Below are 115343 nucleotides of genomic sequence, written 5' to 3'. Positions count from 1 at the left end.
CCTTTTTGGAAAGAAAATACGAAAAACGCAATCAACATAGGAACTGCCGGTGGTTGGACGAAAGCTAGTACGGGCTATACTTTCAAAAATTCGGATAAAAAATCAACAGAATTGGTTGCCTTTCTACAAAGGGAAACCGACTTTACTAAGTTTCATAAAAGCACTAAATTCTGGTTTTACGATTTACTTCTGTTAGACATCTTAGACCGAAAAAATGAATTGGGTTCTTCTATCTTTTCTTCGATGTTCAAAAAAGGAAATCCAACTTTGATTTTTAAATTTCTGGATGAGGAAACTTCTTTTATTGAGGACATTACTGTTATCCTAAAATGCCCAAAAATGCTATTTATAAAAGCTATTTTTCATGTGGCTTCAAGAGCAATGAAATAGAAATCAAACTATAACAAAACTTTATAATTCAACTTCTATACTTGATTGTAAACTTTGTAACTTTGCAACTTGAAATTAGTATTTATTTAAAATAAAAAAGATATGTATCCAGAAGAAATGGTAAAACCAATGCAAGAGGAATTAACCGCTGCAGGTTTTCAAGATTTACATAGTGCAGAAGCAGTAGAGAACGCAATGAAATTAGAAGGAACAACACTTGTAGTTGTAAATTCGGTTTGTGGTTGTGCTGCCAGAAACGCACGTCCGGGAGCAAAAATGAGTTTGGATGGCGCTAAAAAACCAGACCATTTAATCACTGTTTTTGCAGGAGTTGACAAAGATGCAGTTGATGCTGCGAGACAACATATGTTCCCTTTTCCTCCATCATCGCCAAGTATGGCTTTGTTCAAAAACGGAGAATTAGTGCACATGCTAGAGCGTCACCACATTGAAGGTCGCCCGGCAGAACTAATTGCTGAAAACTTAAAAGATGCGTTCAACGAGTATTGCTAAAAGTTCTATTATACAATACATTAACCCTTTCAGAGTTCTAAACCCTGGGAGGGTTTTTTATTTATAAACAACGTAAACTTTGTATAATTTTTTTATTTGGAGCTTTTTCCAGCTATTAGTTACAATCTTTTTTTCCGCTAAAAAGCGGATAAAAAAGGATTTTTACTACTATCTGGGCTAGAAAAATTTAGGATAGAAAAAGAGGTGTATCTTTGATAAGATTAAATAGTTAGGCCAATGTTAATCAATAATATTAAAAAACGACAAAAAATAAATTATGAAATATTACAAACAGCTATTCTCAATTTTCACTATTCTCTTACTTTTGACAAATAATGCATTTTCTCAAAAAAGAAAAATAGTTAAAATTGACTCTCTAATGAAATGGTCAAACCAAATTGGAGTTTTTAATGGAAATGTACTTGTTTCAAAAAATAATAAAATATTATACAACGCTTCATTCGGATTTACTGATGCAACAAAAACCAATAAATTAACTACCAATTATAGATTCAATATTGGCTCTATCACAAAAGAATTTAGTGCAGTTGCTTTACTGCAGTTACAAGAACAAGGCAAATTAAAATTGACCGATAAGATTTCTAAATTCATTCCGGAATTACAAAAATGGGCAAATGAAGTTTCAATTATAGATTTATTGCAATATACAAGTGGGATACCTAATGTCAAATGGGCGGGGATTAAAAATGATAAAGATATTTTTGATGGTTTAAAATTAATCAACTCACTTGACTTTAAACCAAGAACAAATTACGATTATAACAACAATAATGTTTTTTTAAGACACTTTATTGTTGAACGATTAACTGGAATGTCTTATAAAACTTATGTAGAAAAATTCATCTTCAAACCTTGTAAAATGAATTTTTCTATTATGACACCTTTTGAAAATGTAGAAAACATAGCTAAAGGATTTAATAATAATTTAGTTTCGGACAAAACCGACTTACCAATAACCGGTGGTACTTACTTAACAACCTTTGATTTACTGAAATGGGCAAATTGTCTTCATTCAAAAAAAATAATCAATAAAAAATCACTTTACGAAATAGGTCAACAATTTGATTTGCAAGAAACTCAATCCGCTTTGGGAAAAGCAAAATTTAAAGGCGAAAATTTAATTGAGCATTTACATGATGGAAGATCCGGGAATTATGAAGCAATTTTAGTTTCGGATATTGATGAGAAATTTACAGTAATTCTATTAAACAACAACTTTAACGGAAAAGTTTTTGAAATATCAGATGCGATTATAGCAATACTGAAAGACCAAAAATATAGCCTTCCAAAAAATTAATTGAAAAATAATCGATTCCCCGCACCCGCACGAATCCTTTCGTTTGGCTCATAGCGATAATTACGATTTTGGAAAACTAAACATTCTATTTGTCACTAATGTCCTAGCCCAGATGGAAACGGCATCCTGTTGTGGCGGGGTTCGCCACAACAGATATAGTGAACAGCAGGAAGAGCTCCTAAAAAATTAAATAATCAAGACATTACCGTAAATTAAGTATGCCTTGTTATTGATTATGAACCTTAGTCCCTTCAAAACTTTGCCTCTCTTAACCTTTTTGTCTACTTTTGCAAAAAATATATTTCTCAACTTAAAACTGTTTATAGCATGCAACTGTATAACACATTAAGCGCAGAGGAAAGAGCCATCATGATTGATGATGCCGGAAAACAACGTCTTACTTTGTCTTTCTATGCTTATGCGCAAATCTCAAATCCAACACAATTTCGTAACGAATTATTTCTGGCGTGGAACCCACTTGAAGTTTTGGGTCGGATTTATGTAGCCAGTGAGGGAATCAACGCCCAATTATCATTGCCTGCCGATAATTTCTATGCATTCAAAGATTCCATCGAGGTCTACGATTTTATGAAAGGAATCCGATTAAATATTGCCGTAGAACAAGACGATCACTCGTTTTTGAAACTGACTGTAAAAGTGCGTGATAAGATTGTGGCTGATGGTTTGGTTGATGAAACTTTTGATGTAACGAATATTGGAATTCACCTAAAAGCCAAAGAATTCAATGAACTTCTAGAAGATCCAAACACGATTGTAGTCGATATGCGAAATCATTACGAAAGTGAAATTGGACATTTCACCAAAGCTATAAAACCAGATGTGGATACTTTTCGGGAATCATTACCCATTATCGAAGAGCAGCTTACGGAACACAAACAAGACAAAAAACTATTGATGTATTGCACCGGAGGAATTCGCTGCGAAAAAGCCAGTGCTTATTTCAAACATAAAGGTTTTGAAAACGTGTACCAACTGGAAGGCGGAATTATTGAATACACCCGCCAGGTAAAAGCCGAAGGTTTAGAAAGTAAATTCATTGGGAAAAACTTCGTATTTGATCATCGCTTGGGCGAAAGAATTACAGACGATATTGTTTCGCAATGCCATCAATGTGGCGCACCTTGTGACGTACATACCAATTGCGTGAACGAAGGTTGTCATTTACTTTTTATTCAATGTGACTCTTGCAAGGGAAAAATGGAAAACTGTTGTTCTGCTGAATGTGTAACTATAATTCATTTGCCGGAAGAAGAACAGAAAGCTATTAGACGAGGAATTAAAAACGGAAATAAGATCTTCAAAAAAGGGAAATCAGACGTTTTGACTTTCAAAAATAATCAAGATCCATTAGCAGGAGTTCCGAATCTTAGTGAATTGGCTGAGTCAAAAATTGCTCGCAGAGTAGCTACCGTTCTCAAAAAAGAAATAAAGATCAAAAAACAATACATTGGAAAAGGAACTCACTTTTATCCAAAACCAAGTATTGGTCAGTTTCTAATTGAAGAAAACGAAATCAAAATTGGTGATACGATTCTGATTAAAGGAGCTACAACCGGAGAACAAATAGTAATTATTGAAGAAATGCTGGTGAACGATTTAGCACAAGAAAAAGCAGTTTCTGGAGATACTTGTACTTTTAAATTGCCATTCCGGATTCGATTGTCAGATAAATTATATAAAGTTGTAGATTAGTGGAAATTTAAAACTAATTGTATGCCACATTCCTTTAATAAATTATGGATTCATGCTGTTTGGGCAACCAAAAACAGGGGTGAATTAATTGACTTTTCAATAGAGAAACAAGTATACGACTATATCAGACAAGAATTAATTGAATTGGGATGTCCCGTACGAATCATTAATGGAATGCCAGATCATATTCACGCCTTATTTTTATTAAATCCACAAAAATCAATTGCAGATGTAATAAAACAAATTAAAGGGAGCTCGTCACATTCTATAAATGGAGAAAATTTAATGATTGAAAAATTTGCTTGGCAAACAGGTTATGCCGCTTATTCCGTTAGTGAATCTCAATTAGAATCCGTTTATAATTACATAAAGAATCAAAAGCAACATCATTTAAAGAAAAATTCTCAAGATGAATTTGACGAATTTATAAAATTACATGGGTTAAGCCAAATTTGAAACCGTGGCTATCTTCAAAACACACACAACCATTAAACTATAGCCAACCGTTTCAACGGTTGGAGACATTCATGGAGCAATCTTTGAAAAATAATGTATTGTTCTTTACGTTGCCAACGGTTTCAACCGTGGGCTATGTTCTAAACACACAGCCATTAAACTACAACCAGCCGTTTCAACGGTTGGAAAATTCATGGGTCAATCTTTGAAAAACAATGTGTTGTTCTTTACGTTACCAACGGTTGAAACCGTGGGCTATATGCAAAACAAACACAACCATTAAACTACAACCAACCGTTTCAACGGTTGGAAAATTCATGGGTCAATCTTTGAAAAATAATGTATTGTTCTTCACGTTACAATCGGTTGAAACCGTGGGCTATGTTCAAAACACATACAACCATTAAACTATAGCCAAACGTTTCAACGGTTGGAGACATTCATGAGAAAACCTTTAAAAATAATGTATTGTTCTTTACTTTACGTTGCCAACGGTTGAAACCGTGGGCTATATGCAAAACAAACACAACCATTAAACTATAGCCAACCGTTTCAACGGTTGGAGACATTCATGAGAAAACCTTTGAAAAATAATGTATTATTCTTTACGTTGCTAACGGTTGAAACCGTGGGCTATGTTCTAAACACACACAACCATTAAACTATAGCCAACCGTTTCAACGGTTGGAGACATTCATGGGACAATCTTTGAAAAATAATGTATTGTTCTTTACGTTGCCAACGGTTGAAACCGTAGGCTATATTCTAAAAACACACAACCATTAAACTATAGCCAAACGTTTCAACGGTTGGAGATATTCATGAGACAATCTTTGAAAAACAATGTATTGTTCTTTACGTTACCAGCGGTTGAAACCGTGGGCGATGTTCAAAAAACACACAGCCATTAAACTATAGCCAACCGTTTAAACGGTTGGAGACATTCATGAGAAAACCTTTGAAAAATAATGTATTATTCTTTACGTTGCTAACGGTTGAAACCGTGGGCTATGTTCTAAACACACACAACCATTAAACTATAGCCAACCGTTTCAACGGTTGGAGACATTCATGGGACAATCTTTGAAAAACAATGTGTTATTCTTTACGTTGCCAACGGTTGAAACCGTGGGCTATCTTCAAAACACACACAGCCATTAAACTATAACCAACCGTTTCAACGGTTGGAGAAATTCATGGGACAATCTTTGAAAAAATAGATATAAAACACATCATATCTTTATAAGAAGGGATTCAAAACTAACCCATTACAAACTAATTTGTAATGGGTTTTTTTATTGAAAATTTATGAGGCATTCGTGCTTTTATGCGTTGTGACGTAAAATTAAAAAATACTATCTTTACACATTAAACGTTTTAAAAACATAAGTTGTGCTCGTCGCAACACTATATATAAAATTATGGCATGTACAAGTTGTTCAACTTCTGATGGTGGATCACCTAAAGGTTGTAAAAATAATGGGACTTGCGGCACCGACAGCTGCAATAAATTGACGGTTTTTGATTGGCTTTCTAATATGAGTCTGCCTAATGGTGACGCCCCTTTTGACTGTGTGGAAGTACGCTTCAAAAACGGCAGAAAAGAATTTTACCGCAATACAGAGAAATTAACGTTAAGCATGGGCGATATCGTGGCTACTGTTGCTTCTCCGGGACACGACATAGGAATTGTTACTTTGACAGGAGAATTAGTTAAAATTCAAATGAAGAAAAAAGGAGCCAATCACCTGGGCAACGAAATTCCGAAAATTTATAGAAAAGCATCCCAAAAAGATATTGATATTTGGTCTGCGGCACGGGAAAAAGAAGAGCCAATGAAGGTGCGCGCACGGGAACTGGCGATTGCTCAAAAACTGGAAATGAAGATTTCAGATATCGAATTTCAAGGGGACGGATCAAAAGCTACGTTTTATTACACGGCAAATGACCGAATTGATTTTCGAGCATTAATTAAAGATTTTGCTAAAGAATTCAGTACCCGAATAGAAATGAAACAAGTAGGTTTCCGTCAGGAAGCAGCTCGTTTAGGCGGAATAGGTTCTTGCGGAAGAGAATTGTGTTGTTCGACTTGGCTGACGGATTTTAGAAGTGTAAATACCTCAGCGGCACGGTACCAACAACTATCTTTGAATCCACAAAAACTAGCCGGACAATGCGGAAAATTGAAATGCTGTTTGAATTATGAACTGGATACGTACATGGATGCTTTGAAAGACTTCCCGGATTTTGAAACAAAATTGGTAACGGAAAAAGGAGATGCCATTTGCCAGAAACAAGATATTTTCAAAGGATTAATGTGGTTTGCCTACACCAATAATTTTGCAAATTGGCACGTATTGAAAATTGATCAAGTCCGAGAAATCATCGCTGAAAACAAACTGAAAAATAAAGTTTCTTCGCTAGAAGATTTTGCAATAGAAATCATTGCAGAACCAGAGAAAAACTTCAATAATGCAATGGGACAAGAAAGTTTAACTCGTTTTGATCAACCCAAAACGAAGAAAAAACCAAATAAAAAACGAAAACCGGGCGGTGAAAATGCAATTGTAGCAAACAGCAACAAACCTGCAAACAATACCCGTCAAACTCCAAATGACAAAAAGCCTGTGGAGCCAAGAAAACCTATAATTATTACTAAAAATGTGGATAAAAAATAGCGCTTTACTTCTTTTGGCAGTAATTCTATTCTGGTCGTGTGATAAAAAAAGGGTTTTTGATGACTATCAATCTGTGGGTAGTGCGTGGCATAAAGACAGCATTGTAACGTTCCATTTACCAGAACTAGATTCCACAAAACGCTATAATTTGTTTGTGAATTTGAGAGCGAATAATGCGTATCAATACAACAATTTGTTTTTAATTGTAGCTTTAGAACTACCTAATGGTTTTACAAAAGTAGACACGCTCGAATACCAAATGGCTGATCCGGAGGGATTACTATTAGGGAATGGATTTTCAGACATAAAAGAAAGCAAACTTTTTTATAAGGAAAATGTACGGTTTCGATCCAAATACACCGTTCATATTAAGCAAGCAGTCAGAGAAAACGGCAAAGTTCCCGGCGTGACGGCTTTAGACGGAGTTACAGATGTAGGTTTTAGAATAGAAAAAAAAGAATAAAATAGTATTATGGCTATCAAAAAAAACAACAGTCCCGCTAAAGATAATGACAAAGACATGGCTCATTACAAAAATATTTTTTGGAAAATATTCTTTGTAGGGTTAGGAAGTCTTGCTTTATTTTTCCTGTTTGCTTCCTGGGGAATCTTCGGTTCGATGCCCTCTTTTGAAGATTTAGAAAATCCCGATTCTAATTTAGCGACTGAGATCATATCCGCTGACGGAGTGGTTTTAGGGAAATATTTCGAAAAAAACAGATCTCAATTAAAGTATTCTGACTTGCCAAAAAATTTGGTTCAAGCACTAATCGCAACGGAAGATGCTCGTTTTTATGAGCATTCCGGCATTGACGGAAGAGGTACTTTGAGAGCCATCTCGAGCTTAGGAACCAGCGGAGGAGCCAGTACCTTGACGCAGCAATTAGCCAAACAATTATTTCACGGAGAAGGATCTAAATTCCTGCCTTTTAGAATTGTACAAAAAATAAAAGAATGGATTATTGCCATCCGATTAGAAAGACAATACACTAAAAATGAAATTATTGCCATGTATTGTAATGTATACGATTTTGGAAACAATTCTGTCGGAGTTAGTTCAGCCGCAAAAACGTATTTTTCTAAAGAACCAAAGGACTTAACCATCAGCGAGTCGGCAATATTAGTGGGAATGTTTAAAAATTCTGGTCTTTACAATCCTGTGAGAAATCCACAAGGAGTGATAAACCGAAGAAATGTAGTGCTTCTGCAATTAGAAAAAGGAAAAATAATTTCAAAAGAAGAAAAAGAAAGACTGCAAGCTTTACCAATCACATTAAAGTTCAAATTACAAACGCACAAAGACGGAACAGCAACCTATTTCAGAGAATATTTAAGAGACTACCTAAAAAAATGGGCGGAGGAAAATAAAAAACCGGATGGTTCAGATTATGACATCTACAAAGATGGCCTAAAAATCTATACTACCATTGATTCCAGAATGCAACTGCACGCTGAAAAAGCAGTAACGGAGCACATGGCCAATCTTCAAGAAGAATTTTTCGAGCAATCCAAAACAAATAAAAATGCGCCATTTGTCAACATCTCTTCTGTAGAAACACAACGCATTTTAAGCCAAGCCATGAAATCCTCGAACAGATGGGCGGTATTAAAATCACTGGAAAAAACGGACGAAGAAATTATAGCATCCTTTAGCATAAAAACTAAAATGAGAGTCTTCTCTTGGAAGGGAGAAAAAGACACTATTATGACGCCATTGGATTCCATTCGGTATTACAAACATTTTTTACAATCCGGACTCATGGCGATGGAACCTCAAACGGGAAATATAAAAGCGTGGGTTGGGGGTATCGATTATAAATATTTTCAATACGATCACGTAGGGCAAGGTGCCAGACAAGTTGGTTCCACTTTCAAGCCTTTTGTTTATGCTACAGCCATAGAGCAATTGAATATGTCACCTTGTGATTCCATTATTGATTCCCCTTTTATGATTAGAAAAGGACGTCATAATGTTACCGAAGATTGGGAACCAAAAAACTCCAACAACAGATACAGCGGAATGGTAACCCTAAAACGAGGATTGGCAAATTCCATCAATATTATATCCGCAAAATTAATAGACCGAGTAGGTCCGGCAGCTGTAGTCGATTTAGCCCATAAATTAGGCATCAAATCAGAGATTCCACTTCAGCCTTCCATTGCTTTGGGAGCCGTTGAAATAACCGTCGAAGATATGGTTGCTGCTTACAGCACCTTTGCTAATCAAGGCGTGTATATGAAACCCCAATTTATATCTCGAATCGAAGATAAAGGTGGCGTAATTATTTACGAACCCATCCCTGAATCACATGATGTTTTAAACAAAGACATCGCGTATGCCGTGATCAAATTATTAGAAGGCGTTACGGAAGGCGGGTCCGGAGATCGTTTGCGCACCACCGGCGGCGGAAACGGAGACAAACGCTGGACAGGATATCCCTATCAATTTAAAAATCCTATTGCAGGTAAAACAGGAACTACACAAAACCAATCTGACGGATGGTTTATGGGAATGGTTCCTAATCTTGTAACTGGAGTCTGGGTGGGTTGCGAGGACCGTTCTGCCCGTTTCAAAAGCATAACTTACGGACAAGGTGCCACAGCAGCACTGCCGGTTTGGGGTTATTTTATGAAACTTTGTTACGAAGATCCCGCTCTAAAAGTATCCAAAGCATCCTTTGAAAGACCCGCAAATCTATCCATAAAAGTAGACTGCTACACCGCTCCAAAAGTAATAGACACCACTAATATTGAACAAAATACCGATGAATTTGAATTGTAAAATTTTCATCTGGAGCTAATCCAGCCATCCGCTATATCTTTTAGTCTCCTTAAAGAAGGAGACTAAAAGGATGTCGCTTCTATCTGGGCTAGGCAATTCGTTCTTAAAATTAAATCTTGTTGTTATTAATACTACAAACAGATTGGGTTCTTCTTTAAATTAAAATTCGTCAACTAGCATTCAATTTTATGATTAACAAAAAAGTAAATAACGTTCATGAAGCCCTTCAAGGAATTGAAAACGGGATGACCATCATGCTGGGCGGTTTCGGATTATGCGGTATTCCAGAAAATTCCATCGCCGAATTAGTAAAAAAAGAAACTACGGATTTAACCTGTATCTCAAACAATGCAGGAGTAGATAATTTTGGCCTTGGATTGCTTTTGCAAAAACGCCAAATCAAAAAAATGATTTCTTCTTACGTAGGTGAAAATGCCGAATTTGAGAGTCAAATGCTATCTGGAGAACTCGATGTAGAATTAATCCCGCAAGGAACTCTTGCAGAACGATGTCGTTCGGCACAAGCAGGAATTCCAGCTTTTTTCACCCCTGCCGGTTATGGAACTGAAGTAGCCGAAGGGAAGGAAGCACGGGAATTCAATGGAAAAATGCATCTTATGGAATACGCTTTCAAAGCTGATTTTGCCATCGTAAAAGCATGGAAAGGTGATGAAGCCGGCAACCTAGTTTTCAAAGGAACAGCACGAAACTTTAATCCTTGTATGGCCGGAGCGGCAAAAATAACTATCGCCGAAGTAGAAGAATTATTGCCTGTAGGTAGTTTAGATCCAAACGAAATTCATATTCCAGGAATACTTGTAAATAGAATTTTTCAAGGTGTGAAATATGAAAAAAGAATTGAACAAAGAACCGTGAGAAAAATTTTCTGATTATGGCTTTAGATAAAAATCAAATTGCAAAACGCATTGCAAAAGAATTAAAACACAACTACTATGTGAATCTCGGAATCGGGATTCCAACATTAGTTGCTAATTATGTCCCAGAAGGAATTGACGTCGAATTTCAAAGTGAAAACGGAATTCTCGGTATGGGTCCATTCCCTTTAGAAGGCGATGAAGACGCTGATTTAATCAACGCCGGAAAACAAACCATAACTACTTTGCCTGGAGCAAGTTTCTTCGACTCGTCATTCAGTTTTGGAATGATTCGTGGACAACATGTTGACTTAACAATCCTTGGTGCAATGGAAGTTTCCGAAAATGGTGATATTGCCAACTGGAAAATTCCTGGTAAAATGGTCAAAGGAATGGGTGGCGCAATGGATTTAGTGGCTTCTGCCGAGAATATTATTGTAGCCATGATGCACGTTAACAAAGCTGGCGAATCTAAAATACTTAAAAAATGTACCTTGCCTTTAACAGGTGTTGGCTGTGTTAAAAAAGTCGTTACTGAACTAGCCGTTTTAGAAGTAACGCCGCAAGGTTTCAAATTATTGGAACGCGCACCGGGTGTAACCGTAGCGCATATCATCGCTTCTACGGAAGCTGATTTAATTATTGAAGGTGATATTCCGGAGATGGTTATTGAGTAGCCCGAGTCTTAAAAACACAAAAAAACCACAATTTAATGAAATTTAGGGCTTTTTGTATTTAGTGATTTAGGTTCTAAAAATTGTATTTCCCTCCAAGGTAAATACTCCTTCCGCTAGCATTAATTCCAGAGGCAAAAGTCCTGTATTGTATATCTAAAATATTTTCAATACCGGAATAAACAGTGAACTGTTCCGTTAAAGATAATGATCCTTTCAAATTATAGGTTTCCCAAGAAGGCATTCCATTTTTTGGAGCATATTGCAAATTATCTTCTCCACTAGGCGAGTAATTGCTCAACTCTTTTTTTCCATTATACAACATATATAAATCCAAATTTACTAGTTTACTTTCATATTTAAAACCTGTTTTTCCATAAAATGGAGCAACATGGTCTAAAGGAAAATTACCCCCCGCATTTTGGACTCTACCGTGAGTAAAATTGAAAACGCCATAAAACAAGAATGATTTTGTGATATAACTTCTTAAGGTAGAGGAAATTCCGCTAATATTTCCTTTTCCTTGATTTTGATTGGCAAGAATGAGACTGTTTTTTCCTTCATAAACAATCGAAGATTGTCCGTTTAACGTAAAAGAACCCGTTATTATTGCATCATACAGTCTTGTGTAATAAAAAATATTTTCAAACTGAAAACGCTTACCTTCCCAAAAAGTAATGCTCAAATCAGCCGTTACTGATTTTTCAGGCCTCAAATCTTTGTTTGGTACAATTAAAGTTCCTGTTGCCGATTCGAATATTTTTGCTAAATCATCAATGTTTGCAACTCGAAATGCAGAAGCTAAATTAAAACCTATTTTTGTGTTTTCGCTGGCATTATTTACAATTCCAACGGCACCGCTATAGGTAAAGTTTTTTTGTGATACGCTAGTATAAGGTAAATTCAGAAAATTGGTTAAAATTTCGCTATTCAAAGTCGTGTAACCAGCCCTAGCACTTACATTACACGAGGCTGTTTTGTTAATGTCATTGCTGTAGGATGCAAAACCTTCGGCTCTAAAAGTATTGTTTTTTCCATCTGGATAACGCGAATCAGTAATGCTTTCAGCATTAGTTAAAATATTTTTTTTATTTCCTAAAGAATTTAAATTATCATAATAAACATCGGCGCCATAAATAAAATCACCATTACCTATTTTTGTTTTAAAATCAGAATTGATGGCAAATATCGAAACTTTTTCAATCCTTGAACTTTGCGTTGGATTGCCGAAATTACGGGTAATTCTACTTTCTTCGATGTTTTGATAACTGGCAACCAAATTCATATCACTGTTTAAGAATACCTTCTTTTTGTCTAATTTATAAGAAGAAATTAACCTTTTTTGTGGACCATAATTCCAAACTGCAGATTTAAATTTTCCGTTTGAACTCAAATCAGTTAGCCTGTCATATCTGGGAATGTTTGATGTGGTAGAAAATTGTAAATTTATACTATGTCGTGTGCTGATATTCTGCTGAAAAATAATTTTTTGCATAAAATCATATTGTTTATATCCAGAAAATTTTTGCACATATTTATCATCATTAGTAACTTTAATGTCAATACCATCTTTGGTTACCACATAAAAAGGTCTTTCTCCAAAAAAATCATTGCTACCATTTTTATGTTTTCCCATTTTTAAATCCCCATAATCATTATAGGAGAATGAAGTTAAGTAACCCCATTTTTGACCCGCAAAGTTGAAATCTAAATGACCTGATTTTCCTTGGTTTGCAGAGTTATAATTTGTTAAAGCAGTTCCGCTAACCTTTTGGTTTTCCGTATCGGAAAGCAATTTTGCAATTTTAGTTTGTAAATAAATGGCTCCGCCAAGCGCATCACTTCCGTGAATAGTAGATGATGGTCCAAAAAGCACGTCTACATTTTCAAGCATATTTTTATCAACAGTAATTATGTTTTGCAAATGTCCAGCTCTGTAAATTAAGTTATTCATTCGGATTCCATCAACGAGTAATAAAATTCTACTGGATTCAAAACCCCTAATAACAGGGCTTCCGCCGCCCTGTTGCGATTTTTGAACTGCTAAAGTCCCCGAATTCCCTAACACATCGGCACTGGACTGGAAGTTATTAAACTCGATTTCTTTTTTAGAAATACTTTCAATTTGTTGCGTAATTTTTCTTTTTGGTTTTGCAAATCGTTGTGTACTTACAACTACTTCATCTAATCCTATTGAATTTATAATGTCTTTTTTAGTTTGGGAAAATCCCGACAAAGAGTAAATACAAACCATTACGATTATTATTATTTTCATGTTTGTGTAATTAATTTTGTTTAAAATAGATACTTCAAAAAAAAACATGGAGTATCTAATAGTGAATAGATAAAGGATCTAGTTTTTAAATTAAATTGAGTATTATGATTTTTAATTATATCAATTTTAAAATCAATTTTAAAACCAAAATTCACTTTGTTTTTTTGTAAGAGGTGATTAAAGAGAAAGATTCGTTTTTACTTACTTTTAAAATAGCATTTGTCGTAATTTCAATCTCAAAACAAAAATCTCAAATAATCAGTTGTTTTTGATTTTTACAGGGAAATTCAGCTTTTAATTCAGCTTTTAGAAAAACCAAGTCGCCACAAAAATAGCCGTAATCACACAAATCAAATCGACTATAAGCATCGTTCCTAATGCATAACGCGTATTTTTAATATTTACGGAACCAAAATAAACGGCTATCACATAGAAAGTACTTTCGGCACTACATTGAAAAATACTACTCAATCTTGCCGTTAAGGAATCAGCACCAAAAGTATTCATTGAGTCAATCAAAAATCCTCTTGATCCTGCAGAACTAAAGGGACGAAGCAACGCAACTGGTAAGGCATCCGTGATTTGCTTGCTAACACCCATATTTGAGAAAATAAAAGCGATCCAATTGCTAATAATTTCAAATAAACCACTGTTTCTAAATAAAGAAATGGCAACCAACATTCCCAATACATAAGGAAAAATAGTTACTCCAGTTTTCACACCATTGTTTGCTCCTACTACAAAAGAATCAAAAACTGTAGTACTTGCGACCGTAAACTTCTTCTCATTTATAAAGGAGAAAATCAGGGTAAAAGCAATAATTCCAATTAATATTAAAGCAGAAAGATTAGCCGTAAAATAGTTTTTCCCGATTAAATCTAAATGGTTCACATACATCAACAAACCAACAATTGCAGCTATTAAAACCATCAATACAATCACTAGAGAAGCACTTTTGAAATTGATTTTTTGCTTCACTCCAACAATTAGAAATGCTGCAATAGTTCCTATAAAAGAAGTGATAATACAAGGTAACATCACATCCGCCGGATTGCTGGCATTAGCCGCAGCACGATACCCTATAATAGAGGTTGCAATCAAAGTAAGACCTGAAGCATGCAAACACATGAACATAATTTGTGCATCACTAGCCTTATCTTTCTCAGGATTTATCTCTTGTAAACTCTCCATGGCTTTTAGACCAAAAGGAGTTGCAGCAGAATCTAATCCTAAGAAATTAGCAGCAAAATTTAAGGTCATATAGGAAATGGAAGGATGATTTTTAGGAATACTAGGAAACACTTTTACAAAAACTGGACTCAATGCTTTCGCTAACTTTCCAGAAGCTCCGGAGATGATTAAAAGCTCCATTAATCCACAGAAAAAGGCCAAGTAAGCCATCAACGGAAGGACTAAATCAAGCAAAGTACTTTTGCACGTTGGCAGTAAACCATCTGATTTTTGAACGCCACTGTATATTTTTACGGTTTTGTTTTTATAAACATAAGTCGTATCCGCATTTAGCGTATCACGATTAATTATCATGGTTTGTTCGGGTGCTTTTTTGATGCTGTCTTTAATAAAGGCAGGAAGTTCTTCGGGAAATTTCTCCGAAACCAGAATTGGATCATCTTTCTTTCCGTTCAAAACGTGGTCAATAGTATAACTGTCTCCCGAAAACAAACTAAACACTACAAATACAATTGCTGAAATAAAAATGACTAACCAAAATCTACTCAATACCATAATCTATAATTTTTGTAAATGTAAAAATTTAAAAAGTTTAACCGCAAATTCGCTAATAAAAATAAACCAGGAATAAACATTTCGATTCGCAAAATATCCAATTTGCGAATTGGCGGTAAATTATCACACATGAATTATTTCGTCCTCAATCAATAATTCTTCCCGTCTTAATCTCAAGAAAATCTGCGCCACGGCGATCGTGTCTTTCTCACAATAGGTTACAATACGATCAATATCTTTGTCTACATAAAATACATGTCCTACCTGGCTACCGTCGATATCGCCTTTTGGAGAAGGGATTCCAAGGACTTTACACATCAATTTCAAAGAAGTAAAATGCTTGTAATCGCCAAATTTCCACAATTCCAAGGTATCCAAATGGGGGATTTCCCATGGTTTTTTTCCAAATAAATTCAGTTTGTTTGGAATGGCGATTTGGTTGATAATCATGCGTCGGGCAAGGAACGGAATATCGAATTCCTTGGCATTGTGCCCACACAAAACATGTTGCGGCTGGTTGAAATGAGTATTCAGCAAAGTATTAAAATCTAACAATAGTTTCTTTTCTTCACCAAAAAAAGAAGTCACCCTAAAATTCCGAATATCGCCTTTGATAGTAAAATAACCCACGGAGATACAAACGATTTTCCCAAACTCGGCCCAAATTCCCGCACGATCGTAGAAATCCTCGGGAGTATATTCGTCTTTGCGCTGGTATTGGGTTTTATGTTCCCAAAGATCTTGCATTTCAGAATCTAATGCATTGAAATCTTCGGCTTCCGGAACGGTTTCGATGTCCAGAAACAGAATGTTATTGAGGTTTATTTTTTCTATCATTTGATGGCACGCAGCTTACGTGGATTTTTACAGATTTTCTTAAACGAATATACCAAATTTATTCATCAACAACTAAAACAAACTTTGTTGCGTCGTTGGATTCTCATGTTCCAATAACCATTTTTTTCGCCATAATCCGCCTGCATATCCTGTTAGTGAACCATCTGTTCCAATGACTCTGTGACAGGGCACGACAATCCAAAGTGGATTTTTCCCATTAGCAGATGCAACGGCTCTAATGGCTTTGACATCACCCAAAATTTTGGATTGTTCGAGATATGTTCTCGTTTTCCCATAAGGAATGTCCAATAAAGATTTCCAGACTTTTTGTTGGAATTCAGTCCCTTTTGGATTTAATTTAAAATCGAAATCGGTTCTCTTGCCTTCAAAATATTCGTTGAGTTGTACAACGGCTTGTTGTAAAACAGCCTGAATTGTATTTGAACACAACCCTTCTTCGGTGACTGAAATTCGTGATATTCCACTTTCATCGCCTATGATTTTGGCAATTCCCAATGGCGTTTTGATGTATGCGGTTTCCATATTTTAAAGATAAAAAAAATACCCACATTGTTCCTAAAGAAGTAATAAAGTTCAGAAATAAATGCACTTAAAGTGTTTTGAGCATAAAAAAACCATTCGCAGAGACGAATGGTTCTTGTATTTTAGCCCCGATAGCAGCGGCATCTCGCGATTTAGAAAAACAAGGCTTTTTATCCGTAGTTTTTATTTATCGGGAATACAGCGGATAGCGGGAGTAGCTCCTGAAAAACGCCAGGATTATTTCAAATTGGAATATACGTATGCTTCCAAGGCTTTCAATTCGTCATCAGACATGGCTTTGGTAACCACGAAGTTTGTTTTCATCACTTCATACTGGCTAGGATCAACAATAGGCTCGCCTTCGCCTTTCAAAAACGTTACGATACTTGCGTTTTTATCTTTATAAATCTTAGCAATATCCTGCAGGCTAGGCCCTATAACCTTTTTGTCAACCTGATGGCAGGCCACACAATTTCCTTTCCCTTTGAAAATTTCTTCTCCCAATTGCTCTGGTGTTTGAGCAATTTCTTCGGTAGTGGTTGGGTATAAAGGTTCTTTTTTGGCTTCTTCTTTTTTACAAGAAGTTAAGGCTAAAACGGCTAATAAAAATAATGTCTTTCTCATGTTAATTTCTTTAATTATAGGTGGCTCAGTGGCTAGAATTACCATCCAATATATTTGGGTGGCTGAATTTGATTCAGATTCAAATATACTAAAATTTGTGCTCTGTGATGGGTAACATGGTCTTGCATCAAATTAAGTATTTGCAATTTTGATTTTTGACCCGCAAAAAAAGTAACTTTTTGGGATAATTCAGCATCATTGGTTTTTTGGACAACTCTTTTTGCTGCATCAAAAGAGGTTTTTATCTCTTGGATTATTTGTGCTTTTGAAAGCCCTTTTACGGCTTCTTTTTTCACATATTTCTCTTCCGAAAAATAAGTTGTGCCCAACCAATTCATGTTATCTTGTATGTGAAATAATTGTTCTTTAAAGGACATTTCACGTTCAGCGGGTTTATAATCATATTTATCTTCCGGCATAGCTTCTGCAACGGCCACTAAATAATCTTTGGAATTATCCCATTTCTCTATGAAAGTAGAAACTACTTCCGCTTGTGCAAAAATGCTATTGGAAAGCAATAAAACCACTATTATTAAACATTTTTTCATTTCTATTTGTTAAGGAGTATTGCAGCCTCTTTCGCAAAATAGGTCGAAATCAAACTGGCTCCCGCTCGTTTGATACACATTAATTGCTCCATCATAATTTTATCGTGGTCTAACCAACCTCTTTCGGCAGCGGCTTTGATCATCGCGTATTCCCCTGAAACATGATAAACGGTTACCGGAACATTCACCGCATTTTTCACTTCTCGAACGATGTCTAAATAGGCAATCCCTGGTTTTACCATGACCATATCGGCACCTTCTTCTACATCCCACAAGGCTTCTTTGATGGCTTCAATGCGATTGGCATAATCCATTTGGTATGTTTTTTTATCTTTTGGAATTTCAGTGGCGTCAACAGGAGCGCTGTCTAACGCGTCACGGAACGGCCCGTAAAAAGCAGATGCGTATTTTGCCGAATAACTCATAATACCTACGTTATGAAAACCGGCAGTATCCAGACCCTCGCGCAAACGCAATACACGTCCGTCCATCATGTCCGATGGCGCTACAAAATCGGCTCCGGCCTGCGCATGAGAAACAGCCATTTTTACCAAAGCATCATTCGTCGAATCGTTTTCTATATCACCTTTTGCAATGATTCCGTCATGTCCATAAATAGAATAAGGATCCAAAGCCACATCAGGCATTACAATCATTTCCGGACAAGCAGCTTTGATGGCACGTATGGCATTTTGCATCAATCCGTTTGGATTCCACGCTTCCAGTCCCGTATTGTCTTTTAAATTTTCACTTACTTTTACATAAATATTTACTGCACGAATGCCCAATGCAAATATTTCTTTGACTTCTTCTACAGTTAAATCTATCGAACGACGGAATATACCCGGCATGGAAGAAATTTCTACTTGTACATTTTCGCCTTCAGCTATAAACATAGGAAACATAAAATCCGAGGGACTTAAACTCGTTTCACGAACTAAACTCCTTATGGATTCGTTTGTTCTTAATCTTCTGCCTCTGTGTAATGGGAACATATATTTTCGTTTAAAGTTTCAGGTTTAAAAGTTTAAAGTTAAACCCATTTAAAATTTAAAATTCAGAATTTAAAATAAATCTAAAGCCAATCTCTTGGGTTTTCTAATACGTGAACTAATTTCTCTTCTTCGCTTCCTGCTGCTGCATGATGGTCGTACACCCATTGTACATTTGGTGGCAAACTCATCAGGATACTTTCGATTCTTCCGTTGGTTTTTAGTCCAAATAAAGTGCCTTTGTCATGAACCAAATTAAATTCGACATAACGACCGCGGCGTATTTCTTGCCACGTTCTATTTTCTGGCGTATAGGGTAAATCTTTTCTTTTTTCTACAATTGGAACATACGCTTCAAGGAAACTATTGCCGACTTCCGAAACGTAATTGAACCAGTTCTCCATAGTCATGGTCTCCGTTTCTTTGCAATAATCGAAAAACAAGCCGCCTATTCCTCGTGCTTCATTGCGATGCGCGTTCCAAAAATAGGCATCACATTGTTTCTTGTATTTTGGATAAAACTCTGGATTGTGTTTGTCACAAGCGGTTTTACAGGTTTGATGAAAATGAATTGCATCTTCTTCAAACAGATAATACGGTGTTAAATCTTGTCCGCCACCAAACCATTGCTGAATCACGTTTCCGTTATCATCGTACATTTCGAAATAACGCCAATTGGCATGAACCGTAGGAACCATTGGATTTTTTGGGTGCAATACCAAACTTAGTCCACAGGCAAAAAAATCAGCTTCGCCCACATTGAACATTTTTTGCATGGCTTCTGGTAATTTCCCATGAACGGCTGAGATATTCACTCCGCCTTTTTCGAAAACTTTTCCATTTTCGATAACACGAGTTCTTCCTCCTCCGCCTTCCGGACGCTCCCAAAGATCTTCACGAAATTTGGCTTGGCCTTCAACTGCTTCCAATCCTTTACAGATTTGGTCTTGAAGGTTTTGTATGTAGGAGTAAAATTGTTGTTTCATCTTGTTAGTTCATATAATTCCATATCTAACGGGAGTCCATTTGTTGGAGTAAACTCATTCTTTAATGTTTCGCTCCATACAAATCCGCATTTTTGAGCTACTTTAACACTTCCAAGGTTCGTTTTATGAGAAATAATATGAAGAGTTTTTAACTCTAATTCATCAAAAGAATACTTTGAAATTCCTTTTACAGCAAATGACACCATGCCTCTTCCTTCATATTCTGAACCAATACAATATGCTAACTCTGCTATTCTTTTCTCCCAATCAATTTTTTTAATAATAATTAATCCTGCAATATTTTGAGAATCTTTCTCTCGAATTGCTAAAGTGAAATTTGATTTTTCCTGAATCTCCTTTTCCTTTATTGAAATATATTCTTTTGTCTTTTCAATACTTGAATTGCTTGAAAGTGTAAGTGGGAAAAATAGGAGTAATCTTTGATAATTGTCAATCATAAATTGATACAACTGATTTGCATCTGTTAGTTTTAATTTGTCTATGGTGAAGTTTTCTGTTATATGCATTCGTTTTATTTTTTCTTTCCTGAAAGGTTTTTTTAACCTTGTAGGTATTCTTTATTTTGTTATCTGACTTTATTATTTAATAGTTAAATCTTTCGCACTTCTTTTCAGCCTTCCCATTCCTGTTCGACTTAAGTTGCATTCTTTTCTTATTACTCTTAAATTAGCTTTATCTTTATGATAATTGATGAATTCAGTAGTTAAGTCTTGATTTTTAAATACAATAAAATTATTCTCTCCAAGTGTGTATTCAACTGTTTCTAGGTCGATATTTTTCACTTCTTTAAACCTATCAAGTATTACAGAGAAAGTATTCGGCTGTCTATGGTCAACCGCTAAATCTTCCCATTTTGACAATTCATTTGTTTCTTGACATTTTACATATCCTTTTACGGAATTGGCATTGAAAAAATCTTGTTTTACTAAAAGCATATCTTTTTGAATAGCATTTCTACAAGCTTTGTAAAACAAAGTTTCTGGATTATATTTTGTCTTGTTTAAAATCATTAAATATGAAATGTAATGGCTTGACAAATCATCATAAAATATTTCAAAACATTTTGTGCCATATTGAACTTGGCTAACTTTAATATCAGTTATTTCTATTTCCTTTTCAAAATACTCATCAAAACTTGCTCTTTCATCTAAAATTATATTTTCTCTAACTTCGTCAGAATCGACGTCCCTTAAATGATTTATAGTTTTAAACTTTTCTATTATTTCATCAAAGACAATTTTATTGAAATCAAATAATTCTTCATTTTCTTCTATAGAAAATTGTTCTATACAATTAGAACTATTCAAATTAGCAGAACCTTGAATAAGGTATTTTCTTCCTCCATTATCATCACTTTGAATTAATACTATCTTTGATTGATTATTGCAAACGGATAATTGAAACTTTTTTTCTACATCTAAAGTTTCATAAATATATTCTATGAGGTTATCTCTTTCATAAGTAAAAAAACGGTCGGATACAATTAAATTTAATTTTTCAATGAACCCCTCTTCCAATAAACTATAAAGGCTGTCAACATTATGTTGAGACATAGATGAAGTAGAAATAGTTAACTCTTTAGCTTTCATATTCCTACACACCAAAAAAGTTTCGATAAAGTCTCCAAAAATAAAGTCTCCATCGATAATACAAAAATACCTTTCATTTTTAAAAATCTGTATATCTCTACTTAATTGTTCAACATTTTCATAGTTAATGATTTTAGTTTTACTTGTCGGACACTTAATATATCTTTTATCTTCATTTTCTAAAACTGCTATTTGATAATTAGAAAAATGATTTTTATCAAAAGTAAAAGTTTCTTTTATATTAGTAGTTTCTGAATCTGTTTCTGAATTATTATCATCCTCCAATAAAAACAAATCAACTATATCGTTGAAATCCTCCTCATTCAAAGATTGTCCAAAGTCATAAGAATTTAAAATCGTTCGATAATGACTAATTGCATCTTTTTTGAATTGGTATGTTTTATCTCCAATAATTAAGGGCTTTCTCATCTTCCACGTTTTTTAAAATTTCATATAATTAAACACCCCTACAAGGTTAAAAAAACCTTGTAGTAAAGACTGCAAACTGAACACTAATTACTGTATACTATTTCCCGTACTCCTTCACCGCATCAATAAACGCTTTCGCATGATCCACAGGAATATTTGGTAAAATTCCGTGACCTAAATTCACGATGTATTTGTCTTTTCCGAATTCGTCAATCATTTCATGTACCATTTTCTTGATAACCGGAATTGGAGATAACAATCTGGAAGGATCAAAATTTCCTTGTAATGTGATGTTTCCGCCAGACAAGTATCTTGCATTTCTTGGAGAACACGTCCAATCTACACCAAGTGCCGAAGCCCTACTTTTTCCCATTTCATTCAATGCAAACCAACATCCTTTTCCGAAAACAATAACCGGTGCATCATCAGCCAAAGCTTCAATGATTTGATTGATATATTTCCAAGAGAATTCCTGATAATCAACTGGCGATAACATTCCGCCCCAAGAGTCAAAAATTTGAACAGCATCCACTCCTGATTTCACTTTTTCTTTCAAATATAAGATCGTGGTATCAGTGATTTTTTGCAATAAAACATGAGCAGCTTCTGGATGTTCGAAACAAAATCCTTTGGCCATATCAAAGCTTTTAGAACCTTTCCCTTCCACCGCGTAACACATAATTGTCCAAGGTGAACCTGCAAAACCAATTAATGGCACCTCATCATTCAACATTTCTTTGGTCAATTTAATAGCATCAAAAACGTACCCTAATGTTTCATGTACATCTGGAACAATTACTTTCTCCACATCTTGAATCGTACGAATTGGATTTGGTAAAAATGGACCGAAATTTTCTTTCATCAACACTTCAATTCCCATGGCTTGCGGAATTACCAAGATATCTGAAAACAAAATGGCAGCATCCGGAGCAATTCTGCGAATCGGCATCATCGTTATTTCGGCTGCTAATTCCGGAGTCTGACAACGGGTAAAAAAATCATATTTATCACGCAATGCGATAAATTCCGGCAAAAACCGTCCGGCTTGACGCATCATCCAAACTGGCGGACGTTGTACTGTTTCTCCTTTTAGTGCTCTTAAAAATAGGTCGTTTTTGATCATGTATTTAAATTTTAGCGGATTGCTAGATGCTTTCCGGTGTATAATATTCAATAACTTCCAAAATCACGGCTTCGATAGTTGGTGTTTCGGGAATTACTATGTTTTTAATTTTCTTTGTTTCTAATGCTGCTGCTGTAGTAGTGCCTACGCAAAAACAAACTTCATTCTTGATTTTATTATTTGTCAAATAACTTTCAACGGCAGATGGGCTAAAAAACAGAATTCCGTCAAAATTTTCTTGGTCTGATATTTTAAAAGGCGCTAGTGTTGTTTGATACACTTCGATTTCATTAAAAATTATTCCGGCACTTTTTAATGCTTCAGGCAACGTTTCTTTACGCAAATTTCCGCTCAAAAAAGTATAGCTTTCTTTATTGTAAATTAAAGTGATTATTTCAGCTAATTCAGAGGCATAATCTAAATAAACATCGACTGTAAAGCCATGCAATTCCAGTAATTCTTTGGTTTTAATACCTACACAAAAAACAGGTTTCGTCTTTAAAACTTCCCAACCGTTTTGTTCTATCAAACTTAAAACCGCATTTTGGCTGCTAAAAATTAAGTTGTTGTTGATGGTACTGAGTTCGAAAAGGTTGTTTTTTATTTCGATGAAATCTTGTTCCAAAAGATCAAAATTAGCATCAATAAATACTTGCCTTTGTTCTGCCGATAATGTTTTGGTGGATAAAATGCTTGTTTGGCTCATTATTTCTTCAAATTAATTTTAATTGCTGTCATCAATTCCGCTCCGCCATTTTCTAAAATTTCTTTGGCACAATAAAAGCCTAATTTCTTCCATTCCTGCATCGGAACGGTTTTTTCTATTTCGATTTTTTGTTTCCCATCAATTGAAAACAAAACGCCTTTGAATACTATTTCCTCATCTGTAAATACTGCCAAAGCGCCAATTGGTGCCGTACAACCGCCTTCGAGTGTTTTCAGAAACTGTCTTTCAATGTGTGTACATACCTCGGCATCAATATCATTTAACTCAGAAACGGCCTCTCTGCAAAATTCATCTTTTGCCATCGCAACAACCACCATTGCGCCTTGAGCTGGCGCCGGAATCATCCAATCCAAGTCGATATAATTAGAAGGTTTCAAGTTGATTCTTTCCAAACCTGCTGCCGCAAAAACGGCTCCGTTCCAATCGCTTTCCTGCAATTTCTGCATTCTCGTATTGACGTTTCCACGTAAATCAACTACTTTATGGTTGGGGTATTTATTGAGCCATTGTGCCTGACGACGCAAACTGCCTGTGGCAATTGTTCCTGCTCCATTACGAAAATCAAGGGTTCCTTTGTACACTAGGATATCTAACGTATTGGCTCTTTCCAAAACTGCCGCCTGTACAATTCCTATTGGCAAAGCCGTAGGAACATCTTTCATGGAATGCACTGCAATATCAACCTGACCGTTGATCATGGCAATATCAAGTGTTTTAGTAAAAATGCCTGTGATTCCTAATTCGTAAAGTGGTTTGTCAAGGATAATATCTCCTTGCGATTTTACCGCTATAATTTCGGTTTTATAGCCTAAATCATTTAGTTTTTTTTCGACGGTATGGGCTTGCCAGAGTGCGAGTTCACTGTCTCGGGTTCCTATGCGTATTGTTTTGTTTGCCATTTTTATTTTTTCAAACCAAGAGGAATTAAAGGTTTATTTTAATGAAATTTAATTCCTTAATGGTGTAAATTTTATTTTGTAGTCGCTCCTATTTTGAAAACTTTCTCAATCCAATCGATGCTTTCATCCACCATCGTATCATCATCTTTCAAATGGTTGGCAAAATGTGTAGTTATTTTTTGGATAATTCTGTTGCTGATAATCTCTGCTTGTTCTTCGTTGAAATTTGAAATTTTCTTGCTTTGAAAATCCAATTCGGATGTTTTTATCGCATTCAATTTTGCTTTCAAAGCATTGATAGTAGGGGCAAATTTTCTGCCTTTGGTCCACGTAGTAAATTCTTCTTTGATTTCTTCAATGATGGCTTCAGCAGCGGGAATGTGTTTTTTTCTATTTTCTAAAGTTTCATCTGTTAATTGTGACAAATAATCCATGTGAATCAGCGTAACACCTTCTAATTCCTCGACATTTTCATTTACATTTTTAGGAATTGATAGATCCAAAATCAATATTGGTTTTTTCAAATTCAGAATCGCTTTGTCAATAGTAGGATTCTGTGCGCCGGTAGCTACCACAACAACATCTGCTTTTTGTAGTTCCAAATGCAGTTCCGAATAATCTTTCACAATTAGATTCAGTTTTCCGGCTAGTTTCTCTGCTTTTTCTTTGGTTCTATTGATAAGTGTAATGTGTTCGTTTTTAGTATGTTTTACTAAATTTTCACACGTATTTCTACCAATTTTTCCAGTACCAAACAATAGAATATTTTTGTTCCCAATGTCTTGCACATTGTTAATAATATAACGAACCGCAGCAAAAGAAACCGAAGTAGCTCCAGAACTAATTTCGGTATCGGTTTTTATTTTTTTACTGGCTTGAATCACCGCATTCACCAATCGTTCCATAAAAGCATTGGCTAAGCCCAATGATTTTGATTGTGAAAATGAGTTTCTTATTTGGGCAATAATTTCAAAATCACCCAGAATCTGACTGTCTAAACCCGTTCCCACACGAAACATGTGGCTGACGGCTTCTTGATTTTTATAGACAAAACCCACTTTTTGAAAAGCTTCAACTGAGCCTTGACTGTTCTCGCAGATTAATTTGATCAATTGAAACGGATGTTCCGCATAACCGTAAATCTCTGTACGGTTGCAGGTAGAAGTAACTATTAAACTCTCTATTCCTTCATTCTTAGCTTGTTCCAAAACCCGCGTTTTTGCTGCGGCATCTAAACTAAACTTTCCTCTAATCTCAGCATCTGCTTTTTTATAGCTTAATCCTACGGAGTAAAAATAATGATGCTTTGATGTGTTATTGTTTTCCATATTTGCACTTTTCCTAAAAGTGAGGCAAAATTATCACTATAGTATTTATAAAAGTAACGCTAGAAGTTCTTTTTGTATCGCTCAGTGATTTTTTAATTCCAAATGGTCAGAATACTGCAAAAAAGGCTACTTTTGTAATGAATTCAAGTTGTTTGAATTGCTTTATTTAAAGTGGTTCTAAATAAAATAACTTGATGAATATCATTTTTACTTAAAAAAAATATCGCTATGGGTTCTCAGGAAATTATAAAAATTGAGGATGATTTCACACTCATTCGCTTTCAGAATGACAGCAACGATTCTTTTAATGCGCAACGGGAAGTGGGCAGCGGTTTGATTCAGTTTCATTTTGGAATCAAAGGAAAAGCGAAATTCATTTTCAACCAAGGCAATTATGCTTTGGAACTGAAAGAGGAAAAATCATTGTTGCTGTACAACCCACAAAAAGAACTGCCTTTAAATCTGGAGTTAGCACCTAATTCTTGGGTAATCTCTGTGATTATTTCTATCAAAAAATTCCATGCTTTATTTTCGACCGAAGCCGATTATATTACTTTTTTAAGCGCAGATAATAAGGACAAAAAATATTATAACGAAGGTAATATCAGTCCCTCGATGGCGATTGTTTTATCGCAATTATTTCATTATAACTTGCATCCCTCCATAAAAAACTTGTATTACAAAGGCAAAGGATACGAATTATTGAGTTTGTATTTCAATAGAACTGAAGATCCAAACGCAGAACAATGTCCGTTTCTAATTGATGAGGACAATGTCATGAAAATTAAAAAAGCCAAAGAAATCATCATAGCCAATATGGCTGAACCACCCGGATTACAGGAATTGGCGGATGAAATAGGGCTGAATCTAAAGAAACTAAAAATGGGTTTCAAACAAATTTATGGCGATACCGTTTATGGTTTTCTGTTTGACTACAAAATGGATTTTGCTCGAAAATTACTCGATAGCGGCTCCTATAATGTAAACGAAGTAGGATTGAAAATTGGCTACAGCACCGGAAGCCATTTCATAGCGGCATTTAAGAAAAAATTTGCCACTACGCCCAAAAAATACTTGATGTCGATCAATCCAAATATGTCCTAAACAATTGATTTCATATATTAAACAATAAATAAAAAATAGTTAATCGCAATTTATAAAAAAGTAAGTTTATTTACTTTTGTACCAACAAAAAAAGATAACATGAAAGGTGTATTATTAGTTAATTTAGGTTCTCCGGAAAGTCCAACTCCAAAGGATGTAAAATCGTATTTAGATGAATTTTTAATGGACAAATACGTAATTGACGTTCCGTTTTTGTTACGAGCATTATTAGTTCGTGGTATAATTTTGCAAACAAGACCTAAAAAATCTGCTGCCGCTTACGCAAAAATATGGTGGGACGAAGGGTCTCCTCTGGTGGTTATTTCCAAAAGAATGCACGAAAAAGTACAAAAATTAGTTGATGTACCCGTTTCCCTAGCAATGCGTTACGGAAACCCATCCTTATTGTCCGGCTTACAAGAGTTACATGATAAAGGCGTGACCGAGGTGTTGTTTTTTCCTTTGTACCCGCAACATGCAATGGCATCTACCACCACAATAATAGAACTGGCCGAAGAGTACCGTAAAAAGTATTTTCCGGGTATGAAATTCACGATAGTTCCTGCGTTTTACAACAAACCAGATTATCTCAAAAACTTGGCTGATTCCATTAAAGGTCATCTAGAAGGTTTTGACTATGATCATTTATTATTCTCCTACCATGGAATTCCGGAGCGTCATATTCGCAAAACGGATATCACAAAATCACATTGTAAAATTGACGGTTCATGCTGCAACACCCCGTCGCCGGCACATGAGTTTTGTTACCGCCATCAATGTTATGAAACGACCAAACAAGTTGTAAAATTGCTGGGAATTCCAGAAGGAAAATACAGCCAGACTTTTCAATCGCGCTTAGCCGGAGACAAATGGTTGACACCATATACAGACGTTGAAGTAAACAAAATGCCAGAGAAAGGAATCAAAAACCTGGCTGTTGTAACGCCTGCTTTTGTATCGGATTGCTTGGAAACTTTGGAAGAAATTGCCATGGAAGCCAATCATGAATTTAAGGCTCACGGAGGAGAAAATTTTAAAGCAATTCCTTGTTTAAATGATGGTGACGACTGGTGTAAAACCGTAAGTAATTGGATTTCAAGCTGGTCCAATGCTTCATCATCACTTAAACTTGACTCCGAAAAAATTAACGCTTAAATGACTGTTACCGCCGATGAACTAGGAACACAAGACATTAAAAAACTCTTGATAAAACAGGCAGTTCCGTCTTCTATTGGGATTTTATTCATGTCGGTTAATATCTTGATTGATACCATATTTGTTGGACAATGGATTGGTTCTTTGGCCATTGCTGCGGTAACCGTAGTTCTGCCCATCACCTTTTTGATTTCTTCTCTGGGAATGGCGATTGGTGTGGGCGGAGGATCTGTACTTTCCAGAGCATTGGGAGCCAGTCACAAGGAAAAAGCACTTCAAACATTTGGCAACCAAATCATGATGACTTTTTTATTGGCTTCTGTTTTTGTGGTATTTGGTCTTTTTTTTAGTGACGAAATGCTAATGCTTTTTGGCGCGAAAGGAGCCATAATGGAACCCGCAAAAGAATTTTTTATCCCCATAATTATAAGCGTTCCGTTTTTGGCACTTTGCATGATGGGAAACAACGTGATTCGCGCCGAAGGCAAGGCCAAGTTTGCGATGGTCTCCATGATTATTCCTGCATTTGTCAATATTGCATTGGATATTATTTTTATCAAATACTTAGATTTAGGTATGTTTGGCGCTGCTTTGGCTACTGCCATATCCTATTTTACCTGTTTCTTGTTTGTACTTTGGTTTTTTGTTTTCAAAAGTGAACTTCAACTGAAAATGAAGCATTTTAAATTTAAAATGCCCATTGTCAAAGAAATCGCTGAGTTGAGTTTTGTGACTTTTTCAAGACAAGGAGTTGTGAGCATTTTAGCCATCATCCTGAATCATACTTTATATACGTATGGCGGCGAACATTCTGTTGCTATTTATGGAATTATCAGTCGAATGCTGATGTTTTCCTTGTTTCCTATCCTGGGAATTACGCAAGGATTTCTGCCAATTGCCGGTTTTAATTACGGTGCCGGAAATTATGAAAGAGTCAAAGAAAGTGTGCTGCTTTCGATAAAATACGCCGCCTTTTTAGCCACCGTTATTTTTGTGGTTATTCTAATTTTTGCCAAACCTATCGTTGCTGTTTTTACTACAGATCCACTCGTGATTGATCAAACTCCGGAAGCGTTGCGTTGGGTTTTTGCGGCTTCGCCAATCATAGCCGTTCAGTTAATTGGCGCGGCTTATTTTCAAGCGGCGGGAAAGGCAAAAAAAGCATTGCTTTTGACCTTAAGCAAACAAGGATTTTTCCTGATTCCGTTAGTGCTAATTCTACCAAATTTTTTAGGTATTTTTGGAGTGTGGTTTGCATTCCCAATTGCAGATATCTTATCAACAATACTAACTGGCTATTTTCTAAAAAAAGAAATGAATACAAAACTGATTCAAACTAACGATGGAATACTATAATTACCTTAAATCTCTGCACCTCATCTTTGTAATTACATGGTTTGCAGGATTGTTTTATATTGTACGCTTATTCGTGTACCAAATTGAAGCGGCACAAAAACAATCGCCAGAGAAAGAAATTCTGCAAAAACAATACAAAATAATGACCTATCGCTTGTGGTATATTATCACTTGGCCTTCGGCTGTTTTAGCGAGTATATTTGCCTTTTCATTACTTTATCTGAATCCAAGTTTAATTCAGTTAGATTATATGCAAGTAAAATTTGGCTTTGTTTTTGCACTTTATTTATACCATGGAAAATGCCAACAAATTTACAATCATTTGCAAAATGATGAAATAAAATACAGTTCAAACTTTATGCGGTTGTGGAATGAAGGTGCGACCATAATTTTATTTGCAGTCGTTTTTTTAATCATTGTCAAAGATGCAGTGAACTGGATTTATGGTGTAATTGGAATCTTTTTGTTTTCCATTTTAATTATGTTGGGTTTTAAATTTTACAAACGGATTCGACAAAGAAATCAATCTTAATTATGTTCAAAAGCTTCAAAACAGCAATGCTCTCGTTACGAATCAGAATCTTCCTTTCGATGATTGTGTTGATATTAATAGCGTCTGTTTTATTAGCTTCTATATCCATCATTCAATTTAAAAACGAAGCCAAAGAGTACCACCAAGAACGCTTAGAACGCAATGAGAATTCTGTAAAAGAACACATCAATTATGTACTCTCTACCACTACATATCCTTTAAATTCTGCCAATTTAAGTTTGATTTTTAAAGATAAAATCCATGAATTAGCCCACATTCATAATGCGGAAATAAACATCTATGGTCTGGACGGAAAATTACTAAAGTCTTCTAAAGAGTCTTTTTCTGTGGATATAGTGGCGCCTCCTATTCCAAAATACATTTTAAAACTAGTTCGTTCTTCTATCGAAAAAAGATACGTTGATATTAAAACTATAGATGGCAAAAAGAACCGTTCCGCTTTCAGCCAAATCAAAGATCATAAATTCAAACCACTGGGGATATTGAACTTACCTTATGTAGAAGATGATGGATATTATGAAAACGAATTAAAAAGTTTCCTAATTCGTCTGGGACAGGTGTATGCTTTTATGCTTATTATTGCTTTTGCTGTCGCTTATTTCCTTTCCTCTTACATTACAAAATCATTAAAAACAATATCAGATAAGTTAAGTGGAACGAGTTTAAATCAAAAAAATGAAAAAATTGTTCTGGAAGCAAACAGTAAGGAAATCAACTTATTGATCAATGCCTACAACGGAATGGTGGACAAACTGGAGAAAAGCGCCATTAAACTGGCCCAAAGCGAACGAGAAGAAGCGTGGCGCGAAATGGCCAAACAGGTCGCCCATGAAATCAAAAATCCGCTTACGCCAATGCGATTAACGGTACAGAGTTTTCAACGAAAATTTGATCCAAACGATGCCAATGTAAAACAAAAAATGAACGATTACTCCGAAACTTTAATTCAACAAATTGACACCATGAGTGCCGTTGCCTCTGCGTTTTCAAATTTTGCATCAATGCCGGCACAGCAAAACGAAACCTTGAATGTTGTTGCCGTAGTAGAACTTGCGATGGACATTTTCAATGAAGACTACATTGAATTTCAAAGCGATTCTCCTGAAATTATTTCGAAAATTGACCGTACCCAACTGATCCGGATTATCACGAACCTGGCTAAAAATGCTATTCAGTCTATTCCGGAACAACAAGAAAAAAAATCAGTAGTTCTCCGTATCCATAAAGCAGCAAACAACGTATTAATTACTGTTACCGATAATGGAATTGGAATTCAACTCAAAGATATTGACCGTATATTCGAACCAAAATTTACCACTAAAAGCAGCGGAATGGGTCTTGGTCTTGGAATTATAAAAAACATTATCGAAAATTATAAAGGAACGATTACCTTTGAAACTGAATATGGAAAAGGAACTACTTTTACGGTTTCGCTTCCAATAATTAACACCTAAAAATACAATTATGAACTACGAAAATCTTTTAATTGCAACCGAAAATAACATTGCAACGATTACCATTAATCGTGCTACAAAACTAAATGCGTTGAATGTTGCCACGATTTCTGATTTGAATAAAGCTTTCAAAACATTAGGTAAAAATGATGAAATTCGTGTTATTATTTTAACGGGAAGCGGTGAAAAAGCTTTTGTGGCGGGAGCGGATATCTCTGAATTTGCTGCTTTTTCAGTTGAAGAAGGAACGCAATTGGCCGCTGAAGGACAAGAAAAATTATTTGATTTCATAGAAAATTTAAAAAAACCCGTAATCGCAGCCGTTAATGGTTTTGCATTGGGCGGCGGATTAGAATTAGCCATGGCGTGTCATTTCAGAGTAGCTTCAGAAAATGCAAAAATGGGATTACCTGAAGTTTCGCTGGGTGTAATTCCGGGTTACGGAGGAACGCAACGTTTGCCACAATTGATAGGAAAAGGACGCGCAATGGAAATGATTATGACCGCAGGAATGGTAACAGCGCAAGATGCTTACAGAACGGGACTGGTAAATCACGTAGTCCCTGAAGCTGAACTTTTAGATTACTGTGTGAGTGTAGCCCATAAAATAATCAAGAACTCTCCTTATGCTATCGGCAAAGCCATAAAAGCGGTCAATGCTAATTTTAAAGAAGGAAAAAATGGCTATGAAACCGAAATAAAAGCTTTTGGAAAATGTTTTGGAACCGAAGATTTTAAAGAAGGAACAGCTGCATTTTTAGAGAAAAGAAAAGCAGTGTTTACGGGGAAATAATAACAAAAGAGAACCACGTTGGTTCTCTTTTTAGTTTATAAATGATGTTCCTTTAAAATAATCTTTGCTCAAAAAACAGATTATCTGCTTGACAAGACTTAATTTTGCAATCCTCTTTCGGAATATAACCATCTAAAATTAAACCAATGTCCTTCCAACCTGTATTTGCACTTTTCTGGGAAAATGTAAAAGAAAGCATCCAAAATGGCACTTACGCCAAACTAACACTTGCCAAAACCATTGGTGACACCGAACTGAAAAACATCTACGTTCGTCCCGTTTTATCAGAAAGTAATGTATTCAGCCTTTCCGTTACGGCGCGTTATAAAACCGAAGAAATAGAAAGTTCCCATACGCTCGACGAAGCTTTTATGGTATTAGCGCCTTTTATGAACAACCCGTTCCTAACCGCTTTGCTGTTTACGACGGAGAATGACATCACTTTTAAACTCAATAAAAAAAGAGTGGGAAGCATTATGGAACAAGCTCCAACTTTTAAAAATGCTTCGGATGTGATCTTGGAAATGAAAGCAAAAGGGATTTCGATTTAAGATTTTTGATTAATCCCGATAACTATCGGGACTGATTTTTGATTTAAAAAACCAGTAATCCAAAAAATATCTGAAATTTAAAAATAGTGGTTAGGGACCAGAATTTAGTAATCAGTTCATGGCTTGGGTGTAAAGCAAGACTGAAATCGATCTTTTTTAATTAAAGTTGCAGTATTTGGACGTCAACAAACTGAATACTAAAAACTGAACACTGTTTACTTACTTCTCCCCTTCCCATTCCGCATAAAACTGCGCTAGAAATCCTTCCATATACTGGTGTCTTTCTTGTGCAATTTGTTTTCCCCCCTCGGTATTCATCTTATCTTTCAACAGCAATAATTTTTCGTAAAAATGATTGAGCGTTGGAGAATCGTTCTTCTTGTATTCTTCCTTGGTCATGTTGAAATTTGGAGCAATTTTAGGGTCGTAGATCGCTCTGTTTTTAAATCCGCCATAATTGAATGTTCTGGCAATTCCAATGGCGCCAATCGCATCTAATCGGTCCGCATCCTGAACCACATCTAATTCTATTGAGGAGAATTTCTTTTCGAAATTACCGCCTTTGTATGAGATGTTTTCAATGATCTTGACCACATGTATAATGGTATCTGCGTCAACATTTTCTGATTCTAAAAATGATCTCGCTAGTTTTGGCCCTACAGTTTCGTCACCGTCATGAAACTTACTATCGGCAATATCATGCAGCAAAGCACCCAATTGAACCACCGTGGGATCACAAGCTTCTTTTCTAGCAATCAAAACGGAATTTTTAAACACTCTTTCAATATGAAACCAATCGTGTCCGCCTTCGGCATTTTTTAGTTTTTCCTTTACAAAAAGAATCGTTTTTCGAATTAAATCTGCATTTATCATTCTTTATATACTTTTAAAAAAAAAGTTGAATTTCAAAGTTCTGTAACTTCAAAATTCAACTTTTTTATTCTTTATTTTTGCATTCAAAAAGCTATCGTACTAAAGCGGGTTCTACCCATTTGAAAATATGGGATTCTTTCGGAATGACCAATCGCTCAGAAATTCGTGCCATTCTTCCGGGTAATTTCATCAAATAATCCCGGGCTTTTTCTGCTTCGTCAGTTAAACCTGTAATTTTATCAATTTCCCATTTGTCAATTAATTTTTGCATAATGTCAACATAATCCGCTGCAGTGTACACCCCGATTCGTTGTGCCGAATCCGAAAACTGTTCGAAAGCAGTACTTATTTTTTCACCGGATTCTCTTAAGAAATGTGCTGGCATAACGATTTTTGCTTTCATCATATATTGAAACGCAAGCATCATTTCGCTAGGATCCACCTGAAAAATACGAGTTACAAACTCACTGTAAGCATGATGGTGGCGCATCTCATCACCCGCAATCATTTTGCACATTTTAGACAATTTGTTATCCCCATATTTCTTAGCCATTTGCGCTACTCGGTTATGGGAAACATAGGTTGCCAACTCTTGAAAACTAGTATAAACAAAGTTTTTATAAGGGTCTCTTCCGGTTCCTATGTCAAAACCATCGTTGATGAGGTGCTGGGTAGTCATTTCTACTTCACGCATATTCACGCGACCTGATAAATACAGATATTTGTTGAGCATGTCGCCATGACGATTTTCCTCTCCAGTCCATTGTCGGATCCATTTGGACCAACCGTTTCGCTCTACATTATCTATTCCGTCTACGTCCATTAACCAAGATTCGTAGGTCGGTAAGGCTTCTTCAGTAATCGTGTCACCTACTAAAGTTACCCAAAAATCATAGGGTAATTCTTTTGCAATTTCACGCAATTCTTTGACCTCATCAAAAAAAGTATCACTTTGAGAATTAGGCAAAAAATCCGTTGGTTGCCATATTTTTTCTACTGGTATCAGATACTGATCGACAAAGCTATCTACGTTTTTTTCCAAAAACTGCATTACTTCTAATCGAATGTTTTTTATTGACATTATATATAAATTAAATTTTTATTCCTTGAACAACTGCTTTTTCTGTTTTTTCGATCAAATCAGAAAAATTATAATCTTTAACCGCTAATGGCTTATGAACTACAAAGGTAAGGCGATTTCCTAAACCTAAAGGGAAAAATCCATATTTAACAATTATCCAAGAATTGTTTATGCTTATCGGAACTACATAAGCCGAAGGCGCGTATTTGCATAAAATTTTGAATCCGCTTTGCGCAAACTCCTTTGGCTTCCCAGTCTTGCTTCGTGTTCCTTCCGGAAAAATAACTGCGCAACGATTGTGTTTTTCAATATATTCAGACAAATTTTTGATCGCAGGAATGGCTTGCTTGGGATCTCTACGATCAATAAGAGCAGAACCGCCATGTCGTAAATTAAACGACACACTGGGAATCCCACTTCCCAATTCTTTTTTACTGACAAATTTACAATGAAATCGGCGAAAAAACCAAATCATAGCAATAATATCGTACATACTTTGATGATTGGACACGAAAATTAACGGAACATTTTTTGGGATGCTTTCCACATTTTCAAACCGGTACGATGTTCCTAACAGTCTTGTGCACAAAATCAGAAAAAAATTTAAATAATCGACACTTATTTTATGGGCTTGATACCCAAAAACGTGAAAGCAAACCCATTGAATTGGGTGAAAAATAACCAAGGTAAGACCAAAACATAAATAATAGATTACGGATATGGGATACGAAATTAGTTTTTCCATGCTTTAAAAATTTGCCGTAAAAGTAAGAAATATATTTTTAGCCCGATTTTAAATCCCAAACAATATAATGGACTCAACCTTTAATCGTAACTTTGCCAGTCAAAATCCATGTCCTTTTTTCTATTAAAATGAATTTTACTTACTCAAAAAACGAAAAACTAAAAAGCAAGACCACTATTGGATTATTGTTTACCGAAGGGAAATCAGTATCAAAATATCCGTTGCGATTGGTGTATAAAGCCAGCTCTTTTGGCGATCCCGAATCCCGAAACTTCGGGACGGGAGAAAAAATAAAAATGGGAGTTTCGGTTTCCAAAAAGAATTTCAAGAAAGCCGTAGACCGCAATTATTTCAAACGCGTCCTGCGCGAAACCTACCGGCTGAACAAACACCTTTTGATTGACCATCTGGACCAACCCTATTCCTTTATGTTTTTTTATCAAACTAAAGACAGATTGACGTACGCCGAAATTAATACCAAAACCATTCAATTGTTTGAGAAATTTGTTGCTCAAAACATTAAAAAACCAGTATCCGAAAGCGATTCTATTTCTGAAATATAAACAATTCACCTATCCCAATTAAACAAAATCACCTTTAGATTCAGTCCTGCATCATTATTTCGTGATTTATTGTTATTTTAGTGGTCTCAAATTTAGTTAATTAAACCTATGAGCTTCCTCAAAAAAAAATTCTTAATTCCCCTTGTCGCTTCGGTATTTCTGTTTATTGGAACCAGCTTCAAAGATGATTTTTTTGAAATCGCCAAGCAAATCGAGATATTCACGACCCTTTTCAAGGAATTAAACCGAAATTATGTCGATGAAACGAATCCTGGAGAATTAATGGACAAGGCCATCAAAGGAATGCTGGTTAATTTAGACCCATACACCGTATATTTCAACGAGCAGGATGTAGTGCGATTCAAGATAAACAACACTGGAGAATATACCGGAATAGGCGCTTTACTGACTCGAAAAGAAGATAAATTGATCGTTAAAGAGCCCTATAAAAATTTTCCCGCCGACAAAGCTGGCCTTAAAGCCGGTGACGAAATTATTCAAGTGGGAGATGTCCTTTTGTCTGATTTTAAAGACGAGGCCTCTCAGCTTTTCAAAGGTACCAAAAACACCAAAATAGACCTCAAATACATCCGACAAGGAAAAGTACAAAGTACCCAGATTATCCTGGACGAAGTCGAAATCAAATCGGTGCCCTTTTTTGCAAAAATAGACGACAAGACCGGCTATATCGTATTATCGCATTTTAATAAAAAAGCGTCCTTGGAAACCAAAGAAGCCTTAGAACAACTCAAAAAAGAAGGTGCCGAACGCATTATACTGGATGTCCGAGACAATCCGGGCGGACTCTTGAATGAAGCCGTGAATATTTGTAATTTATTTGTTCCAAAAAACGAAATTATTGTTACTACAAAATCAAAAATAGAGCAACACAACAGCACATATAAAACAACCAAAGACCCTGTAGATACTGACATTCCTTTGATAATACTTGTTAACGGTCACAGCGCTTCAGCATCCGAAATCGTGGCTGGCGCACTACAAGATTTAGATCGTGCTGTAGTGGTGGGTAGCCGCAGTTTTGGGAAAGGACTCGTGCAAAGACCGGTAGATTTAACGTATGGTACACAACTAAAAGTAACCATTTCCCGTTATTACACGCCATCCGGAAGATGCATTCAAGCTTTAGATTATTCACGAAAAAACAAAAACGGAATGGTTCTAAAAACAGAGGAGAAAAACTATAATGCCTTTAAAACCAGAAAAGGCAGAACCGTTTATGACGGTGGAGGAATTCAGCCGGATGTAGAACTGGAAGAAACTAAATTAAGTCCGATAGCAAATGCTTTGCTTCACAACGACGGGATTTTTAACTATGCCACGACGTATTATTATAAAAATCCAAATTTAGGAAATCGCATTCCTGTTATTTCTGATGTGGAGTATTTAGAGTTCAAACAGTTCCTAAAAACACAAAAATTCTCCTTTGACACGGAAACGGAATTGGCCTTGAAAAACACTTTGGCTATGGCCAAAAAAGAAAAACTAGAGGAATCTATTCTGGTAGAATATCAACAATTAAGTGTTGCGCTTCAAAAAAGCGAAAATGCCTTATTGGACAAAAACCAAAAAGAAATCAAAAACCTGATGGTCGATGAAATCATTAAACGCTATCAATATCAGGAAGGGCTGTATCAGTATTACATCAAAAATAATTCTGAAATCAAACGGGCCATTACTATTTTGAATTCCAATATGGAGTATCAGTCTATCTTAAAATGAAAAAATCGTTCTCCATAGTGCTATTACTTTTTTCGAGCTACGTATCAGCTCAGTGGCAACCTATAGAAACGGTTTATTTTGAATTTGACAAATTCACACTTTATAACGACCAAATACAAACGATAGTCGATTTTATAAAAAACACAGATACCTCAAAAGTAGAATCGATACAAATTTATGGGTATTGTGATGACCGGGGTGCTAACGATTATAATTATGAATTATCAAAAAACAGAGTAATTACGGTACAAAATATACTTATCCAAAATGGTTTCAGTAAAAACAAAATTGTCATTATTGAAGGCAAAGGCCGCGTGATTCTGAAAAAAGATATGATAGAAAACCTATCCGAAACCCGTTCTAAAAACAGGCGAGTCGACTTGTTTCTTGTCAAGAAAAACAGTTTTGGAAACGGCATTTACAATTCGTTTCAGAAGAAGCATAAAGTAGGCGACCGTATTTATCTGGAAAATATCCTTTTTCCACTTGGCAGCAGCACATTAACGGAGAAATCTAAGAAAGAATTAGACAAGATTGTGGTTCTTTTGCAGCAACAAAAAACGTTGGAATTCGAAATCAGAGGCCACGTTTGTTGCACGCCCAGTTATTACCTGGATGCCATAGATAAGGGAACCCGAGAACGCAAGCTTTCCTTGAACCGTGCAAAAAACGTCTATAAATACTTGATAAATAAAGGCGTAAACAGCCTTAGGATGCATTATATAGGAAACGGAAACAAATTTCCCTTAGGTCAAGGAGAAGCATTAGACCGCAGAGTTGAGTTTCTGATTCTAAAAATTTAGTTCCCCACTTTTCATCTCAATATGCGGAATATCGTCTTCGAGATACATTTCACTGGTTTGCACAAAACCATGACTCTCATAGAATTTCTTTAGGTACAATTGCGCTCCAATAGTGATGTGGCTTTCGCCAAAATGATGCGCTATTCCTGCAATAGATTCCCGCATTAAGTCATGACCCCATTTTCTGTCGCGGTAATTTGAATCAACTGTTACTCGGCCAATTGAGGCATTGTCAAAACTGATTCCTGGTTTGAAAAGTCTGGAATGCGCTACAATTTTACCTTCAAATTCCCCAATAAGATGCAGAGCTAGTTTGTCCTTTCCATCTAGATCGAGATATACACAGTTTTGCTCCACCACGAAAATCTCGCTTCTCAATCTCAGCAGATCGTATAACTCATCCACAGAAAGTTCCTTAAACGACTTTATACTCCATTTTAACATTTTATTTTTTTTAGTTTTTATTAGACTGCAAATAAAAGAAAATAAAACTATTTTTTCAAAACCTCAACTGATTTTATGATGGCTTCTAACTCATGCATTAAGTCTCTTTTTTCTTTGGAGGGCGCATAACAAAAGCCTTCCAAAACTAAAATCCTGTTGTGCTCTGTATCCAGAATAGCATAATTAATAAAAGGGCCTGACATAAAATCGTTTTTCAATTCCCAAGTTCCTTTTGTTTCATACGTTTCCTTTCCGTCCAGACTGATCTTAAAAAAATAAGGCGAATAGCTTTCTCCGGTAATCATTGCAGTATTATTCTCTTTTCCGCTGATGTAAAGATTGCCAATAGAATCCCTCATTTTAATAATATTCGTGATCAGATCTGTATCCTTTTTAGTGATGACATTTATAGGAACTTGATAAATCAACAAACTCGTGTTGCCGCTTATAATTTCATTTTTTAACCATATAAAAAGCGGTTTATGAAGGACGTATTGATATGAAGAAGGAATATTAATCGAAATTTGAAATTTATTCTTGATGATTTTTGGATTAAGAATAGACTGTTTTATAATGCGTTGGTTTTCGGAAATTTCAGTTTCCTTAATAATTTCAATTATTTTTGGCGAATTTTTCGCTATTATTTCTAGAATATCTACACTTGTTTTTCCGGAAATATGAAACACATTTTGGGGTGATGCGTATTGATTTTTTTTAATTTCAAATTTATTTTGCTCTTCTTTTTTGACTACGATAATCGTACGGCTGTCCGTCATAAATCCTTCTAAAATTTTAGTAGGATATTGATTTATCGTAAAAAGAGGTTCCTCCTCAGGCAATCCTATAACGGCGGAGGCAAATTTATTTCGAATGCTGTCGCCAATCTCACCATTCCACAACTGGTCGTCTATGATAACTGAAATAGTATTAATTTTTCCTGTTGTAGCACGCGGTTGGGGATCCCTTTTTTGGTTGCAAGAACCCAGCAAAATGGCAGTAAGAAGCAATAAAAGAAGGGCTTTATTCATTGTATTTCAATTATAAAATAAAACCCAAATTTAGATAAGATTATTCTATTATCCGTTAATTTTAAGTTTCATTCCTGGTTTGAGTACTTCCCCGCGAATACCGTTCCATTTTTTCAGGTCAGAAATGGTTACGCCTGGATATTTTTTTGATATACTATACAACGAATCCCCTTTTTTTACATAGTAATCAACGGTTTCTTTCTGGGATAATCCGGAACCATTTATTTTTTTATTAAAGTAACTTATCGTTGCTTTATTTGTATTTATTACAGGTTCCTCTTTGGCGACAATCAAAGAACTCCCTAAAATAATTGTCTGCCCGGAAATTTTATTCCATTGTTTCAGAGTAGACGGAGAGGTGCCAAATTTCTTAGCAATGCGCTCTAAATTATCTCCTTTTTGAACTATATAATACGCCTTGCTTTCAGTAGATGCTACAGCTGCGTTTGCCTCTAATGAGGCGGCAACTTGCTTCTCAGAAAGGGCTTGTATTGGATCTGAATTCTTTATTACTTCATTAGAAACAACCGCTTCGTTGCTACTAATTTTTAGGTTTTTACCATACGCGATAACATTGCTGCTTAGCGCATTCCATTGTCTTAAATCAGCAATGCTAACATTGTATTTACTGGCAATAGCTCCCAGATTATCTCCTTTTTTTACCTTGTAATACTGGGTTGTCTGGGATTGCGCTATTCTTTGATTGCCAGTATCTTCACGTTCTTTTTTGGGTGTTGTTTTTGTGGCAAAATAGGGCTTCTCTCGTTTGCTGGATTCGTATTCTGTATAGGCATAAATCGGACCTTCATTAGAGGCAAAAACAGCAATTTTTTCTTGTGGCAATCTCAAATAATGATTTTGATCATGATAAAAAGGAATTATATCAAGCTTGTAGGAGGGATTTAAAACCTGCAATTGAACTACTGGAACATCAAGTAAATCTGATATTTGCTTGAATGTAATTTGCTTCTTGATCAGGATAGTATCCGTAGTAAAATGCTTTATGGTAGCCCGCTGGGGCACGATTCCGTGTTCCTTATGGTATTCATAAAGATACATGGTTGCTAAGAAGGCAGGTACATATCCTTGGGTTTCTCTGGGAAGATTTTTCCTGATATTCCAATAATTTTGCTGACCACCGGAACGTCTGATAGCTTTGGAAACATTTCCCGGACCAGAGTTATAAGAGGCCAAAACCAAATCCCAATCTCCAAATATTTTGTACATATTGGTCATATATTGCGCTGCTGCCTCGGTAGCTTTTAAGGGATCGCTGCGTTCATCCACATACGAATCAATTTTCAACCCATATTGTTTTCCGGTTTGATACATAAATTGCCACAGTCCAGTTGCTCCCATTTTTGAAACTGCTTTTGGATTTAAAGCAGATTCCACAACGGCTAAATATTTTATCTCCAAGGGAATATTTTGTTTGGCCAAAGCCTCCTCAAACATGGGAAAATAATATTCCGAAGTGGCCATTAATCGTTCAAAAGATTTTTTTCGGTATTTTAAAAATGATTTAATAATGTTTTCCAGACCTTGATTGTACGCAATATTAAACGGCGATTTTGCATTCATTGCCGCCAATCTTTCTTTCAGCAGTGCTGTTGGTAACTCATAATCTACTTTTTCATCTATATTTATATTTTCGATGTCTTCTGTAAGATCATTATATAAATCTAAGTTGGTCATTTCATTCATCCATAAACTGTCTACACAAGATGCCAGATCATATTCAACAAAGGAATTCTTAATGGAATCTAAATAGGATAATTTTGCATCAATTTTTTCAAATGCTTTGTTTTCAGTTGCTTCCTGCGAAAATAAATGAATTGATAGCAACAGAAAAAACGATAATGTGGTATTTTTTATAGTCATATTTAAAAGATCAAAGACCTATAATCCAAATGATTAGAAGTCTTATTTTTACAAACTTAAGAGGTTAAAACTAAAATTTTCTTTAAATATTGTTAAAAATATAATTTTTCAATCCTTGGCACTGAATTTCTAATCGTTTGTGGGTAAAATTACTTTAAAGATCCAATTGTGAAACTTAAAAAAAACCTCAGCGATACATAAGGTATCGCTAAGGTTTTTATACATGTGATAAAACAGCTGTTTGATTTGAATGCTATTTAGATATCAAACGGCTTTTATTTTAATTTTACTGCATTTATTAGTCTAAAATAGCTGCAATTCCGGGTAACACTCTGCCTTCGAGCATTTCCAGCATTGCTCCTCCGCCTGTAGAAACATAACTCACTTTATCTTCCAGCCCAAATTGTTTTACAGCTGCCACTGAATCCCCTCCACCTACAAGAGAGAATGCTCCGTTTGCAGTAGATTCTGCAATAAAGTTGCCCAATGTAATTGTTCCGTTAGCAAAATTTTCCATTTCAAAAACACCCAATGGACCGTTCCAAAGAATCGTTTTAGAATCCATGATTACTTTTTTGAAGTTTTCCAATGATTTTGGTCCAGCATCCAATCCTTGCCACCCGTCAGGAATTGCTTTGACATCCACAATCTGGGTTTGAGCATCATTTGAAAAAGCATTTGCCGCTACAACATCAACCGGAATATGGATTTGAACTCCTTTTTCTTTGGCTAATCTCAAGATTTCCAAAGCCAATTCTTGTTTGTCATCTTCACAAATTGAATCTCCAATTTTACCGCCTAATGCTTTCACAAAAGTAAAAGTCATTCCGCCACCAATAATCATGTGGTCTACTTTATCCAGAATATTCTCGATTACGGTAATTTTAGAAGATACTTTTGATCCACCAAGGACTGCTGTTACTGGTTTTTCGCTGTTTTTTAAAACTTTGTTCAAGCTTTCTATTTCTTTGGCCAATAATAATCCAAAACATTTTTCGCTTGGAAAAAACTGCGCAATAATTGTAGTCGATGCGTGCGCTCTATGCGCTGTACCAAAAGCGTCGTTTACAAAAATATCACCAAGTGACGCCAGTTCTTTTGCAAAAGCAACATCACCCGCTTCTTCTTCGCTGTGAAAACGTAAATTTTCTAACAATAAAACTTCTCCAGCCTGCAATTTTTCAGCTGCAGCTTTCGCCTCTGAACCAATACAGTTTGAAGCGAACTGAACCGAAACTCCAAGAATTTCAGCAGTTGTTTTCAAAATGTGTTTCAAAGAGTATTTTTCTTCCACTCCTTTTGGCCGACCTAAATGCGACATCAAAATCACGCTTCCGCCTTGCGCAAGAATCGCGTCAATAGTAGGTTTTGCAGCTTCAATACGCGTGGCATCCGTTACATTGAACTTTTCGTCCAAAGGCACATTAAAATCAACCCGAATTATGGCTTTTTTATTTGCAAAATTGAAATCACTTATGGTTTTCATCAGTCTGTTTTTTAGTTTATTTTTTTTGAAAGAGTAACAAATATAGAACTTTTAAATTATTAATAAATTAGAGAAAATCATATAAAATCAATTTTTAGCAACGAAATCGATGTAAATTAATAAATAATGCTTTTATTTATCAATTTGTCTAGATATTATTTTAGATAAAGGCCTGTTAAATTTTAAAAATAAAACATAAATTGACACTTCTATAAACTAGCTTCTGCTGAAACTTTGCCTGCTAAAATTTTAGACTACACCATTTTCTGCTATCTTTGCTTCATGCAATTTTCAGAAATTTTAGGACAAGAACACATCAAAAGTCATTTGACAAAAAGTGCTGATTTGGGCAGAATTCCCCACGCACAACTGTTCGTAGGTCCGGAAGGCAGTGGCACTTTACCCATGGCGATTGCGTATGCACAATACATCATTTGCAGCAATCAAAACGGAGAGAATTCCGGTTCAAATGAAGCGTGCAACCTGAAATTTCAGAAAACTTCCCATCCTGATTTGCATTTTATTTACCCGACTGTCAGTACTGAAGAAGTAAAAACAAAACCCAAAAGCATTGATTTCATAACGGAATGGCGACAGTTTATAGAACAAAATCCGTACGGAAGTTTGTTTGATTGGTACCAAATGCTAGGTGTTAAAAACAAGCAAGGAGAAATTAGGGTCGATGATGCGCAGGAAATCTTGAAATCGCTGGCTTTAAAATCTTATGAAGGCGGATACAAAATAATGATTATTTGGATGGCTGATAAATTGAATATCGCTGCTTCTAATAAATTACTGAAATTATTGGAAGAACCTACAGACAGAACGGTTTTTATCCTGATTTCAGAAAATGAAGAAGATATTATTCAAACGATTCGTTCCCGTTGCCAAGTACTACATTTTAATGGTTTGAGTGAAACTGTCATTGCGGAGGCTTTGGTTTCAAAAGAAAATACGGATTCTAAAATAGCTTTAAAAATAGCGCATCAAGCACAAGGAAATTTCAATAAAGCATTGCAATTAATACAACCGGACAGCGAATCAGTTTTTTTTGAAAAATGGTTTGTCGATTGGGTTCGTGCGGCTTTTAGAGCAAAAGGAAACGCCGCTGCCATTCAGGATTTGATCCAGTGGAGCGAGCAAATTGCTGGTTTGGGAAGAGAAACCCAAAAAAAGTTTTTACATTTTTGTATTGATATGTTTCGTCAGGCCTTGTTGCTCAATTACCAAACGCCAAGTTTAGTCTACATGGAACCACAAGTGGAAAAATTCAAACTGGAGAATTTTGCACCTTTTGTAAATGGCAACAACATAAATGATATTTTTAAAGAACTTTCAGAGGCAATGTATCACATTGAACGCAACGGAAACGCTAAAATTATTTTAACCGATTTATCAATAAAACTTACTCGTTTAATTCACAAAAAATAAAAAAATGAACAATATTACTTCTATTTTAATTTTAATTTTCCTGGCCATCACTTTCCTACAGTCCGGATACGACAAATTGTTTTATTGGAAAGATAATGTCGAATGGTTAAAAGGTCATTTCGCTAAAACACCATTAAAAAACCATGTACCTTTAGCACTACTAAATATCTTGATTTTAGAATTAATTTCCGGTATTTTATGTGTGGTGGGTTGCATCGAATTATTCGTAAACAACGGAAGGATTTTTGGTTTTTACGGAGCCGTTTTCTCTTGTATCACGTTGTTGATGTTGCTTTTCGGACAGCGATTGGCCAAAGATTATGATGGAGCCAGAACGATTGTCATTTATTTTATCCCTGCAATATTGGCTGTTTATTGGTTAAACTAGACTTTACAACTTATTATTTTGAACAACTCCTTTTTAAATAAAAAAATGACACCAAAACACCCTTCAGAATCCCTGACGATATTAACTGATTTGGTTTTACCAAGCGAGACCAATCCTTTGAACAATCTTTTTGGTGGCGAATTATTAGCCCGTATGGATCGCGCAGCAAGTATAGCGGCACGCAGACATTCCCGAAGAATTGTAGTTACAGCATCCGTAAATCACGTTGCATTCAACAGAGCCATTCCGTTGGGAAGTGTCGTTACTGTTGAAGCTAAAGTTTCCAGAGCTTTCAAAAGTTCAATGGAAATATTCATTGACATTTGGGTTGAAGACAGAGAATCCGGTAATAAAACCAAAGCCAATGAAGCTATCTACACTTTTGTGGCAGTAGACGATACGGGAAGACCCGTTGAAGTACCCCAAATTGTTCCGGAAACCGAAATAGAAAAACAACGTTTTGAAGCTGCATTGCGACGCAAACAGTTAAGTTTAGTTTTAGCCGGAAAAATGAACCCCCATGATGCAACCGAATTAAAAGCGTTGTTCGTGTAAGAAGCAAAATACAACTGACTATTTTTAATTGATAAATAGATTTAAAATATTCTTGAAAGAGAAAATTTTAAATCAAAAAAGAAGTATTTTTACAAAACATATATTCAATATACAAATGAAATTATGGGATAAGTAATCATCCTGTCAGTTTCTTACCGTTATAAACCAATACAAATAGATGAAAGAAAAGGTAAAAGAGAAGATGAGTTCAGAGAAAGAATCTAAATTAAAAGCGCTACAACTTACGCTTGACAAATTAGACAAAACCTACGGAAAAGGGACAGTAATGAAAATGGGCGACAAAGCCATTGAAGAAGTAGAAACTATTTCTTCCGGGTCTTTAGGAATCGATTTGGCATTAGGAGTTGGAGGCTATCCAAGAGGTAGAATTATTGAAATATACGGTCCGGAATCTTCTGGAAAAACCACATTGACGCTTCATGCTATTGCTGAAGCTCAAAAAGCAGGTGGAATTGCAGCTTTTATTGATGCAGAACATGCTTTCGACAGAAACTATGCGGAGAAATTAGGCGTAGATATTGAAAACTTAATCATATCACAACCTGATAATGGAGAACAAGCGTTAGAAATTGCGGAGAACTTGATTCGTTCCGGAGCAATTGACATTGTTGTCATTGACTCGGTTGCAGCTTTGACTCCAAAAAGTGAAATTGAAGGCGAAATGGGAGATTCTAAAATGGGATTACACGCTCGTTTGATGTCTCAAGCATTGCGTAAATTAACGGGAACCATCAGTAAAACAAATTGTACAGTTTTCTTTATTAATCAATTAAGAGAGAAAATTGGTGTGATGTTTGGAAATCCAGAAACTACAACGGGAGGAAATGCATTGAAGTTTTATGCTTCGATTCGTTTGGATATTCGTCGTTCTACTCAAATTAAAGATGGAGATAACGTCCTTGGGAACAGAACCAAAGTAAAAGTGGTGAAAAACAAAGTCGCTCCGCCATTTAAAATCGCGGAATTTGACATCATGTATGGGGAAGGAATTTCAAAAACAGGAGAGATTCTTGATCTTGCTGTTGAGTTTGAAATCATCAAAAAAGCAGGATCTTGGTTCAGTTACGGTGAAACTAAATTAGGACAAGGTCGGGATGCTGTTAAGTCTTTGATTAAAGACAATCCGGAATTAGCGGATGAATTAGAAGAAAAGATTAAAGCCAGAATAAAAGAATTGGCAGAAGCATAAAAAGTAAAACCCGTCTCGTACCTAAAAAACGAGACGGATTTTTTTATTTTTACACGCAACCTTTTGTTGAAATTTTGATCTTTTGCAAAACAGCTTAGAATTCAATTAAGAAACTGAATTGTATAAATTTAAAAAATTAATAAATGAAAAAAATTGTGCTTTTTATTCTGTTCATTACAACCTTGACCGGATGTTCCATTGATAATGACAATCAAGATTCTTATAGCTTTGAAGTGCTGCCTATAGATAGCTATACATTACCCGAAAAATTCATATTGGGAAATACCTATGAGATAAAATTAAAATATACAAGACCAACCGAATGTCATTTATTTCAAGGGATTTATTATGACAAAAATTTGAATGTAAGAACCATAGGCATTCAAACGGCAGTGAATACTAGTCAAGTTTGTACGCAACAAATACCTTCACCATCAGAGGTTTCTTTTAATTTTTATGTAACCAATACCGGTTCTTATATTTTTAAATTTTATAAAGGAGAGAATGCTAATGGAGAAAATATCTTTGAAGAAGTAGAAGTTCCTGTCGTTATTAATTAATTCTTGAATAAAATTGTGCGGTTAGACCAATAAATTATTGACTGTAAAAAGCTATTAGGAGCTTACTTGATACATTCGAGTAGTTATCCGGATGCCGAAGAAAATTTACAGATTTGAAGCAAATCCATTTTAGCACTAATGTGAGTACCGGCTTTAAATACCGAATTGTAAAATCATTTCAGATTAATTTTGAACCTATGGTAAAGTATCAAATAAATACTTTTTCAAACAACTCTAGAGACTTTAAACCGCTATTTATTGAGTTGTATTCCGGGATCAGTTACAGTTTTTAAAATTTATTTAGAGTCGAAAGCAACTAATTGCTCGTAAATGATTTCGCGTACTTCTTCGCGAATTTGTTTCCTGTCTGCCCCTGTTTTTCCAAAAGTTTCCACATGAGAATGTATTTTTACCCGCATAAATCCTGGACTTCCTCCCCAAAAAGCATATGGAAATCTTTTTTTATTGTCTCCAAAAGTAATGGGAACAATGGGTATTTGATGCTCAATTGCCAATCGGAAAGCACCATCTTTGAAAGTGTCCAGCAAGACTGATTCATCACATGGAACGCCACCTTCTGGAAAAATACAGATACTCAGTCCTTGATTAATTCTTTTTTGAGCGCGATTAAAGACTTCCATTTTACTTTTTGAAGAATTTCTATCCACCAAAATACAGGTTCTTTTATAGAAAAAGCCAAACAACGGAATTTTTGAAAGTTCTTTTTTACCTACAAAAACAAACGGATTTCTTGTCAGGACAAGCATCAGCATAATATCAGCCATGGAGGTATGATTCGCAACAATCATGTAACTTTTTTGGTACTCCATTGCTTGTGTTCTATCTATTTTATAATGAAAACCCATGCCAAAAAGAATGAATTTTGCCCAAATACGAGCCATCTTAAAAAAATAAGGATACCCGTTTTCCGTCAAAATAGACAGCACCAGAAAAGGAAACATCACCAATATAGGAATGGTCATCAAAATATAAAACCATATACGCCATAGCGCCCAGAAAATAATTTTTAATGCTCTCATAAGTTCAAAAGTAAGAAATCAGATGTTATGATACTCAAAAAATATTCTTGCGTTTTTCAACATATAAGTATTATAAGTTCTAATTTACTGCTCAATTATAATATCTTCCTTTAACCATCAAGGTTTTATTGACTTAAATGTCTGATATGGTTAAAAGAAATTACTAACACGATTTAAAGTAACTTGATTTTTATAATTTGCAAATTTGCGGTAAAAAATAAAAAACTTTGCGAACTTTGCGGTAATAGTTAAAAATCATAATGGCAAAAATACTTACAGGCGTTCAAAGTACCGGAACTCCGCATTTAGGAAACTTACTTGGTGCAATCATTCCCGCAATAGCACTATCAAATAAACCGGAAAACGAATCGTTTCTTTTCATTGCTGATTTGCATTCAATCACGCAAATAAAAAACGGCGAAACTTTAAGAACAAATACTTACAGTACTGCTGCTGCTTGGCTTGCCTGTGGTTTGAATGTAGATAAAGTCGTTTTCTACAGACAATCAGATGTGCCGCAAACAGCCGAATTGTCATGGTATTTGAGTTGTTTTTTCCCTTTTCAACGCTTGACATTAGCGCATTCTTTCAAAGACAAAGCGGATAGACTGGAAGATGTCAATGCTGGTTTATTTTCGTATCCAATGCTGATGGCGGCAGATATTTTATTATATGACGCCGAGTTTGTACCCGTAGGAAAAGACCAATTGCAGCACGTTGAAATCACGCGTGATGTAGCGTCCCGTTTCAACCACCAAATGGGAGAGACTTTCGTACTTCCCGTAGCAAAAATTCAGGAAGACAGCATGCTGATTCCCGGAACTAACGGCGGAAAAATGAGTAAATCAGCTAATAATATTATCAATATATTCTTGGATGATAAGTCCTTACGCAAACAAGTTATGAGCATTGAAACCGACAGCACGCCGCTGGAAGATCCTAAAAATCCGGATACGTGCAATGCGTTTGCCATTTATAAATTATTGGCAAATCAACAACAAATAGCCACAATGACTGCCAATTACTTAAATGGAAATTACGGTTACGGTCACGCCAAACAAGCGTTGTTTGAGTTGATTGTAGAAACTTTCAAAACCGAAAGAGAAAAATACAAGTATTACATGAATAACCTTCCTGAAGTAGATGCTTTACTGAAAATTGGTGCTCAAAAAGCAGCTGTTGTTGCCAATGGAGTTTTGGCAAGAGTGAGAGAGAAATTAGGATTTGAGGTTTAAACAATCAATTTTTAAAACATATAAGTTTTTTTAAGTTTAATACTATTTTATTAAAGCTTTCATGACTTATATGTTAAAATCAAATCGCCTCAAACAATTTCCCCGGTAAAGGCCGTATCACGCCTTTCAATTCCATATTTAATAGCATTCCTGAGATTTTATAAATAGGAAAATCACAGCGCAAAGCAATAATATCCATTAGTTCTTTGCCTGTTTTAAGGAGGTAGTCGTATACTTTTTGTTCGTCTTCCTCTAAGCTTACAAACAATTGTTTTTGTATGGGTTTGGATTCCTTCTGAATGTCCCAATTCAAAATATAAACCAAATCAGCGGCACTAGTCAATACATTTGCTTTTTGAGTCTTTATGAGGTTGTTGCAGCCTTGGCTATACTTATCTGTAACACGACCCGGAACCGCAAAAACATCACGATTGTAATCATTCGCCATGTTTGCAGTGATTAACGATCCGCCTCTATCGGCAGATTCAATTACAATGGTCGCTTCAGACATTCCTGCAACGATCCTGTTTCTTCGCACGAAATTTTCTTTATCCGGATTGGAGGAACTCCAAAACTCAGTCATAAAACCACCGTTTTGCTCGACTTTAGCAACATATTTTTTATGGGTTTTCGGGTAAATTTGGTTTAAACCATGAGCAACAACACCAATGGTTTGTAGGTTATTTTCCATTGCCAATTGATGCGCCACAATATCGACACCGTAGGCAAAACCACTTACGATTATAGGATCGAGTGGAGCCAAATCTTCGATCAGTTTTCTACAAAATTCAGTACCGTACGAGGTAATTTGGCGCGTTCCTACAATGCTGATTATTCTTCTGTTTTTTAAATTGATATTTCCAGATGTGAATAATAAAAGTGGTCCGTCAATACAATGTTTCAACCGATCTGGATATTCTTCGTCCTGAAAATAAACCGCATTGATTTCATTTGCTTTTATAAACTCCAGTTCCTGAGTCGCTTTTTCGAAAACTGATTTATCTTTTAAATTTTTCAGCAAAACAGATCCTACTCCATCAATAGCAGCGAGTTGCGATGCTTTTGTATTAAAAACCGCTTCTGCTGTTCCAAAATGGGTAAGCAGTTTTTTGGCTATGATGTCGCCCACGCCCTCTATTCTTTGCAATGCCAATAAATAAAATAAATCCTGCTCTTTCATATGTAGATAATACTTGTTTTTTATTGGAATATGGAATACGCCAGTTTAAAAAAATCTTTATTTATGTTTGTATAACGATTAAACATGGCTATTTCATGCTAATTATTTGAGGGTGAAATGTATAAATTTTTTTGCGGATTGTTAATAAAAATTGTAAATAAAATTTTGATACCTGTTTTCGTTGTATAACTTTGTGAGTATGAAAATCGAACTATACATCGCGCAGCTTTTATACCGTTATCAATGTGTAACCGTTCCGGGTTTCGGAGCTTTTTTGACCGAAATTCAATCGGCTAAACGGAACGAAAGCACGAACTCGTTTTCTCCTCCCAAAAAAATGATCGCTTTCAATGCTAATTTGAAAAACAATGATGGTTTATTAGCCAATCATATCGCTTTAGCAGAGAAAACGTCTTATGAATACGCCGTTAGTGCCATTCAATATGAAGTTTTTACTTGGAAAAAAACATTAGAAGAAAACGAACTTTTTTCTATCAAAAATGTAGGTGATCTTCATTTGAACGCGGATAAAAATATAGTTTTCACTCCATACGACCAAACGAATTACTTAACCAGCTCTTTTGGGTTGGCTCCCTTTGTTTCACCACTTGTAAAAAGAGCAATCTTCGAAAAAGAAGTAGAAGCAATTGAAGAAAAAGCAACCATCACTATGGTTCCTGAAACCAGAACAGCGAATCCATATTTAAAATACGCCGCTATTTTTGTGTTAGGATTAGGACTTGCGGGAAGTGTTGGTTATCCAATGTATCAAAATCAAATTGCCTCAGAAACGATTCTTGTAGAAACTGCCGTTCAAAAACAAGTTCAAAATAAAATTCAGCAAGCCACATTCTTCATCGAAAGTCCGGTTCCTGCTGTTACACTATCCGTAAAATCGACTATCGAAGCAAAAATGCCGTATCACATTATGGCCGGAGTGTACAGGGAAGAAAAAAATGCGGATAAAACACTGCGGATTTTAAATCGCTTAGGATATGATGCCAAGCGAATCGCTCCTAACCGAAACGGTTATTTTCCGGTTTTGTATGGCAGTTACGCCACATTTGCTGAAGCAGAAAAAGCAAAAAAAGAAATCAATGAAAAGCACAATCCAGAAGCTTGGATATTAATTCAGTCACTATAAAACAAAAACCCTATTCGTACCGAATAGGGTTTTTTAGTTTTAATACTTTCTTATTATTTAATTCAAACTCGCTTTGTACATTCTCGCTTCTTCCCAAGAAAATTTATGACCGTATTTCTCCATCAACGCATTCAGTGATTCTTCTTTATATCCTGCAAAAGCAGCTGCTAAATCCTGCATTTTATCCTCCGATAAAACCTCTGAAATTGAAACTGCTTTGGTTTGTATCAGCTTTACAAAATGGGTGTAAATCGTTTGTTTGGTCAGCACTCTGATAGTTGCAATATCCGCAATTGATTTCTTTTCGACCCACAATTCATAGGTTTCCTGCACCGTTGTTTTTTTAGGTACCGTTATTTTTGCTTTTTTCGAAGTATAACGCTCTATGTCTTTATCATCGGCAATCAAGGTTATATTTAATTCCTTGAATTGATTTTGTATGGCTTCTGTCTTGCGGATGATGTAATTTTTTATTTCTGAAGAGGTCAATTTTTCTTTCGAAATGGCTTCTCCTGCCACAACGGTTTCTATCAATAATTTGGCCTTCATTAAGCGTAAAACGGCTTTGGTTTGCAATTCTTCCAGCACGATTAATTCATCATAAAACGTTTTTACTTTTTTGATGCGCTTTACTTCTTCAATTTTCCAAAGAATTTCAAAAACCAGCTCGTCCATTGGTTTTAGGAAATAACTGAAAGCGGCTTGAATGCGTTCCGATACGTGATTCAAATCGACCGTTTCCTGACCAAAAAGGGTATTCAACTGCGAAATGAATTTTTTGGATGGATCTAAAAGCTGTTCAATGATTTCTGTTTGCTTTTTGGCCCAAACAGCGTGTTTGGATTTCTCTGAAATTTCTGATTTTTCGTTATAACTGAATTTATGATTGCGCCATTCCTGAGCCAAATCGTTCCAATCAAAGGTGTTTGTCAGATAGTTATGGATGAAATTTTTGGTTTCAAAATGCAAGGCATTCTCTAAAAACGAATCCGAAGCTTTGTTTAATGAGTAATCCATGACATCCTGATCGTTTGAAATGCCATTCATACGCAACGGAGATAGCAAAATAAGCCCTTCTAGTGAGCGCAAACGAGATAATGCCACATAAGCCTGTCCGGGTAGAAAAACTTGCGAAACATCAAGTGCTGCTTTATCAAAGGTTAGTCCCTGGCTTTTATGCACCGTAATCGCCCATGCTAATTTGATGGGATAGTGCACAAAAGTTCCCAAAACCTCTTCATCAATTTCTTTAGTGGTTTCGTCTACTTTGTATCGAATGTTTTGCCATTCATATCTTTCAACTTCTATAGTTTTATTTTCTTCCGGAAAATGAACCAGAATTTCTTTACTCGAAAGGGATTTGATAACGCCCATTTTTCCGTTGAAATAGTGTTTATCAAAGGATAAATCATTTTTTACAAACATGATTTGCGCGCCCACTTTTAACTGCAATTGTTGTTCCACGGGAAATATCTTATCCGGAAAATCTCCGGTAATCTCCGGTTTATAAACCACCAGCTTTCCCTCCAGATCTTGTAAAGCCTGCGCGTTCATCGTATCGGCTTTGTTGTTGTGCGTGGTTAATGTGATGTATCCTTTATTTGCTTTTAAATCGAAATCGGGTTTTACATATTGGTTTAAGGTTTGAATGTCCTGCTGTGAAATCTCATTGTTGCGCAGGTTATTCAAAACCGAAATAAATGTATCGTCAGTCTGGCGAAAAATCTTGGACAATTCAATGTATAAAGGCGGATTTTGTTGCACGACGTGCGAATGAAAAAAGAATTTTCCTTTGTAATAGGTTTTCAGCGTACGCCATTCTTCGTCCCGAATGACCGGCGGCAACTGCAACAAATCACCAATATATAAGACTTGAACACCTCCAAAAGCAGTGTTGCGCTTGCGTACTGTTTGCATCATATAATCCATCGCATCCAGCAAATCCGCACGAAGCATACTGACTTCATCGATAATCAATAATTCCATATTGCGAATCACCGATTTCTTCAAACCACTCATTTTGAAATGCCTGCGCAAGGTAGCTTTGGTTTCAAATTTAGTACTTTCGGAAAATTGAGGTGATGAATTATCTGGAATAAATCCTCCAAACGGCAACTGAAACATGGAGTGAATCGTAACGCCTCCTGCATTTAACGCGGCAATTCCTGTTGGCGCCACCACAACGGTGTTTTTGTGCGTGGTTTGGATAATTTCCCGTAAAAGGGTGGTTTTTCCCGTTCCTGCTTTACCGGTCAGGAAAATGGATCGATGAGTTTGATTGATGAATCGTATTGTATAAGCGGCGGCTTCTGAAATGGTTTGCATTAGGCGTGTATATATAAAGCTAAAGTATTGAAAATTAAAAACACTATTGGAATAATTGGAAAATATTTACGATTATAATTCGACTGTTTTTTAGCCCAGATAGCAGCGAAAATCCTCGAAATTTAGAAAAAACACTTGCTACACGAGAGATTACTTCACTATACTTTTATTTCAATTGGAGTTCAGTGAACTACGTTTATAGCGGATAACCGGATATGGTTTCAAAAAAAAAGCCTTCAATCTAACTATAGACGAAGGCAATCTTTTGAATTAATAATAAAAAAATTTATTTTTTATCCGCTGCTGTTTCTTCCGTTTTTGCAGGAGCTTTATATTTATCGTTCAAGGCTTTGATAATTTCTTTTGTGATATCAAATTTATCTTCTGCGTATAAAATTGAGGCTGCGTCACCGGTTCCATAGATGTAGGCATATCCTTTTTCTTTACCGTAGGATTTAATAAATTTTTTCACACCACTTACCAGAGAATCCATTTCTTTCCCGCTTTCTTGCTGCAATTCCTGAGACAACGCTTGTTGTGCGTAGCTCAATTGTTGTTCTTTTTTTTGCAGTTCAGCTCCTTTTTGTTGTGCCCAAGCCTGCCCGTTAGCTTGTGCCTGAGCTTGGAAACCTGCTGCTTCTTGCTTGAATCGATTAATTTCAGCCTCTAGCTGTCTTCCTTTTTCTTCTGCTTTTGTCTTGTATTTTGCTTCAAGATCTTTGGCTTCTGTATATTCCTTCATTAATTCAGAAGTATCTACGTAAGCAGTTTTCACTTCCTTAATTTCTGCTGGTTTGTTACAAGCAACAATTGAAATTGATAATGCGATAATTACTAATGCTTTTTTACTCATGTTTTTAATATTTATTTTTTGGTATTGCGTTGCCAGTTCGCTAACGCTCGTGTCGTGAATCTTCGATTTCATTTTGATGGATTTCTAGTTTTGAGTATTGGTGACAAAAATATAAAAAAATAGATAGTATTGACATAAAGTTTGAAAAATGCTACTTTTTTATGATATAAGATTTTATTATTGTGATTCACAAATGCATAATCTATGACTATTAAAACCGAGCTTCATATCTTCTAAATAAACGAATTAGTTTAAAAATCCGATGATCACCTTCGATTTCATTAAAAAACACGCTTAAATACACTTAAAATGATTTTTAGATGTTTTTTAGGATGTAAATGTGTGAGGAATACTCAGAATTCTTCTTCGCTTCCCAATTTGATTGCAATCCAACAAAAAAGGCTTTTATATAATTCATTTTTCCGGTTTTGTATTTTTCCGAAAGCAAAGCAACATAAAACGAATCAAATTTCATGGGAAGCACTTGTACCAATTTCATTTCTTCTTTCTCGAAAAGCATTTTTATAGCCGTTTTAGAAAAATGCCAAAAATGAATTGGCACATCATAAGCGGCCCAAAACGTTCCGTAATGTTTTGCATCGAAGGATTTAAAATTTGGAACAGCAATAATTAAAGTTCCATTAGGTTTTAATAATCGTTTGAGTTCTTTGATTTGGTTTTCCAAATTAGGAACGTGTTCCAAAACATGCCACATCGAAATCACATCCAAAGAATGATTATCTAACTCACTGGTTTCGCCAACAAATGAAACGCCTTTCTTTTTGGCAATTGCTTTTGCTTTTTCACTTGGCTCTACTCCTATGGCATGCCAACCGTTTTCTTTGGCAACATATAAAAAATCCCCTGTTCCGGCACCTATATCTAAAATACTCCCTTTGTTGGATTGCAATGAATTGATTAAATTCAGTTTGTTTTTTAGCGCGATGCTTTTTACAAAATGATACGCTTTTTCAAACAAGGATCGCTTACTGTCTGTATGGGAAATGTAATCCACACTTTCATAATACTTCCCTAAATTTTCTAAACTGGGTTGTGGAGACGTAATCAGCATATCTAATTTGGCGTCATGATACAAGTTAAAAACCTCCTGAGAAACAGAATAATCTTTAACGGTTAAAAAAGGCTGTTGGTTTGAAATGTTCATTAATTAATAGTCTTTTATATTTTTAATTTTAAACAAAACCCTGAAAACACATACGAATGCTTTCAGGGCTGAATTATTTATTTTTATGATTCTTTAATAATTCCAAGGCTTCACAGCGTAGTTTCACGTGGAACAAATTTTAGTGTTCCGTGTTCAGAGGCGGTATTCAGTATAAATCGACAATTAAACTGATCACTATAAACTGAATACTGATCACTTCCTAACGTCCCATATAAATCAACAACACCGAAACATCACTTGGTGACACACCGCTGATTCTTGATGCTTGCGAAATGGTAACAGGACGAATCTTGCTTAGTTTTTGTTTGGCCTCAATTGACATGGACTTAATTTTATCATAATCAAAATTTTCAGGGATTTTAACATCTTCTAAACGAAGTAACTTATCAGCATTATTTCTTTCTTTTTCTATGTAACCAGAATATTTCACTTGGATTTCGGCTTGTTCTAAAATTTCTTGATCCACATCATTGGCGGCAACATAAGCTACTACTTTCTCGAATTTCATCATGTCCTCTAAATCAATTTGCGGACGTGAAAACACTTTGAACATCTTATCCCCTTGCGAAATCAGCGCCGTCTCTTTTGCTTCTAAAACAGGATTTGCTTCCGCAACCGAAACACTCGTTTCTTTGAAGAAAGCCACCATTTTTTCGGATTCATTTAGTTTGTGTTCCATTCTGCGCAAACGTGCTTCTGAGGCCAAACCTATTTCATGTGACATGGGAGTTAATCTAAAATCGGCATTGTCCTGACGCAACAGCGTTCTATATTCTGCTCGAGACGTAAACATTCTGTATGGTTCTTCAGTTCCTTTCGTAATTAAATCATCAATTAAAACTCCGATATAGGCTTCGTCTCTTTTTAAAATTAAGGGTGCTTTTTCATGCACTTTCAAATGCGCATTTATTCCGGCCATCAGTCCTTGAGAAGCTGCTTCTTCATATCCTGTAGTTCCGTTTATTTGACCAGCGAAATACAATCCTTCAATAAGTTTTGTTTCCAAAGTATGCTTCAATTGTGTCGGCGGGAAATAATCATATTCAATTGCATATCCCGGACGAAAGAATTTTACTTTTTCAAATCCTACAACAGAACTCAATGCCTTGAATTGAATATCCTCAGGAAGCGACGTTGAAAATCCATTCACATAAACTTCACAAGTATTCCATCCTTCTGGTTCTACAAACAGTTGATGTCTTTCTTTATCCGCAAAACGATTAATTTTATCTTCAATCGACGGACAATATCTTGGCCCAAGACTTTTTATTCTACCGTTAAACATTGGCGAACGATCAAAACCTTCTCTCAAGATATCGTGAACTTCAAGAGAGGTATAGGTCATATGACACGATTTTTGATGAATCAAAGGTGAGGTCACATCTGAATAGGAAAATTTATCCGGCTTCGCATCTCCTTTTTCTTCATTCATTTTTGAATAATCCAAAGATCGTCCATCAACTCTTGGAGGCGTTCCTGTTTTCATTCGTCCTGATTGAAACCCAGCAGCAACTAAGTCTTCAGTAATTCCATGTGCAGCACTCTCACCTGCTCTTCCTCCACCAAATTGTTTTTCGCCAATATGAATCAATCCATTCAGGAAAGTACCATTAGTCAACACAACCGACTTAGACCGAATCTCTACTCCTAGCGAAGTTCGGATTCCTTTTATTTTTCCGTTTTCAATAATCAAACCTTTCACCATTTCTTGATAAAAGTCAAGATTTGGAGTTCCTTCAAGCATCATTCTCCACTCCTCGGCAAAACGCATTCGATCACTTTGAACACGCGGAGACCACATTGCAGGGCCTTTGGATTTGTTCAGCATCTTGAACTGGATTGCAGTTCTATCCGAAACAATTCCAGAGTACCCTCCAAGCGCATCAATCTCGCGTACAATTTGTCCTTTAGCAATTCCACCCATTGCTGGGTTGCATGACATTTGGGCAATATTCTGCAAACTCATTGTTACCAGTAAGGTTTTAGAACCAAGATTTGCAGCAGCGGCAGCAGCCTCAGAACCGGCGTGTCCTGCACCCACAACTATCACATCATATTCATTTAAAAACATCTTCTTTTATAATTTAATCCGTATTAAGGATTGTGATTTTGAAATCTATTTTATTGTTCCACGTGAAACATTACATACTCAATTTTCAAATCTAAACTAAATGTTCCACGTGAAACACTTTAGATTAAAATAAAGAAAACACTATTATTTGACCTAAAACATAGCGATTTTTTCATCTTCTTTACTACGCATTAAAAGCTCCTCCGACTCTCCTTTGTCTTTGTAGCCACAGTAATGTAAAATTCCGTGAACTAAAACGCGTTTTAATTCTTGCTCAAAAGAGACATTGAAATCAGCGGCATTGTCTTTCACTCTTTCGACAGAAACAAAAATGTCACCGTGTAACTCATTACCCATAGAATAATCAAAACTAATTATATCTGTTAGCGTATCATGATTCAAATATTCTACATTGATTTTATGTAGAAAGTCATCATCGCAAAAGATGTAATTAATCTCTCCTTCTTTCTTGTTTTCTGAAGTAATAACATTTTCCAACCAAGCTACAACAGCTTCTTCGTTGTCTAAATTAAAGTCGGTTTCGTAATTAAAATTGATCATTTTTTATTAAAATATTCTTGAACTTTTTGATTAAAATTCGAGCGTAAAGGTAAGGATTGTCTATTTAATATTTCTATGCTATTCAAATAATCTAATAAAGCTGCCGGAAGCACATTAGATGGGTTTTTAAACTCCTTTTTATTGGTTTCAGATTGGCGTTTGTTTTCTTCACCTTGTTGCTGAATAGCGGAATTTAATTTCAACAATTCCTGTTTCACATTCAATATCTTTTGAAGCGTTTCGTTCTTAAAACCTTTGTTTAATAATTGCTTTTCAATTTGCTTCATTTGTTCCAAAGCGCTTTGTCCATTACCAACCAATCCTTGTTTATTTAATTCTTTTTGCAATGCTTCCCTTAATTGCTTTTGTTCTTTGTAAATTTCCATTATAGCTTGTGCATCACCTTCTCCGCCCTCACCCTTTTGTCCCGGTTTTCCTTGATTTCCTTGTTTACCATTTTGTCCTTTTGGACTGTCCCCATACTTATCTCCTTTCTTAATTCCGTCTTTCATTTTCTCGCCAAGACCTTCTTGTTTTTTAATAATATCCGGCAATTGCATTCCTTGTCCTTGACCTGGCTTCGGTTTCCCAGAACCCATTCCTGACATTTGCATTTGCATATTGTAAAGCATGTCACTGAGAAAATCTGCTAGTTTGTTAGCCGATGAAATCGAATATTGTTGGTGAGACAAGCCTTTTGGAACTTGAGCGTCGGTTAAACTGGATAACGATTTGTCGACGTTGTAAACTACATTACCAATTTCTTTGGTAATATCCTCCGCAATTTTAGGATTACGCAAGGACATCGCAAATAAACTATCGTCAACATGCTTGAACTGTTGCTTTAAATCCTGTTGAATTTTTATGTTTTTATTGAACGCTGGAGACCCTGATTTATGCCTTTTGAACTGATTCATCAAATCTTCCTGTGACAAAGAAAAAGCTAATAAATTGTCTACGATTTGTCGCAACATGACAACATCTTCCTGCAACTGTTCCATATCTCCTTTATCCAAAGTTTGCGCCATTTTTTGCGCCATCTCTTTCATCTTTTTTGAAGCACTTTTTTGGTTTGGTTTAGCTTTATCCTTTTTATCTTTATTCAATTCCTCAGAAGCTTTCTTTAAATCATCATCAATACTTTTTTCTTTAGCATCATCTTTTGGTAAATCCAATGGTGATTTTAATTCCTTATTTTCTTTTTCCAAATCATTTAAATCTAATTGAATTTTATCAAACTCCGCATTAATATCTTCCTGTTTATCCAGTTTATTTTCATTTTCATCATCAGATAATTTGTCTAGTTTTTTAGAAAGCTTGTCCAGTTTTTCACCTAACTGTTCCGCTTTCTTTTCAACATAAAATCTCTTAGTCAACTCTACCAACTGTTCTAAATTCTTAGTCTGGTTTTTACTGTTTTGTTTAAAATTATCCAACTTGGTCAACAACTCTTCATTCTGGATTTTATCGTTAAGTACTTTCAACTCGTCTAAAAGCTTTTGGTTTTTTTCCAATTCTTTTTCCGATTTGTCCATTCGGTTTTGAAGCACTTCTTTTAATTCATCTTTTTTATCCGTTTTGAATTGCTCCAAATTGTCATTCATTTTTTTTGTAAATTCTTTAATCATCTCATCCTGTTTCATTTGACGCTTGATAAAATCATTTACTTTTTGCTGATCTTTGAAATCCAAATTTTCTTTCTCTTTTCCGGTTTTTTGCAACTTTTCTATATCGGCCATTTGCTTGTCCTGGTTTTTTAAAGACTTCTCTAAACTGTTAATGTTGTCGTTTTGCTGCTGCAAAATTTGATCTTCCTTTTCTTCATCTGTGGAAACACGATTAGAGAAAACCGAAGACTTCGTACTTTTAAAATTGTGAATCGCATCATTATCAAAAACTTCAAAATAATACTCATAAGAAACCCCTTGATCCACCGGAAGATTACTTGGAAACGAAAACACGAATTGGTCAAAAGCACTTTTCTTAATAGCAATTGTTCCACGTTTTGCGGTTTGTGGTTTCTCTATTTCGTAATAAACAATCTGAAGTCTAGACAAACCATAATCATCCGTGATTTGGCCTAAAACATAGTTCTTAGCAATCTTCAAACTGTCCGGTGTATTGTTCACATTGATCGTTGGGAACTGATCTTTGATAACTGTAAGCTGATAATTGAGTTTTTCGTGGTTTTTTACCTTATCATTTGAAGTAAATATTTGATAATCTGTATTTTGAAGTATATTTTTAGATAAAATAAAGGAGTTTTCTGTTTTCGAAAAAGAAGATTTGGAAATTCCGCTCATCCACGCAATATTTTGGGTCGCTTGAGTTTCTATTTTCCAAGTTACACGCGTTCCTTCAGGAATAACAGCATTTCCAGTTCCATTTATAGTTTCTGCTTTTTTATTCAAATATGAAGGAAAGTTCAATTGCATTTCGAAATTAGCAATCAAAGGAACGGTTATCACTTTCAATTCATAATCCGGAGAAGAAATAGCATTTCCCTCCACGTGAAACAAAATATTTCCTGAAGGCTTTGCCATCTTAAATTGAAATTCTCCAGCTTTCAATGATTCCATGAAATAACTTTCATCGCCAATGAAAATCATTGCATTCTCCGGAGCTATCTTTCCTTCGGTTTTAATGCGAAGGATAAAATCCTTTCCTTGTTCGGTTTGTAAATTCGAATTTAAAACAACGAATTTAAAAGGAGCCGGTGGCAGAAAATCCGAATTGAAATGCACTACTCTATTCAAACTTTGAGAAATCATGCTGCTGTTTCCAGAAAAATAAAAGAAAGAAAATAACAAAATTGGAATTAAAGCCAAAGGAAAATACTTTCTGTTAACATTATAATTTATGGCGTTACCAAAAGGGATTAGTTGCAATGCATTGGCTTTTTGTTCAATCGAAGCACCCAATAATTCCGATTTATTTTGATGAATATCCGAATCTGCCAATTGTAAGAAATTTGTCAACTTATCACTCACTTCCGTAAAATGATTTCCAATAATTTCCGAAGCCTGATTGTAATCGATTCCTTTTTGAAGTTTGAATAATTTAAAAATAGGAAACAAAATAAAACGGAACAACAAATAGAATTCTACTCCAATGAAAGTCCAAAATAAAATGGTTCTTCCTATTGGCTTGAGCCAAAGAAAATATTCGACAAAAAGCGTAAAAAAGAAATACAACAATCCTAAACCGACAAAGAAAATAGTTCCCCGTATCAATTCGTTGGTATAAAACTTCCTGATGAAAGCTTCTAATTTTAGATAAATAAATTCCTGAGTTTCCAAAATTTATGCTTTGTTTGTTGTAACCAATAAAAGTAATAATTTATATGCTGGCAATTATCCAAATTCCAAAATATCTGAATCAAAGATTGAAGTCTCTTGGCAAACAGAATCAACGTTTTTACCGCTAATTCGCTAATTTTTATAAAAAAATCTATATTAAATAAACCACTTGATGTAGAATTGCACTAATTAACATCCTAAAATACAAAATTTAGTTTTTCTAAAAATAAATTTGCGGATTTGCGGTTCTTTTAAAAACTGATGTGTTTGCCTACTTGAATTTGTATCTTTGCAAAAAAAATACAGCAATGTCTAGACAAGTTCGGGTGCGTTTTGCACCAAGTCCAACGGGACCTTTACATATTGGCGGAGTTCGTACCGCATTATTCAATTATTTGTTTGCCAAAAAAAACAATGGTGTCTTCTTCCTGAGAATTGAAGATACGGACCAAAATCGTTTTGTTCCCGGAGCCGAAGAATATATCATGGAAGCGCTAGAATGGTTAGGAATTGCACCCGATGAGACTATTGGTAAAAATGAAAAATTTGGTCCATACCGTCAAAGCGAAAGAAAAGAATTGTACCAACAATATGCTGCTGAATTAATCAATTCTGAAAATGCGTATTATGCTTTTGATACAGCCGAAGCATTGGATTCAGCAAGAAAATTAGAAGAAGATCAAGGGAAAACTTTTATTTACAATCATACTAACAGAGAGAAACTAGATACCTCCTTAGTGATTTCTGCAGATGAAACTGCTAAAAGAATTGCTGATGGAGAACATTATGTCATCCGTTTTAAAACTCCAGTGAATGAAACCTTGCATCTGAATGACATAATTCGTGGCGATGTGAAATTTGAAACGAATCTTTTAGACGATAAAGTATTGTTCAAAAGCGACGGAATGCCAACGTACCATTTGGCTAATATTGTGGATGATCATTTAATGGAAACATCACATGTAATTCGCGGTGAAGAATGGTTACCATCAATGCCTTTGCACGTTTTGTTGTACAGAGCATTTGGTTGGGAAGCACCGGAATTTGCACATTTACCATTGATTATGAAACCTGTTGGGAACGGAAAATTATCCAAGCGTGACGGTGATAAAATGGGATTTCCTGTATTTCCATTAGATTGGAAAACTACAGAAGGCATTTCATCTGGTTACAGAGAAAAAGGATTTTTCCCGGAAGCCGTAATCAACTTTTTAGCATTATTAGGTTGGAACGATGGAACAGATAAAGAATTATTCTCGCTGGAAGAATTAGTGGAAGCATTTGACTTGAACAGAGTTCATAAAGCTGGAGCTAAATTTGATCCAGAAAAAAACAAATGGTTCAACCACCAGTATTTAATCAAACAGGAAAATGCAACTTTGGCGAAAGCCTATGCTCCTATTTTGGCTGAAAAAGGGTTTTCTGTAGATGAAAGTGTCCTAACAAAAGTGGTTTCTTTAATCAAAGAACGTGCGGATTTCGTTTCAGAATTTTGGGAAATGAGCGATTTCTTTTTTGTGGCTCCAACAGCCTATGATGAAAAAGCAAGCAAAAATTGGAAAGCAGAAACTCCGGCATTGATGCAAGAATTAATTTCTGTTATAGAGGAAATTACCGATTTCACTTCGATGAATATCGAAACCATTGTAAAAGACTGGATGACGAAAAACGAAATTGGAATGGGAAAAGTAATGCAACCATTTCGCTTGAGTTTGGTTGGAGCGCTGAAAGGTCCTCACCTATTTGATATCGTTGAAGTAATTGGAAAAGACGAAACGATTAACAGAATTCAAAAAGCAATAGCTACTCTTTAAAACTAATAAAGCTTCTAGTCTCTTGTAGGCTAGAAGCTTTATATTTTATACAATTCACAAGTAAAATTTTACAAATAAATTATCATATTTCCGTTTAGTATTCCAGGATTTCCTTTGAAGTTGACTCCTAAATTCTTGTTGTTCCATTTTTAAAGCATATTATTGACTCCATATTTATAGGAAACATTAGCTCTAAAATGACGAACGCCAAAAGTGATTCTAACAGTTGGATAACAATTAAAATTTGAAATCTCCCTAATATCTTTAGCTAATAAAGTTATTCCGCAAATAACATTGTTTTTCTCCGTGTTATTTGTATTTAATTTTCTATTTACCGTGTAACAAGGGTCCAAACTCAATACTCAAATGATTTTCAATAAGCCTGTAACACATTTGTAAAGACACTTGAGCTCATGCTAATTTATAATTTACATCTTCATTAACTGGAGATAAACTGTTTGTTGCTACAAAAAAATTATTTTCGCTAAACTGAATTACATACACCATATCCCAATTATTATAGAAATTTCCCCGCATAGAAATTTCCGCATTCCAACCTAATTCAGGTTTAGTTTGAAAGTTATTCGTGTTCAGGGTAAATTGGTTGACTCCAAAACTAATCCCTACTCTATTGGAATCCCGGTATTTGTATTGGGCAAAAGTGCTTATTGAAATAAAAACACAAGCTAAAGCAAACAAAATCTTTCTCATATTATTTAAAATTTACAAGAACAAACCTAAAGATTTTTTGTAAATTGTCGGATATTTATTTAACTAAAAAAAACATTATGAACATTCCATTAATAGTACTCTTAGTAGTTGGATTTTTTATTTTACTTTCCTCTTTTTTTACGGTCAAACAGCAAACAGCTGCAGTAGTAGAACGATTTGGAAGGTTTTTAAACATTAGACAATCAGGTTTACATCTAAAAATTCCTTTAATCGACCGAATTGCCGGTCGCGTTAATCTTAAAATACAGCAATTAGACGTCATAATTGAAACAAAAACCAAAGACAATGTTTTTGTGAAACTAAAAGTTTCGGTTCAATTTATGGTTATCAAAGAAACCGTTTATGATGCTTTTTATAAACTGGAATATCCACACGATCAAATAACATCTTATGTGTTTGATGTGGTTCGTGCCGAAGTTCCAAAGCTAAAACTGGATGATGTTTTTGAAAGAAAAGACGATATCGCCATTGCTGTAAAAAGAGAATTAAATGAAGCCATGACTACGTATGGTTATACGATTATCAATACATTGGTAACAGATATCGATCCGGATATTCAAGTGAAAAATGCGATGAACAGAATTAATGCAGCTGATAGAGAAAAAACTGTTGCAGGATTTGAAGCCGAAGCCTCCAGAATTAGAATTGTAGCTAAAGCAGAAGCAGAAGCAGAAAGCAAACGATTACAAGGACAAGGTATTGCGAACCAAAGAAGAGAAATTGCCAAAGGTTTAGTAGAGAGTGTAGATGTTTTGAACAGAGTTGGTATCAACTCACAAGAAGCTTCGGCTTTGATAGTGGTTACACAACATTATGATACGCTACAAGCGATTGGAGCAGATTCTAATTCTAATTTAATTTTATTACCCAATTCACCTCAAGCAGGAAGTGACATGCTGAATAACATGATTGCCTCTTTCAGCGCTTCCAATCAAGTGGGTGAAATGATGAAAAAAGGTAATAGAAAACCAAATCCTAAAAAAGAAAATAAAACGGATTATCAATTACCTGAAAAACCAGAAGCTCCGGAAACGGAAGAATAATTTAAATTCAAATCATAAAAAAAGAGGCTCATCAGCCTCTTTTTATTTTTTTTATCCACTTGATCACAAATGGTAATGCAATGGTCAATAGCGATCCGTACGAACCTGAAAATGCATTTAAGGATGATCCTATGACACCACTCACAATATTTGAGGGGGTTAAACTCTCTTTTGTTTTTTGAAAACCATACGCTAATTTTTGATAACTGATTTCTTTTTCAATCCTTAAAATTTCCAGTTCTCTTTCAATTTGAGCATAGGATGAATATTTTTTGGTTTCCATAAATTAGTCGTTAAAAAAGATTTCTGAAAATTTCTCTAAAATGGGTCCTTCAATAATTCTATCTTTAATAGTAAATAAAAGCATTGTCAGTACAAGATAAATTCCACCAACTATTAAAAACCCATAGGCATAACTATCTAAAGCTATTCCAATAGCAAATGCTGCCGCAACAGAACAAAACAATAAAACCATACTAAAGCAAAGTAAAATCAAAGACATTTTTATGATCATTGTCGTTGATTTCATTGCAAGCTTAAAGCCTCTTAATTTATAATAAGCAGCGGTAGCTTCCAAATATTCTTTAGCCTGTTCTTGAATGTTTTCTGTGTTTTCTTTTAGTTCTTCAAAAGCCATGTACTTATTTTTAGATTTTAATACTAAATTAAATCAAAATTACTTTTGAAGTTTGGCGTTTTGAGATTTTAATTCCGCCAATTTTTCTTCTAAGAAAGAAATGACATCATCCGTCTTGTGACTCATATTAGACACTAGCTCCTCATAAGTTCCTTCCAGATCGTATTTAGCAAGCGAAAACTTATCTTTCAATTCTAAAGATACACTATCAAATCTGTTTTTTAATTCATTTTTAGCATCCTCAAAACCATCTTTAAATTTTTCTCTAGTTCTAGAGCCTTTATCCGGAGCGAATAAAATTCCTACTCCTGCACCTATAGCTACACCTGTTAAAAGAGCCAATACTGTATTTCCTGTATTATTCGACATGATTCTTACTTTTATACGTTCGTTTTATAAAGATACATATTTATAAACAACAACCCGTTAACAACTCGTTAAAGTGTAATTATACAAGACCAAAAGCAAATAAAAGCAAGCTCTTGTGTGTTTTTTTAAATTCTATAAAAGATGTTGTTTATGCTATAAAAGACGTTTAAAATCAATATATGGATGTTGTTTCCGATTAGATAAAAATATTAAAAATAGTATTTCTATAAAAAATTACTATACCAATCAAAAATCCTCTAAAAAGAGGATTTTTGATTGGTAAAACTATTTTAGCAATATGTTCTTAAAATGTAAGATCATTTAATACCTGTAGCACTTTATCGTTTTTTTCATTATTTTTCATTTCTGAAAGTTGTGTTTGAAAAAGACTAAAATTACCGCCGTCCTTTTGTAAGTTTTCGATAACTAAAATTCGAACCGCTGCCAATTGGCTTTTCAATGACATCGAATATAATTTTGTTAAAGACTCTTCATCAATATCTTTTATATTAACCTTATCAGAATGCAGTAAAATCAAATTAGAAAACAATAACGAGTTATTATCATTCTTAATATTTTTGACAATAGTCTGAATAATTAAACTGTAATTATCTATACTTTTTATATTAGTCACAATGTTGTTTAAAATCAAATTGGCATTGTTTTCATCCTTTTCTTTTACATATTTATTGATTTCTTTTTGCGTGTTCATCAATAAATTTTCTTCTTTTTTGCCCTTTTCTTCCCAAGCATCTTTTAATCCAACGGTTTTATTAAAGACAATTTTGCCTTCAGTTGAATCTTTATCCACATTGAAGTAACCCAATCGTTGAAACTGAAATTTATCCCCAGATTGTACCGTTGCCAAACTTGGTTCTACAAATCCTTTTACAATTTGTAACGAATCAGGATTCATAAATTCCAGGAAATTTTTCTCTTTATGACTGTCTGGCGCTTCATCGATAAACAATCGATCGTAGAGCCGAACTTCCGTCTCTAGAGCGTGTTGTATAGAAACCCAATGCAGGGTTCCGGCCACTTTTCGTTGACTGGCTTCGCTCCCGCTCCCGCTCCTGCTGTCTTCATCATACGTTACATGAATTTCAGTAATATTACCCGCAGCATCTTTTACAACACGCTCCCCTTTAATAATATAGGCGTTTTTAAGACGTACTTCTCTGCCTAAACTCAATCGGAAAAATTTGGCAGGAGCCTCTTCTAGAAAGTCTTCTTTTTCAATAAATAATTCTCTTGAAAAAGGAACTTTCCTAAATCCTGCACTTTCATCTTCCTGATTGTTTTCGGCATCAAGCCATTCTTCTTTGTCATCCGGATAATTTGTGATGACTAATTTTATAGGATCTAAAACCGCCATAACTCTTGGAGCCGTTTTATTCAAATCTTCACGCAGGCAAAATTCCAAAAGTGAAAAATCAATTATATTTTCTCTTTTGGCAACACCAATACTATCACAAAACTTACGAATAGAAGCTGCGGTATATCCTCTTCTTCGCAATCCTGAAATTGTTGGCATTCTAGGATCATCCCAACCGTTTACAATATTTTCCTGTACTAATTGCAACAGTTTTCGTTTGCTCATTACCGTGTAGTTCAAGTTCAAACGGGCAAATTCATATTGTTGTGGTCGTACTTTTGAGTCATCATAAATTTGGTCTAAAAACCAGTTGTATAATTCTCGGTGCATTACAAATTCAAGCGTACAAATAGAATGCGAAATTTGCTCGATATAATCGCTTTCTCCGTGTGCATAATCATACATTGGATAAATATTCCATTGATTGCCTGTCCTGTGATGGTGACGGTGTAAAATACGATACATCAATGGATCTCGCATCAACATATTAGTAGATGCCATATCAATTTTCGCACGTAAAACATGACTTCCTTCCGGAAAATCTCCATTTTTCATTCCTTCAAATAAAATGAGATTTTCTTCTATAGTACGGTTTCTGAAAGGCCCATCTACACCTGCTTGTGTTGGCGTTCCTTTTTGCAATGCCATCTTTTCCGAGGATTGGCTGTCTATATATGCTTTTCCCTTTTTAATCATCAAAATTGCCCAGTCATACAATTGCTGAAAATAATCAGAAGAATACAATTCCTCGGTCCAGTTAAATCCCAACCATTTTAAATCTTCTTTGATGGCGTCTACATATTCCTGCTCTTCTTTAGCAGGATTGGTATCATCAAAACGCAAGTTAACCGGTGCATTGTACTTTAATCCTAAACCAAAATTCAAGCAAATTGATTTAGCATGACCAATATGTAAATAGCCATTAGGCTCCGGCGGAAAACGAAAACGTAATTTATCTTTAGGAAAACCGTTAGATAAACTGTCTTCAATGATTTGTTCTATAAAATGGAGCGATTTTTCTTCAGTTGACATTTTTTTGTTTTATTTTAGCAAAGATAAAAAAAGTTTGAGGTTAAAGGTTTAAAGTTTCCATAGAAACCTTTGAAAAATTAGCGATTCCTCTTTACATTATACGCTTTACACAAAAAAATAAAATAATGGGAATTATAAAACTTAAAAATATCCGCACCTACTCCTACCACGGTTGCTTGATCGAGGAAGGAAAAATTGGGTCAGACTATATTGTAAATTTAGAAGTTAAGACTGATTTGAGAAAATCCAGTGTCACAGATGATTTGAAAGACACGGTGGATTATGTGCTCTTAAATCATATCGTTGTAGAAGAAATGGCGATTCGTTCAGACTTATTAGAACATGTGGCACACCGAATCTTAACGCGAATCTTTGAAGAAATTCCGGAAATTTCCAGAATTATTGTGGCGGTTTCTAAACTAAACCCCCCTATTGGTGGTGATGTTGAAGCAGTTACTATTGAATTGGAAGAATATAGAAGCTAAATTAAAAATTTTTTTTAAAACTTTTAAACTTTAAACTTTTAAACTTTAAACTTTTTGAGTACTTTTGCCGTCCATTCAACAGGGCGTCGTGGCCGAGTGGCTAGGCTGGGCTCTGCAAAAGCTCCTACTCCGGTTCGAATCCGGACGATGCCTCTAAAACCTTCAAAGCAATTTGGAGGTTTTTTTTATGTCTAATTTTTAGGAGAATTAGGATTCGAATCCGGATAAAATATAAAACCTTTAAAACACTTTAGTTTTTTTTTGACTCAAATTTTTACCATTAAGAAACTACATTTTATTAAGACTTAAGACTTAATTTTTCTTAATTTCTTAATGGTTTAAAAAAACGTAATAGACTTTAATTATCTATTTTATCAAATGCTTTTTTTACCAATTCTTTTTCTTCCGGAAACCAACCTTGGGTGATCAAAACCATCCCAAAAACCATCATTACAATACTGATTCCTTTTTTAATTTTAAGGATGTTATTAGGGGTAAGTTTTGTTTTTAATTGTTTAGCTAATCCAATTTTGATACAATCTATAAATAAATAGGTTCCAATAACTGCAATAAAAAAAGTGACCATTCTAAATGTTTGCATTTCTAGTTTTGGTCCTACTGAAATAATAATAGCCAACCAAAAACCAAGTACACCTATATTGATAATATTTAACAAAAAACCTTTTATAAAAAGGCTTAAATAATTTTTTTTAACTATTTCCTTATCGATAATGTCTGTATTTATTTTCTCTTCTTTTTTTAATTGCAGGAAAGAAATTACACCATAAGCGAGCATCAACACACCTCCAAAAATAAAAAGTGCTGGTTGGTCTTTTAAACTTTGAATTAACCGGTAACTGCCTAAATAAGCAATTCCGATGAAAACAATATCTCCTAAAATTACGCCTAAATCAAATATTAAAGCCGCTCTAAATCCTTTTATAATACTTGTTTCCAGTAAAATAAAAAAAACAGGGCCAATCATAAAACTTAAGAAAATTCCCCAAGGAATACCAGCTAGAATATCGTTTATCATTAAATATCTAAATTTATTGGTATGAAAAATAAACTAAAATACTAATTTTTCTCTAAGATAGTACCACCAATGAAAACATTTTGGTTAATCTGTTTTGGTTTTCCATAGATAAAAATTGAGCCTCCAGCTTTTACTTTTGCATCCACTAATATTGTGGCATGAATTTCTGATTGTCCTCCTGCAGCAACACTTATGGTTGTTTGAGAAGTCTCTAAATCCTTAGCATTAAGAATTCCGCCCGAGGTAATTACAACATCTTGATTTTTGGCTCTACCGGATACTGAAACTATTCCTCCTGCATTCGCTTTCACTTCTACTTTATCAACATCAATTTCTAACTTTATTTCGCCTCCAGATTTTGCATTTAAATCTAATACTGTTTGTTTAAAATCAGAGTCACTTGATACATAACTTCCCTCGCTTACAGCAATACTCTGCAAGGTTTTAAAATATAACTTAACTTTAATATCATCTCCAGATAATAATTTAGGGAAAGGCATTCTGATTTTTAATTCACCGTTTTTATTCACCGTTTCCACTTCATCTGCACGAGCACCAGTTATAATAATTTTGTTTTCTGAGGCTGCAATTAATTTAACACTGATTTTATCAAATACTTTTACTTCATCAAAATCTCCTAAATTTCTGGTTATCTGAGCATTTGTTATTTGACTTAAAAATATAAAAGCAATAATCACTAATTTTTTACTCCTATTTCTAATATTTATTTTTTGGTATTGCTTCGCCAGTTCGTTAGCACTCGTGTCGTGAATCTTTGATTTCATTTTTTTTATTTTAATGGTTCTCCAATTCTTCTTAAAAAATTAAAATCCAGTTGTTTTTTAACTAAATCAGCATTTTTTACTTTAACGTAAATTTCATCTCCTAATTGTAATAATTTTCCAGAAGTTGCACCAGTAAGTGCGTATTGTTTTTCATCAAAGGTGTAATAATCGTCTTTTATATCCCTGATTCTACACATTCCTTCACATTTATTTTCGATAATTTCTACATAAATTCCCCATTCTGTCACACCGGAAATTACACCCAAAAATTCCTCGTCCTGATGATCTTGCATGTATTTGACCTGCATGTACTTAATAGAATCACGTTCAGCATTAGTTGCTAAACCTTCCATTGTGGACGAATGAACGCATTTTGTTTCATACGTTTCTTCATCTACTGATTTACCTCCGTCCAGATAATGTTGCAACAAACGATGCACCATCACATCCGGATAACGACGAATTGGTGATGTAAAATGCGAATAATAATCAAAAGCTAAACCATAATGTCCTATGTTATCCGTTGAATATTTGGCTTTACTCATACTTCTAATCGCAAGGGTATCAATTAAATTTTGTTCTTTTTTACCATTTACATCTTCCATTAATTTATTTAAAGCTTGTGAAATAGAACCTTGTTTAAAATCAATTTTATGTCCAAACTTAGCAATAACAGCTTGCATCGCAAAAAGTTTATCCTCATTGGGTTCATCGTGAATTCTGTAAATAAACGTTTTCTTTTGTTTTCCAATGTATTCCGCTACTTTTCTGTTGGCTAAAAGCATGAATTCTTCAATCAGATGATTGGCATCTTTCGAAACTTTAAAATAAACGCCTTGCGGTTCACCGGCTTCGTCTAAATTAAATTTCACTTCCACTTTATCAAAAGTAATAGCTCCTTCAGCCATTCTTCTTTTTCTAAGAATTTTAGCTAATTCATCCATTTTTAGCGTCGCAGCGACAATTTCTTTCGAAACTTGATACGAACTTGCCGTGATCGAAATTTCTGATGGAATCACATCGTCTTTGGTCTCTATAATGTACTGCGCTTCTTCATACGCAAAACGTTGATCAGAGTAAATCACCGTTCGACCAAACCATTGGTTGATAACCTCGGATGTTTCGTTAATTTCAAATATAGCCGAAAACGTATATTTTTCTTCATTTGGTCGCAACGAACACGCAAAGTTTGATAATACTTCGGGTAACATTGGCACTACTCTATCTACTAAATAAACTGATGTTGCTCTTTGATACGCTTCATCATCCAGGATTGTTCCTTCTTGTAAATAATGCGAAACATCAGCAATGTGAATACCAATTTCGTAATTACCATTTTCTAGTTTTTTAAATGAAAGTGCATCATCAAAATCCTTCGCATCTTTTGGATCAATTGTAAAAGTCAACGTATCTCGCATATCGCGACGTTTAGCAATTTCATTTTCTTCTATTGAAGTATCAATTTTTTGTGCAAACATTTCTACTTCAATAGGAAACTCTGACGGCAAACCATATTCTGCAAGAATGGCGTGAATTTCTGTATCGTGTTCCCCTGGTTTTCCTAAAACTTTTATTACGGAACCAAAAGGACTATCAGCTCTGGCCGGCCAATCTTCAATGTGTACCAAAACGACATCACCTTGTTCGGCCTCGCCTATTTTATCCTTTGGAATAAAAATATCGGTATACATTTTTGGATTTGCAGTAGAAACAAAAGCAAAATTAGCTTGAATGTCAATTACACCCACAAAATCTGTTTTATTTCTTTCAAGTACTTCAATTACTTCACCTTCGGGTCTTTTTCCTTTTCTGCGGTTGTATACATACACTTTGACAATGTCTTTATCTAAGGCGTGGTTCAAGTTATTGGTCGGGATAAAAACATCTTCTTCCATTTCAGCACAAACAAAATAAGCTGTTTTACGGCTTGTCATATCAATTTTACCCTCGTAATACTCCTTACTTTCTGCTTTTACTAAGTATTTACCCGGCTCTGATTCTATGATTTTGTTTTGCGAAGCCAGAATCTTCAAATCTTTTATAATTTGATTTCTGCTTTCGGTATCATCAAGCTCAAGTTTTGCTCCTATCTGTTTATAATTGAATGCTTTATTAGCACTTTGCGATAATATTTTTATTATTTTTTCAGAGAAATCTTTCTCTTTTTTTATCGGCTTTCTTAGTCTTTTACTCATAAATCGGTTCTTAAAAGTCTAAAATTACAAAGAAGATATCATATTACAGATTTTACGGATTATATTTATTAAAAAAATAACTTTCGTATCTTTATAAAAATTGAAAAAATGGAAGATTTCAAAATAATTAGAACCTTTAATTATTCACATGAAATTGTGGTACTAAAGCATTTATTAGAACAGGAAAAAATCAACTATTTTTTTGAAAATGAAACGTTGGTTTCCATCGATCCGTTTGGCAGTTTTGCTTATGGTGGAATTAAACTTAAAGTTCATATTAATGATTTTGAAAAGGTTCAGGAATTATTAGATAACCTGAATACAAAACTGACTATTGTTTAAATCTAAAACAGTACTTTTTTTGAAAGTTGTCAACATCTATTATTTTAAATAAAAAGAAAAATTAAATTTAAATTATTTTTTGGTTGTTATTATAGTATGTTAATAGTGGTAATAAATTTATTTTAAAAATGGTTGAAATCAAGTTTAAAGATGTTGTTAAGAGTTATTAACATACTTATTTTAAGATAAAGTATTAGTTTTAAAGTCTTTTTATATTTTAATTAACAATGGTTGATAATATAAAAATTAATGGTTTTGTAAATAACTTACACAACATTATTTTGTTGATAACCCACTTTTTAATATTAATAACTATTCTAAAAATTAACGAAACTAAATTAGGATTTAAAAACTAGGTTTTGGATTACTTATTTTTTAGATATTACCCAAAAATAGTTCTAAGATTCTATCTTAAGTTATGAACATAGTACGTTAATTTAAAGTTAACTGAATATCAAGCAATTGCATTTCGTTATTAACAATGTAAAATTTTAACATTTATAATACAAAATTTATATTGATTTACAACTATTTATGGATTAAAAGGAATTGTTAATAACTGTTAATTAAATAAGGATCTGATAGTTACAAAATAAAATATTAAATTCAATTTTAAAGGTATATTTAAATTGAATTTATCAAATAAATAGGACTTATTTAATTCATCAGAATAGATTACTTTATTTAAATTTGCACAACATTATTTAATACATAGTATATGAAAATCTCCATAGGAAACGATCATGCAGGTCCGGAATACAAAAAAGCAATTGTGGAAATGCTTCAAGCAAAAGGACATGAAGTAACTAATTACGGAACAGATTCAGCAGCAAGTGTAGATTATCCAGATTTTGGTCATCCTGTTGCTACAGATGTTGCAGAGGGAAAAGCTGATTTTGGAATTGTTATTTGCGGGAGTGGCAACGGAATTTCTATGACAGTCAATAAACAATCTAAAGTTCGTGCGGCTTTATGCTGGATGAAAGAAATAGCAGTTTTAGCTCGTCAACATAATGATGCTAATATTATTAGTATTCCCGCTCGGTACACTTCAATTCCACAAGCAGTAGAAATGGTTGAAGCATTTTTAAGTACTGAATTTGAAGGTGGAAGACACCAAAATAGAGTAGATAAAATTTCTTGTTAGAATTTAATTATTCCAAAATTATACAGTCCAAAAAGGATTAAAATTTGAATTACTATAATTCCGTAAAACCTCAAAAGGAAGCTTTCTTTTGAGGTTTTATGTCTAAATAGAAGCATTGCTAACCCGGAACCAATTGTTCCGCCAATAACGCTTGGCAGCAACAAATTAAGTTCTGAAATGCGTCTTTTTTGATTTACAGCTAGCTGTTTGTCAACTGCTATTATTGAAAAAGCAACCAAATTAATGAGTGCAAAATACCAGAATAAAAAAGACATAAATAAGAAATTTTGACTCAAAGATACTATTTTAGTAACATGATTTTATAATCTTAAATTTAAAATGACTAACATACAATTCATATCAAAAGTCGTTGCCACTGCAGCAATAAACATTCAAAAAACAGTACAATTATTACAAGAAGATTGTACTATTCCTTTCATTTCTCGCTATCGAAAAGATACAACAGGAAATCTGGATGAGGTACAAATAGAACAAATTGCAAAGCTTCAAAAAGAATACGAAGTGATTGTAAAACGTAAAGAAGCGATTTTAAAATCGATTCAGGAACAAAATGCGCTCAGTCCAGAATTAGAAAAAAAAATACAACAAAGTTTCGATTTACAGGAATTGGAGGATTTTTATCTCCCATTCAAAAAGAAGAAAAAAACCAAAGCCGATGTGGCTAGAGAAAATGGATTGGAACCACTAGCCAAAATCATTATGGCGCAAAATAATGATGATGTCGATTTTATTTCGACAAAATATTTGAACGAAAAAGTAAGCAATGAAGCAGCAGCTCTACAAGGCGCCAGAGATATTATTGCTGAATGGATTAATGAAAATAGTTATGTTCGAAAGCAACTCCGACGATTGTACGAACGCAAAGCCATTATTACGACTAAAGTGGTAAAAACAAAGAAAGAAGATGAAAAAGCACAAAAATTTAATCAATATTTCGATTGGTCTGAGCCGTTGACTAAAACACCTTCACACAGATTATTAGCCATGCTCCGTGCCGAAAATGAAGGTTTTATTAAGGTTAAAGTAGAAGTTGATATTGATGAAGCGTATGTTATTATTGATGCGTTAGTTTTAAAAAGTGAAAATAAAACCACACCGCACGTTCAATTAGCTATCGAAGATAGTTACAAACGATTGCTGAATCCGGCGATTTCAAATGAAACTTTGCAAGAAGCTAAAGTGAAGGCTGATGCCAATTCTATTCAGGTTTTTGCGAACAATCTTGGACAGTTATTACTGGCGCCGCCGTTGGGTGAAAAACGAATTCTGGCGATTGATCCCGGTTTTAGAAGCGGATGTAAAATTGTTTGCTTGGACGAAAAAGGAGATTTGTTGTACAATGAAACTATTTATCCGCATGCGCCTCAAAAAGAGGAAGCGATGGCGATGAAAAAAATTCGTTCGATGGTAAATTCGTATAAAATTGATGCTATTTCAATAGGAAACGGAACGGCTTCGCGTGAAACCGAATTCTTCATCAAGAAAATAGCTTTCGACAAACCGGTCCAGGTTTTTATCGTTTCAGAAGCGGGAGCATCGGTGTATTCTGCCTCAAAAATTGCTAGAGATGAATTTCCGAATTATGATGTCACGGTTCGAGGTTCGGTTTCTATAGGTAGACGATTAAGTGATCCATTGGCCGAATTAGTAAAAATTGACCCGAAAGCCATTGGCGTAGGCCAATACCAACATGATGTGGACCAAAACAAGTTGAAAGAAGAATTGGATAATACAGTGGTTCGTTGCGTGAATTCAGTTGGGATAAACATAAACACTGCGAGCAAGCATTTATTGAGTTACGTGAGTGGAATAGGAGAGAAGCTGGCTGAAAATATAATACAATACCGCTCGGATAATGGTCCTTTTACAGATAGAAAACAACTTAAAAAAGTGCCGCGTTTGGGTGAAAAAGCGTACCAACAAGGCGTTGCTTTTATCCGAATTTCGAATGCAAAAAACCCATTGGATAATTCAGCGGTTCATCCGGAAGCCTATGGAATTGTAGAAAAAATGGCTAAAGATTTGAAATTGACGGTGCATGATTTGATTGCCAACAAAGAGAAAATCGCTTTGATAAAACCAGAAAACTATAGTACACCAGAAATAGGTTTATTGGGATTGAAAGACATTATCAAGGAATTAGAGAAACCAGGATTAGACCCCAGACAATCAGCAAAAGTTTTTGAATTTGATCCAAATATAAAAACCATTAAAGATGTAAAAACAGGAATGGTTTTGCCGGGAATTGTCAATAACATTACTAATTTTGGTTGTTTTGTGGATATTGGAGTCAAAGAAAGCGGGTTGGTTCACATCTCGCAACTCAAAGCCGGTTTTGTTAGTGATGTAAATGAAGTGGTTAAATTGCACCAACATGTTCAAGTCAAAGTGACCGAAGTAGATGAGGAAAGAAAGAGAATTCAGTTGACGATGGTCATTTAAATTATAAAAAAAGGCTTTTCAAATTATGAAAAGCCTTTTTTTATTTTGTTTCGTCTACTTTTTTATCAGCTGACGGATCTTCTTTAGCTGCGTTTTTGAATTCTTTGATTCCGCTTCCTAAGCCTTTCATCAATTCTGGGATTTTTTTACCTCCAAAAAGTAATAAAACAACCGCCAATATAATAAGGATTTCTGTAACACCTATACTACTCATAATACGATAATTTATTGCCGAAGCAAGTTTGTAATAAACCTATCAGCAAAGGTATAGAGAATTAATTAATAGAAACTCATTTAAATTCATTTATTTTAATTTTAAAAACGTTAAAAATTTATTAAAAACGAATGCAAGATTAAGAAATATGATCCTAGAAAAGCGAATACAATCAACGACAATAATTGTTATATTTGTTAAATAATCAAAAAAGATGCCCGACAAAGGATTAAAAAGACAGAAATTAAAGGAAAATTTATTTAATAAAAGACGTTTAATCATACTAAACGAAGATACTTTTGAAGAAACTTTTTCATTGAAGCTTACCCTAATGAACGTTTTTGTGGTAGCGACTTTAGGCGCTATAATCATTACATTTGTCACCACCTTTATCATTGCATTCACTCCTTTACGAGAATTTATACCGGGCTATTCTTCTTCAAAATTGAAAAAGGATGCAATGGAATTGTCTTTAAAATCGGATTCTTTGTCACGTGCATTAAAACAAAACGAAGCCTATATCCAATCGATTCAAAAAGTGCTGACCGGAGAATTAGAATATGCAAAATTCAATAAAGATTCAATACTCGCGGAGGCAGAGGAAGCGCCTTCACAGGTTGATATGTCTGCATCAAAACAAGAATTAGAATTGAGGCAACAGGTTGCGCAGGAAGAGAAAAATGTAAATTCCCTGCGATCCTCCAACAAAGGTAAGGGTCAACCTCCAATAAAATAAAATAGTTTTTATTACAATAAAATGGAGTGCGCCCAGCGGCTCAAACAATTAAAATCAGAAGGAAGAAATGTCACTAAAATCAATTGCAGCAAAATTATTTGCAAAAAAAATTTACAATACCACACAAGCTTGGTCTACTGATCCTATTGAAACTCAAAAAAAAGTTTTTTTACAATTAATAAAAGACGCAAATAAAACCCAATTTGGCGTAGACCATCATTTTGACCAAATTAAAAATTACGATGATTTTACAAATCAGGTTCCTGTTCGAGATTATGAAGGGTTAAAACCTTATATTGATAAGGTGGTCAAGGGGTCAGTTGATGTGCTATGGAAAGGAAAGCCACTTTATTTTGCTAAAACTTCTGGAACAACATCTGGGGCTAAGTACATTCCTTTGACAAAAGAATCCATGCCGTTTCACATTACAGCAGCCAGAAACGCTATTTTGCATTATATTCATGAAACCGGTAACGCTGATTTTGTAGATGGAAAAATGATTTTCTTGCAGGGAAGCCCACTTCTGGAGGTGAATAATGGAATAAAATTTGGTCGTTTATCTGGAATTGTAGCGCATTTTGTTCCAAAATATTTACAAAAAAACCGAATGCCCTCTTGGGAAACCAATTGCATTGAAGACTGGGATACTAAAGTGAATGCAATTGTCGAGGAAACAATCAACGAGAACATGGCTGTGATTTCTGGAATTCCTTCCTGGGTGCAAATGTATTTTGAGAAATTGCATCAAAAAGGAGGGAAGCCTGTTGGGGAAATCTTCAAAAACTTCAATTTGTTTATTTACGGCGGTGTAAATTATGAACCGTACCGCGCCAAATTTGAAAATTTGATAGGTCGAAAAGTAGACAGTATTGAGCTGTTTCCGGCTTCGGAAGGATTTTTTGCGTACCAAGATTCACAAAAAGAAAAAGGAATGTTACTGCTTTTGAACTCGGGAATTTTTTATGAATTTATTAAATCAGACGAATTTTATACGAATCCCGAAGGTTCGGGACCAAGACGTTTTACGATTGGTGAAGTGGAACTGGGCGTGAATTACGTTTTAATCATTTCTACTAATGCAGGACTTTGGGGATATGATTTAGGCGATACCGTTCAATTTACCAGTTTAAAACCCTACAGAATTATAGTATCCGGAAGAATCAAACACTATATTTCGGCTTTTGGAGAACATGTAATTGGGAAAGAAGTGGAAAGTGCGTTACAGGAAGCAATTCTTGGAACTACCATTCGAATCAATGAGTTTACGGTGGCACCACAAATCACTCCCGCAGACGGATTGCCGTATCATGAGTGGTGTATTGAATTTGAAAACGAACCGGAAGACAGCGTATCTTTTGCGGAAGCGCTGGACAATGCCATGCGAAAACAGAACATGTATTATGATGATTTGATTGTGGGCAAAGTGTTGCAAAAAGTGGTTGTCACCAAAGTGGCTAAAAATGGTTTTCAGGAGTATATGAAATCGATAGGCAAACTGGGTGGACAAAATAAAATTCCGAGGCTTTCTAATGATAGAAGTATAGTGGATTTATTAAGAAGTAAATAAATATCTTACCTTTGAAGGTTAGAAAATAAGTAGAAAATGAAAGAAACAAAAAATATATCACGCTCCAGAGCACAAGAGTCTTCGGCAGCAATTGAAAAAATGTACATCACGATGCGCCACCTTTTTAACAGGGGATTTTACAAACCGATGGGAATTTCAGGCGATACATTGCGCGAAGCATTATTAGCATTACGACCAGAAATTTATGGAAATATTGCCGAAGAAAAAGTAGAATTGAACGGACTTTTATATGTAATTGAACGTCTGCCAGTAGGAATAGAAGAATGCAGATTTATCAATTTAACTTCGGATGAAGGGTATTCTAAATCGCATTTTCAGGCAATTGTACCGCCAAAAAGGCGACGTAATTGTTACCGTATCGACGAGGAACAAATGAACGTGGAGATTACTCGTGGACGCTCAGATATTTATGATATTCTGACGCATTTGACGTTTATTTTCATAGAATCACACAAAATTAGAAACAGGGTTTTACTGGATGACGCCGGTGAAGTTTCCCGCGACTGGTTCAAACTGGAACAAGCAGTTTCCCAAAAGAAGAAACTGACTCTTGTAGAAAAAGAGAAAGCCATTTCGCATGCCGCTAATATTCTTGGGAGAACATTTGAGGAAGTATTGGATATTTATGACGCATTTGGTTCAGCTGCTGCGCCAGATCGTTTCTTGCATGTTATCTTTTGGTTGGGGAAACTCGCCATTGAAGAAATTGTAGACGATAATAAGAGAACAATCACCTTTAGTCCTATTTTAAGAGAGCGATTGGGACACCACATTCATGGAGAAATTTGGGCTACCAAAATTAAAGAAGTGCTAGAAGAAAACGAACTTTTAGACCGCCCTATTCACGTGATTAGTGCGAACATGCACAGTGTGATGAATTCTATTTTTGCCACCGAAGTGTTGAAAACTAAGTTCAAAGACAAATCAGATTTCTTTATTTACGAGGAATTGAGTAAATCCGGAGCAGATGCTGTGCGAAACCAAGTGGAAGAAGTAGCCTTGAAATTTGGAATGATTTCGTTGCCGGATACCTCAGGAACGAATATCGATATTCAGATTTTTGATACTGCCAAAATTGACTGGGAAAAAACCTCATTTCCAAAGGCAAACACCGGAGATAAAAAACCAGTACTGATTGTTATGGATTATGCTTTTGGGGAACAGGCGTATGAAACGATTGATGAGTTGCTGAAACCGTTTAAAAAAGACACTTTATTGAATGTGGAATCGGTTTCTATCATGGGGAAAGCTGGGATTCTGGAAGGTGGAAAAGGGGACATTATGATTCCGAATGCACACATTAATGAAGGAACGGCAGATAATTATTTTTTCCATAATGAATTGTCGGCTGAGATGTTTGAAGGCAATGATATTGCTGTTTTTGCCGGACCCATGGTTACTGTTTTAGGAACTTCATTGCAGAACAGGGATTTATTGAAGTTTTTCCATGAGTCGACCTGGGGAATTATTGGGTTGGAAATGGAAGGTTCTTATTACCAGAAAGCCATTCAATCAGCTTCAAAAATCAGAAAGAGTGTTCCACATGATGTGAAGGTCAGATATGCGTATTATGCATCAGATAACCCGCTGGAAACGGGAAGTACATTAGCTTCAGGCGGACTAGGAACCACTGGTGTAAAACCAACTTACTTGATTACCATTAAAATATTAGAACAAATTTTCAACGTAAAATAATTAGCTCATGAATTTAAACGCGCATAGCGATTCAGAAATTGATGTATTTCAAATTACCAGTAAGCTAAAAAAAGGGTTCGGAAGGTTGAATACCCTGTTGTTCTATTGTATTCAGTTTTTTTTAAATCAACGGAAGGTTGTTTTAGTATTACTAATCATCGGTTTTGGTTTGGGATTGTTTTTGGATAAGAATAATAAATTGTATACTACTGAAATTACTGTAATTCCTAATTTTGGGAGTGTGGATTATTTGTATGCAAAAATCAATTTGATTCAATCTAAAATTAATGCTGGCGATATCGTTTTTTTACAAAATGAAATAGGATTGTCCCAACCTGAAGATCTAATAAAAATTGAAATTAAACCCATAGCTGATGTTTATAAATTCATTGAAGATAAAGAGCGAAACTTTGAGTTGATTAAGTTAATGGCAGAAGTTGGAGAGGTAAAAAAAGTACTTGAAGATAATATTACTAGTAAAAATTATACGTACCATACGATTGCGGTTGTTACCAATGGAACTACTAGTGAGAAAAAATTGATTACACCATTATTGAATTATCTAAATCAATCTGAATATTTTACCGCCATACAAAAGGTAGGATTGGCAAATTTAAAACAGGATATTACTCAAAATGACACGATTATTCAACAAATAAATGGAGTTCTTAATGGGTTTACAGCCAATGTAAAAAGTGCATTAAAAAATGATAAGCTCATGTATTATAATGAAAATACACAACTGAATGATATTATTAAAACCAAACAGGAATTGTTATACATTCAAGGGCTAAACCGATTAAAATTAATCAATTTTCAAAAAACGATTAAAGAGGTAACATTCACATTGAATAGTGATACTTCAAAAGCAGTAAATGGCGTTATGAAGTTTGTATTGCCAGTATTGCTAGTATTATTATTTGTTTTTATTCATTTGTTCATTCGATTTTATCAAAAGCAATTAGCAAAATCAAAAGTAATTGCTTCTTAAAAAAAATATTTTTCTTTTGCAAAACAGAGCCAATGTGTTAAAAACAATTCGATACTACTTACTTACAACAGTCCAAAATCCTGTAGTTCGGCAAAGTTTACTAACCTTATTGATTCGGGTTTTTGGTGTGGTTCTTTTATTTGGTTTTACTTTGTTTTTAACTCAAAAATTTGATCCTAAACTAGTTGGGCAATATGATTTTGTGCGTACGTTTCTTTTTGCAATCGGTAGTATTTGTTTGCTAGGATTTGACCAATCCATATTGTATTTTAAAGGGCGTTTGTATCCTAATTATTCTTTAGGCCATTTGAAGAAAGTATATTTAAAAATGGTTTTGATGCTGTTTTTAGCATCCTTACTTTTATTTCTTTTTTTTGTACTATTAGATGCTTCTGTTATTACACAATTTTTTGCTGATAATGCAACTTATTTCCTTCTATTCAAAGCCTCCGCAGTTATGTTTTTTTATGGACTTGCTATTCTAAACGTTGAGGTTTTTAGAGCATTAGAGGAAATAGTAGTAGCTGAATTATTTCGAAATGTTTTTAAATACTTGCCTATTATTGTTCTGGCTGTTTTATTAGTTCAATGGCAATTAGAATTGTATTTAGTAGATGCTTTATTGTTGAGTTTTGTTTTTTTGGGAATTGTTACTACAGTTCTAACTTTTTATTTTTTTACAAAAAAAACAGCTATTTGCACTACAGATTGTTTCTCAGCTCGAGAGATTATCACTCAATCTTTTCCCATAGCTGTAAGCGGAATGGCTATTTTTTTGATGATGAGTTTTGACATCTTGTTTTTAAAAAAATACCAAGGTGACGCAGCAGTTGCTTTTTATTCGGTGGCGGTCAAGTTAATGACATTGTTGTCTGTTATTATTTTAACAATAAACATTACCGTTTCGGCATCTATTGCAGCAAGTTTTTCGAATAAAGAAATTGAAAAAGTACAGCAAATAGTTCAAAATAGTTCCCGATTAATTGTAGCGATTACGCTGCCCGCAGTTATTGGATTGCTTATTTTTCCGGAGTTTGTTTTGAATTTTTTTGGCCCCAATTATTTAGCGGCGAAAGAGGCATTAGTAGTATTGGTTTTGGGACAAGGTTTTTGTGCCTTTTTTGGGTCGGCTCCTGTTTATTTAAACATGACTGGGCGGCAACGAATTTTTCAACGTATTGTTTTGGGCGCTCTTGGCCTTAATTTTATTCTCAATTACTGGTTAATTCCTTCCTATGGAATGTTAGGTGGGGCAATCGCCTTTTCGGCGAGTGCAATTTTTTGGAATTTTGGAACAGCTCTTTTTGTGTATTACAAAGACGGGATTAAGTTGTTTTTGAGTTAAGTTTGTCACTTCTATTTTCAATCAGAACTAAATGTCTTTACTCATAAAAAAAAATAAAGTAGCTTTTTTACTCCTTGTGGGACTCAATCTATTTGTGGCCTTTGCTGCGAGTTTTATTTTACCGAAACGTTTTTTTTATGATGCTGCTATAATTGCTTATGACAATGGTAACGAAATTGGTTATTTTGGAAGTTACCCATTAACTATTCTATTTTATAAAATATCAGGTTTGCGTTATTTGCCCTTTTCAATAATTGCATTAATTCAGTTTTCCATTTTAATGGGTATTTTGTATAGAATAGGAATTCCAAGTACGTTTGAGAAAGTTACAATTAAGAATATTTTGGTGTATTTTGCTTTCATCATGATTGCGATTTTTATGGCAATGCCTTCCAAGGAGTTTATTACTTTTTTGTACCTCTCCGTGATCGTTTTCTTATTTCAAAATAAGCATTTTACTTTTCAGACTACCTTATTTATAGCCTTGTCTCTTTTTGTGTTTTTTGGAGTTATCTACAGGCCTTATTTTGCGCTACTTCCTATCGTAGCCATGGGAATGTATTGGGTTACTTGTGTCAAGATTCCGAATCGTACTTTTGCAACTCTTTTTTACGGAATTGTAATTGTAATTTTTTTGTCATTGAGTTATGGCTTTGTACAAGGAGAATTTTTTTCAGAGCAAAGCAGAGAGCTTATAAATAGTGCCCGATTAGGATCTGTTGATGCTAATTCAAGCATTGTTTCACCTGTAAAAACAGACACTTGGTATGGTGAAATCATAGGAATTTTGTATGGTTTTTTTACTGTAAATGTCCCCCTTAACGGGTTGAAGCATATTTTTTCTCCACAAATTTTGTTATTCGTAATTTGGCAATTATTTCTGTTTTATATTTTATTGGTTCGATTGGCACGTTGCATAAAAGATAAAAAAGAATATGTTTACGAGTTATGGATGCTTCTTTTTATATTTTCTTTTTTTATCATTCAAGGGGTTTTTGAACCTGACTTAGGATCAGCGATTCGTCACAAAATGGGTGTTTTCCCATTAATTTATTATGCTCTTTATTATGACCATTTCCGAAAAGCAATTCAATAAAGTTTTCTCTTTTTTTTTGGTGGCGATAGCTTGTACGCTAATTTTCAGGAAGCCTTGTACTTGGTTAATTTTTGCTTTCGCTATTTTTAATATGTTCTATTTCAAGAAAATAAAGTTATCTAGAAAGGCATTGATTTTAGCCAGTACAATCGCATCGCCTTTTTTGTTAGAATTATTGCTATTTTGGAACAATGATTCTTTTGCGCAAGGTATTAAATCTTTGGAAAAGACAGTCTCTTTAGTCTTATTTCCACTAATTATTTTGGGAAATTACAAACGCATTTCATTTCAAAAATTGTTACAATTTTATGTAAATAGTACCACGTTAGTAATGATTGTTTTTGTGTTGCGTTTTGTATTTGTTTTTCCGGAGCATATCACTAAGTATTGGCATGGAATTCACCTATGGGAAATGGGCTATGTTTTTGCAAATTCTATCGGAATTCATGCTCCAGCTCTCAATATGCACTTGGTTTTTGTGAGTATTTCAGCCTTGTATTTGTTATTGCAAAGGTGCCAAACGAAAAAGAAGATTGGACTTGTGTTTTTATCCTTTTTGATATTTGTAATCTCTTTTTTTGTTGTGCTTTTAGTTAATACTCGAATGGCTTTATTCAATGTTTTAGTTGGGTATTTATTGGTATTGTTTTCGTTTTTTGCAGCACAATTTGACCTAAAAAAGGTATTGCTTTATACTGCAGTTATTGGTGGTGTAGTGTGTGGGGTTCTTTTTCTCTTTATTCAAAAAAATTCGTATATGAAAGAAAAATATAGCACGGTAACTTTTGCTTATATGGACAAAGTGGGGAAGCTTGACGATATTGATCATCCCGAAATAAAGGTTTTTAATTCTCTCGTAACCAGAGTTTCTATCTGGCAATCGGCTTGGGAATTATCTTTGCAACATTTGCCTTTTGGCGTTGGAGCTTCGGATGGAAAACCAGAATTAGTAAATTATTATAAACAAACGAATCAGTATTTTTTAGCAAAATATGCTTTTCCTACACACAATCAATTTTTAGACTCTTTGTTGAAGTTTGGTGTTTTAGGGCCGCTAGTGGTTTTGCTTTTTATTGGAACGATTGGTTATCTGGGAATCGATTTAAAAAACGCATTAATCTTTGCTTTCTTTTTTCTTTTTTTTACTTCGAATTTGACTGATGATTTTTTATTGCGTTTCGACGGAATTACGTTTAGTGGCTTTTGGTTTTCTATTTTTGGAAGTTTTTGGCTGCAGCAAAAAAGTAACGTTCATACAACTTCTGAAGTGCAGTAAAATTAATTGTTGTATTAAATAAATCTTTACATCTTGTTTTGCCATTGTTGCCAAATTGAGCTCTAACTTTTGAATCTTCAAGGATTTTGAAATAGACCGATAACTCCGATAATTCTTGGTATAAAAAGCCAGTCTCTTTGTGAACAACGGTATCTTTATTGCCATTTATTTTAGTCGCAATTATTGGTTTTTGTAATGCCATAGCCTCAAGAACCGCGATAGGTAATCCTTCCCAAAGTGAGGTTTGAAGATAGATATCTAAAGCATTTATTTGCTCGTACACCTGTTTCTTTTCTATTAACCAACCTGTAATTTTGATGTTTGGGGCTGTAATTTCATCGCGTTCTTCTCCATCGCCAATCCATACAAATTGATACTCTGGAAATTGCAAAGCAATTGCATTGAATTGTCTTGGATTTCTAGCCGCAGTAATCCGACCTGCAATTCCTATGGTTAGTTTTGTATTATCAACTGCTTGAGAATAGTTTTCGATGGTAGAAATATCTATTCCATTTCTAATCATTTCGGATTTTCCTAGTTGTTTTGCCATTTCAAATTCCGAGTCACCACAAGCGATGGTGATTCCTCCGAAAATTTTCTGAAAGAATTTCTCGATGTACCAATATCCTTTTTTGGCCATAGTAGAAATATCGGTACGCAAAAACGCATATCCGTGCGGTGTATAAAAAACGTTTGGTTTTGGGTTCAAAAAACTGCAAGCGATTCTCCCTAAAACTCCTGCTTTAGAAGAATGTAAATGGACTATATCAGGTTTGATTTTTTGAAGTTCAAAGACTAATTTTTGTAATGCTTTAAGGTCTGAAATGAAGTTTATTTCTCGCCTCATCTCAATTTTGACAGTTGGAATAGTAGCAAATAATTGGGTTACTTTTTCTGGGTCAATCTCTTTGCGATTGGCACTGTATAGGATGGAAGTTTGTACTTTTTGAAGAATGATTTCTTTTTCGAAATGATGGGTTAGATCTTCAAAATAGGTATAAATGCCTCCGCCTAATGCTTCAATTATATGTACAACTTTCAAATGTTTGTTTTTTGCGTGGGAAACAAAAATAAAGTATTCTTTTGCACTTTTACAATAAACGGAGATAGAATTGATGTAAAATCAAATCCGAAAAAGCAATTTGTTGTTCCTTAGCCCCGGGAGGAGCGGTATCCTTTGTTTTTTCTTTTAAAAAGCAAAGATATAGTGGATCACGGTACGATATGTCCTAGAAAGCCTTGTATTTCTTGCTTCGAATTTAAAAAGAAAGATGCGGTTTGTGGGTGAGTTTTCTTCAAATCAATTACATTTGTTACGTTTAAATAATTACTATGAAAAGAATACTTATCACCGGAGCCGCAGGATTTTTAGGATCACATTTATGTGACCGTTTTATCAAGGAAGGCTATTTTGTTATTGGAATGGACAATCTCATAACGGGAGATTTAAAAAACATTGAGCATCTTTTTAAATTAGAACAATTCGAATTTTACCATCATGACATCACTAAGTTTGTCCATGTACCGGGAAATTTAGACTACATCCTTCATTTTGCCTCCCCGGCAAGTCCTATAGATTATCTAAAAATTCCAATTCAAACCCTGAAAGTGGGTTCTTTGGGAACGCACAATTTGTTGGGATTGGCCAGAGTAAAAAATGCACGAATTCTTATCGCATCCACTTCTGAAGTGTACGGAGATCCATTGGTTCATCCGCAAACCGAAGAATATTATGGTAATGTGAATACCATTGGACCAAGAGGGGTTTATGACGAAGCAAAACGTTTTCAAGAATCAATTACTATGGCATATCATACGTTTCATGGCGTCGAAACCAGAATCGTTAGAATCTTTAATACGTATGGGCCAAGAATGAGACTTAATGATGGCCGTGTTATTCCAGCATTCATAGGTCAGGCGATTCGCGGAGAAGATTTAACCATTTTTGGTGACGGGATGCAAACGCGTTCGTTTTGTTATGTAGACGATCAAGTCGAAGGAATCTACAGATTGCTGCATTCGGATTATGTTTATCCGGTCAACATTGGAAATCCGGACGAAATTACGATCAAAGATTTTGCCGAGGAAATCATAAAACTAACCGGAACCAATCAAAAAGTGGTGTATCATCCCTTACCCATAAACGATCCGTTGCAGCGTCAGCCAGACATCACAAAAGCTAAAAACTTGTTGGGATGGGAAGCTAAAGTGGGTCGCACCGAAGGAATGAAAATCACCTATGATTATTTCAAATCGTTATCTAAAGAAGAACTTTCTAAAGAGGAGCATAAAGATTTCTCAAAATATATCTTTTAATTCAACGATTTTAAAACAGTTTAAAAAGCCTAAGTTTAGGTATGAAAATTCAGCATCAGAGTAATTATGGATTATAGTAGTAAAAGAAGAGTATTACACTTTTTCTAATCAGATAAATTTGTGAAAACCAAAACGGGAAGGTATTCAGGTTACATTCGCCCTTTTTCATTTGTAATAGACTTGATCTTTATCAATGTGCTTTCGGTATACTTGACTGACTTTCCTGTAAATAAGGTTTTTTATTCCTTATTTATAAGTGCCAGCTGGTTTATTATAGCGGCCAATCTTGGGTTTTATGAAGTATACAGATACACAAAATTGATATCTATATTAAACTGTGCTTTAAAACAAGGTGTTTTATTTACCCTTTTTTGTCTCGTCTTCGCTTTTTTTGACTCTGAAAATTCCAGTTTTCAAAGAATTGTTCTCTTCACTTCAGTTTCGCTGTTCTTAATTCTAATCATTAAACTGTGTATTTATTATTTTCTAAAAAGGTACAGAGTGCTTTTTGGCGGTAATTTTAGAACTGTAATACTGTTAGGAAATTCTAAAAGTGTGGAGCCATTACAACAGTTTTTTACTAAAAATCCAGATTATGGATACAAATTAGAAAAAGTTTTTGACTTGAAAAAAGATAAAGTGCGAAAGCTTAGGGAGAGTTTTGCCTTTGTTTTGGAACACAAAATAGATGAAATGTATTGTTCGATGAGTGATTTGACGCAAAGTCAAATTAATGAAATTGTATATTTTGCTGACAATAACCTAAAAACATTAAAATTTATTCCGGACAAAAAGCAGATTCTTTCCCGGAACTTTACTTTTGAATATTACAATTACATTCCAGTAATTTCCTTGAGAAATATCTTGTTAGACGATAGCCTGAACAAGGTGATCAAACGGGTTTTTGATATTTTATTTTCGGTTGTGGTGATTCTAGGGTTGTTATCTTGGCTTACCATAATTCTCGCAATTTTTATAAAATGGGAATCCAAAGGGCCTTTATTTTTTATCCAAAAAAGGAACGGATTAAATTATAAAGAATTCAATTGCTACAAATTCAGATCGATGGAATTAAACGATGAAGCTGATATAAATCAGGTTTCTAAAAATGATATTCGGGTAACTACAGTAGGTCAGTTTATACGGAAAACAAGTATTGATGAGCTGCCACAGTTTTTAAATGTACTATTTGGCGATATGTCCGTTGTAGGTCCCAGACCCCACATGGTAAGTCATACCGAAATGTATGCGCTGAAGGTGGATAAGTTCATGGTACGCCACTTTGTAAAGCCAGGAATAACCGGACTTGCTCAAACCAAAGGATTTCGTGGTGAAGTCGAAACAGATAAAGATATTATCAACAGAGTAAAATTTGATATTTTTTATTTAGAAAATTGGTCTATTTTATTAGATATTAAGATTGTTTTTAACACAATATACAACACCATAAAAGGTGATGAAAAAGCGTATTAATAATGGAAAAACCACTTGTATCCATAATTACGCCTTCTTTTAATTCGGAAAAATTCATCACTGAAACCATTCAATCCGTGCAAAATCAAACCTATAAAAACTGGGAAATGATTATTGTAGACGATTGCTCTACGGATCAAACGGTATCTATAGTTGAAGAAATCACAAAAAAAGATAGCAGAATCCACCTTTTTAAACTTATAAAAAACTCCGGAACAGGAATTGCCAGAAGTACCGCTTTGGCCCAAGCTAGCGGGAAATTTATTGCTTTTTTAGACGCGGATGATTTGTGGAAACCCGAAAAACTAGACAAACAACTTGATTTTATGAAAGTGAATAAGCTTCCTTTCACATTTTCATTTTATGATTGCATAAACGAAGGGGGAAACCTGTTAAACAAAAGAATTGAAGCGCCATTGCATCTTTCCTACCAACAGTTATTTTTTTGTAATTATATAGGGAATCTAACGGGAATCTATGAAGCTAATTACTTTGGAAAAATCGCTGTTTCCCCCATTCGAAAGCGTCAGGATTGGATACAATGGCTTACAGTACTCAAAAAAATAAAAACTGCACAGCCCGTTCCGGAAAGTTTAGCTTTTTATCGCATCCGAGAAAATTCTATTTCGGCTTCTAAAATGGAGTTAGTAAAGCATAATTTTGCCGTGTACAGAACGCATCATCATTTGAATTTAATTAGCGCAACACTTTGCATGGTTGGGTTTTTATTTACGCAGTTAATTCTCAAACCACGGTATTCCAAGACCATTAAAGCATCGATTTAAATTGCTTCAATTTGCCTCGATTGCTTCTTTCTAAACTTTTTTTTCGGATAAATATAAAATTCAAATTCGGTTCGAGATATTGTTCAATCGCCTTTTTAATTTTTTCAATTTGTTCCAAATTTAATTTGGTTTCACTCACATATTCAATTTCAAAAGTATCTATTTTGGTTTGTTTTATCAGAAATTCTTTCACGTTTCCGTCGTCTTCGATGATGCTTTTTGTCACATAATAAAAGGTAAGTCCAGGTGATTTTTTCCCGCTGGGTAAAATGGCAACATCATTGATCCGGCCTATTAATTTCTTGAGAATCGGTTTCTGTAATGTGCTTTTTTCGTCTAGAATTCCAAGATCGCCAATGTCATAGCGAATAAACGGATGTGCTTTATTGAACAAGGAAGTAATCACGATTCGGCCTGAAGTACCATTTGGAACAACTCGATTATTTTCATCCAAAATTTCCATAAATAACGTTTCTGAATTCACTTGCCATTTTCCTTCCTTATTCTGAAAAGCAATCAAATCAAGTTCTGATGCACCGTATTCATTGACAATAGGAATGCCAAATTGTTTTTCCAATAGGAGTTTGTCTTCTTCAAAAAGCATTTCAGAAGTTACCATGCACACTTTCAAACTCGGACAAATTGCTGATAATACGATGTTTTTCTTTTGTAAAAATTTAGCAAACAAAACAATGGAACTTGTATACCCATTGATATAATCGAATTTTTTAGTTCGAAAATGATTCAAAAATCCTTCTAAAACAGCATCTGATAAATCAAAAATGGAGAACCGAAACCGATGGCTCAAAAAATCCTTGAAACGTTCTTTTTTGTTGCCAATAAAGTTCATTGGAATTCCATAAAAACGCGCTTGATAGGAAGTATTAAAATCAATTTCATACCAGCCAAAACGATACATGTTTGAAGCCCAAGTCAACGCATGGCAGTATTTGTCTTTGGCAAAAATAAAAGGAGTTCCGCTGGAACCAGATGTTTTATTGATGTAACTGTTTTTAGCGGAATAGCCTTCCGAAAGCCGTTCCTTTAAAGGTTTTTGTAAGTTTTTTTTATTTAAAATCGGTAAGTCTTCCCAGTTTGTAAAAGTTGTATTTCCAACTAAATCTTTGTAAAAAGCATTATTTTGCAAATGAAAATGGACAATTTCCACTTTTTTATTTGCAACGAAAACTTCAAGTTCTGTTTCAGAAAAGGCTACAATTTTTTGCAATTCGGCTTTAGCCTCCTTCATTGGAAAACCATTTAGCTGCAACGATAAGTCGAAAAGTGGGAGCATTTTAAAGTGATAATTCATCAAAAATAATATTTACCAACAACTAATGACAGACAACGAACAACTTTTTAAAAATTAATTATTTTTTACGTACAAAAGCAATTATTTTTGCACTACAACTAAACACAACTACACATGATAATTTTACTACTGGGTTCGGGGGGAAGAGAACATGCTTTTGCGTGGAAAATGATTCAAAGTCCGCTTTGTGACACACTTTTTGTAGCACCAGGAAATGCTGGAACAGCTTCAATAGCTACTAATGTGGCTATTAGCCCAACTGATTTTGAAGCTATAAAAACGTTTGTTCTTCAGGAAAAAGTAGCAATGGTTGTGGTAGGACCAGAAGATCCTTTGGTAAAAGGGATTTATGATTTCTTTCTAAACGATGCTACATTAAGTCATATTCCGGTTATCGGTCCATCAAAAATGGGGGCACAACTGGAAGGAAGTAAAGAATTTGCCAAAGAATTTCTAATAAAACATAATATTCCAACGGCTGCTTACGATAGTTTTACTGCTGAAACAGTAGAAAAAGGATGTAAATTCCTAGAAACATTGCAACCGCCGTATGTTTTGAAAGCAGATGGTTTAGCTGCCGGAAAAGGGGTGTTGATTATTCAAGATTTGGCAGAAGCCAAAGAAGAATTAAGAAATATGCTCGTGCATCAAAAATTTGGTGCCGCCAGTTCTAAAGTCGTTATCGAAGAATTTCTGGACGGTATAGAATTAAGCTGTTTCGTTCTTACGGATGGAAAAAACTATAAAATCCTGCCAACTGCCAAAGATTATAAGCGCATAGGTGATGGTGATACAGGTTTAAATACAGGCGGAATGGGAGCCGTTTCTCCAGTTCCTTATGTTGATGCTGTTTTGATGGAAAAAATAGAAACACGCATTGTAAAACCTACAATTGACGGTTTCCAGAAAGACGGAATTGCATATAAAGGCTTTGTTTTTATTGGATTGATTAATGTAAAAAATGAGCCAATCGTAATAGAATATAATGTGAGAATGGGTGATCCGGAAACTGAGGTGGTTATACCGAGATTGAAAACGGATTTAGTAGAATTATTTTTGGCTGTCGCCAATGAAAAACTAGACGAAATTAATCTGGAAATTGATGAAAGAAGTGCTACTACCATTATGGTTGTTTCCGGTGGATATCCGGAGGAATTCGAAAAAGGAAAAGTAATTTCAGGATTAGAAACCATTGAAGATTCGATTGTTTTTCACGCAGGAACTACACTCGATAACGGAAATGTAGTTTCTAACGGAGGAAGGGTTTTGACCGTAACTTCGTATGGAAATGATTTTGAAGAAGCCATAAAAAAATCCTACCAAAACATAGACAAGCTACATTTTGATAAGATGTATTTTAGAAAAGATATTGGAAACGACTTAAAATAGTTTCCAGTTATCGCTCATTTTTAATTCTTATTTTAAGAAAGAGTGAGCGGTAGTATCTTGTTTTTCTGTTCCTGCTTCTTCAAAAATTTTCAATTGTTTGATCCAATATACCATTGCTGAGGCACAAATAATCATGAAAATCCAGTTAATTGTGTTTGCAGCAAACCAAGAGGTAAGCTCTAGTGAGCGTAAAAAGTCTAGAGGAGCAAATAAAATATTTACAAATAAGTATTGTATTCCTTCGAAAAATGCTTTCATAATGTATAAAATTAATTTTAGTAGTTGTCTTTTGGGAACTCTGACGGGTAAAAATTCTTATTTAGAAGAATCTTTTTGAACTTGCAGGGTTTGCTTTTTAAACAAGTATTATATTTACGAACACAAAAGTATAAAATATCCGTATGATAACAAGTATTTTTAGAAAATCTACACCATTAAATTTTTCATTGGTCGTAATTTTGATGCTGGTTTTCTTTTCTATATACCAATTTCAAGATTTATCGTGGGTGAATTCCTTTTTTTCGATCCTAAATAAAGCAGGATTGTTCTGTTTTGTAGTGGCTTCAGTTTTTATTACCGATTTTGTGGCCAAAAAAAACGGATTGAGCAAAGACAGTACCTACACGATTTTTTTTTACTTTTTGTTGTTGCTTTTTTCCCCAACTATATTCGACAATACAAATCTGATTATTTCGAATTTCTTCATTTTATTAGCCCTACGTCGATTGATTTCATTGCAGTCCCTGAAAGCTTCTAAAGAAAAAATATTTGATGCCTCATTGTGGATTTTTCTGGCTGCTTTATTTCATTTTTGGAGCATAATCTTTATTGTATTGGTTTTTATATCTATAATTTTTCATGTTTCCAGAGATTATAGAAACTGGATGTTGCCTTTTATTGCTTTTTTTATTGCAGGAATTATGTTTCTGCTTTTTGCAACAGTTTTCAACCTGAATGTGGTTGATTACGTTTTGAAAAGTGTAAAAATTAATTTTAAAATTGATTATTTCACTACCAATTATCAAAACGGCGCCTTGTCTATTTATGCAACAATCGCGCTATTTTTTCTGGTTTCGATGTTTGCCACATTATCTAACAGGCCACAAGTGGTGCACACTTCTTTCAAAAAAATTGTTGCTTCGTTTTTTATTGGGGTACTTATTTTTCTGATTTCATCAAATAAAAGCAGTGACTTATTAGTGTTTACATTTGCTCCTTTGGCCATTATGGCAACCAGTCACATTGAACTGCCTCAACTTAAACTAAAACAGGAAATGGTACTATTTGTGCTTATTGCCTGCAGCTTGTTTGCTTTTTTTACGCAATTATAGCTTTTCACCGTAGGCTAAATCACCTGCATCTCCTAAACCGGGAACAATATAACTGTGCTCATTTAGCTTTTCATCTAATGTAGCGACCCAAAGATGACAATTTTCCGGTAAATGTGCTTCCAGATGCGCGATGCCTTCCGGAGCAGCAATAACGACCGCAATGTGAATCTCTTTAGGTGTGCCTCTCTCCATCAATTTATTGTAAACCGCAACGATAGATTGACCGGTGGCAAGCATAGGATCTACTAGTACTAAATTTTTGTTGTTGATGTCAGAAATGGCCTCGTATTGCACAAGTATATCAAAGGAATCATCATGGTTTGGATGGTGCCTAAAAGCAGAAACGAAACCATTTTCGGCATAGTCAAAATAATTCAGAAAACCCAAATGTAATGGCAATCCGGCCCGTAGAATGGAACATAAAACCAATTGATCCTTGATTTCAGTGGTTTTTTTAAGGCCTAATGGTGTTTTGATTTCTACACTTTTATACTGTAATTCTTTACTCAATTCATACGCCATTATTTCACCAATACGTTCAATGTTTCTTCGGAAGCGCATGCTGTCATTGTGAACGTTCACATTTCTAATCTGCCCTAAAAAATGATTTAGGACGCTGTTTTCCTCTGATAAATAATGGATTTGCATGGTCGTATTTTTGTAATTAAACTTATAGTTATTTTTATATGGTATAAAAGTATAAAAAGTATCTTTGTCTTTTAATATATAAAGATATGTTTTCAAAATTAGCGTACTCCGTATTCGAACAAAGTATCAACTATTATCATCAATTTGATAATGTGGATCAGCCCATAAATAATCCTTTCCCAAAGGATAAATTTGAACATTTGTTGTATCACAAAAACTGGATTGACACCGTGCAATGGCATTTTGAGGATATTATTCGGGATCCAAATATTGATCCGGTTGCCGCTTTGACCTTAAAAAGAAGAATCGATGCTTCTAATCAGGAACGTACCGATATGGTGGAATATATTGACAGTTATTTTCTTCAAAAATACAGTGCTGTAAAAGTAAAAGACCAAGCAAAAATCAACTCCGAAAGTCCGGCTTGGGCTTTTGATCGATTGTCGATTTTAGCCTTAAAAATTTATCACATGAATGAAGAAGCTACTCGTACAGAAGCTTCACAAGAGCACAGAGATAAATGTCAGGCTAAGTTGAATATTTTATTGGAACAAAGAACAGATTTGTCAACTGCCATTGATGATTTATTAACAGACATTGAAAATGGCAATAAATTCATGAAAGTGTACAAACAAATGAAAATGTACAACGATGATGATTTGAATCCTGTTTTGTACCAAAACAAGAAATAATTTAAACCCTCTTTTGTCAAAAGAAATCCAATATATAGCCGTCATGAGACTTTCCGCAATGGGAGATGTCGCCATGACGGTTCCTGTTTTACGCGCTTTTGTAAACCAGCATCCGAATGTTAAAATCACAGTGATTTCCAGACCGTTTTTCGAACCTTTTTTTGAAGGAATTCCGAATCTTTCTTTTTTTGCTTTCGATGAAAAAGTACGACACAAAGGGGTTGCAGGATTGTTGCGTTTGTTCCAAGATTTAAAAGGTTTAAACATTGATGCTTTTGCCGATTTACACAATGTCTTGCGCTCTAAAATCATCCGAAACCTTTTTGCTTTAAGCGGAAAAAAAGTAGCTTCTGCGGATAAAGGAAGAGCCGAGAAAAAAGCGCTGACCCAGCCAGAAAACAAAGTGTTCCAGCAACTCCCTACGATGTTCGAAAGACACGTTAAAGTATTTGAACAACTCGGTTTTACAATTAATTTATCACAACCTGAATTTCCTCAAAAAGCAGTTTTGAGTCCAGCCATTCTGGCGATAATTGGAGAAAAAAATCAAAAATGGATTGGAATTGCTCCTTTTGCACAATACGATTCTAAAGTGTATCCGTTGGATTTAATGCAGGAAGTAATTGACAAATTAGCTCTGGACACAACCAATACCATTTTGCTTTTTGGCGGTGGAAAAAAGGAAATCGAAATCTTAGATTCGCTTGCTGCTAATAAAGAAAACATGATTGTTGTTGCGGGGCAACTCAAATTGCGACAGGAATTACAACTCATTAGCAATCTTGGTGTAATGCTTTCCATGGATTCTGGGAATGCACATATAGCAGCCATGCTGGGCGTAAAAGTGATTACACTTTGGGGTGCGACGCATCCGTATGCAGGATTTTCACCGTTTAATCAACCTTTAGAAAATGCTTTGGTTCCGGATAGGAATCAGTTTCCAAAATTACCGACTTCAGTCTATGGAAATAAAAAAGTTGCAGGTTATGAAGATTCCATGCGAACGATTGCTGTTGAAGATGTAGTTGAAAAAATTAAAAATGTTTTGAACCATTAAGGTATTTAGAAAAATTACATCTCAATTATTCCTCACAAGATGTTTTACAACATTTAATTATAAAAAAAGAGTTTGCACATTGCAAACTCTTTTTTTAATTTAACAAAGCTACCGTAAAGGGAACAGTTTTCCTAAACATCATCATAATCTACATAAATGCTTTCTGAAGTAGGATGCGCTTGACACGTAAGAATAAGTCCATCTGCGATTTCTTTATCGGTAAGGATAGAATTTTTCGTCATTTCGGCAGTTCCGGAGGTAATGCGAGCCAGACAGCTGCTGCAAATTCCGCCTTGGCAGGAGTACGGAGCATCAAGGCCTTGTTTTAAAGCGGCATCAAGAACGGTTTGTTTTTGTGACATTTCAAAAGTCGTTTCCTCATCATCCACCATAATCGTGATTTTGGTATGTCCACCCAATGATTTTTTTATTTGATTTTCTTCGGCAGACGGAGTGAAAAGTTCAAATTTTATAGCCGATTCCTTGACATTATTTTCTTTTAAAACATCCGAAACCGTATTGATCATTGTTTCCGGACCACACAAATAGAATTTTTCGAATTCTAATTCTTTGTGTTTATTTTTCAAAATGAAGTTGACGGTTGATTTTTCAATTCTGCCGAATAATTCACCTTCAATTTTGGACTGACTGTATACATAGTGAACAAAGAAACGAGCTACATATTTTTGTTGTAAATCATGTAATAGTTGGTGAAACATGGTTTCTTCTGGAGTTTTATTTCCGTAAACCAAGATAAAACTGCTTTTAGGTTCGCTGCTGAGAACACTTTGAATGATGGATAAAACCGGAGTAATTCCGCTTCCGGCTACAAAAGCTGCATAATTTCTGGCGCGATCCGCATCAGCAACAAAGGTAAATTTTCCTTCTGGAGTTCCTACTTCCAGGGTATCTCCCGCTTTTAGTTTTGTATTAGCCAATTGAGAAAATGCACCACCTTTTACGGCTTTTACCGCAATTCGCAATTCGCCGCTTTCCGGAGAAGAACAAATGGAATACGCACGACGGATCTCTTCACCGTCAAGTTTCAATTTTAAGGTTGTGTATTGACCAGCCAGATAGGTGTAAAAAGCTTTAAATTCTAATGGGACGTTAAATAAGACCGAAACCGAGTCTGTGGTTTCTCGTTTAACTTCTTTAATGTTTAATTTATAGAATGACGACATGTTGTTTTTTTTGCAAATATAGTAAACAGAATAGGTTTTTTGAATTCAAAATATTTGAAATTTAACATACATCATTAAGTTATGTATAAGTTTCTTATGTATATTTGTTAGGTACAATCGAGATGATTCCAAAACGCTCAATGACAAAAAAATGAAAAACTCACAATTATACAAAGGAAGTCTGAATACGATTATCATGAAATTGCTCGAAGAAAACGGCAAGATGTACGGATATGAAATCACTCAGAAAGTAAAGTTAATTACCCAAGGCGAACTCAACATCACCGAAGGCGCTTTGTATCCGGCCTTGCACAAACTGGAAGCCGAAGGTTTGCTGGATGTAGAGATCGAAAAAGTGGATAACCGCATGCGTAAATATTACAAACTCACGGAGAGCGGAAGCAAGGAAACCGTAAACCGACTCTCAGAACTCGAAGATTTCATTCGGAATATGCAGAGTTTAGTGAACCCAAGTCCAAAATTAGAATTTTAATTTTTTGAAGATGAAACTAACCACCCAACAAATAGCTTTAATAGAAGAAACCTTAGTTTTAAACGGTCTTAAGTACTACGACATCAAACTGGAAGTTACGGATCATATTGCTTCAGAGATAGAAGAAAGATTATGCGATAAAAAAAGTTCTTTTGAAGTTGTTTTTGATGAAGTTTTACAGAAATGGAAACCAGAATTACAGCCATCCTTTTCAGGATTGATAGGTTTTACAAACCCTAGAATAATGACTGTCAAATGTCATAAAATAGTAAAAAGGCAATTAATTACTGTAATTACAATTTCTTCTTTGATTACGCTCTCATTAATGGTGTTTGTTAGAAATTCAAGCTATGGATTAGTTCTGGCAAATATCCAAGGAGCCTTGAGGTCATTTGTTCTTGTCGAATTTTGTTTGGTTATTTTGGCTTGGGGTTTAATTTGGAAATCAAAGATCCAAACAACCTACAGCTATTTGATGAAGAAAAAAAGCTTTGGTCTCATCATCTTTCTTTTTATGATAGGGATTGGTTTATTTCCAGTAATGTTAAATCATCCAGATGCTAAAATTGCTTTTGTATCTGTTTTTTCTGTAATAACTTATGTTTTAATCACGGGAATTTACCTGCAATTGGCATATAAACATTTTGAATTTGAAAAAACACTATCCTTTACCAAACCATGAAACTAACCACCGAACAAATAGACTATGTATCCAATTATATCAAATCCTTTGATATCAAATGGTATGAATTACAAGTAGAATTCACAGATCACATGGTAAGTAGTATGGAGGAAATTTGGGAGAAAGATTTGAGACTAACTTTTGAGCAAGTGAAACAGAATGCTGCAAATAAGTTTGTAGGGGATTCTAGTTTTAAATCGATTCAAGAGGAAAGAAAACGTATTTTGCAAAAATTGTACAGAAAAGTACAATGGAAAATGATAATTGAATACCTAAAGTTTCCTAAAATTTTTGGAAGTATTCTTTTAGTATATCTCGCTTATACTTTTTCAGCTTATTTTGTTAGTCCTCAGAAATATTTAGCGGTATTATTTAGTTCTTTATTACTCATTGGTTTACCATCGTTATATTACTGGTGGAAAAGCAAAGAAATTGATGGTAAGATTTTTTTAACTTTAGAAACCTTAAACCCTAATCCTTGGGTATTTTCTTTTCCTTCTTTGGGAATGAGTGCAACTACGACACTGAGACAAGAATTACTCCAATACCAATGGTTAGTATTATTCTTTTGTTGCATTTGGGTATTAGGAATTTTGATTTCAGTTACAGCAATTCACCTTCAAAGAAAGACAATCGTGAATATCAAAAAACAATATCAATTGAATTAATTTTTTTTGAAGATGAAACTAACCGCCGAACAAATAGACCAACTCTACTTTTTTACCCGTCAGCATTATGTAGAATATTATGATTTGCAAACGGAATTAGTCGATCATTTGGCAAACGCCATTGAAACTGAATGGCAGCAGAATCCCAAGCTTACTTTTGACGAAGTTCTACATAAAGAGTTCAGGAAGTTTGGTGTTTTTGGGTTTATGGATGTGGTAGAAAGTCGGCAAGTAGTTTTAGGAAAAAAATACAACCGTATCGTATGGAGTCATTTCAAAGGGTTTTTTACGATACCTAAAATTATATTAACTGGGTTTTTGATTTTAGCAGTGTTTTATTTTCTTAAAGAATATTATACAAAAGAGATTTTTACCGCAACGATGCTTTTTTTAATTAGTAGTATGCTGACTTTTTTGTTTTTTGAAAACAGAAAAATGAAGAAGCGCAAGCAGGAAACGGGAAAAATTTGGCTTTTTGAAAAGACACTATCTAATTATGGAACTTTTCCGTGGTTAATGATTTTGCCCATTCATTTTTTTAATATCATTAGAATTGATCGAATTTCAAATCCAAGTGACTTGGCACTATTTTGCATAACCTTGTTTATAGTCTCATTGTCTTTGGCGATTTTCATTGTATTAAAAATAATCCCTTCCAAAGCTGAGGCCTATTTAAAACAAACCTATCCGGAATATAAATTAGAAAATTTGTAACGTTTTCTCATTTTGACTACCTACTATAAAACCAAAAGAACCAAACTATGATTCAAAAATTTCTTTATCTCGAATGGAAAGCATTTTTTAGGTCAGCTTCCTTCGCAACTAATTTGGCTTTGAAAATCCTGATGGGTTTTGTTGCCATTTATTTCATTTTAATTTTCTTGGCATTAGGAGTCGGGGCCTTTTATATTCTGAAGAAAATGAATCTGGACCCAATTGTTACCGTGAATCAATTCATGATTTATTATGTGTTGATGGATCTAATCATCCGATTGCTGTTGCAAAAAATTCCGGTAATGAACATTCGTCCTATGTTGATTTTCCCCATAAAAAAATCAACAATTGTTCATTTCTCACTAGGGAAGACGGTTTTGTCCTTCTTCAATTTGGTGCACTGTTTTTTCCTGATTCCGTTTTGTGTTGTTTTAATTATCGAAGGATACGATGTAGTTTCCGTAATGCTTTGGTACACTGCACTATTTTCTTTGCTGTTCAGCAATAATTTTCTGAATATTCTACTGAGTAATAAAGATAATTTATTTGCCATTTTCTTGGCAATAGCTGCTATTTTAGGAGGATTACACTATTACGGACTCTTTAATATTACGGAGTTTACAGCGCCATTTTTTAATGCTATTTTCAATACGTATTGGGTTTTTGCTATTCCGGTTTTGGTTTTAATCGTACTATATTATATTACTTTTCAGTATTTCAAAAAGAATTTATACCTCGATGCGGGGTTGTCAAACAAACATGATGAAGCCAAAACAGAAGAGCTGACTTGGTTAAACCAATTTGGAACCATAGGAACCTTCTTGAAAAACGACATAAAATTAATCAAAAGAAACAAACGTTCTAAAACCACTGTGGGATTGAGCGTCATGTTCCTTTTTTATGGCTTTCTTTTCTTCACTAATGGGATTGAAGCGTATAATAATCCTACAATGCATATTTTTGCGGGGATATTCGTTTCGGGTGGATTCTTAATCACCTTCGGACAATTTGTACCGAGTTGGGACAGCGCGTATTATCCGTTAATGATGACGCAAAACATTCCGTACAAAGGCTATTTGAGTTCTAAATGGTGGCTGATGGTAATTGCTACAATTGTGACTACAACCATTGCTTCGTTCTATCTTTACTTTGGATGGCAGGTATATTTAACCATTATTGTGGGTGCCATTTATAACATTGGAGTCAATTCTCATTTAGTTTTATTGGGCGGCGCGTACACTAAAACACCAATCGATTTGAGTTCCGGGAAAGGCGCTTTTGGAGATAAAAAAGCATTCAATGTAAAAACGATGCTAATTTCACTGCCGCAATTAGGATTGCCCGTTTTACTGTATTGGGCCGGTTCTACTCTAGCTGGTGCTAATGTGGGATTAGCCATAGTGGCTTCGGCAGGAGTAATAGGTTTTGCATTCAAAGACAAAGTTTTCACCTTGATTGAAAAAATCTATAAATCAGAGAAATACGCAACCATTGCGGCTTACAAACAAAAAGGATAAATAGCAATCACATTATCCAAACAACCAGTTAACCGACTAAACTTCAAAAAATGATACAAGTAAACAACCTTTCGAAAACATACAACGGAACAACCGTATTAAAAATAGATACTTTAGAAATAAAAAAAGGCGAAAGCTTTGGATTAGTAGGGAATAACGGTGCCGGAAAAACCACTTTTTTCAGTCTTTTATTAGATTTAATTCAGCCATCAACGGGAAATATTATCAATAATGACATTCAGGTAAACACCAGCGAAAACTGGAAACCGTTCACCGCTTCTTTCTTGGACGAAAGCTTTCTTATTGGGTACTTAACGCCCGAAGAATATTTTTATTTCATTGGCGATTTACGCGGACAAAACAAAGCCGATGTGGATGCTTTACTGGCAACACACGAAGAGTTTTTCAACGGAGAAATCCTCAATAACAAGAAATATTTACGCGATTTATCCAAGGGGAACCAGAAAAAAGTAGGCATCATCGCCACTTTAATTGGGAATCCGGAAGTCATTATTCTGGATGAGCCGTTTGCCAATTTAGATCCCACGACCCAATTTCGATTAAAAAAAATCATCAAGGATTTAGCGGGTAATCCGGAAGTAACCGTTCTGGTTTCTAGCCACGATTTACTGCACACCGTTGAGGTCAGCAACAGGATTGTTGCGCTGCACAAAGGCGAAGTGGTCAAAGACATTCAAACTTCGGAGGAAACCTTAAAGGAATTAGAACTATTTTTTGCCGTTTAAAATTCAACGCAACAGTCGTAGACTAAACTTTTACCGCTAATTTGCTAATTGCATTTATTAATTTAAATGTTCAGTTTGCGAATTAGCGGTTTTTTTTGGGCGTAACCCTCCGTGATTGCTTCGTCGTTCCTCCTCGCAACTTCGGGTCGGGCTGTACGCTGTATCCACGCTAAAAAGCGAGGGATGCCGCTTCCATCCCTTACGCACGATAGGAAAACCGAAATATAACACCATAATTTTCACGATAGCAAAAAGAAATGTATTTTTACCACTAAATATACTAAAACGGGTATTTACTAGTTAATTGATAAAAAACGTTTTCCATTGAAAATCAATAGATTCAAGCAGTTATTTTTCTTTTTCTTTTTTTCTTTTTTGGCAGCCTGTTCTACCAAGAGAGATACTTTTATGGCAAGAAATTCACACGCGTTAAGTACCAAGTATAATATTTTATATAACGGTCAAGTAGGATTGGAGAAAGGAGTTCTGGCGGTAAATGCCAATAGCGATGATGATTTTTGGCAACTTCTGCCGGTAGAAAAAATGCAAATTGTAGAAGATTTTACTTCCACAACAAAACCTAAAAATACCGATTTTGAATTGGCAGAAGCCAAAGCGACCAAAGCCATTCAAAAACATTCGATGAACATTGGTGGCAGAGAAAAAAACAGTCAAATAGACGAAGCGTATCTGATGCTTGGAAAAGCCAGGTATTACGACCAGCGATTTGTTCCGGCACTCGATGCTTTCAATTACATTCTCTACAAATATCCAAACAGCAGCAAGATTTATGAAGCCAAAATTTGGCGGGAAAAAACAAACATGCGTCTGGGAAATGATGCTTTGGTCATAAAAAACATCAGTAAATTAGTAGAAGATCACGACCTGAAAAATCAAGTTTTTGCGGATGCAAATGCCCTTTTGGCCGCTTCTTTTTTTAATTTAGAAGAAAAAGACAGCGCTGTTGCTAAGATCAAAAACGCGATTGAATTCACTAAAATAAATCAGGAAAAAGCACGATACCGTTTTGTTTTGGGACAACTGTATCAGGGATTAGGATACAAAGACAGCGCGGTTGCATCCTATCAATCCGTGATTGACATGAACCGAAAATCCGAAAGAAGATTTGTCATTCAGGCGCATGCCAAAAAAGCCGAATTGTTTGATTATGAAAAGGGAGATTTTAATTCTTTTGTTGAAACCTACGATGAATTAATAGAAGACAGAGAGAACAGGCCTTATAAAGATATGATTTTTCATCAAATGGCAGTGTTTTATGATAAACAAAACAGACAGGAACAAGCCTTAGATTTTTATAACGCCTCGTTAAAGACCAGTTCAAAAGACACCTATTTAGTAGCTTCAAATTATAGAAATTTAGGAAACCTGTATTTTAGAAATGCGGATTATCCTGTGGCGGCAAAATATTATGACAGTACCTTGGTTAAATTGAATACAAAATTAAGGGAGTTTAATAAAATACAAAAAATAAGAAGCAATCTCGATGAGGTCATTTTGTATGAAGCGCTTGCAAAGCGAAATGACAGCATCCTGAATGTGGTGGCGATGAACCCTGCGGATCGTCAAACTTATTTTGAAAAGTATATCGTTCAACTAAAAGAAAAAGAGGAGGCCAAAAGACTTTTAGCGGAGCAAAATAAAGCAAAACAGGAAAACATAGAGCGGAATAATTCGATTGGATCGGCAGGTTCGGCTTCAGATCAAGAGTCCGCAAAACCCATTCGGAAATCACCCATGATGCCACCAACCATTCCCAGCGCGACGACCCAATCAGCGGGTAGTTTCTATTTTTATAATCCTACAACAGTTGCTTTTGGAAAAGTAGACTTCAAGAAAAATTGGGGCGAAAGGACTTTAAATGGGAATTGGAGACTTTCATCAGGAAATGCTAACCCAACTTTGGCTGCTGCTTCGGTTGAGGACAGTCAATCCGTTGAAAAGAAAACGGAATCAAATAAAATTATAGAAGAACATACACCAGATTTTTACCTGAAACAGCTTCCTACGGCACAAATCGAGTTAGACAGTATAGCCAAAGAACGTAATTTTGCTTACTATCAATTGGGTATTATTTATAAGGAAAAATTCAAAGAAAATAGTTTGGCTATTGCAAAACTGGAACAATTATTAAACAATAATCCAGAGGAAAAGCTGGTACTTCCAGCGATGTATAATTTGTATAAATTATATCAAATCACCGATGTAAACATGGCAACTGCGATGAAAAAGAAGATAACAATTCGGTTTCCGGATTCGCGTTATGCACAAATAATTAACAACACCAATCCGGATGCAATTTCTCAAACCGAAACCCCGGAAAGCGTCTATGCTAAGTGGTATAAAGCATTCCAAGAAGAGCAATTTATTGCCGTTATAGAGCATTCAGACAGCTTGATTACTCAATTTTCAGGCGAGGATATTGTATCTAAATTCGAATTGCTCAAAGCAAGTGCCATTGGAAAACTAAAAGGTGTGACGGCCTACAAAAACGCATTACAAGAGGTGGCTGATAATTATCCAAATAGCGAAGAAGGCAAAGGAGCACAGGTTATTTTGAATGACCAAATCCCGTTTTTAGAGAAAATGGAGTTGAATACAACGGATTCAAATAATTGGAAAATTCTATATCAAGTAGGTTCTCGTGACGATAAAAACACAAAAGCAGTGGAAGAAAAAATTAAAATGTTCATAGCCAGTGAAAATCTTCAGAAACTATATTATTCCTATGATATTTATACGGAGAAAGAAAATTTCATTACCATTCACGGTATAAAATCACGGGTTTATGCAACTGACATAACATTGGTTTTAGCAGAGAACATAAAATATAAAATCACGGATGCCGCAATAGTGGTTTCAGGTGAAAACTACAAAGTAATCCAAATCAAGAAAAATCTCGAAACGTATTTGGTACCAAAAAAGCAATAATTATGTTTGATAAAAAAGCAAAATCCTATACCGATCTTTTAGGAAAAACGAATCGGATTGTTGAAGGAACTACGATAAAAGGCGATATTATTTCGCAGGCTGATTTTAGATTAGACGGAAATTTAATTGGTAATTTTCAGTCAGAAGGAAAAATAGTGATTGGACCCGCAGGAAGTGTCACTGGAGATATTGTATGCAAAAATGCGGACATCGAAGGAAAATTTGAAGGTAAAATTCAGGTAACCGAAGTATTGAATGTAAAATCAAAGGCCAGTATTCATGGAGAAGTTATTGTAGGGAAATTAGCAGTAGAGCCAGGCGCTGATTTTAGTGCATCTTGTGCCATGAAAACAAATATTAAAAATGTAATGCAAAACGATGGACAACAAACCACCCCCGAAAAGAGCGAATAAATGGCTGCAGTTCATTAATATTCCAATTCAAATGGGAGTTATCATATTTTTGTTTTCCTATCTTGGGGACTGGTTAGACGAGAATTATCCCCATCCAAGAGTATATTACAGTAAAATTGTAGTGATGGTTGGCGTGGTTTTGGCATTGTACAATGTAATCCGTCAGGTAAACGAAATCAATAAAACGCAGTAATTTTTCAAAATAAAAAGCGTAAAAACCAATCGTAACACGTTCCGATTTTACAAATTAAAATAACGTTGCGCCTGAGTGCCTTTGCGGCAAAAAACAAATACAATGAATTTAAAAAAATACAAACCACTGCTGCCTTTATTGGTGCTTGCGGGATTGGCTTACGGTATTCATAGAGTTATTTTTTATGTTTTGCACATAAATGACTCCACTTTTTACTATTCGATAGAAACCCTATACCTGCTGTTCTTGGCGTTGTCAATTATGGTATTTGTGGTTTTGCTGAAAGTGAAAGAACGAAGTTTTGATAATGTAGGCATGTCATTTCTTTTGAGCACCAGTATCAAAATGATAGTTTGTTATTTGATTTTAAAGCCTATATTGCGGGTTACAATTGAAATTAAATCAATAGAGAAAATTAATTTTTTTATAATGTTTATTCTCTTTTTAGCAATCGAAACCATATTAACAATACGTATCTTAAACGAAAAGCAATAAATATATTTTTTAAGGAACAAATCCATCAAAAATAATTTTTTATATTCTTTTGCATATTAATAAAAGATGTACATTTGCACCAAATTTCAGAAACGTAATAAATTAAGATAATTAACTGTTATGGTGATTTCAAACAAACCACTTAGATTCATAGTAGCGACTTTAGTAGCGTGTCTTCCTTTAATTAGTTTTGCAAATCCGGAACAGGATTCTGTGAAAGTAAAAACAGAAGTTGCTCATGAGGCAGCTGAAGGAGCTCATGCTGAACCAACAGATGTAAAATCTGAAATTAAGGAATTTATCAATCATCATCTTTTAGATTCACATTCTTTTACCTTCAATGCGGATAAAGAATCAGGATCACATAATGGTTTTTCATTGCCTGTTATCCTTTGGGACAATGGTTTGCAAGTATTTTCTTCTTCAAAATTTCATTATGGTGAAGAAACAGCAGAACACAATGGAAACTTCTACGTATTGCACCACGAAAAAATATACAAAACAGCTGCGGACGGAAGTTTAACAGAAGGCGAACATGGTCATCCTACTAATGTAACGCCACTTGATTTATCCATCACTAAAAGTGTGGTTGGTATTTTGTTTGTCGCCATTTTAATGTTTATCTTGTTTAAAGGTTTAGCAAAATCATATACTAAAAACGGAGGAATCGCTTCAGGAGCCGGACGCATATTTGAACCGATTGTTTTGTATGTCAGAGACGAAATTGCCATACCAAATATTGGAGAAAAAAATTATAAGAAATACATGAGTTACTTGTTAACGATATTTTTCTTTATTTTATTTCTAAACATTTTAGGGTTAACGCCACTGGGATTCAATATAACGGGAAATATTGCTATAACAGCATCACTGGCTATTTTGACGTATGTAATTACCACTTTCTCAGCCAATAAAAATTACTGGGCACACATTTTCTGGATGCCAGGGGTGCCAACTCCAATGAAATTTATTTTGGCGCCAATTGAATTATTGGGAACCATCATCAAACCATTTTCATTAATGATCCGTTTGTACGCTAATATTTTAGCAGGACACGTAGTTTTGATGAGTATCATTGGTTTAATGTTTATTTTTAAAAGTTGGATTGGAAGCAGTTTGTCATTTGGATTGGCATTTGTGCTTATGATTCTTGAAATATTAGTAGCTTTTTTACAAGCGTATATTTTCACTATGTTATCCGCACTTTATTTTGGAGCAGGAAACGAAGAGCATCATCACGAAGAGGCTCACCATTAAGTCGAAAGTCAAACGTTGAAAGTTTAAAAGTCACCTTGACTTTACATTCGACCTTACAACTTTAGACTATTAATAAAAATGTTTAATTTTTAATTTATATATTATGGAAATTCCAACTATTGTAGGAGCAGGTTTAATCGTTATCGGAGCGGGTTTAGGTATTGGTAGAATTGGTGGTTCAGCAATGGACGCTATTGCTCGTCAACCAGAAGCTTCTGGAAAAATCCAAACAGCTATGCTTATCGCAGCTGCACTTATTGAAGGTATTGGTTTTGCTGCGTTATTCGCATCTTAATTAAAACTAAAAAAAACAATAGTTACAACGGTTGGTTGTAACTATTGTTTTTAAAATTAAAACATTACAAATTGCGATTAAAAGCAATTCATACTTTAAAATTTATAATTAGATATAATGGATAAGTTAATAAATGATTTTTCGTTTGGTTTGTTTATTTGGCAAATAGTAATATTTGTAGGATTGATATTCTTGTTAAAAAAATTCGCTTGGAAACCAATTCTGGATGCAGTTAATGATAGAGAAGAAGGAATTAAAAATGCCTTACTATCTGCTGAAAACGCTAGAAAAGAAATGCAAAATCTTCAAGCTGACAACCAACGTATTTTACAAGAAGCAAGATTAGAGCGTGACAACATGCTTAAAGACGCTCGTGAAATAAAAGAGAAAATGGTTGCTGATGCAAAAAATGAAGCACAGGCTCAAGGATTAAAAATGATCGAGCAAGCGAAAGCAGCAATTGAAAGTGAAAAAAATGCAGCCATGGCCGAATTGAAATTACAAGTTTCAACATTGTCATTGAATATCGCAGAAAAAATATTGAAAGACGAATTATCTAACAAAGAAGCTCAAACTAAATTAGTTGAGAAAATGTTAGGTGATGTAAAGTTAAACTAACAATTATGGCAAGTACAAGAGCAGCAATTCGCTATGCAAAAGCAATTCTAGACTTAGCAAACTCAAAAGGTGTTGCCGAAGTTGTAAATAACGACATGAAATTGATTGCTTCGACAATTAAGGGTAATTTAGAATTGAGTACTTTTATTCAAAACCCGACCATGAAAGTGGAGGTAAAAGAAAAAGCACTGTTAGAAGTTTTTGCCGGTATAAATGGCGTAACTCAAGGGTTGTTTCATTTATTATTTGAAAACAAAAGATTCGAAATTCTAGAAGCAATTGCCATAGAGTACAGTAAATTATCGGATATTATGAATGGTATTGAAGTAGCGCAGGTTACTACAGCGATTCTTATGGATGCAGCATTAGAAGCTAAAGTTTTGGCTAAAATTGCAACACTTTCGGATAAAAAAATCACAATAGAAAATATAGTAGATGCTTCAATCATTGGAGGATTTATTCTTAGAATAGGCGACAAGCAATACAATGCTTCAGTAGCCAACAGATTACAAGTATTAAAAAGAGAGTTAAGTAATTAGTTTTATTGCACATTTAAGTGTCTAAATTATAAATTAAGATGGCGGAAATCAAACCTGCTGAAATTTCAGCAATATTAAGAAAGCAAGTAGAAGGTTTTGAATCTGGTGCTACACTAGAAGAAGTAGGAACAGTACTTCAAGTTGGAGATGGTATTGCTCGTGTTTACGGGCTTTCGAATGTTCAATATGGAGAGTTAGTTGAATTTGACAATGGATTAGAAGCTATTGTTTTGAATCTTGAAGAAGATAATGTAGGTGTAGTTCTTTTAGGACCATCTACAGGAATCAAAGAAGGTTCAACTGCTAAAAGAACACAACGTATTGCTTCTCTTAAAGTAGGAGAACAAATGGTAGGTCGTGTAGTAAACACACTTGGTTTTCCTATTGATGGAAAAGGACCAATCGGTGGAGACTTATACGAAATGCCGTTAGAAAGAAAAGCTCCTGGAGTTATCTTCCGTCAACCCGTTACTGAGCCATTACAAACAGGAATAAAAGCAGTAGATGCTATGATTCCAGTAGGTCGTGGACAACGTGAGCTAGTTATTGGTGACCGTCAAACAGGTAAATCAACTGTTTGTATCGATACTATCTTAAATCAAAAAGAATTTTACGATGCTGGGAAACCAGTATTTTGTATCTATGTTGCTATTGGACAAAAAGCTTCGACTGTAGCAGGAATTGCTAAAATGTTAGAAGAAAAAGGCGCAATGGCATATACCATTATTGTTGCTGCAAATGCTTCTGATCCAGCTCCAATGCAAGTGTATGCTCCTTTCGCAGGTGCTGCAATTGGAGAATATTTTAGAGATTCAGGTCGTCCGGCTTTAATTGTTTATGATGATTTATCTAAACAAGCGGTTGCATACCGTGAGGTTTCTCTGTTATTGAGAAGACCACCGGGACGCGAAGCATATCCTGGAGACGTTTTCTACCTTCACAGTAGATTATTAGAACGTGCTTGTAAAGTAATTGCAGATGATGGAATTGCTAAAGACATGAACGATTTACCAGATTCATTGAAATCAATTGTAAAAGGTGGTGGTTCATTGACGGCGCTGCCAATTATTGAAACTCAAGCTGGTGACGTTTCTGCATACATCCCAACAAACGTAATTTCTATTACAGATGGTCAAATTTTCCTTGATGGAGATTTGTTTAACTCTGGGGTTCGTCCGGCAATTAACGTAGGTATTTCGGTATCTCGTGTTGGAGGAAATGCTCAAATAAAATCAATGAAAAAAGTAGCAGGTACATTGAAACTGGATCAAGCACAATTCCGTGAATTAGAAGCGTTTGCTAAATTTGGTTCTGATCTTGATGCCGTTACTTTAAATGTAATTGAAAAAGGAAGAAGAAACGTTGAAATCTTGAAACAAGGTTTGAACGATCCATATACTGTTGAAGATCAAGTTGCAATTATCTACGCTGGTTCTAAAAACTTATTGAGAAATGTTCCTGTGAACAAAGTAAGAGAATTTGAGAAAGATTTCTTGGAATTCTTGAACAACAAACACAGAGCAACTCTTGACGCTTTAAAAGCAGGAAAATTAACAGACGAAATTACAGATGTAATTGAATCTGTGGCAAAAGAATTATCAGCAAAATATAACTAAAACTAGTCAAAAGTTGTAAAGTCGAAAGTCTTAAAGTCAGTTTATCTGCTTTTGAGGACTTTAGACTTTATGACTTTACGACATTAGACTAATATAAAATGGCAAATTTAAAGGAAATCCGTAATAGAATTACTTCCGTTTCATCTACGATGCAAATTACATCGGCAATGAAAATGGTTTCTGCAGCAAAGCTAAAGAAAGCACAAGATGCAATCACAGCAATGCGCCCTTATGCCGAAAAATTAACGGAATTATTGCAAAATCTTTCTGCCACGCTTGATGGTGAGATAGGAGGAGAGTTTACCATACAACGAGAGATCAAGAAAGTATTATTAGTTGTAATAACTTCTAACAGAGGTTTAGCGGGTGCTTTTAATACGAATGCAATCAAAGAAGCAAAAAGTCGTGTTGAATTTTATACAGGGAAGCAAGTGGATATTTTTGCTATTGGCAAAAAAGGAAATGATGTTTTGAGTAAAACACATTCAGTGGTTGATAATCAAAGCGTTGTTTTTGATGACTTGACTTTTGATGCTGTAGCTAAAATTGCGGATACATTAACGGAGAAATTCGTTTCAGGAGAATATGATAAAATTGAGTTGATTTATAACCAATTTAAAAATGCCGCAACACAAATCGTTCAAACCGAACAATTTTTGCCATTGGCACCTATAAAATCTGATCTTACAGTTTCAACTGGTGATTATATTTTTGAACCTTCAAAAGAAGAAATCGTGTTGACTTTAATTCCAAAATCATTAAAAACACAATTGTATAAAGGAATTCGGGATTCATTTGCTTCAGAGCACGGAGCCCGTATGACTGCGATGCATAAAGCAACTGATAATGCAACGGAAATGAGAAATCAATTGAAATTAACATATAATAAGGCACGTCAGGCTTCTATTACTAACGAAATCTTAGAGATTGTTGGTGGTGCCGAAGCGTTGAATGGGTAATAAAGTATTGATTCAAAATATATAAAGAGTCACGCTATGCGTGACTCTTTTTTTGTTTCTAAGGGAATTGCTTAATAATCTTTTTTTTCTTAAACCAATCCTTGTTTATCCCATAAATCATAATACTTTCCTTTTTGTTCTAATAAATCCGTGTGATTTCCGGACTCCACGATAGTGCCATTTTCCATTACCAAAATAGTGTCTGCGTTAGCTATAGTACTCAATCGATGGGCAATGACGATAACTGTTTTCCCCTGAGATTTAAAATTATCAATCACTTCTTTTACAATGCGCTCTGAATTAGTATCTAATGAAGAAGTTGCTTCATCCATTAGTAACACTTCCGGGTTTTTGTACAAGGCTCTTGCTATAGCAATACGTTGTTTTTGTCCTCCAGAGAGCATGGCGCCATTTTCACCAATTTGAGTTTCAAAACCATTGGGCAATTTCTCCACAAACTCTGTAATTCCCAATTGTTTGGACAAATCTAAAATGCGTTGAATATTTGGAAATGAATCGCCTAAAGCAATGTTTTCGATAATATTTCCCGAAAACAGATTGAGCTGTTGCGGAATGACACCAATGCAATTCCGTAAACTCTGATAATGTATGAATTGAGAATCATATTCTCCAATATAAATTTTTCCTTCTTTTATGGGATATAAGTTTTGCAACAGTGAAATCAGTGTCGTTTTACCACTTCCGCTTTCGCCAACGATAGCTGTGGTTTCATTTTTCTTGAAAACCGCATTAAAATTTTTGAAAACTTCTGTTCGGGAGCCATAACGAAACGTTACATTTTCGAATTTTATATCTCCTATGTTTTCTCTTTGTAATTCGACTTTATTTTCTGTCTCTTCTCGTTCTAAATCCATTATCTCAAATAGACGATCTGCGGCAATTAAGGCATTTTGAGCGGTTTTATTCATCCCAATTAATGATGCTACTGGTGAGGTAAAATAGCCAATTAATGCATAGAATGAAAACAATTCACCTGGAGTTATAGCTCTGTCAATTACATAACCAGAACCTATCCACATAAGTATTACTGTAAATATAGAGGCCAAGAACTGCGTTGAAGTCCCAGCAAAAAGACCATTTAGTCCAGATTTGTAGCCAGTAAAAAGTAATTTAACAAACTTGTTTTCTGTTTTTAAATTTGAAAATTCTTCAATTCCAAATTCTTTAACCGTTCTAATATGGGTAATACTCTCGACTAATTGCGTTTGCAATTCCGCAGCATTCTCCATGATAACGCGTTCCACTTTTTTATTGAACTTATTTAAAATAAAATAAATAGCTCCATAAAATGGAATCACCAGCAGAATCACCAAGGCCAATTTCCAATAATAGGTAAACATCAAGGTAAAGGAAAAAATCACAATGAAGATATTTACAATCATATCAATCGCCACTTCATTGATAAAAGATCTAATTTTTACCGCATCGCCAATCCGGGATGTGATTTCTCCAACTTGCATCGTGTCAAAAAAACGTTGCGGAAGATGGAGTAAATGTTTATAGTATCCTAAAATTAATTTGGCATCAATCAATTGCCCCGTTTTCATAACAAAAACACTCTTTTGAGAACCGATGTAGGCTTGCAATATGATGATAAAAATCATGGAAACACTCAGCAAATTGAGTAAGTTTCTGTTGCCTTCAACCAAAACATAATCGGTAATTTTTTGAATGTAGATGGACATGGCCAATCCTAAAACGGTAAAAAGTATGGCACCCGCCAAAGCCTGAATTAAAATGGTTTTATGTGGCTGTACCAAATCCCAAAAGCGTTTTAATGGAGTAACTTTTTCGTTATATTCCTTGAAATCATCATTCGGTGCAAAAAGAATCAGTACACCAGTCCAGATTTTTTGAAATTCTTCATACGT

Annotated in this window: 108 protein-coding genes and 1 tRNA gene (2 of these 109 running past the window's edge); 64 read left to right on the top strand and 45 right to left on the bottom strand. The window is 34.8% G+C overall.

The window, feature by feature from the left end:
• The 10 genes from EKL95_RS03545 to EKL95_RS03500 all read left to right on the top strand — a co-directional run.
• Window positions 1-390, top strand: the 3' end of a protein-coding gene (locus tag EKL95_RS03545; RefSeq protein WP_126563561.1) for a lycopene cyclase family protein. 762 nt of this gene lie to the left of the window's left edge; 390 of the gene's 1152 nt are visible here — the last part of the coding sequence; its start codon lies beyond the left edge, outside the window; the stop codon is at window positions 388-390.
• A 102-nt stretch (window positions 391-492) separates the two neighbouring features.
• Window positions 493-903 carry a BrxA/BrxB family bacilliredoxin gene (locus EKL95_RS03540; protein WP_126552775.1) on the top strand — a complete coding sequence of 137 codons (411 nt, stop codon included), beginning with the start codon at window positions 493-495 and terminating at the stop codon, window positions 901-903.
• Window positions 904-1282: 379 nt separating this feature from the next.
• Window positions 1283-2221 (top strand): serine hydrolase domain-containing protein, encoded by a 939-nt coding sequence (locus EKL95_RS03535; RefSeq protein ID WP_233584041.1) that lies wholly within the window; start codon window positions 1283-1285, stop codon window positions 2219-2221.
• A 327-nt stretch (window positions 2222-2548) separates the two neighbouring features.
• On the top strand, window positions 2549-3934 hold the full coding sequence (locus tag EKL95_RS03530; RefSeq protein WP_126563559.1) for a rhodanese-related sulfurtransferase: 1386 nt from the start codon (window positions 2549-2551) through the stop codon (window positions 3932-3934).
• A gap of 21 nt (window positions 3935-3955) precedes the next feature.
• Window positions 3956-4390 (top strand): IS200/IS605 family transposase, encoded by a 435-nt coding sequence (gene tnpA / locus EKL95_RS03525; protein ID WP_126563558.1) that lies wholly within the window; start codon window positions 3956-3958, stop codon window positions 4388-4390.
• A 1421-nt stretch (window positions 4391-5811) separates the two neighbouring features.
• Window positions 5812-7068, top strand: a complete 1257-nt coding sequence (locus EKL95_RS03520; RefSeq protein WP_126457706.1) for a stage 0 sporulation family protein — start codon at window positions 5812-5814, stop codon at window positions 7066-7068.
• Window positions 7052-7531, top strand: a complete 480-nt coding sequence (locus EKL95_RS03515) for a gliding motility lipoprotein GldH (RefSeq protein WP_126563557.1) — start codon at window positions 7052-7054, stop codon at window positions 7529-7531. The genes EKL95_RS03520 and EKL95_RS03515 overlap by 17 nt, the downstream gene beginning before the upstream one ends.
• A 9-nt stretch (window positions 7532-7540) precedes the next feature.
• Window positions 7541-9850: a penicillin-binding protein 1A gene (locus tag EKL95_RS03510; protein ID WP_126561392.1), complete on the top strand. Its 2310-nt coding sequence runs from the start codon at window positions 7541-7543 to the stop codon at window positions 9848-9850.
• Between the two features lie 188 nt (window positions 9851-10038).
• Window positions 10039-10740: a CoA transferase subunit A gene (locus EKL95_RS03505; protein WP_126561391.1), complete on the top strand. Its 702-nt coding sequence runs from the start codon at window positions 10039-10041 to the stop codon at window positions 10738-10740.
• A gap of 2 nt (window positions 10741-10742) precedes the next feature.
• The gene (locus EKL95_RS03500; RefSeq protein WP_126563556.1) at window positions 10743-11402 is read left to right on the top strand and encodes a 3-oxoacid CoA-transferase subunit B; all 660 of its coding nucleotides are present in this window, start codon (window positions 10743-10745) and stop codon (window positions 11400-11402) included.
• A 73-nt stretch (window positions 11403-11475) separates the two neighbouring features.
• On the opposite strand, the gene EKL95_RS03495 is transcribed toward EKL95_RS03500, so the two are convergent.
• The 14 genes from EKL95_RS03495 to hemA all read right to left on the bottom strand — a co-directional run bounded on the left by EKL95_RS03495 (window position 11476) and on the right by hemA (window position 26066).
• Window positions 11476-13674 (bottom strand): TonB-dependent receptor plug domain-containing protein, encoded by a 2199-nt coding sequence (locus EKL95_RS03495; RefSeq protein ID WP_158614841.1) that lies wholly within the window; start codon window positions 13672-13674, stop codon window positions 11476-11478.
• Between the two features lie 306 nt (window positions 13675-13980).
• On the bottom strand, window positions 13981-15420 hold the full coding sequence (locus tag EKL95_RS03490; protein WP_126563554.1) for a nucleoside recognition domain-containing protein: 1440 nt from the start codon (window positions 15418-15420) through the stop codon (window positions 13981-13983).
• Window positions 15421-15543: 123 nt separating this feature from the next.
• Window positions 15544-16257, bottom strand: coding sequence for a 3'-5' exonuclease (locus EKL95_RS03485; RefSeq protein ID WP_126457716.1), 714 nt, complete (start codon window positions 16255-16257; stop codon window positions 15544-15546).
• A 72-nt stretch (window positions 16258-16329) separates the two neighbouring features.
• Entirely contained in the window at window positions 16330-16800 is a 471-nt protein-coding gene (locus tag EKL95_RS03480) for a methylated-DNA--[protein]-cysteine S-methyltransferase (RefSeq protein WP_126457717.1), read from the bottom strand.
• A 237-nt stretch (window positions 16801-17037) separates the two neighbouring features.
• On the bottom strand, window positions 17038-17424 hold the full coding sequence (locus EKL95_RS03475; protein ID WP_126563553.1) for a c-type cytochrome: 387 nt from the start codon (window positions 17422-17424) through the stop codon (window positions 17038-17040).
• A gap of 38 nt (window positions 17425-17462) precedes the next feature.
• Window positions 17463-17972 (bottom strand): DinB family protein, encoded by a 510-nt coding sequence (locus EKL95_RS03470; protein ID WP_126563552.1) that lies wholly within the window; start codon window positions 17970-17972, stop codon window positions 17463-17465.
• 2 nt (window positions 17973-17974) lie between these two features.
• Window positions 17975-18967 (bottom strand): porphobilinogen synthase, encoded by a 993-nt coding sequence (hemB, locus tag EKL95_RS03465; protein ID WP_126563551.1) that lies wholly within the window; start codon window positions 18965-18967, stop codon window positions 17975-17977.
• An 80-nt stretch (window positions 18968-19047) separates the two neighbouring features.
• The gene (gene hemF, locus EKL95_RS03460) at window positions 19048-19950 is read right to left on the bottom strand and encodes an oxygen-dependent coproporphyrinogen oxidase (RefSeq protein ID WP_126563550.1); all 903 of its coding nucleotides are present in this window, start codon (window positions 19948-19950) and stop codon (window positions 19048-19050) included.
• Entirely contained in the window at window positions 19947-20477 is a 531-nt protein-coding gene (locus EKL95_RS03455) for a GNAT family N-acetyltransferase (RefSeq protein ID WP_126452238.1), read from the bottom strand. The genes hemF and EKL95_RS03455 overlap by 4 nt, the downstream gene beginning before the upstream one ends.
• Before the next feature lie 72 nt (window positions 20478-20549).
• Window positions 20550-21989 carry a hypothetical protein gene (locus EKL95_RS03450; protein ID WP_126563549.1) on the bottom strand — a complete coding sequence of 480 codons (1440 nt, stop codon included), beginning with the start codon at window positions 21987-21989 and terminating at the stop codon, window positions 20550-20552.
• A gap of 97 nt (window positions 21990-22086) precedes the next feature.
• Window positions 22087-23112 (bottom strand): uroporphyrinogen decarboxylase, encoded by a 1026-nt coding sequence (gene hemE, locus EKL95_RS03445; protein WP_126452242.1) that lies wholly within the window; start codon window positions 23110-23112, stop codon window positions 22087-22089.
• A 22-nt stretch (window positions 23113-23134) separates the two neighbouring features.
• Entirely contained in the window at window positions 23135-23818 is a 684-nt protein-coding gene (locus EKL95_RS03440; protein ID WP_126457723.1) for a uroporphyrinogen-III synthase, read from the bottom strand.
• Entirely contained in the window at window positions 23818-24738 is a 921-nt protein-coding gene (gene hemC / locus EKL95_RS03435; RefSeq protein WP_126452246.1) for a hydroxymethylbilane synthase, read from the bottom strand. The genes EKL95_RS03440 and hemC overlap by 1 nt, the downstream gene beginning before the upstream one ends.
• Window positions 24739-24809: 71 nt before the next feature.
• Window positions 24810-26066 carry a glutamyl-tRNA reductase gene (gene hemA / locus EKL95_RS03430; protein WP_126452248.1) on the bottom strand — a complete coding sequence of 419 codons (1257 nt, stop codon included), beginning with the start codon at window positions 26064-26066 and terminating at the stop codon, window positions 24810-24812.
• Window positions 26067-26294: 228 nt separating this feature from the next.
• On the opposite strand from hemA, the gene EKL95_RS03425 reads away from it, so the two are divergent.
• The 7 genes from EKL95_RS03425 (at window position 26295) to EKL95_RS03395 (ending at window position 33032) form a co-directional block, all read left to right on the top strand.
• Window positions 26295-27170: a helix-turn-helix domain-containing protein gene (locus EKL95_RS03425; RefSeq protein WP_126457725.1), complete on the top strand. Its 876-nt coding sequence runs from the start codon at window positions 26295-26297 to the stop codon at window positions 27168-27170.
• Between the two features lie 99 nt (window positions 27171-27269).
• The gene (gene hemH, locus EKL95_RS03420; RefSeq protein WP_126457726.1) at window positions 27270-28325 is read left to right on the top strand and encodes a ferrochelatase; all 1056 of its coding nucleotides are present in this window, start codon (window positions 27270-27272) and stop codon (window positions 28323-28325) included.
• A complete protein-coding gene (locus EKL95_RS03415; protein ID WP_126563548.1) occupies window positions 28326-29681 on the top strand; it encodes an MATE family efflux transporter in 1356 nt (451 codons plus the stop codon).
• Window positions 29668-30213: a CopD family protein gene (locus tag EKL95_RS03410; protein WP_126563547.1), complete on the top strand. Its 546-nt coding sequence runs from the start codon at window positions 29668-29670 to the stop codon at window positions 30211-30213. The genes EKL95_RS03415 and EKL95_RS03410 overlap by 14 nt, the downstream gene beginning before the upstream one ends.
• A gap of 59 nt (window positions 30214-30272) precedes the next feature.
• Complete coding sequence (locus EKL95_RS03405) at window positions 30273-31688, top strand: ATP-binding protein (RefSeq protein WP_126459053.1); 1416 nt, start codon at window positions 30273-30275, stop codon at window positions 31686-31688.
• Between the two features lie 10 nt (window positions 31689-31698).
• A complete protein-coding gene (locus EKL95_RS03400) occupies window positions 31699-32481 on the top strand; it encodes an enoyl-CoA hydratase/isomerase family protein (RefSeq protein WP_126457729.1) in 783 nt (260 codons plus the stop codon).
• 146 nt (window positions 32482-32627) lie between these two features.
• Window positions 32628-33032 (top strand): hypothetical protein, encoded by a 405-nt coding sequence (locus EKL95_RS03395; protein ID WP_126563546.1) that lies wholly within the window; start codon window positions 32628-32630, stop codon window positions 33030-33032.
• A 219-nt stretch (window positions 33033-33251) separates the two neighbouring features.
• Here EKL95_RS03395 and EKL95_RS03390 read toward each other — a convergent pair whose 3' ends face one another.
• The 3 genes from EKL95_RS03390 to EKL95_RS03380 all read right to left on the bottom strand — a co-directional run bounded on the left by EKL95_RS03390 (window position 33252) and on the right by EKL95_RS03380 (window position 35731).
• Complete coding sequence (locus tag EKL95_RS03390; RefSeq protein ID WP_126563545.1) at window positions 33252-33905, bottom strand: HD domain-containing protein; 654 nt, start codon at window positions 33903-33905, stop codon at window positions 33252-33254.
• A gap of 91 nt (window positions 33906-33996) precedes the next feature.
• Complete coding sequence (locus EKL95_RS03385; protein WP_126457732.1) at window positions 33997-34986, bottom strand: acyl-ACP desaturase; 990 nt, start codon at window positions 34984-34986, stop codon at window positions 33997-33999.
• 10 nt (window positions 34987-34996) lie between these two features.
• On the bottom strand, window positions 34997-35731 hold the full coding sequence (locus tag EKL95_RS03380) for a lysophospholipid acyltransferase family protein (RefSeq protein WP_126457733.1): 735 nt from the start codon (window positions 35729-35731) through the stop codon (window positions 34997-34999).
• Between the two features lie 128 nt (window positions 35732-35859).
• Here EKL95_RS03380 and rnpA point away from each other — a divergent pair, with 128 nt between their 5' ends.
• The 3 genes from rnpA (at window position 35860) to EKL95_RS03365 (ending at window position 38837) form a co-directional block, all read left to right on the top strand.
• The gene (rnpA, locus tag EKL95_RS03375) at window positions 35860-36294 is read left to right on the top strand and encodes a ribonuclease P protein component (protein ID WP_126457734.1); all 435 of its coding nucleotides are present in this window, start codon (window positions 35860-35862) and stop codon (window positions 36292-36294) included.
• Window positions 36295-36402: 108 nt separating this feature from the next.
• Window positions 36403-38034, top strand: coding sequence for a S41 family peptidase (locus EKL95_RS03370; protein WP_126457735.1), 1632 nt, complete (start codon window positions 36403-36405; stop codon window positions 38032-38034).
• Window positions 38031-38837, top strand: coding sequence for an OmpA family protein (locus tag EKL95_RS03365; RefSeq protein WP_126457736.1), 807 nt, complete (start codon window positions 38031-38033; stop codon window positions 38835-38837). The genes EKL95_RS03370 and EKL95_RS03365 overlap by 4 nt, the downstream gene beginning before the upstream one ends.
• Here EKL95_RS03365 and EKL95_RS03360 read toward each other — a convergent pair.
• The 4 genes from EKL95_RS03360 to EKL95_RS03345 all read right to left on the bottom strand — a co-directional run bounded on the left by EKL95_RS03360 (window position 38826) and on the right by EKL95_RS03345 (window position 43676).
• Window positions 38826-39281, bottom strand: a complete 456-nt coding sequence (locus EKL95_RS03360) for a GNAT family N-acetyltransferase (RefSeq protein ID WP_126457737.1) — start codon at window positions 39279-39281, stop codon at window positions 38826-38828. The genes EKL95_RS03365 and EKL95_RS03360 overlap by 12 nt on opposite strands.
• Before the next feature lie 47 nt (window positions 39282-39328).
• On the bottom strand, window positions 39329-40309 hold the full coding sequence (locus EKL95_RS03355; protein WP_126563544.1) for a DUF4837 family protein: 981 nt from the start codon (window positions 40307-40309) through the stop codon (window positions 39329-39331).
• A 48-nt stretch (window positions 40310-40357) separates the two neighbouring features.
• Window positions 40358-42190, bottom strand: a complete 1833-nt coding sequence (locus EKL95_RS03350) for a LysM peptidoglycan-binding domain-containing protein (protein WP_126563543.1) — start codon at window positions 42188-42190, stop codon at window positions 40358-40360.
• Window positions 42191-42488: 298 nt separating this feature from the next.
• Window positions 42489-43676 carry a phosphoglycerate kinase gene (locus EKL95_RS03345; protein ID WP_126561377.1) on the bottom strand — a complete coding sequence of 396 codons (1188 nt, stop codon included), beginning with the start codon at window positions 43674-43676 and terminating at the stop codon, window positions 42489-42491.
• Between the two features lie 282 nt (window positions 43677-43958).
• On the opposite strand from EKL95_RS03345, the gene EKL95_RS03340 reads away from it, so the two are divergent.
• The 5 genes from EKL95_RS03340 to EKL95_RS03320 all read left to right on the top strand — a co-directional run bounded on the left by EKL95_RS03340 (window position 43959) and on the right by EKL95_RS03320 (window position 47820).
• A complete protein-coding gene (locus EKL95_RS03340) occupies window positions 43959-45107 on the top strand; it encodes an ATP-binding protein (protein ID WP_126561376.1) in 1149 nt (382 codons plus the stop codon).
• Window positions 45108-45111: 4 nt separating this feature from the next.
• A complete protein-coding gene (locus EKL95_RS03335; RefSeq protein WP_126457742.1) occupies window positions 45112-45495 on the top strand; it encodes a DoxX family membrane protein in 384 nt (127 codons plus the stop codon).
• Window positions 45496-45540: 45 nt separating this feature from the next.
• Window positions 45541-46050, top strand: a complete 510-nt coding sequence (locus EKL95_RS03330) for an acyl-CoA thioesterase (protein WP_126452284.1) — start codon at window positions 45541-45543, stop codon at window positions 46048-46050.
• A gap of 202 nt (window positions 46051-46252) precedes the next feature.
• Window positions 46253-47260 carry a recombinase RecA gene (gene recA, locus EKL95_RS03325; protein ID WP_126452335.1) on the top strand — a complete coding sequence of 336 codons (1008 nt, stop codon included), beginning with the start codon at window positions 46253-46255 and terminating at the stop codon, window positions 47258-47260.
• A 143-nt stretch (window positions 47261-47403) separates the two neighbouring features.
• Window positions 47404-47820 carry a membrane lipoprotein lipid attachment site-containing protein gene (locus EKL95_RS03320; RefSeq protein ID WP_126457743.1) on the top strand — a complete coding sequence of 139 codons (417 nt, stop codon included), beginning with the start codon at window positions 47404-47406 and terminating at the stop codon, window positions 47818-47820.
• A gap of 296 nt (window positions 47821-48116) precedes the next feature.
• Here the strand turns inward: EKL95_RS03320 and EKL95_RS03315 are convergent, their stop codons facing one another.
• Window positions 48117-48860, bottom strand: coding sequence for a lysophospholipid acyltransferase family protein (locus EKL95_RS03315; RefSeq protein ID WP_126563542.1), 744 nt, complete (start codon window positions 48858-48860; stop codon window positions 48117-48119).
• A gap of 260 nt (window positions 48861-49120) precedes the next feature.
• Here EKL95_RS03315 and trpS point away from each other — a divergent pair, with 260 nt between their 5' ends.
• Window positions 49121-50095 carry a tryptophan--tRNA ligase gene (gene trpS / locus EKL95_RS03310; RefSeq protein WP_126457745.1) on the top strand — a complete coding sequence of 325 codons (975 nt, stop codon included), beginning with the start codon at window positions 49121-49123 and terminating at the stop codon, window positions 50093-50095.
• Window positions 50096-50174: 79 nt separating this feature from the next.
• Here trpS and dprA read toward each other — a convergent pair whose 3' ends face one another.
• A complete protein-coding gene (gene dprA / locus EKL95_RS03305; protein ID WP_126452292.1) occupies window positions 50175-51275 on the bottom strand; it encodes a DNA-processing protein DprA in 1101 nt (366 codons plus the stop codon).
• A gap of 199 nt (window positions 51276-51474) precedes the next feature.
• On the opposite strand from dprA, the gene EKL95_RS03300 reads away from it, so the two are divergent.
• On the top strand, window positions 51475-52419 hold the full coding sequence (locus EKL95_RS03300; protein ID WP_126457747.1) for an SPOR domain-containing protein: 945 nt from the start codon (window positions 51475-51477) through the stop codon (window positions 52417-52419).
• Between the two features lie 57 nt (window positions 52420-52476).
• Here EKL95_RS03300 and EKL95_RS03295 read toward each other — a convergent pair whose 3' ends face one another.
• The 6 genes from EKL95_RS03295 to EKL95_RS03270 all read right to left on the bottom strand — a co-directional run bounded on the left by EKL95_RS03295 (window position 52477) and on the right by EKL95_RS03270 (window position 62714).
• On the bottom strand, window positions 52477-54744 hold the full coding sequence (locus EKL95_RS03295; RefSeq protein ID WP_126563541.1) for a helix-turn-helix domain-containing protein: 2268 nt from the start codon (window positions 54742-54744) through the stop codon (window positions 52477-52479).
• A 286-nt stretch (window positions 54745-55030) separates the two neighbouring features.
• Window positions 55031-55597 carry an OmpH family outer membrane protein gene (locus EKL95_RS03290; RefSeq protein ID WP_126452337.1) on the bottom strand — a complete coding sequence of 189 codons (567 nt, stop codon included), beginning with the start codon at window positions 55595-55597 and terminating at the stop codon, window positions 55031-55033.
• Window positions 55598-55913: 316 nt separating this feature from the next.
• A complete protein-coding gene (locus EKL95_RS03285; protein WP_126563540.1) occupies window positions 55914-56762 on the bottom strand; it encodes a class I SAM-dependent methyltransferase in 849 nt (282 codons plus the stop codon).
• A 220-nt stretch (window positions 56763-56982) separates the two neighbouring features.
• The gene (gene mnmG / locus EKL95_RS03280) at window positions 56983-58854 is read right to left on the bottom strand and encodes a tRNA uridine-5-carboxymethylaminomethyl(34) synthesis enzyme MnmG (RefSeq protein WP_126563539.1); all 1872 of its coding nucleotides are present in this window, start codon (window positions 58852-58854) and stop codon (window positions 56983-56985) included.
• 153 nt (window positions 58855-59007) lie between these two features.
• Entirely contained in the window at window positions 59008-59415 is a 408-nt protein-coding gene (gene ybeY, locus EKL95_RS03275) for an rRNA maturation RNase YbeY (protein WP_126563538.1), read from the bottom strand.
• Window positions 59412-62714: a hypothetical protein gene (locus EKL95_RS03270; RefSeq protein ID WP_126563537.1), complete on the bottom strand. Its 3303-nt coding sequence runs from the start codon at window positions 62712-62714 to the stop codon at window positions 59412-59414. The genes ybeY and EKL95_RS03270 overlap by 4 nt, the downstream gene beginning before the upstream one ends.
• A 308-nt stretch (window positions 62715-63022) precedes the next feature.
• Between EKL95_RS03270 and gltX the strand changes: the two genes are divergently transcribed.
• Window positions 63023-64528, top strand: coding sequence for a glutamate--tRNA ligase (gene gltX / locus EKL95_RS03265; RefSeq protein ID WP_126563536.1), 1506 nt, complete (start codon window positions 63023-63025; stop codon window positions 64526-64528).
• A gap of 411 nt (window positions 64529-64939) precedes the next feature.
• Here the strand turns inward: gltX and EKL95_RS15125 are convergent, their stop codons facing one another.
• A complete protein-coding gene (locus EKL95_RS15125) occupies window positions 64940-65239 on the bottom strand; it encodes a hypothetical protein (RefSeq protein ID WP_233589367.1) in 300 nt (99 codons plus the stop codon).
• 77 nt (window positions 65240-65316) lie between these two features.
• Here EKL95_RS15125 and EKL95_RS03255 point away from each other — a divergent pair, with 77 nt between their 5' ends.
• Window positions 65317-66303 carry an SPFH domain-containing protein gene (locus EKL95_RS03255; RefSeq protein ID WP_126457754.1) on the top strand — a complete coding sequence of 329 codons (987 nt, stop codon included), beginning with the start codon at window positions 65317-65319 and terminating at the stop codon, window positions 66301-66303.
• A 31-nt stretch (window positions 66304-66334) separates the two neighbouring features.
• On the opposite strand, the gene EKL95_RS03250 is transcribed toward EKL95_RS03255, so the two are convergent.
• The 4 genes from EKL95_RS03250 to EKL95_RS03235 all read right to left on the bottom strand — a co-directional run bounded on the left by EKL95_RS03250 (window position 66335) and on the right by EKL95_RS03235 (window position 69716).
• A complete protein-coding gene (locus EKL95_RS03250; RefSeq protein ID WP_126457755.1) occupies window positions 66335-66586 on the bottom strand; it encodes a DUF6327 family protein in 252 nt (83 codons plus the stop codon).
• 3 nt (window positions 66587-66589) lie between these two features.
• Entirely contained in the window at window positions 66590-66940 is a 351-nt protein-coding gene (locus EKL95_RS03245; protein ID WP_126452310.1) for a competence protein, read from the bottom strand.
• Between the two features lie 39 nt (window positions 66941-66979).
• A complete protein-coding gene (locus EKL95_RS03240) occupies window positions 66980-67309 on the bottom strand; it encodes a YtxH domain-containing protein (protein WP_126457756.1) in 330 nt (109 codons plus the stop codon).
• 304 nt (window positions 67310-67613) lie between these two features.
• Window positions 67614-69716, bottom strand: coding sequence for a glutamine--tRNA ligase/YqeY domain fusion protein (locus tag EKL95_RS03235; RefSeq protein WP_126563535.1), 2103 nt, complete (start codon window positions 69714-69716; stop codon window positions 67614-67616).
• 125 nt (window positions 69717-69841) lie between these two features.
• Here EKL95_RS03235 and folB point away from each other — a divergent pair, with 125 nt between their 5' ends.
• Both folB and EKL95_RS03225 read left to right on the top strand, forming a co-directional pair.
• Window positions 69842-70201 carry a dihydroneopterin aldolase gene (gene folB / locus EKL95_RS03230; protein ID WP_126452316.1) on the top strand — a complete coding sequence of 120 codons (360 nt, stop codon included), beginning with the start codon at window positions 69842-69844 and terminating at the stop codon, window positions 70199-70201.
• An 82-nt stretch (window positions 70202-70283) separates the two neighbouring features.
• Window positions 70284-70354: transfer RNA gene (locus tag EKL95_RS03225), tRNA-Cys, on the top strand.
• 205 nt (window positions 70355-70559) lie between these two features.
• On the opposite strand, the gene EKL95_RS03220 is transcribed toward EKL95_RS03225, so the two are convergent.
• Genes EKL95_RS03220 through rnr form a run of 3 tightly spaced genes read right to left on the bottom strand, consistent with a single transcriptional unit; the run spans window position 70560 to window position 74217 of the window.
• Window positions 70560-71237 (bottom strand): LysE family translocator, encoded by a 678-nt coding sequence (locus tag EKL95_RS03220; RefSeq protein WP_126452318.1) that lies wholly within the window; start codon window positions 71235-71237, stop codon window positions 70560-70562.
• Between the two features lie 41 nt (window positions 71238-71278).
• Complete coding sequence (locus tag EKL95_RS03215; RefSeq protein ID WP_126563534.1) at window positions 71279-72022, bottom strand: head GIN domain-containing protein; 744 nt, start codon at window positions 72020-72022, stop codon at window positions 71279-71281.
• 5 nt (window positions 72023-72027) lie between these two features.
• On the bottom strand, window positions 72028-74217 hold the full coding sequence (gene rnr, locus EKL95_RS03210) for a ribonuclease R (RefSeq protein ID WP_126552836.1): 2190 nt from the start codon (window positions 74215-74217) through the stop codon (window positions 72028-72030).
• 108 nt (window positions 74218-74325) lie between these two features.
• On the opposite strand from rnr, the gene EKL95_RS03205 reads away from it, so the two are divergent.
• Together EKL95_RS03205 and rpiB are read left to right on the top strand one after the other, a co-directional pair.
• Window positions 74326-74559 (top strand): DUF2007 domain-containing protein, encoded by a 234-nt coding sequence (locus EKL95_RS03205; protein ID WP_126454931.1) that lies wholly within the window; start codon window positions 74326-74328, stop codon window positions 74557-74559.
• Window positions 74560-75277: 718 nt separating this feature from the next.
• Entirely contained in the window at window positions 75278-75706 is a 429-nt protein-coding gene (gene rpiB, locus EKL95_RS03200) for a ribose 5-phosphate isomerase B (RefSeq protein ID WP_126454933.1), read from the top strand.
• Here rpiB and EKL95_RS03195 read toward each other — a convergent pair.
• The gene (locus tag EKL95_RS03195; protein WP_126454936.1) at window positions 75703-75981 is read right to left on the bottom strand and encodes a DUF1294 domain-containing protein; all 279 of its coding nucleotides are present in this window, start codon (window positions 75979-75981) and stop codon (window positions 75703-75705) included. The genes rpiB and EKL95_RS03195 overlap by 4 nt on opposite strands.
• Before the next feature lie 64 nt (window positions 75982-76045).
• On the opposite strand from EKL95_RS03195, the gene EKL95_RS03190 reads away from it, so the two are divergent.
• Window positions 76046-78169 carry a Tex family protein gene (locus EKL95_RS03190; RefSeq protein WP_126563533.1) on the top strand — a complete coding sequence of 708 codons (2124 nt, stop codon included), beginning with the start codon at window positions 76046-76048 and terminating at the stop codon, window positions 78167-78169.
• Window positions 78170-78209: 40 nt separating this feature from the next.
• Here EKL95_RS03190 and tatA read toward each other — a convergent pair whose 3' ends face one another.
• Window positions 78210-78383: a twin-arginine translocase TatA/TatE family subunit gene (gene tatA / locus EKL95_RS03185; RefSeq protein ID WP_126454940.1), complete on the bottom strand. Its 174-nt coding sequence runs from the start codon at window positions 78381-78383 to the stop codon at window positions 78210-78212.
• A 214-nt stretch (window positions 78384-78597) separates the two neighbouring features.
• Between tatA and EKL95_RS03180 the strand changes: the two genes are divergently transcribed.
• The 7 genes from EKL95_RS03180 to EKL95_RS03150 all read left to right on the top strand — a co-directional run bounded on the left by EKL95_RS03180 (window position 78598) and on the right by EKL95_RS03150 (window position 87110).
• Entirely contained in the window at window positions 78598-79119 is a 522-nt protein-coding gene (locus tag EKL95_RS03180; RefSeq protein ID WP_126552842.1) for a peptidase, read from the top strand.
• 67 nt (window positions 79120-79186) lie between these two features.
• Window positions 79187-80686 carry a GH3 auxin-responsive promoter family protein gene (locus tag EKL95_RS03175; protein ID WP_126563532.1) on the top strand — a complete coding sequence of 500 codons (1500 nt, stop codon included), beginning with the start codon at window positions 79187-79189 and terminating at the stop codon, window positions 80684-80686.
• 36 nt (window positions 80687-80722) lie between these two features.
• Complete coding sequence (locus tag EKL95_RS03170; RefSeq protein WP_126561364.1) at window positions 80723-82402, top strand: DUF6909 family protein; 1680 nt, start codon at window positions 80723-80725, stop codon at window positions 82400-82402.
• 7 nt (window positions 82403-82409) lie between these two features.
• Window positions 82410-83393 carry a hypothetical protein gene (locus EKL95_RS03165; RefSeq protein WP_126563531.1) on the top strand — a complete coding sequence of 328 codons (984 nt, stop codon included), beginning with the start codon at window positions 82410-82412 and terminating at the stop codon, window positions 83391-83393.
• 34 nt (window positions 83394-83427) lie between these two features.
• Window positions 83428-84738, top strand: a complete 1311-nt coding sequence (locus EKL95_RS03160; RefSeq protein WP_158614840.1) for an MATE family efflux transporter — start codon at window positions 83428-83430, stop codon at window positions 84736-84738.
• A 31-nt stretch (window positions 84739-84769) separates the two neighbouring features.
• Window positions 84770-85834, top strand: coding sequence for a hypothetical protein (locus tag EKL95_RS03155; protein WP_126563530.1), 1065 nt, complete (start codon window positions 84770-84772; stop codon window positions 85832-85834).
• Complete coding sequence (locus EKL95_RS03150; RefSeq protein WP_126563529.1) at window positions 85806-87110, top strand: O-antigen ligase family protein; 1305 nt, start codon at window positions 85806-85808, stop codon at window positions 87108-87110. Before EKL95_RS03155 ends, EKL95_RS03150 begins: the two co-directional genes overlap by 29 nt.
• Here EKL95_RS03150 and EKL95_RS03145 read toward each other — a convergent pair.
• Complete coding sequence (locus EKL95_RS03145) at window positions 87046-88152, bottom strand: glycosyltransferase (RefSeq protein ID WP_126563528.1); 1107 nt, start codon at window positions 88150-88152, stop codon at window positions 87046-87048. The genes EKL95_RS03150 and EKL95_RS03145 overlap by 65 nt on opposite strands.
• 290 nt (window positions 88153-88442) lie before the next feature.
• Between EKL95_RS03145 and EKL95_RS03140 the strand changes: the two genes are divergently transcribed.
• The 3 genes from EKL95_RS03140 to EKL95_RS03130 all read left to right on the top strand — a co-directional run bounded on the left by EKL95_RS03140 (window position 88443) and on the right by EKL95_RS03130 (window position 91684).
• Window positions 88443-89426: a UDP-glucuronic acid decarboxylase family protein gene (locus EKL95_RS03140; RefSeq protein ID WP_126457769.1), complete on the top strand. Its 984-nt coding sequence runs from the start codon at window positions 88443-88445 to the stop codon at window positions 89424-89426.
• Between the two features lie 120 nt (window positions 89427-89546).
• Window positions 89547-90899: an exopolysaccharide biosynthesis polyprenyl glycosylphosphotransferase gene (locus EKL95_RS03135; protein WP_126457770.1), complete on the top strand. Its 1353-nt coding sequence runs from the start codon at window positions 89547-89549 to the stop codon at window positions 90897-90899.
• A gap of 2 nt (window positions 90900-90901) precedes the next feature.
• Window positions 90902-91684 (top strand): glycosyltransferase family 2 protein, encoded by a 783-nt coding sequence (locus EKL95_RS03130; RefSeq protein WP_126563527.1) that lies wholly within the window; start codon window positions 90902-90904, stop codon window positions 91682-91684.
• Here EKL95_RS03130 and EKL95_RS03125 read toward each other — a convergent pair.
• On the bottom strand, window positions 91668-92978 hold the full coding sequence (locus EKL95_RS03125; protein ID WP_126563526.1) for a phenylacetate--CoA ligase family protein: 1311 nt from the start codon (window positions 92976-92978) through the stop codon (window positions 91668-91670). The two genes, EKL95_RS03130 and EKL95_RS03125, sit on opposite strands and share 17 nt — an antisense overlap.
• Before the next feature lie 132 nt (window positions 92979-93110).
• On the opposite strand from EKL95_RS03125, the gene purD reads away from it, so the two are divergent.
• Window positions 93111-94385 carry a phosphoribosylamine--glycine ligase gene (purD, locus tag EKL95_RS03120; protein ID WP_126457773.1) on the top strand — a complete coding sequence of 425 codons (1275 nt, stop codon included), beginning with the start codon at window positions 93111-93113 and terminating at the stop codon, window positions 94383-94385.
• Window positions 94386-94412: 27 nt separating this feature from the next.
• On the opposite strand, the gene EKL95_RS03115 is transcribed toward purD, so the two are convergent.
• The gene (locus EKL95_RS03115) at window positions 94413-94643 is read right to left on the bottom strand and encodes a DUF6341 family protein (RefSeq protein ID WP_126454980.1); all 231 of its coding nucleotides are present in this window, start codon (window positions 94641-94643) and stop codon (window positions 94413-94415) included.
• A 143-nt stretch (window positions 94644-94786) separates the two neighbouring features.
• Between EKL95_RS03115 and EKL95_RS03110 the strand changes: the two genes are divergently transcribed.
• Window positions 94787-95716 (top strand): DUF6427 family protein, encoded by a 930-nt coding sequence (locus tag EKL95_RS03110; protein WP_126454982.1) that lies wholly within the window; start codon window positions 94787-94789, stop codon window positions 95714-95716.
• Here the strand turns inward: EKL95_RS03110 and upp are convergent.
• The gene (gene upp / locus EKL95_RS03105; protein ID WP_126454984.1) at window positions 95711-96364 is read right to left on the bottom strand and encodes a uracil phosphoribosyltransferase; all 654 of its coding nucleotides are present in this window, start codon (window positions 96362-96364) and stop codon (window positions 95711-95713) included. The genes EKL95_RS03110 and upp overlap by 6 nt on opposite strands.
• A gap of 86 nt (window positions 96365-96450) precedes the next feature.
• Between upp and EKL95_RS03100 the strand changes: the two genes are divergently transcribed.
• Together EKL95_RS03100 and EKL95_RS03095 are read left to right on the top strand one after the other, a co-directional pair.
• On the top strand, window positions 96451-97056 hold the full coding sequence (locus EKL95_RS03100; protein ID WP_126563525.1) for a DUF4254 domain-containing protein: 606 nt from the start codon (window positions 96451-96453) through the stop codon (window positions 97054-97056).
• Between the two features lie 43 nt (window positions 97057-97099).
• On the top strand, window positions 97100-98113 hold the full coding sequence (locus tag EKL95_RS03095) for a glycosyltransferase family 9 protein (RefSeq protein ID WP_126563524.1): 1014 nt from the start codon (window positions 97100-97102) through the stop codon (window positions 98111-98113).
• Between the two features lie 131 nt (window positions 98114-98244).
• On the opposite strand, the gene EKL95_RS03090 is transcribed toward EKL95_RS03095, so the two are convergent.
• Window positions 98245-99297 (bottom strand): ferredoxin--NADP reductase, encoded by a 1053-nt coding sequence (locus EKL95_RS03090; protein WP_126563523.1) that lies wholly within the window; start codon window positions 99295-99297, stop codon window positions 98245-98247.
• A gap of 151 nt (window positions 99298-99448) precedes the next feature.
• On the opposite strand from EKL95_RS03090, the gene EKL95_RS03085 reads away from it, so the two are divergent.
• The 16 genes from EKL95_RS03085 (at window position 99449) to atpG (ending at window position 113451) form a co-directional block, all read left to right on the top strand.
• Complete coding sequence (locus EKL95_RS03085) at window positions 99449-99790, top strand: PadR family transcriptional regulator (RefSeq protein WP_126454994.1); 342 nt, start codon at window positions 99449-99451, stop codon at window positions 99788-99790.
• Window positions 99791-99800: 10 nt separating this feature from the next.
• Window positions 99801-100472, top strand: a complete 672-nt coding sequence (locus EKL95_RS03080; RefSeq protein WP_126563522.1) for a hypothetical protein — start codon at window positions 99801-99803, stop codon at window positions 100470-100472.
• Window positions 100469-101140 carry a hypothetical protein gene (locus EKL95_RS03075; protein ID WP_126563521.1) on the top strand — a complete coding sequence of 224 codons (672 nt, stop codon included), beginning with the start codon at window positions 100469-100471 and terminating at the stop codon, window positions 101138-101140. The genes EKL95_RS03080 and EKL95_RS03075 overlap by 4 nt, the downstream gene beginning before the upstream one ends.
• 12 nt (window positions 101141-101152) lie before the next feature.
• Complete coding sequence (locus tag EKL95_RS03070) at window positions 101153-101854, top strand: hypothetical protein (RefSeq protein ID WP_126563520.1); 702 nt, start codon at window positions 101153-101155, stop codon at window positions 101852-101854.
• Between the two features lie 47 nt (window positions 101855-101901).
• Entirely contained in the window at window positions 101902-103371 is a 1470-nt protein-coding gene (locus EKL95_RS03065) for a DUF5687 family protein (RefSeq protein ID WP_126563519.1), read from the top strand.
• 50 nt (window positions 103372-103421) lie between these two features.
• On the top strand, window positions 103422-104117 hold the full coding sequence (locus EKL95_RS03060) for an ABC transporter ATP-binding protein (protein WP_126563518.1): 696 nt from the start codon (window positions 103422-103424) through the stop codon (window positions 104115-104117).
• 324 nt (window positions 104118-104441) lie between these two features.
• Window positions 104442-107066, top strand: a complete 2625-nt coding sequence (locus tag EKL95_RS03055) for a tetratricopeptide repeat protein (protein ID WP_158614839.1) — start codon at window positions 104442-104444, stop codon at window positions 107064-107066.
• Between the two features lie 2 nt (window positions 107067-107068).
• On the top strand, window positions 107069-107479 hold the full coding sequence (locus tag EKL95_RS03050) for a polymer-forming cytoskeletal protein (protein ID WP_126457781.1): 411 nt from the start codon (window positions 107069-107071) through the stop codon (window positions 107477-107479).
• Window positions 107445-107672, top strand: coding sequence for an AtpZ/AtpI family protein (locus EKL95_RS03045; protein WP_126455003.1), 228 nt, complete (start codon window positions 107445-107447; stop codon window positions 107670-107672). Before EKL95_RS03050 ends, EKL95_RS03045 begins: the two co-directional genes overlap by 35 nt.
• A gap of 102 nt (window positions 107673-107774) precedes the next feature.
• Window positions 107775-108167, top strand: coding sequence for a hypothetical protein (locus EKL95_RS03040; RefSeq protein WP_126561349.1), 393 nt, complete (start codon window positions 107775-107777; stop codon window positions 108165-108167).
• Window positions 108168-108287: 120 nt separating this feature from the next.
• Window positions 108288-109424 carry a F0F1 ATP synthase subunit A gene (gene atpB, locus EKL95_RS03035; protein ID WP_126563517.1) on the top strand — a complete coding sequence of 379 codons (1137 nt, stop codon included), beginning with the start codon at window positions 108288-108290 and terminating at the stop codon, window positions 109422-109424.
• 103 nt (window positions 109425-109527) lie between these two features.
• Entirely contained in the window at window positions 109528-109719 is a 192-nt protein-coding gene (gene atpE / locus EKL95_RS03030; RefSeq protein WP_073353856.1) for an ATP synthase F0 subunit C, read from the top strand.
• A 117-nt stretch (window positions 109720-109836) separates the two neighbouring features.
• Entirely contained in the window at window positions 109837-110337 is a 501-nt protein-coding gene (locus EKL95_RS03025; protein WP_126455009.1) for a F0F1 ATP synthase subunit B, read from the top strand.
• A 5-nt stretch (window positions 110338-110342) separates the two neighbouring features.
• Window positions 110343-110876: an ATP synthase F1 subunit delta gene (gene atpH, locus EKL95_RS03020; RefSeq protein ID WP_126455011.1), complete on the top strand. Its 534-nt coding sequence runs from the start codon at window positions 110343-110345 to the stop codon at window positions 110874-110876.
• Between the two features lie 38 nt (window positions 110877-110914).
• Window positions 110915-112492, top strand: coding sequence for a F0F1 ATP synthase subunit alpha (gene atpA, locus EKL95_RS03015; RefSeq protein ID WP_126457785.1), 1578 nt, complete (start codon window positions 110915-110917; stop codon window positions 112490-112492).
• 98 nt (window positions 112493-112590) lie between these two features.
• The gene (gene atpG, locus EKL95_RS03010) at window positions 112591-113451 is read left to right on the top strand and encodes an ATP synthase F1 subunit gamma (RefSeq protein ID WP_126552881.1); all 861 of its coding nucleotides are present in this window, start codon (window positions 112591-112593) and stop codon (window positions 113449-113451) included.
• 89 nt (window positions 113452-113540) lie between these two features.
• Here the strand turns inward: atpG and EKL95_RS03005 are convergent, their stop codons facing one another.
• Window positions 113541-115343: the 3' portion of a peptidase domain-containing ABC transporter gene (locus EKL95_RS03005; protein ID WP_126563516.1), read on the bottom strand. 372 nt of this gene lie beyond the right edge of the window; only the last 1803 of its 2175 coding nucleotides appear in the window; its start codon lies off the right edge, out of view — the gene reads right to left on this strand; the stop codon is at window positions 113541-113543.

The sequence above is a fragment of the Flavobacterium sp. LB2P53 genome (assembly GCF_003970305.1).
In the GTDB taxonomy this organism is placed as follows: Bacteria; Bacteroidota; Bacteroidia; order Flavobacteriales; family Flavobacteriaceae; genus Flavobacterium.
This window is presented reverse-complemented; position numbering and strand designations above follow the sequence as displayed.

Excerpts from the sequence above, each read along its gene's own strand:
- purD (WP_126457773.1), top strand. The coding sequence starts at position 93,111 with ATGATAATTTTACTACTGGGTTCGGGGGGAAGAGAACATGCTTTTGCG.
- EKL95_RS03340 (WP_126561376.1), top strand. The coding sequence starts at position 43,959 with ATGCAATTTTCAGAAATTTTAGGACAAGAACACATCAAAAGTCATTTG.
- atpE (WP_073353856.1), top strand. The coding sequence starts at position 109,528 with ATGGAAATTCCAACTATTGTAGGAGCAGGTTTAATCGTTATCGGAGCG.
- rnr (WP_126552836.1), bottom strand. The coding sequence starts at position 74,217 with ATGAGTAAAAGACTAAGAAAGCCGATAAAAAAAGAGAAAGATTTCTCT.
- EKL95_RS03490 (WP_126563554.1), bottom strand. The coding sequence starts at position 15,420 with ATGGTATTGAGTAGATTTTGGTTAGTCATTTTTATTTCAGCAATTGTA.
- upp (WP_126454984.1), bottom strand. The coding sequence starts at position 96,364 with ATGCAAATCCATTATTTATCAGAGGAAAACAGCGTCCTAAATCATTTT.
- EKL95_RS03520 (WP_126457706.1), top strand. The coding sequence starts at position 5,812 with ATGGCATGTACAAGTTGTTCAACTTCTGATGGTGGATCACCTAAAGGT.
- folB (WP_126452316.1), top strand. The coding sequence starts at position 69,842 with ATGGGAATTATAAAACTTAAAAATATCCGCACCTACTCCTACCACGGT.
- atpA (WP_126457785.1), top strand. The coding sequence starts at position 110,915 with ATGGCGGAAATCAAACCTGCTGAAATTTCAGCAATATTAAGAAAGCAA.
- EKL95_RS03215 (WP_126563534.1), bottom strand. The coding sequence starts at position 72,022 with ATGAAATCAAAGATTCACGACACGAGTGCTAACGAACTGGCGAAGCAA.
- atpB (WP_126563517.1), top strand. The coding sequence starts at position 108,288 with ATGGTGATTTCAAACAAACCACTTAGATTCATAGTAGCGACTTTAGTA.
- EKL95_RS03205 (WP_126454931.1), top strand. The coding sequence starts at position 74,326 with ATGGAAGATTTCAAAATAATTAGAACCTTTAATTATTCACATGAAATT.
- EKL95_RS03040 (WP_126561349.1), top strand. The coding sequence starts at position 107,775 with ATGAATTTAAAAAAATACAAACCACTGCTGCCTTTATTGGTGCTTGCG.
- EKL95_RS03250 (WP_126457755.1), bottom strand. The coding sequence starts at position 66,586 with ATGGAAACCAAAAAATATTCATCCTATGCTCAAATTGAAAGAGAACTG.
- EKL95_RS03380 (WP_126457733.1), bottom strand. The coding sequence starts at position 35,731 with ATGGAAAAACTAATTTCGTATCCCATATCCGTAATCTATTATTTATGT.
- EKL95_RS03290 (WP_126452337.1), bottom strand. The coding sequence starts at position 55,597 with ATGAGTAAAAAAGCATTAGTAATTATCGCATTATCAATTTCAATTGTT.
- EKL95_RS03540 (WP_126552775.1), top strand. The coding sequence starts at position 493 with ATGTATCCAGAAGAAATGGTAAAACCAATGCAAGAGGAATTAACCGCT.
- EKL95_RS03165 (WP_126563531.1), top strand. The coding sequence starts at position 82,410 with ATGAATTTAAACGCGCATAGCGATTCAGAAATTGATGTATTTCAAATT.
- atpH (WP_126455011.1), top strand. The coding sequence starts at position 110,343 with ATGGCAAGTACAAGAGCAGCAATTCGCTATGCAAAAGCAATTCTAGAC.
- hemC (WP_126452246.1), bottom strand. The coding sequence starts at position 24,738 with ATGGCAAACAAAACAATACGCATAGGAACCCGAGACAGTGAACTCGCA.
- hemH (WP_126457726.1), top strand. The coding sequence starts at position 27,270 with ATGAAAGGTGTATTATTAGTTAATTTAGGTTCTCCGGAAAGTCCAACT.
- EKL95_RS03080 (WP_126563522.1), top strand. The coding sequence starts at position 99,801 with ATGAAACTAACCACCCAACAAATAGCTTTAATAGAAGAAACCTTAGTT.
- EKL95_RS03025 (WP_126455009.1), top strand. The coding sequence starts at position 109,837 with ATGGATAAGTTAATAAATGATTTTTCGTTTGGTTTGTTTATTTGGCAA.
- EKL95_RS03395 (WP_126563546.1), top strand. The coding sequence starts at position 32,628 with ATGTCCTTCCAACCTGTATTTGCACTTTTCTGGGAAAATGTAAAAGAA.
- EKL95_RS03300 (WP_126457747.1), top strand. The coding sequence starts at position 51,475 with ATGAAAATCGAACTATACATCGCGCAGCTTTTATACCGTTATCAATGT.
- EKL95_RS03095 (WP_126563524.1), top strand. The coding sequence starts at position 97,100 with ATGAGACTTTCCGCAATGGGAGATGTCGCCATGACGGTTCCTGTTTTA.
- hemA (WP_126452248.1), bottom strand. The coding sequence starts at position 26,066 with ATGGAAAACAATAACACATCAAAGCATCATTATTTTTACTCCGTAGGA.
- EKL95_RS03500 (WP_126563556.1), top strand. The coding sequence starts at position 10,743 with ATGGCTTTAGATAAAAATCAAATTGCAAAACGCATTGCAAAAGAATTA.
- tnpA (WP_126563558.1), top strand. The coding sequence starts at position 3,956 with ATGCCACATTCCTTTAATAAATTATGGATTCATGCTGTTTGGGCAACC.
- EKL95_RS03065 (WP_126563519.1), top strand. The coding sequence starts at position 101,902 with ATGATTCAAAAATTTCTTTATCTCGAATGGAAAGCATTTTTTAGGTCA.
- EKL95_RS03100 (WP_126563525.1), top strand. The coding sequence starts at position 96,451 with ATGTTTTCAAAATTAGCGTACTCCGTATTCGAACAAAGTATCAACTAT.
- EKL95_RS03195 (WP_126454936.1), bottom strand. The coding sequence starts at position 75,981 with ATGTCTTTTTTATTCTGGTATTTTGCACTCATTAATTTGGTTGCTTTT.
- recA (WP_126452335.1), top strand. The coding sequence starts at position 46,253 with ATGAGTTCAGAGAAAGAATCTAAATTAAAAGCGCTACAACTTACGCTT.
- EKL95_RS03130 (WP_126563527.1), top strand. The coding sequence starts at position 90,902 with ATGGAAAAACCACTTGTATCCATAATTACGCCTTCTTTTAATTCGGAA.
- dprA (WP_126452292.1), bottom strand. The coding sequence starts at position 51,275 with ATGAAAGAGCAGGATTTATTTTATTTATTGGCATTGCAAAGAATAGAG.
- rpiB (WP_126454933.1), top strand. The coding sequence starts at position 75,278 with ATGAAAATCTCCATAGGAAACGATCATGCAGGTCCGGAATACAAAAAA.
- EKL95_RS03485 (WP_126457716.1), bottom strand. The coding sequence starts at position 16,257 with ATGATAGAAAAAATAAACCTCAATAACATTCTGTTTCTGGACATCGAA.
- hemE (WP_126452242.1), bottom strand. The coding sequence starts at position 23,112 with ATGATCAAAAACGACCTATTTTTAAGAGCACTAAAAGGAGAAACAGTA.
- EKL95_RS03390 (WP_126563545.1), bottom strand. The coding sequence starts at position 33,905 with ATGATAAATGCAGATTTAATTCGAAAAACGATTCTTTTTGTAAAGGAA.
- EKL95_RS03155 (WP_126563530.1), top strand. The coding sequence starts at position 84,770 with ATGTCTTTACTCATAAAAAAAAATAAAGTAGCTTTTTTACTCCTTGTG.
- EKL95_RS03330 (WP_126452284.1), top strand. The coding sequence starts at position 45,541 with ATGACACCAAAACACCCTTCAGAATCCCTGACGATATTAACTGATTTG.
- EKL95_RS03070 (WP_126563520.1), top strand. The coding sequence starts at position 101,153 with ATGAAACTAACCGCCGAACAAATAGACCAACTCTACTTTTTTACCCGT.
- EKL95_RS03110 (WP_126454982.1), top strand. The coding sequence starts at position 94,787 with ATGATAACAAGTATTTTTAGAAAATCTACACCATTAAATTTTTCATTG.
- hemF (WP_126563550.1), bottom strand. The coding sequence starts at position 19,950 with ATGAAACAACAATTTTACTCCTACATACAAAACCTTCAAGACCAAATC.
- hemB (WP_126563551.1), bottom strand. The coding sequence starts at position 18,967 with ATGTTCCCATTACACAGAGGCAGAAGATTAAGAACAAACGAATCCATA.
- EKL95_RS03355 (WP_126563544.1), bottom strand. The coding sequence starts at position 40,309 with ATGAATAAAGCCCTTCTTTTATTGCTTCTTACTGCCATTTTGCTGGGT.
- EKL95_RS03220 (WP_126452318.1), bottom strand. The coding sequence starts at position 71,237 with ATGATAAACGATATTCTAGCTGGTATTCCTTGGGGAATTTTCTTAAGT.
- EKL95_RS03085 (WP_126454994.1), top strand. The coding sequence starts at position 99,449 with ATGAAAAACTCACAATTATACAAAGGAAGTCTGAATACGATTATCATG.
- EKL95_RS03475 (WP_126563553.1), bottom strand. The coding sequence starts at position 17,424 with ATGAGAAAGACATTATTTTTATTAGCCGTTTTAGCCTTAACTTCTTGT.
- EKL95_RS03440 (WP_126457723.1), bottom strand. The coding sequence starts at position 23,818 with ATGAGCCAAACAAGCATTTTATCCACCAAAACATTATCGGCAGAACAA.
- EKL95_RS03140 (WP_126457769.1), top strand. The coding sequence starts at position 88,443 with ATGAAAAGAATACTTATCACCGGAGCCGCAGGATTTTTAGGATCACAT.
- EKL95_RS03045 (WP_126455003.1), top strand. The coding sequence starts at position 107,445 with ATGGACAACAAACCACCCCCGAAAAGAGCGAATAAATGGCTGCAGTTC.
- atpG (WP_126552881.1), top strand. The coding sequence starts at position 112,591 with ATGGCAAATTTAAAGGAAATCCGTAATAGAATTACTTCCGTTTCATCT.
- EKL95_RS03400 (WP_126457729.1), top strand. The coding sequence starts at position 31,699 with ATGAACTACGAAAATCTTTTAATTGCAACCGAAAATAACATTGCAACG.
- EKL95_RS03090 (WP_126563523.1), bottom strand. The coding sequence starts at position 99,297 with ATGTCGTCATTCTATAAATTAAACATTAAAGAAGTTAAACGAGAAACC.
- EKL95_RS15125 (WP_233589367.1), bottom strand. The coding sequence starts at position 65,239 with ATGAGAAAGATTTTGTTTGCTTTAGCTTGTGTTTTTATTTCAATAAGC.
- EKL95_RS03075 (WP_126563521.1), top strand. The coding sequence starts at position 100,469 with ATGAAACTAACCACCGAACAAATAGACTATGTATCCAATTATATCAAA.
- EKL95_RS03365 (WP_126457736.1), top strand. The coding sequence starts at position 38,031 with ATGAAAAAATCGTTCTCCATAGTGCTATTACTTTTTTCGAGCTACGTA.
- EKL95_RS03360 (WP_126457737.1), bottom strand. The coding sequence starts at position 39,281 with ATGTTAAAATGGAGTATAAAGTCGTTTAAGGAACTTTCTGTGGATGAG.
- EKL95_RS03455 (WP_126452238.1), bottom strand. The coding sequence starts at position 20,477 with ATGCATATAACAGAAAACTTCACCATAGACAAATTAAAACTAACAGAT.
- EKL95_RS03295 (WP_126563541.1), bottom strand. The coding sequence starts at position 54,744 with ATGCAAACCATTTCAGAAGCCGCCGCTTATACAATACGATTCATCAAT.
- EKL95_RS03125 (WP_126563526.1), bottom strand. The coding sequence starts at position 92,978 with ATGCTCCCACTTTTCGACTTATCGTTGCAGCTAAATGGTTTTCCAATG.
- EKL95_RS03285 (WP_126563540.1), bottom strand. The coding sequence starts at position 56,762 with ATGAACATTTCAAACCAACAGCCTTTTTTAACCGTTAAAGATTATTCT.
- mnmG (WP_126563539.1), bottom strand. The coding sequence starts at position 58,854 with ATGTTTTTAAATGAATATGATGTGATAGTTGTGGGTGCAGGACACGCC.
- EKL95_RS03505 (WP_126561391.1), top strand. The coding sequence starts at position 10,039 with ATGATTAACAAAAAAGTAAATAACGTTCATGAAGCCCTTCAAGGAATT.
- EKL95_RS03060 (WP_126563518.1), top strand. The coding sequence starts at position 103,422 with ATGATACAAGTAAACAACCTTTCGAAAACATACAACGGAACAACCGTA.
- EKL95_RS03175 (WP_126563532.1), top strand. The coding sequence starts at position 79,187 with ATGTCACTAAAATCAATTGCAGCAAAATTATTTGCAAAAAAAATTTAC.
- EKL95_RS03470 (WP_126563552.1), bottom strand. The coding sequence starts at position 17,972 with ATGAAAAAATGTTTAATAATAGTGGTTTTATTGCTTTCCAATAGCATT.
- EKL95_RS03385 (WP_126457732.1), bottom strand. The coding sequence starts at position 34,986 with ATGTCAATAAAAAACATTCGATTAGAAGTAATGCAGTTTTTGGAAAAA.
- EKL95_RS03245 (WP_126452310.1), bottom strand. The coding sequence starts at position 66,940 with ATGGCTTTTGAAGAACTAAAAGAAAACACAGAAAACATTCAAGAACAG.
- EKL95_RS03515 (WP_126563557.1), top strand. The coding sequence starts at position 7,052 with ATGTGGATAAAAAATAGCGCTTTACTTCTTTTGGCAGTAATTCTATTC.
- trpS (WP_126457745.1), top strand. The coding sequence starts at position 49,121 with ATGGCAAAAATACTTACAGGCGTTCAAAGTACCGGAACTCCGCATTTA.
- EKL95_RS03240 (WP_126457756.1), bottom strand. The coding sequence starts at position 67,309 with ATGTCGAATAATACAGGAAATACAGTATTGGCTCTTTTAACAGGTGTA.
- EKL95_RS03115 (WP_126454980.1), bottom strand. The coding sequence starts at position 94,643 with ATGAAAGCATTTTTCGAAGGAATACAATACTTATTTGTAAATATTTTA.
- EKL95_RS03480 (WP_126457717.1), bottom strand. The coding sequence starts at position 16,800 with ATGGAAACCGCATACATCAAAACGCCATTGGGAATTGCCAAAATCATA.
- EKL95_RS03530 (WP_126563559.1), top strand. The coding sequence starts at position 2,549 with ATGCAACTGTATAACACATTAAGCGCAGAGGAAAGAGCCATCATGATT.
- EKL95_RS03170 (WP_126561364.1), top strand. The coding sequence starts at position 80,723 with ATGAAAGAAACAAAAAATATATCACGCTCCAGAGCACAAGAGTCTTCG.
- EKL95_RS03315 (WP_126563542.1), bottom strand. The coding sequence starts at position 48,860 with ATGAGAGCATTAAAAATTATTTTCTGGGCGCTATGGCGTATATGGTTT.
- EKL95_RS03050 (WP_126457781.1), top strand. The coding sequence starts at position 107,069 with ATGTTTGATAAAAAAGCAAAATCCTATACCGATCTTTTAGGAAAAACG.
- gltX (WP_126563536.1), top strand. The coding sequence starts at position 63,023 with ATGTCTAGACAAGTTCGGGTGCGTTTTGCACCAAGTCCAACGGGACCT.
- EKL95_RS03425 (WP_126457725.1), top strand. The coding sequence starts at position 26,295 with ATGGGTTCTCAGGAAATTATAAAAATTGAGGATGATTTCACACTCATT.
- EKL95_RS03510 (WP_126561392.1), top strand. The coding sequence starts at position 7,541 with ATGGCTATCAAAAAAAACAACAGTCCCGCTAAAGATAATGACAAAGAC.
- EKL95_RS03255 (WP_126457754.1), top strand. The coding sequence starts at position 65,317 with ATGAACATTCCATTAATAGTACTCTTAGTAGTTGGATTTTTTATTTTA.
- EKL95_RS03190 (WP_126563533.1), top strand. The coding sequence starts at position 76,046 with ATGACTAACATACAATTCATATCAAAAGTCGTTGCCACTGCAGCAATA.
- EKL95_RS03450 (WP_126563549.1), bottom strand. The coding sequence starts at position 21,989 with ATGAGAAAGCCCTTAATTATTGGAGATAAAACATACCAATTCAAAAAA.
- EKL95_RS03235 (WP_126563535.1), bottom strand. The coding sequence starts at position 69,716 with ATGTCAACTGAAGAAAAATCGCTCCATTTTATAGAACAAATCATTGAA.
- EKL95_RS03415 (WP_126563548.1), top strand. The coding sequence starts at position 28,326 with ATGACTGTTACCGCCGATGAACTAGGAACACAAGACATTAAAAAACTC.
- ybeY (WP_126563538.1), bottom strand. The coding sequence starts at position 59,415 with ATGATCAATTTTAATTACGAAACCGACTTTAATTTAGACAACGAAGAA.
- EKL95_RS03495 (WP_158614841.1), bottom strand. The coding sequence starts at position 13,674 with ATGAAAATAATAATAATCGTAATGGTTTGTATTTACTCTTTGTCGGGA.
- tatA (WP_126454940.1), bottom strand. The coding sequence starts at position 78,383 with ATGAGTAGTATAGGTGTTACAGAAATCCTTATTATATTGGCGGTTGTT.
- EKL95_RS03370 (WP_126457735.1), top strand. The coding sequence starts at position 36,403 with ATGAGCTTCCTCAAAAAAAAATTCTTAATTCCCCTTGTCGCTTCGGTA.
- EKL95_RS03150 (WP_126563529.1), top strand. The coding sequence starts at position 85,806 with ATGACCATTTCCGAAAAGCAATTCAATAAAGTTTTCTCTTTTTTTTTG.
- EKL95_RS03345 (WP_126561377.1), bottom strand. The coding sequence starts at position 43,676 with ATGAAAACCATAAGTGATTTCAATTTTGCAAATAAAAAAGCCATAATT.
- EKL95_RS03410 (WP_126563547.1), top strand. The coding sequence starts at position 29,668 with ATGGAATACTATAATTACCTTAAATCTCTGCACCTCATCTTTGTAATT.
- EKL95_RS03535 (WP_233584041.1), top strand. The coding sequence starts at position 1,283 with ATGAAATGGTCAAACCAAATTGGAGTTTTTAATGGAAATGTACTTGTT.
- EKL95_RS03320 (WP_126457743.1), top strand. The coding sequence starts at position 47,404 with ATGAAAAAAATTGTGCTTTTTATTCTGTTCATTACAACCTTGACCGGA.
- EKL95_RS03335 (WP_126457742.1), top strand. The coding sequence starts at position 45,112 with ATGAACAATATTACTTCTATTTTAATTTTAATTTTCCTGGCCATCACT.
- EKL95_RS03180 (WP_126552842.1), top strand. The coding sequence starts at position 78,598 with ATGCCCGACAAAGGATTAAAAAGACAGAAATTAAAGGAAAATTTATTT.
- rnpA (WP_126457734.1), top strand. The coding sequence starts at position 35,860 with ATGAATTTTACTTACTCAAAAAACGAAAAACTAAAAAGCAAGACCACT.
- EKL95_RS03405 (WP_126459053.1), top strand. The coding sequence starts at position 30,273 with ATGATTGTGTTGATATTAATAGCGTCTGTTTTATTAGCTTCTATATCC.
- EKL95_RS03350 (WP_126563543.1), bottom strand. The coding sequence starts at position 42,190 with ATGACTATAAAAAATACCACATTATCGTTTTTTCTGTTGCTATCAATT.